The organism is Mesorhizobium sp. 2RAF45, from assembly GCF_052115225.1.
In the GTDB taxonomy this organism is placed as follows: domain Bacteria; phylum Pseudomonadota; class Alphaproteobacteria; order Rhizobiales; family Rhizobiaceae; genus Mesorhizobium; species Mesorhizobium jarvisii.
On record NZ_JBFRGG010000019.1, the window covers coordinates 1 to 91,648 of the forward strand.

Annotated in this window: 90 protein-coding genes and 1 tRNA gene; 43 read left to right on the plus strand and 48 right to left on the minus strand. The window is 64.1% G+C overall.

The features are described 5' to 3' along the window. Positions 1 to 219 (minus strand): hypothetical protein (locus AB4Z43_RS30400; RefSeq protein WP_441940452.1); only part of this gene is annotated, 219 nt, incomplete at its 3' end. 308 nt (positions 220 to 527) lie between these two features. On the opposite strand from AB4Z43_RS30400, the gene AB4Z43_RS30405 reads away from it, so the two are divergent. Further along, positions 528 to 2,498: a M23 family metallopeptidase gene (locus AB4Z43_RS30405; RefSeq protein ID WP_027047418.1), complete on the plus strand. Its 1,971-nt coding sequence runs from the start codon at positions 528 to 530 to the stop codon at positions 2,496 to 2,498. Between the two features lie 150 nt (positions 2,499 to 2,648). Here AB4Z43_RS30405 and AB4Z43_RS30410 read toward each other — a convergent pair whose 3' ends face one another. Further along, complete coding sequence (locus AB4Z43_RS30410; protein WP_441940454.1) at positions 2,649 to 4,223, minus strand: MFS transporter; 1,575 nt, start codon at positions 4,221 to 4,223, stop codon at positions 2,649 to 2,651. Between the two features lie 152 nt (positions 4,224 to 4,375). Between AB4Z43_RS30410 and AB4Z43_RS30415 the strand changes: the two genes are divergently transcribed. Further along, on the plus strand, positions 4,376 to 5,008 hold the full coding sequence (locus AB4Z43_RS30415; protein WP_019861338.1) for a TMEM175 family protein: 633 nt from the start codon (positions 4,376 to 4,378) through the stop codon (positions 5,006 to 5,008). On the opposite strand, the gene AB4Z43_RS30420 is transcribed toward AB4Z43_RS30415, so the two are convergent. The 8 genes from AB4Z43_RS30420 to AB4Z43_RS30455 all read right to left on the minus strand — a co-directional run bounded on the left by AB4Z43_RS30420 (position 4,982) and on the right by AB4Z43_RS30455 (position 16,725). Then, on the minus strand, positions 4,982 to 6,493 hold the full coding sequence (locus AB4Z43_RS30420) for a L,D-transpeptidase family protein (RefSeq protein WP_069090211.1): 1,512 nt from the start codon (positions 6,491 to 6,493) through the stop codon (positions 4,982 to 4,984). The two genes, AB4Z43_RS30415 and AB4Z43_RS30420, sit on opposite strands and share 27 nt — an antisense overlap. Before the next feature lie 149 nt (positions 6,494 to 6,642). Beyond that, the gene (locus AB4Z43_RS30425; protein ID WP_019861340.1) at positions 6,643 to 7,005 is read right to left on the minus strand and encodes an MmcQ/YjbR family DNA-binding protein; all 363 of its coding nucleotides are present in this window, start codon (positions 7,003 to 7,005) and stop codon (positions 6,643 to 6,645) included. Between the two features lie 59 nt (positions 7,006 to 7,064). Beyond that, complete coding sequence (gene clpB / locus AB4Z43_RS30430) at positions 7,065 to 9,671, minus strand: ATP-dependent chaperone ClpB (protein ID WP_019861341.1); 2,607 nt, start codon at positions 9,669 to 9,671, stop codon at positions 7,065 to 7,067. Between the two features lie 220 nt (positions 9,672 to 9,891). Further along, the gene (locus tag AB4Z43_RS30435; RefSeq protein WP_441940457.1) at positions 9,892 to 10,854 is read right to left on the minus strand and encodes a DUF4167 domain-containing protein; all 963 of its coding nucleotides are present in this window, start codon (positions 10,852 to 10,854) and stop codon (positions 9,892 to 9,894) included. 310 nt (positions 10,855 to 11,164) lie between these two features. Continuing rightward, entirely contained in the window at positions 11,165 to 12,037 is an 873-nt protein-coding gene (gene prmC / locus AB4Z43_RS30440) for a peptide chain release factor N(5)-glutamine methyltransferase (RefSeq protein ID WP_441940459.1), read from the minus strand. Continuing rightward, positions 12,030 to 13,109, minus strand: a complete 1,080-nt coding sequence (gene prfA, locus AB4Z43_RS30445; RefSeq protein WP_019861344.1) for a peptide chain release factor 1 — start codon at positions 13,107 to 13,109, stop codon at positions 12,030 to 12,032. The genes prmC and prfA overlap by 8 nt, the downstream gene beginning before the upstream one ends. Before the next feature lie 10 nt (positions 13,110 to 13,119). Then, positions 13,120 to 15,390, minus strand: coding sequence for a phosphoenolpyruvate--protein phosphotransferase (gene ptsP / locus AB4Z43_RS30450; RefSeq protein WP_019861345.1), 2,271 nt, complete (start codon positions 15,388 to 15,390; stop codon positions 13,120 to 13,122). Between the two features lie 81 nt (positions 15,391 to 15,471). Next, positions 15,472 to 16,725 carry an aspartate kinase gene (locus AB4Z43_RS30455; protein WP_019861347.1) on the minus strand — a complete coding sequence of 418 codons (1,254 nt, stop codon included), beginning with the start codon at positions 16,723 to 16,725 and terminating at the stop codon, positions 15,472 to 15,474. 247 nt (positions 16,726 to 16,972) lie between these two features. Between AB4Z43_RS30455 and AB4Z43_RS30460 the strand changes: the two genes are divergently transcribed. Next, positions 16,973 to 18,811 (plus strand): CHASE3 domain-containing protein, encoded by a 1,839-nt coding sequence (locus tag AB4Z43_RS30460; protein ID WP_020629050.1) that lies wholly within the window; start codon positions 16,973 to 16,975, stop codon positions 18,809 to 18,811. Positions 18,812 to 18,829: 18 nt separating this feature from the next. Here AB4Z43_RS30460 and AB4Z43_RS30465 read toward each other — a convergent pair whose 3' ends face one another. Then, positions 18,830 to 19,399, minus strand: a complete 570-nt coding sequence (locus tag AB4Z43_RS30465; protein WP_441940462.1) for a putative glycolipid-binding domain-containing protein — start codon at positions 19,397 to 19,399, stop codon at positions 18,830 to 18,832. A gap of 182 nt (positions 19,400 to 19,581) precedes the next feature. Here AB4Z43_RS30465 and ubiG point away from each other — a divergent pair, with 182 nt between their 5' ends. Continuing rightward, positions 19,582 to 20,331 (plus strand): bifunctional 2-polyprenyl-6-hydroxyphenol methylase/3-demethylubiquinol 3-O-methyltransferase UbiG, encoded by a 750-nt coding sequence (gene ubiG / locus AB4Z43_RS30470; protein WP_038649897.1) that lies wholly within the window; start codon positions 19,582 to 19,584, stop codon positions 20,329 to 20,331. A gap of 12 nt (positions 20,332 to 20,343) precedes the next feature. On the opposite strand, the gene AB4Z43_RS30475 is transcribed toward ubiG, so the two are convergent. Both AB4Z43_RS30475 and AB4Z43_RS30480 read right to left on the minus strand, forming a co-directional pair. Further along, positions 20,344 to 20,844, minus strand: a complete 501-nt coding sequence (locus tag AB4Z43_RS30475; RefSeq protein ID WP_441940464.1) for a flavin reductase family protein — start codon at positions 20,842 to 20,844, stop codon at positions 20,344 to 20,346. A 24-nt stretch (positions 20,845 to 20,868) separates the two neighbouring features. Next, positions 20,869 to 21,993: an LLM class flavin-dependent oxidoreductase gene (locus tag AB4Z43_RS30480; RefSeq protein ID WP_019861353.1), complete on the minus strand. Its 1,125-nt coding sequence runs from the start codon at positions 21,991 to 21,993 to the stop codon at positions 20,869 to 20,871. 111 nt (positions 21,994 to 22,104) lie between these two features. On the opposite strand from AB4Z43_RS30480, the gene AB4Z43_RS30485 reads away from it, so the two are divergent. Further along, positions 22,105 to 22,701: a winged helix DNA-binding protein gene (locus AB4Z43_RS30485; protein WP_064981685.1), complete on the plus strand. Its 597-nt coding sequence runs from the start codon at positions 22,105 to 22,107 to the stop codon at positions 22,699 to 22,701. A gap of 6 nt (positions 22,702 to 22,707) precedes the next feature. Here the strand turns inward: AB4Z43_RS30485 and AB4Z43_RS30490 are convergent, their stop codons facing one another. Beyond that, positions 22,708 to 23,616, minus strand: a complete 909-nt coding sequence (locus tag AB4Z43_RS30490) for a DMT family transporter (protein WP_441940467.1) — start codon at positions 23,614 to 23,616, stop codon at positions 22,708 to 22,710. Between the two features lie 117 nt (positions 23,617 to 23,733). On the opposite strand from AB4Z43_RS30490, the gene AB4Z43_RS30495 reads away from it, so the two are divergent. Beyond that, positions 23,734 to 24,219 (plus strand): MarR family winged helix-turn-helix transcriptional regulator, encoded by a 486-nt coding sequence (locus tag AB4Z43_RS30495; protein ID WP_038649901.1) that lies wholly within the window; start codon positions 23,734 to 23,736, stop codon positions 24,217 to 24,219. A 4-nt stretch (positions 24,220 to 24,223) separates the two neighbouring features. On the opposite strand, the gene AB4Z43_RS30500 is transcribed toward AB4Z43_RS30495, so the two are convergent. Genes AB4Z43_RS30500 through AB4Z43_RS30515 form a run of 4 tightly spaced genes read right to left on the minus strand, consistent with a single transcriptional unit; the run spans position 24,224 to position 26,618 of the window. Further along, entirely contained in the window at positions 24,224 to 24,649 is a 426-nt protein-coding gene (locus tag AB4Z43_RS30500) for a DUF1178 family protein (RefSeq protein ID WP_441940469.1), read from the minus strand. Beyond that, on the minus strand, positions 24,646 to 25,512 hold the full coding sequence (locus AB4Z43_RS30505) for a carbon-nitrogen hydrolase family protein (protein WP_441940471.1): 867 nt from the start codon (positions 25,510 to 25,512) through the stop codon (positions 24,646 to 24,648). The genes AB4Z43_RS30500 and AB4Z43_RS30505 overlap by 4 nt, the downstream gene beginning before the upstream one ends. A gap of 10 nt (positions 25,513 to 25,522) precedes the next feature. Next, complete coding sequence (grxC, locus tag AB4Z43_RS30510; protein WP_038649905.1) at positions 25,523 to 25,792, minus strand: glutaredoxin 3; 270 nt, start codon at positions 25,790 to 25,792, stop codon at positions 25,523 to 25,525. 25 nt (positions 25,793 to 25,817) lie between these two features. After that, complete coding sequence (locus tag AB4Z43_RS30515) at positions 25,818 to 26,618, minus strand: ComF family protein (protein ID WP_441940473.1); 801 nt, start codon at positions 26,616 to 26,618, stop codon at positions 25,818 to 25,820. A 66-nt stretch (positions 26,619 to 26,684) separates the two neighbouring features. Between AB4Z43_RS30515 and AB4Z43_RS30520 the strand changes: the two genes are divergently transcribed. Continuing rightward, a complete protein-coding gene (locus AB4Z43_RS30520; protein WP_038649908.1) occupies positions 26,685 to 27,539 on the plus strand; it encodes a methyltransferase domain-containing protein in 855 nt (284 codons plus the stop codon). A 42-nt stretch (positions 27,540 to 27,581) separates the two neighbouring features. Here the strand turns inward: AB4Z43_RS30520 and AB4Z43_RS30525 are convergent, their stop codons facing one another. The 5 genes from AB4Z43_RS30525 to argJ all read right to left on the minus strand — a co-directional run bounded on the left by AB4Z43_RS30525 (position 27,582) and on the right by argJ (position 30,840). Further along, the gene (locus tag AB4Z43_RS30525) at positions 27,582 to 27,761 is read right to left on the minus strand and encodes a Flp family type IVb pilin (RefSeq protein WP_019861361.1); all 180 of its coding nucleotides are present in this window, start codon (positions 27,759 to 27,761) and stop codon (positions 27,582 to 27,584) included. A 108-nt stretch (positions 27,762 to 27,869) separates the two neighbouring features. Next, on the minus strand, positions 27,870 to 28,187 hold the full coding sequence (locus tag AB4Z43_RS30530; protein ID WP_038649910.1) for a hypothetical protein: 318 nt from the start codon (positions 28,185 to 28,187) through the stop codon (positions 27,870 to 27,872). A 198-nt stretch (positions 28,188 to 28,385) separates the two neighbouring features. Beyond that, a complete protein-coding gene (mutT, locus tag AB4Z43_RS30535) occupies positions 28,386 to 28,808 on the minus strand; it encodes an 8-oxo-dGTP diphosphatase MutT (RefSeq protein WP_038649912.1) in 423 nt (140 codons plus the stop codon). Between the two features lie 8 nt (positions 28,809 to 28,816). After that, on the minus strand, positions 28,817 to 29,569 hold the full coding sequence (locus AB4Z43_RS30540; RefSeq protein WP_019861363.1) for a GNAT family N-acetyltransferase: 753 nt from the start codon (positions 29,567 to 29,569) through the stop codon (positions 28,817 to 28,819). Between the two features lie 29 nt (positions 29,570 to 29,598). Further along, positions 29,599 to 30,840 (minus strand): bifunctional glutamate N-acetyltransferase/amino-acid acetyltransferase ArgJ, encoded by a 1,242-nt coding sequence (argJ, locus tag AB4Z43_RS30545; RefSeq protein WP_441940476.1) that lies wholly within the window; start codon positions 30,838 to 30,840, stop codon positions 29,599 to 29,601. A gap of 167 nt (positions 30,841 to 31,007) precedes the next feature. On the opposite strand from argJ, the gene AB4Z43_RS30550 reads away from it, so the two are divergent. After that, positions 31,008 to 32,243 (plus strand): caspase family protein, encoded by a 1,236-nt coding sequence (locus tag AB4Z43_RS30550; RefSeq protein WP_064981687.1) that lies wholly within the window; start codon positions 31,008 to 31,010, stop codon positions 32,241 to 32,243. Positions 32,244 to 32,264: 21 nt separating this feature from the next. Here the strand turns inward: AB4Z43_RS30550 and AB4Z43_RS30555 are convergent, their stop codons facing one another. Next, positions 32,265 to 33,482: an MFS transporter gene (locus AB4Z43_RS30555; protein ID WP_038649914.1), complete on the minus strand. Its 1,218-nt coding sequence runs from the start codon at positions 33,480 to 33,482 to the stop codon at positions 32,265 to 32,267. Between the two features lie 263 nt (positions 33,483 to 33,745). Between AB4Z43_RS30555 and AB4Z43_RS30560 the strand changes: the two genes are divergently transcribed. Then, a complete protein-coding gene (locus AB4Z43_RS30560) occupies positions 33,746 to 34,345 on the plus strand; it encodes a TetR/AcrR family transcriptional regulator (protein WP_441940479.1) in 600 nt (199 codons plus the stop codon). A gap of 67 nt (positions 34,346 to 34,412) precedes the next feature. Here AB4Z43_RS30560 and AB4Z43_RS30565 read toward each other — a convergent pair whose 3' ends face one another. Continuing rightward, entirely contained in the window at positions 34,413 to 35,324 is a 912-nt protein-coding gene (locus AB4Z43_RS30565; protein WP_019861368.1) for a peptidylprolyl isomerase, read from the minus strand. Positions 35,325 to 35,586: 262 nt separating this feature from the next. Between AB4Z43_RS30565 and secA the strand changes: the two genes are divergently transcribed. From secA to AB4Z43_RS30595, 6 genes are all read left to right on the plus strand, one after another. After that, positions 35,587 to 38,319 (plus strand): preprotein translocase subunit SecA, encoded by a 2,733-nt coding sequence (gene secA, locus AB4Z43_RS30570; RefSeq protein WP_019861369.1) that lies wholly within the window; start codon positions 35,587 to 35,589, stop codon positions 38,317 to 38,319. Between the two features lie 118 nt (positions 38,320 to 38,437). After that, positions 38,438 to 39,838, plus strand: coding sequence for a lipopolysaccharide biosynthesis protein (locus tag AB4Z43_RS30575; RefSeq protein ID WP_038649916.1), 1,401 nt, complete (start codon positions 38,438 to 38,440; stop codon positions 39,836 to 39,838). Next, on the plus strand, positions 39,838 to 41,118 hold the full coding sequence (locus AB4Z43_RS30580) for a GNAT family N-acetyltransferase (RefSeq protein ID WP_441940481.1): 1,281 nt from the start codon (positions 39,838 to 39,840) through the stop codon (positions 41,116 to 41,118). The genes AB4Z43_RS30575 and AB4Z43_RS30580 overlap by 1 nt, the downstream gene beginning before the upstream one ends. Positions 41,119 to 41,208: 90 nt before the next feature. After that, positions 41,209 to 42,063, plus strand: coding sequence for a creatininase family protein (locus AB4Z43_RS30585; protein ID WP_441940483.1), 855 nt, complete (start codon positions 41,209 to 41,211; stop codon positions 42,061 to 42,063). Next, positions 42,060 to 43,232: a YVTN family beta-propeller repeat protein gene (locus AB4Z43_RS30590; protein ID WP_441940485.1), complete on the plus strand. Its 1,173-nt coding sequence runs from the start codon at positions 42,060 to 42,062 to the stop codon at positions 43,230 to 43,232. Before AB4Z43_RS30585 ends, AB4Z43_RS30590 begins: the two co-directional genes overlap by 4 nt. 275 nt (positions 43,233 to 43,507) lie before the next feature. Beyond that, a complete protein-coding gene (locus AB4Z43_RS30595; protein WP_441940487.1) occupies positions 43,508 to 44,188 on the plus strand; it encodes a hypothetical protein in 681 nt (226 codons plus the stop codon). A gap of 151 nt (positions 44,189 to 44,339) precedes the next feature. Here the strand turns inward: AB4Z43_RS30595 and AB4Z43_RS30600 are convergent. Continuing rightward, a tRNA-Leu gene (locus AB4Z43_RS30600) sits at positions 44,340 to 44,424 on the minus strand. Positions 44,425 to 44,699: 275 nt separating this feature from the next. Between AB4Z43_RS30600 and AB4Z43_RS30605 the strand changes: the two genes are divergently transcribed. Both AB4Z43_RS30605 and AB4Z43_RS30610 read left to right on the plus strand, forming a co-directional pair. Next, the gene (locus tag AB4Z43_RS30605) at positions 44,700 to 45,284 is read left to right on the plus strand and encodes a YqaA family protein (protein WP_038649922.1); all 585 of its coding nucleotides are present in this window, start codon (positions 44,700 to 44,702) and stop codon (positions 45,282 to 45,284) included. Positions 45,285 to 45,373: 89 nt separating this feature from the next. Next, the gene (locus tag AB4Z43_RS30610) at positions 45,374 to 45,892 is read left to right on the plus strand and encodes a disulfide bond formation protein B (RefSeq protein WP_064981001.1); all 519 of its coding nucleotides are present in this window, start codon (positions 45,374 to 45,376) and stop codon (positions 45,890 to 45,892) included. 151 nt (positions 45,893 to 46,043) lie between these two features. On the opposite strand, the gene AB4Z43_RS30615 is transcribed toward AB4Z43_RS30610, so the two are convergent. Together AB4Z43_RS30615 and AB4Z43_RS30620 are read right to left on the minus strand one after the other, a co-directional pair. Then, positions 46,044 to 46,601, minus strand: coding sequence for an HNH endonuclease (locus tag AB4Z43_RS30615; protein ID WP_010911702.1), 558 nt, complete (start codon positions 46,599 to 46,601; stop codon positions 46,044 to 46,046). 127 nt (positions 46,602 to 46,728) lie between these two features. Beyond that, positions 46,729 to 47,370 (minus strand): DNA-3-methyladenine glycosylase family protein, encoded by a 642-nt coding sequence (locus AB4Z43_RS30620; protein WP_027047429.1) that lies wholly within the window; start codon positions 47,368 to 47,370, stop codon positions 46,729 to 46,731. A 75-nt stretch (positions 47,371 to 47,445) separates the two neighbouring features. Between AB4Z43_RS30620 and gluQRS the strand changes: the two genes are divergently transcribed. After that, the gene (gene gluQRS, locus AB4Z43_RS30625) at positions 47,446 to 48,321 is read left to right on the plus strand and encodes a tRNA glutamyl-Q(34) synthetase GluQRS (RefSeq protein WP_441940491.1); all 876 of its coding nucleotides are present in this window, start codon (positions 47,446 to 47,448) and stop codon (positions 48,319 to 48,321) included. 153 nt (positions 48,322 to 48,474) lie between these two features. After that, entirely contained in the window at positions 48,475 to 49,389 is a 915-nt protein-coding gene (locus tag AB4Z43_RS30630; protein ID WP_019861379.1) for a DMT family transporter, read from the plus strand. 103 nt (positions 49,390 to 49,492) lie between these two features. Here AB4Z43_RS30630 and AB4Z43_RS30635 read toward each other — a convergent pair whose 3' ends face one another. Then, positions 49,493 to 50,344: a YihY/virulence factor BrkB family protein gene (locus AB4Z43_RS30635; protein WP_027047430.1), complete on the minus strand. Its 852-nt coding sequence runs from the start codon at positions 50,342 to 50,344 to the stop codon at positions 49,493 to 49,495. A 58-nt stretch (positions 50,345 to 50,402) separates the two neighbouring features. On the opposite strand from AB4Z43_RS30635, the gene AB4Z43_RS30640 reads away from it, so the two are divergent. The 7 genes from AB4Z43_RS30640 (at position 50,403) to AB4Z43_RS30670 (ending at position 55,851) form a co-directional block, all read left to right on the plus strand. Next, positions 50,403 to 51,269, plus strand: coding sequence for an SDR family oxidoreductase (locus AB4Z43_RS30640; protein ID WP_441940493.1), 867 nt, complete (start codon positions 50,403 to 50,405; stop codon positions 51,267 to 51,269). A gap of 25 nt (positions 51,270 to 51,294) precedes the next feature. Beyond that, entirely contained in the window at positions 51,295 to 51,486 is a 192-nt protein-coding gene (locus tag AB4Z43_RS30645; protein ID WP_019861382.1) for a twin transmembrane helix small protein, read from the plus strand. 18 nt (positions 51,487 to 51,504) lie between these two features. Continuing rightward, the gene (locus tag AB4Z43_RS30650) at positions 51,505 to 52,086 is read left to right on the plus strand and encodes a cob(I)yrinic acid a,c-diamide adenosyltransferase (protein ID WP_441940495.1); all 582 of its coding nucleotides are present in this window, start codon (positions 51,505 to 51,507) and stop codon (positions 52,084 to 52,086) included. 32 nt (positions 52,087 to 52,118) lie between these two features. After that, positions 52,119 to 52,919 (plus strand): rhomboid family intramembrane serine protease, encoded by an 801-nt coding sequence (locus tag AB4Z43_RS30655; RefSeq protein WP_019861384.1) that lies wholly within the window; start codon positions 52,119 to 52,121, stop codon positions 52,917 to 52,919. 234 nt (positions 52,920 to 53,153) lie between these two features. After that, complete coding sequence (locus AB4Z43_RS30660; RefSeq protein WP_038649929.1) at positions 53,154 to 53,903, plus strand: electron transfer flavoprotein subunit beta/FixA family protein; 750 nt, start codon at positions 53,154 to 53,156, stop codon at positions 53,901 to 53,903. Between the two features lie 23 nt (positions 53,904 to 53,926). Next, positions 53,927 to 54,856 (plus strand): electron transfer flavoprotein subunit alpha/FixB family protein, encoded by a 930-nt coding sequence (locus tag AB4Z43_RS30665; protein ID WP_032931838.1) that lies wholly within the window; start codon positions 53,927 to 53,929, stop codon positions 54,854 to 54,856. Positions 54,857 to 54,972: 116 nt separating this feature from the next. Then, on the plus strand, positions 54,973 to 55,851 hold the full coding sequence (locus AB4Z43_RS30670) for a 3-hydroxybutyryl-CoA dehydrogenase (protein ID WP_015315562.1): 879 nt from the start codon (positions 54,973 to 54,975) through the stop codon (positions 55,849 to 55,851). Positions 55,852 to 55,860: 9 nt separating this feature from the next. Here AB4Z43_RS30670 and AB4Z43_RS30675 read toward each other — a convergent pair whose 3' ends face one another. From AB4Z43_RS30675 to AB4Z43_RS30685, 3 genes are all read right to left on the minus strand, one after another. Next, positions 55,861 to 57,831: a PAS domain S-box protein gene (locus AB4Z43_RS30675; protein WP_244748348.1), complete on the minus strand. Its 1,971-nt coding sequence runs from the start codon at positions 57,829 to 57,831 to the stop codon at positions 55,861 to 55,863. A gap of 162 nt (positions 57,832 to 57,993) precedes the next feature. Then, complete coding sequence (locus AB4Z43_RS30680) at positions 57,994 to 58,632, minus strand: NrsF family protein (protein ID WP_038649931.1); 639 nt, start codon at positions 58,630 to 58,632, stop codon at positions 57,994 to 57,996. Position 58,633: 1 nt separating this feature from the next. After that, positions 58,634 to 59,185, minus strand: coding sequence for a sigma-70 family RNA polymerase sigma factor (locus AB4Z43_RS30685; protein WP_019861390.1), 552 nt, complete (start codon positions 59,183 to 59,185; stop codon positions 58,634 to 58,636). 317 nt (positions 59,186 to 59,502) lie between these two features. Between AB4Z43_RS30685 and AB4Z43_RS30690 the strand changes: the two genes are divergently transcribed. From AB4Z43_RS30690 to AB4Z43_RS30700, 3 genes are all read left to right on the plus strand, one after another. Continuing rightward, complete coding sequence (locus AB4Z43_RS30690) at positions 59,503 to 60,510, plus strand: iron ABC transporter substrate-binding protein (RefSeq protein ID WP_441940499.1); 1,008 nt, start codon at positions 59,503 to 59,505, stop codon at positions 60,508 to 60,510. Between the two features lie 175 nt (positions 60,511 to 60,685). Further along, positions 60,686 to 62,266: an ABC transporter permease gene (locus AB4Z43_RS30695; RefSeq protein ID WP_441940501.1), complete on the plus strand. Its 1,581-nt coding sequence runs from the start codon at positions 60,686 to 60,688 to the stop codon at positions 62,264 to 62,266. Next, the gene (locus AB4Z43_RS30700) at positions 62,263 to 63,345 is read left to right on the plus strand and encodes an ABC transporter ATP-binding protein (RefSeq protein WP_019861393.1); all 1,083 of its coding nucleotides are present in this window, start codon (positions 62,263 to 62,265) and stop codon (positions 63,343 to 63,345) included. Before AB4Z43_RS30695 ends, AB4Z43_RS30700 begins: the two co-directional genes overlap by 4 nt. A gap of 30 nt (positions 63,346 to 63,375) precedes the next feature. Here AB4Z43_RS30700 and AB4Z43_RS30705 read toward each other — a convergent pair whose 3' ends face one another. From AB4Z43_RS30705 to tlpA, 6 genes are all read right to left on the minus strand, one after another. After that, positions 63,376 to 64,185 (minus strand): phosphodiesterase, encoded by an 810-nt coding sequence (locus AB4Z43_RS30705; protein ID WP_441940503.1) that lies wholly within the window; start codon positions 64,183 to 64,185, stop codon positions 63,376 to 63,378. A 7-nt stretch (positions 64,186 to 64,192) separates the two neighbouring features. Continuing rightward, on the minus strand, positions 64,193 to 65,293 hold the full coding sequence (locus AB4Z43_RS30710) for a sn-glycerol-3-phosphate import ATP-binding protein UgpC (protein ID WP_441940505.1): 1,101 nt from the start codon (positions 65,291 to 65,293) through the stop codon (positions 64,193 to 64,195). Between the two features lie 10 nt (positions 65,294 to 65,303). Continuing rightward, entirely contained in the window at positions 65,304 to 66,218 is a 915-nt protein-coding gene (locus tag AB4Z43_RS30715) for an ABC transporter permease subunit (protein WP_441940507.1), read from the minus strand. Between the two features lie 7 nt (positions 66,219 to 66,225). Further along, a complete protein-coding gene (locus tag AB4Z43_RS30720; RefSeq protein ID WP_019861397.1) occupies positions 66,226 to 67,110 on the minus strand; it encodes a carbohydrate ABC transporter permease in 885 nt (294 codons plus the stop codon). A gap of 106 nt (positions 67,111 to 67,216) precedes the next feature. Then, complete coding sequence (locus AB4Z43_RS30725; RefSeq protein ID WP_441940508.1) at positions 67,217 to 68,569, minus strand: extracellular solute-binding protein; 1,353 nt, start codon at positions 68,567 to 68,569, stop codon at positions 67,217 to 67,219. 397 nt (positions 68,570 to 68,966) lie between these two features. Then, on the minus strand, positions 68,967 to 69,647 hold the full coding sequence (tlpA, locus tag AB4Z43_RS30730) for a thiol:disulfide interchange protein TlpA (protein ID WP_069090240.1): 681 nt from the start codon (positions 69,645 to 69,647) through the stop codon (positions 68,967 to 68,969). A gap of 37 nt (positions 69,648 to 69,684) precedes the next feature. On the opposite strand from tlpA, the gene argH reads away from it, so the two are divergent. The 3 genes from argH to lysA all read left to right on the plus strand — a co-directional run bounded on the left by argH (position 69,685) and on the right by lysA (position 72,721). Next, entirely contained in the window at positions 69,685 to 71,085 is a 1,401-nt protein-coding gene (gene argH / locus AB4Z43_RS30735; protein WP_441940511.1) for an argininosuccinate lyase, read from the plus strand. A 93-nt stretch (positions 71,086 to 71,178) separates the two neighbouring features. Continuing rightward, complete coding sequence (locus AB4Z43_RS30740) at positions 71,179 to 71,385, plus strand: hypothetical protein (protein WP_441940513.1); 207 nt, start codon at positions 71,179 to 71,181, stop codon at positions 71,383 to 71,385. A gap of 67 nt (positions 71,386 to 71,452) precedes the next feature. Beyond that, the gene (lysA, locus tag AB4Z43_RS30745; RefSeq protein ID WP_019861403.1) at positions 71,453 to 72,721 is read left to right on the plus strand and encodes a diaminopimelate decarboxylase; all 1,269 of its coding nucleotides are present in this window, start codon (positions 71,453 to 71,455) and stop codon (positions 72,719 to 72,721) included. A gap of 18 nt (positions 72,722 to 72,739) precedes the next feature. Here lysA and AB4Z43_RS30750 read toward each other — a convergent pair whose 3' ends face one another. After that, positions 72,740 to 73,042 (minus strand): ArsR/SmtB family transcription factor, encoded by a 303-nt coding sequence (locus AB4Z43_RS30750; protein ID WP_019861405.1) that lies wholly within the window; start codon positions 73,040 to 73,042, stop codon positions 72,740 to 72,742. A gap of 50 nt (positions 73,043 to 73,092) precedes the next feature. Here AB4Z43_RS30750 and AB4Z43_RS30755 point away from each other — a divergent pair, with 50 nt between their 5' ends. The 3 genes from AB4Z43_RS30755 to AB4Z43_RS30765 all read left to right on the plus strand — a co-directional run bounded on the left by AB4Z43_RS30755 (position 73,093) and on the right by AB4Z43_RS30765 (position 77,168). Continuing rightward, positions 73,093 to 74,034 (plus strand): threonine/serine dehydratase, encoded by a 942-nt coding sequence (locus AB4Z43_RS30755; RefSeq protein WP_064981006.1) that lies wholly within the window; start codon positions 73,093 to 73,095, stop codon positions 74,032 to 74,034. 116 nt (positions 74,035 to 74,150) lie between these two features. Further along, complete coding sequence (locus AB4Z43_RS30760) at positions 74,151 to 76,757, plus strand: TIGR02302 family protein (protein WP_441940515.1); 2,607 nt, start codon at positions 74,151 to 74,153, stop codon at positions 76,755 to 76,757. Positions 76,758 to 76,802: 45 nt separating this feature from the next. Next, positions 76,803 to 77,168: a glyoxalase superfamily protein gene (locus tag AB4Z43_RS30765; protein ID WP_038649940.1), complete on the plus strand. Its 366-nt coding sequence runs from the start codon at positions 76,803 to 76,805 to the stop codon at positions 77,166 to 77,168. A 2-nt stretch (positions 77,169 to 77,170) separates the two neighbouring features. Here AB4Z43_RS30765 and AB4Z43_RS30770 read toward each other — a convergent pair whose 3' ends face one another. Next, complete coding sequence (locus AB4Z43_RS30770; protein ID WP_038653420.1) at positions 77,171 to 78,028, minus strand: LysR family transcriptional regulator; 858 nt, start codon at positions 78,026 to 78,028, stop codon at positions 77,171 to 77,173. A gap of 224 nt (positions 78,029 to 78,252) precedes the next feature. Here AB4Z43_RS30770 and AB4Z43_RS30775 point away from each other — a divergent pair, with 224 nt between their 5' ends. Then, positions 78,253 to 79,200 carry a DMT family transporter gene (locus AB4Z43_RS30775; protein ID WP_441940518.1) on the plus strand — a complete coding sequence of 316 codons (948 nt, stop codon included), beginning with the start codon at positions 78,253 to 78,255 and terminating at the stop codon, positions 79,198 to 79,200. On the opposite strand, the gene AB4Z43_RS30780 is transcribed toward AB4Z43_RS30775, so the two are convergent. The 3 genes from AB4Z43_RS30780 to AB4Z43_RS30790 all read right to left on the minus strand — a co-directional run bounded on the left by AB4Z43_RS30780 (position 79,201) and on the right by AB4Z43_RS30790 (position 81,063). After that, a complete protein-coding gene (locus tag AB4Z43_RS30780) occupies positions 79,201 to 79,572 on the minus strand; it encodes a response regulator (protein WP_019861411.1) in 372 nt (123 codons plus the stop codon). Positions 79,573 to 79,691: 119 nt separating this feature from the next. Continuing rightward, the gene (hpt, locus tag AB4Z43_RS30785) at positions 79,692 to 80,234 is read right to left on the minus strand and encodes a hypoxanthine phosphoribosyltransferase (protein WP_441940519.1); all 543 of its coding nucleotides are present in this window, start codon (positions 80,232 to 80,234) and stop codon (positions 79,692 to 79,694) included. A gap of 184 nt (positions 80,235 to 80,418) precedes the next feature. Further along, positions 80,419 to 81,063, minus strand: a complete 645-nt coding sequence (locus tag AB4Z43_RS30790; RefSeq protein WP_038649942.1) for a hypothetical protein — start codon at positions 81,061 to 81,063, stop codon at positions 80,419 to 80,421. A 306-nt stretch (positions 81,064 to 81,369) separates the two neighbouring features. Here AB4Z43_RS30790 and ftsE point away from each other — a divergent pair, with 306 nt between their 5' ends. From ftsE to AB4Z43_RS30805, 3 genes are all read left to right on the plus strand, one after another. Then, positions 81,370 to 82,029, plus strand: coding sequence for a cell division ATP-binding protein FtsE (gene ftsE, locus AB4Z43_RS30795; RefSeq protein ID WP_010911739.1), 660 nt, complete (start codon positions 81,370 to 81,372; stop codon positions 82,027 to 82,029). After that, positions 82,022 to 83,014 carry a cell division protein FtsX gene (locus tag AB4Z43_RS30800; RefSeq protein WP_019861415.1) on the plus strand — a complete coding sequence of 331 codons (993 nt, stop codon included), beginning with the start codon at positions 82,022 to 82,024 and terminating at the stop codon, positions 83,012 to 83,014. The genes ftsE and AB4Z43_RS30800 overlap by 8 nt, the downstream gene beginning before the upstream one ends. Before the next feature lie 109 nt (positions 83,015 to 83,123). Continuing rightward, a complete protein-coding gene (locus AB4Z43_RS30805; RefSeq protein WP_038649945.1) occupies positions 83,124 to 83,849 on the plus strand; it encodes a YdcF family protein in 726 nt (241 codons plus the stop codon). A 15-nt stretch (positions 83,850 to 83,864) separates the two neighbouring features. On the opposite strand, the gene AB4Z43_RS30810 is transcribed toward AB4Z43_RS30805, so the two are convergent. Beyond that, complete coding sequence (locus AB4Z43_RS30810) at positions 83,865 to 84,500, minus strand: pyridoxamine 5'-phosphate oxidase family protein (protein WP_038649946.1); 636 nt, start codon at positions 84,498 to 84,500, stop codon at positions 83,865 to 83,867. 80 nt (positions 84,501 to 84,580) lie between these two features. Beyond that, complete coding sequence (locus tag AB4Z43_RS30815) at positions 84,581 to 85,051, minus strand: nuclear transport factor 2 family protein (RefSeq protein WP_019861418.1); 471 nt, start codon at positions 85,049 to 85,051, stop codon at positions 84,581 to 84,583. 103 nt (positions 85,052 to 85,154) lie between these two features. On the opposite strand from AB4Z43_RS30815, the gene AB4Z43_RS30820 reads away from it, so the two are divergent. Continuing rightward, positions 85,155 to 86,057 (plus strand): LysR family transcriptional regulator, encoded by a 903-nt coding sequence (locus AB4Z43_RS30820; RefSeq protein WP_441940524.1) that lies wholly within the window; start codon positions 85,155 to 85,157, stop codon positions 86,055 to 86,057. Between the two features lie 113 nt (positions 86,058 to 86,170). After that, the gene (locus tag AB4Z43_RS30825) at positions 86,171 to 86,959 is read left to right on the plus strand and encodes a lysophospholipid acyltransferase family protein (RefSeq protein ID WP_019861421.1); all 789 of its coding nucleotides are present in this window, start codon (positions 86,171 to 86,173) and stop codon (positions 86,957 to 86,959) included. An 18-nt stretch (positions 86,960 to 86,977) separates the two neighbouring features. Here the strand turns inward: AB4Z43_RS30825 and AB4Z43_RS30830 are convergent, their stop codons facing one another. From AB4Z43_RS30830 to AB4Z43_RS30840, 3 genes are all read right to left on the minus strand, one after another. Next, complete coding sequence (locus tag AB4Z43_RS30830; RefSeq protein WP_441940526.1) at positions 86,978 to 87,604, minus strand: LysE family translocator; 627 nt, start codon at positions 87,602 to 87,604, stop codon at positions 86,978 to 86,980. Positions 87,605 to 87,821: 217 nt separating this feature from the next. Continuing rightward, the gene (locus AB4Z43_RS30835; protein ID WP_441940528.1) at positions 87,822 to 88,769 is read right to left on the minus strand and encodes an aldo/keto reductase; all 948 of its coding nucleotides are present in this window, start codon (positions 88,767 to 88,769) and stop codon (positions 87,822 to 87,824) included. A 123-nt stretch (positions 88,770 to 88,892) separates the two neighbouring features. After that, a complete protein-coding gene (locus tag AB4Z43_RS30840; RefSeq protein ID WP_027047438.1) occupies positions 88,893 to 89,414 on the minus strand; it encodes a gamma-glutamylcyclotransferase in 522 nt (173 codons plus the stop codon). Positions 89,415 to 89,566: 152 nt separating this feature from the next. Between AB4Z43_RS30840 and AB4Z43_RS30845 the strand changes: the two genes are divergently transcribed. Together AB4Z43_RS30845 and AB4Z43_RS30850 are read left to right on the plus strand one after the other, a co-directional pair. After that, positions 89,567 to 90,565 carry a DUF2125 domain-containing protein gene (locus AB4Z43_RS30845; RefSeq protein ID WP_027047439.1) on the plus strand — a complete coding sequence of 333 codons (999 nt, stop codon included), beginning with the start codon at positions 89,567 to 89,569 and terminating at the stop codon, positions 90,563 to 90,565. A 7-nt stretch (positions 90,566 to 90,572) separates the two neighbouring features. Further along, complete coding sequence (locus tag AB4Z43_RS30850; RefSeq protein ID WP_441940530.1) at positions 90,573 to 91,502, plus strand: sugar kinase; 930 nt, start codon at positions 90,573 to 90,575, stop codon at positions 91,500 to 91,502. Positions 91,503 to 91,648 lie beyond the last annotated feature (146 nt).

Here is a 91,648-nt window from a genome sequence, read left to right on the forward strand (position 1 = left end):
TCGAGTGTCGCTCACGCGGCTCTCTTGAATTTCGCTGAGGGCAGTCTTAGAAGCAAACTTCTTCGTCGCCAGCGGCGCACCGCCCTCGTTCGTGAGGCGTATATAGTCGCCACCAATCCAAACTGTCAACACACCAAACCAAAGTTTTTGAACTTTTTGCGACAGAAATTTCGGACCTGCTTTGTCGATAGCCGGCTGCCCCAGGGGAACAAGGGACAAGACAGGGGGCCGGCCACGAAGGAGCCCTATTGCCGCCGCATTGCCGTTCGACACCAAGGCCAACAAAAGAGGCCATGGCACGGCCGTGCAATGCCCTCTTTTAAGAGCCACGCAAGCCAGCGCGCGATGAGCCTTATAGAGAGGGCACGCGCCGCCCTCTTTGCCGAGCGCTCTATAAGAGAAGTGCATGGGGGGGAATTCGACCGAGGCCTGAGGCTTCGTTGACTTAACCTGCCGTGACAGGCAAATGTCATGGCCACAACAAAAGCGACAAGCCGTTCCGCCCGGGGAAGAAGCAGCCTTTCTGGATGCCAGACACGGAAGATGTCATAGCCGAACTCGGCAATGAGCCGCCGCTTATCGCGGATGGCCGCAGTGGCCCGCCCGATCGGCGCGAGGTTTCTGCGCGCTGGCTGTCGGGAACATTCCTGACCGGCGTGACCTCGAGCGTGCTGATGGGCGTGGCGCTGTTCGCCGCCCTTGACGGTCGCCAGCAACTGGCGACGCCACCCGAAATCGCGGAACTGATCGGCCTTTCCAGCAATGGCGATTCCGGCGAAGTGGCCAAGACAACCAGGCTGGTGGCGCCGCGTCAGATCGCCAAGGCCAAGGACCGCCGCCGCATGGAAGTGTCGATGGTCACCAAGGTCGGCGACCGCGACGTCATCCACACAATGCCTTTCGTGCAGATCAAGATGGCGCTCGCCGCCGGCCACACCACCAGCCGGCCCTACCCGCCTTTCGACCCGATGCAGGTGTTCGGCGACGACGGTGACGACGCTCCGGCGCAACCGGCGGCGGCCTCCGCCGCCTCCGGCCAGATCTATGGCGCCAAGGTCGAAAGCGAGATGAGCCTGAAGACCGTCGACTTCCCGATCGAGACGGCGGCCTTCGACGAGAAGAGCGATCTGTCCGCCGACGAGGTGGAAAAGGTGGTGCGCGAGGCCGGCACCGACCTTAGCGACGGCGCCGTGCAGGTCGCTTCACTCCACTATGTCGATCCGCAGCGATTCGGCGAGGCCTTCGCCGAGAGCATGGCCGGCTCCTATGACGTCAAGATCGTGCCTGAAAACGTCTCGGTGTCGCCGCGTGCTGCCACTGACGACCAGGCGCCGGCTTTCGCCGAGGAAATCATTCCCTTCACCAAGGACACCGACCTCACCGAGGCCTTTGCCGATTCGGGTTATACGGGCGACGATGCCACCGGCATGGCCGAAGCGATCGCCAAGCTGTTGAACGCGCCGACGCTGAAAGCCGGAACCGTGCTGCGCGTCGGTCTCGAAGTCCATGGCGACGCCGCCAAGGTCGTGCGCACCAGCGTCTACGACAGGACCACCCATATCGTTACCATCGCACTCGATGACCGCGGCCAGTATGTGCCGGCGCAGGAGCCGGATCCCAACCCCGAATTGTTGACGGCATTTGACGATTCGTCGGCACCGGTGGTGGTGCGCGGCAACCTGCCCACTGTCTATGACGGTATCTACCGCACCGCCTATTCCTACGGCATGTCGAAGAAAATGACCCAGCGGCTGATCAAGCTGCTGGCATCTGGCGTCGACTTCCAGTCGCGACTCAATCCGTCCGATCGCCTCGAAGTGCTGTTCTCGCAGCCGGACGGGGATGACCAGACCTCCGACGATTCGGAGCTCCTCTATGTCTCGGCGACCTTCGGCGGCACAACGCGCAACTTCTATCGCTTCCAGATGCAAGACGGCAGCAGCGACTATTTCGACGAAGATGGATCGAGCGCCCAGCAGTTCCTGCTGCGCAACCCGCTGCCCAACGGAAGATTCACCTCCGGCTTTGGTGCGCGCAAGCATCCTATCCTCGGGTATGTCCGTATGCACACGGGCACCGACTGGGCCGCCCCGATCGGATCGCCGATCATCGCCGCCGGCAATGGCGTCGTCGAGAAGGCCGGTTGGGCTGGCGGCTATGGCAAGCAGATCATCCTGCGCCATGCCAATGGCTACGAGACCTCCTACAATCACCAGAGCGCCTTTGCAAAAGGCATCGCGCCGGGCGTTCGGGTTCGCCAGGGCCAGGTCATTGGCTATCTCGGCCAGACCGGTCTTTCCACCGGTCCGCATCTCCACTACGAGCTGATCGTCAACGGCACCAAAGTCGATTCGATGCGTGTTCGGCTGCCGGTCGGCAAGGTGCTGAAGGGCGACGACCTCGTCGCCTTCAAGCGCGAGCGCGAGCGCATCGATGACCTGCTGAAGCAGGAAGAAGGCAATTCGCTTAAGGTCGCGAGCGCCAAGATCGACGGCTAGAGCGATTTCACCGCTTCCCGGAAACGGCGAACCTCTCTAACTCTTTGTTTTGACGCAATCCCGAGGGAAAGCGCTACGCGCTTACCCAGGAAAACCGCTCACACTTTTCCAGGAATTGCTCTGAACCTTGGCCAATCCGGCATCGGCGAATCAGTTTCGCGACGAATCAGTTGACGATTCATCGGCGCGGCGCGGCCAGGGCAGCGCCTGACCCGAAACGGTCATCCAGGCGATGATCGCGGCAAGCAGGCAGAGTACGGCCATCGTCAAGGATATGGCTGAAAAGGCCATGTCGCTGGCAGCAAGGCGTGTTGCTTCAAGTTCGGGCGGCAAGCCTGTCGATACCGGTTCGCCAAAACCTGGAATGCCCGGCCTGACCCTGGTGTCGAGCATCGTTGAATAGACCCAGGTGGCAAGCGAGCCCATTGCCGCCACCGCGATCAGGCCGCCAATGCGCGAGACGGCATTGTTGATGCCGGAGGCAGCCCCCGTATCCTTGTCTTCCACCGCCGTCATGATCGCGGTGGACAGTGGTGAGACGACCAGCGCCATGCCGAGGCCCATCAGCGCCATCAGCGGAAATATTCCGGTCCAGAAATGGTGGATGCCGGCACGGCTGAGCAAGGCAAGTCCGGCGAAGGCGAGAGCCACGATCAGGCTGCCGCAGGCGATCGGGAAACGCGGTCCGATCCGGTCCGACAACTGGCCGACGGGTCCCGACAGAAGGGCGATCGATGCCGACAACGGCAGGAAGATGAAGCCGACCTCGGCCGTGCTCAGTCCCCAGCCGGCGATCAGCAGCATCGGCAGATAGAAAAGATTGGCCGACAGTGCGAAATAGAGGAAGAAGGTCGCCACATTGGCACCGGCAAAAGCGCCGATGCGAAACAGGCTGAGGTCTATCATCGGCTCGCGCTGGCGTAGTTCGAACAGGATGAAGACGACAAGCAGCACCGCGCCGGCGGCAATGCTCGGCCCCGCCATATGGCCCTCGCCGCTCGAACTCATCGAGGTCAGCCCATAGGCGAGTGCGCCGAACGCCAATGTCGCGAGCGCGCCACCGCCGAGGTCGAGGCTGCGTTTTTCCGTCGCCGCATCGGCCGGAATCTTGACGAGCAGCAGGTAGATCGAGATCAGGCCGAGCGGCAGGTTGACGGCGAAGATCGCCCGCCAGATGCCGTCGCCGAAAGCCGACAGCACAAGGCCGCCGAGCACCGGCCCAAGGGCTGTGGTCAGCGCCGAGGCGGCCGCCCAGATGCCGATTGCACGGCCCCGCTCCTTTTTCGGATAGGCCTTGGCGATGATGGCGAGGCTCCCCGGCACCATGATCGCAGCACCAATACCCTGGACAGCGCGAAACGCGATCAGCACGACGGCATTCGGCGCCAGCGCACAGGCGAGCGAGGCAACGATGAACAGCGCGATGCCGGCCACGAAGGCACGGCGCAGCCCGAACCGGTCGCCGGCGGCGCCGCCGGCAAGGATCAGCGCCGAAAGCGTCAATGCATAGGCATTGGAGATCCACTGCGCCTCGGCAAGGCTGGCGCCGAGGTTGACACGGATCGCCGGCATGGCGATGGCTAGGATAGAGCCGTCGATGAAGCCAAGCGCGGAGGCCAGGATCGCCGCGATCAAGACGAATCGCCGTTGTGATTGCGGACAAAAGGTTCCGTTTGTGACCGGGCTGGTCAGCGGGGCGGCGGCAGCTTTATTTGGCGAATGCATGGCACCTTGCTTAGACCCCGAGCGCACCGGCAACAACCGGCCAGCAGCTTGCAGTCCTTGAAACCAGCCAATTGGCCAGGATGCGTCCTGTATCGATGCAAACGCCGGGAGTCATGCTAAGTTTTCCGGAAGACGGCAGCCGGGGAAAATTGATGAAACGACCACTTGAAGCGTCGGCGGAGGGACGCGGCCGCATTGTCGGCATCACCGACGGCGTCTTTGCCATCGCGCTCACGCTCATCGTGCTCGAGATCAGGGTGCCGGCGCATGAGACCGTGCATTCCGAGCACGATCTGCTGGTCGCCATTGCCGCACTGGCACCGCGCTTCCTGACTTATGCCTTGAGCTTCCTGACGCTGACCATCTTCTGGTTCGGCCAGCAGGCTCAGCACGGGCTGATAGCCAAATCCGACAGGCGGCTTGCCACGCTGAATCTCTGCTTTCTCGCCTTCATTGCGCTCTTGCCGTTCTCGACCGACCTTCTGGCGGACTTCCTCGAATTCAGGACCGCGGTGCTGGTCTACTGGCTCAACCTGCTGATGCTCGGCGTCACGCTGTTCGCCAGCTGGCGCTACGCGGAAAAGAACGGCTTTGTCGCCGAAGACGTCGATGCCGAAACGAAGCGCACGGTCTATCTGCGCATCGTCAAGGCACAGATCCTGTGGGCGATCGGTGCGCTACTCTGCCTGGTCACGCCATTGCTCAGCGTCGGCTTCATCCTGGTGGTGCAGCTGATCTATGCCACCGCGCTGCGCGGCTCATTGCTGCGCAAAGTCATCGGCTGAAGGTCCGCCGACAAACTCCACGGTGACGCCTGGCGACACCAGCTTGGCGAGTTCGCGCGCGTCCCAGTTGGTCAGGCGAACGCAGCCATGGCTTTCGGTCTTGCCGATCTTCGACGGCTCGGGCGTTCCGTGGATGCCGTAAGTCGGCTTGTCCAGGGCGATCCACACCGAGCCGACGGGGCCGTTGGGGCCTGGCGGAATGGTCAGGATCTTGTCGTTCTGGCCCTGCTTGAAGTTGATGTTCGGATTGTAGGTGTAGTTCGGGTCGAGCGCGATGCGCGACACGGCGTGGATGCCGGTGGGCGACGGCGTGTCGGCAGAGCCGATGGTCGCGGGATAGGCAGCGACCAGCTTGCCGCCGGCATCATAGGCGTACACTTCCTTCTTGGTCTTGTCGGCGACGATGCGCGCCACTGGCGTTGACACCAACTTGCCGAAATTGGCGACCTTGATGATCGTGCCGGGGCGATTGAAGTCGAGACCCTTGTTGATCGACTTGAGATAGTTCTCGTCCATGTGGAAGCGCTCCGCCAGCGCCTCCGTGACGGAGGTGTAGCACATGCAGTTGAGCTGTGCCTTCTGGCCGTAATCTTCCGGGATCGAGGCGACATAGGGGCCAGCAGCATCTTCCGCTGTGATGGTGTAGCTGGCGAAAGCATCGCCGCCCGATTGCGCGAGCGCCGCCTGGATGCCGACCGTGTCCGTCGATTTCAGATTGCTGCCGGTGATCTGGTTATAGGCGGCCAGGGCCTTATCGACATTCGAGCCGAAACGCCCGTCGATCACGCCCGGCGAAGCGCCGCCGCGGTCGAGCAGCACCTGCAGCGCCGCCACGTCCTGGCGCACGCCGAGCGACAGCGACGGATCGACGGCGGCCTTACCGCCAGTATCCGGCGGCAGGGAAGCCTGCGTATCCGGATTGACCTGCTCTACGTCGGGCTGCGCAGGGTCTATCGCGGCCTCGTTCAGCGGCTGGCGCTTGATGGTGCCCGGCCTTGCCGGTGCATCGGGATAGCTGTTGTCGTAATTGCCGTCGTCCTGCGGCGCCGGCGGATAGGCTTCGACCGAATTGTCGCCATTGGGGTCGTATTCATCCGCCGGCGGCGGGATGACCCGGCCTTCCTCTTCCAACTGCTTGCGGCGGAAGCGGGCCATGTCCTCGGGATCATCGAGATAGTAGCGATCATCATCGGCAGGGGCACGGCCCAATTCGCGCAGCCTTGTCTCGCGGCGCAGCGCGCGCCGGTCAAGCCGTGTCTGCGGCGGCTGGATGGCGATGACCTTGCCGGTGTCGGCATCGACGATGACGCGGTTGCCACGCGCGTCGTAGTAGATGTCCAGATTTCCGTCCTGGGCCACAAGAATGCCGCCATCATTGGCGGCGCGGGCAACCCTTGGTGCACTGTCCTGCGTCGGCGCGGCGAGCGCACCGAAAGTCACAAGCCCGGTGGCGAGCGCCGAAAGGGCAAAGATCGTGCGGAACATCGTGGCCAACTCTCCGGTCCGTAATTGCCGCCGCCCGGCATTGTTCACTGGGCGAACCCCTTCGCCAGCAAACCAGTTACCCCACCCTATGGTTCCAATATGAACCGGGCATGAAGATGGCGGTTTTTCGGCGTACCGACGAATACTCGCTAGCTCGCGAGCCCCAATTCCTTGCGCGCCTGCTTGGTCAGCTTCAGGGCGACAAGGCGATGGCTCTCGCGCAAATAGTCCTTCAGCGCGGCATCATCCATGCTCTGGCTTGTCCGACGCTGGATCCACTTCATGCCGCGCGAGGCAAGGTAGGGCGCGGGCCGCAAGCCCGGCTGCTCCTTCAGCACATCATAGGCGATGTCGGAGCATTTGAAGGTGACGAAGAGCTGCTGGCCTTGATCCCAGCCGCCGATCGCAAACACCTTGGCCCCGACCTTCCAGACATGGGCGCCGCCCCACTGGATGACGTGGTTTGCCGCGGGCAATGAGGCGCAGAAGCCGTTGTAGTCGTCCAGCGTCATCCGCCCCCACCCTCAATATGAAAACGCCGCGCGTCCAGGGTGGACGCGCGGCGTTGAAATCAGGCCGCCGCTTCGGTCGCGACGACCGTCGGCTTCGAGCGGAAGTTCAGCCGGTCGGAACCGGACGTGACCTTGACGGTCGAACCGTCGAGAATCTCGCCGAGCAGGATCTTCTCCGCCAGCGGATCCTGGAGTTCCTTCTGCATCACCCGCTTCAGCGGCCGCGCGCCATAGGCCGGATCGTAGCCCTTGGCCGCCAGCCACTCGATCGCCTCGTGATCCAGCGACAGCGTGATCTTGCGATCGACGAGCAGGCTTTCCAGCCGCTTGAGCTGGATCTCGACGATGCGGTCCATGTCCTTGCGGCGCAGCCGGTGGAACAGGATCACCTCGTCGACGCGGTTGAGGAATTCCGGCCGGAACGATGCCCTGACCACGCCCATCACCTCGTCGCGCACGGCGTCGACATCCTGGTCCTCGCCGAGATTGACCAGGTATTCGGCGCCGAGGTTCGACGTCATGATGATCAGCGTGTTGCGGAAATCGACCGTGCGCCCCTGCCCGTCGGTGAGCCGGCCGTCGTCGAGCACCTGCAAGAGCACGTTGAACACATCGGGATGCGCCTTCTCGATCTCGTCGAACAGCACGACCTGATAGGGCCGGCGCCGCACCGCTTCGGTCAGCGCGCCGCCTTCCTCATAGCCGACATAGCCGGGAGGTGCGCCGATCAGCCGGGCGACCGAGTGCTTCTCCATGAACTCCGACATGTCGATGCGCACCATGGCGCTGTCGTCATCGAACAGGAAGCTTGCCAGCGCCTTGGTCAGTTCGGTCTTGCCAACGCCCGTCGGTCCCAGGAAGATGAACGAGCCGATCGGCCGGTTCGGATCCTGCAGCCCGGCACGGGCGCGCCGCACCGCCTTGGAAACGGCTTGCACCGCCTCGCCCTGGCCGACGACCCGCTTGCCGATCTCGTCTTCCATGCGCAGCAGCTTGTCACGTTCGCCCTGCAGCATCTTGTCGACCGGAATGCCGGTCCAGCGCGAGACGATATGGGCGACGTGGTCGGGGGTGACCACTTCCTCGACCATGCCGGCCTTGCCGTCCTGGGCTTCGGCTTCCTTCAGCTTCTTCTCGAGTTCCGGGATCTTGCCATAGGCTAGCTCGCCGGCGCGCTGGAACTCGCCCTTGCGCTGGGCAATGGCAAGCTCGTTGCGTGCCTCGTCGAGCTGCTTCTTCAAGTCGGCCGCAAGCCCGAGTTTCTGTTTCTCGGCCTGCCACTTGGTTGTGATCTCGGTCGATTCCTCCTCGAGGCCGACAAGCTCCTTCTCCAGGCGGGCAAGCCGGTCCTTCGAGGCATCGTCCGTCTCGACCTTCAGCGCCTCGCGCTCGATCTTGAGCTGCATGATGCGGCGGTCGATCTCGTCCAGCGCCTCGGGCTTGGAATCGACCTGCATCCTCAGCCGCGAAGCGGCTTCGTCGACCAGGTCGATCGCCTTGTCCGGCAGGAAGCGGTCGGCGATATAGCGGTTGGACAGCGTCGCCGCCGCCACCAGCGCCGAGTCCGAGATACGCACCTTATGGTGCTGCTCGTATTTTTCCTTCAGGCCACGCAGGATCGAGACGGTATCCTCCACCGTCGGCTCGTCGACAAAGACCGGCTGGAAACGGCGGGCGAGGGCGGGATCCTTCTCGACATGTTTTCTGTATTCATCGAGCGTGGTCGCGCCGACGCAGTGCAGTTCACCGCGCGCCAGCGCCGGCTTCAACAGGTTCGACGCATCCATCGCGCCATCCGCCTTGCCGGCACCGACCAGCGTATGCATCTCGTCGATGAACAGGATGATCCCGCCTGCGGCAGAGGTGACTTCGGAAAGCACGGCCTTCAGCCGCTCCTCGAACTCGCCGCGATATTTGGCGCCAGCGATGAGTGCGCCCATGTCGAGCGCCATCAGCTGCTTGTCCTTCAGCGATTCCGGCACATCGCCATTGACGATGCGCAGCGCCAAGCCTTCGGCGATCGCCGTCTTGCCTACGCCCGGCTCGCCGATCAGCACAGGATTGTTCTTGGTGCGGCGCGACAGCACCTGGATGGTGCGGCGAATCTCGTCGTCACGGCCAATCACTGGGTCGAGCTTGCCCGCGCGGGCATCCGCCGTCAGGTCGCGCGCGTATTTCTTCAGCGCGTCATAGCCTTGCTCTGCACTCGCCGAATCGGCGGTGCGGCCCTTGCGGACATCGTTGATGACCTGGTTCAGCGCCTGCGCGGTGACGCCGGCCTTTGCCAGTATGTCGGCGGTCTTGGCCGACTTTTCCATGGTGAGCGCCTGCAGCAGCCGCTCGACCGTGACGAAGCTGTCGCCGGCCTTCTTGGCCAGTTCTTCCGCCGTCGAGAACACCTTGGCCAGCGGCTGCGCCAGATAGAGCTGGCCGTTGCCGCCTTCGACCTTCGGCATCGCCTCGAGCGCCGTCTCGACGCCGAGCTTGACGTCGCGGACATTGCCGCCGGCGCGCTCGATCAGCGACGCGGCCAGGCCCTCGTCATCGTCGACGAGCACCTTCAAAATGTGTTCGGGGGTGAATTGCTGGTGATTGCGGGAGAGCGCCATGGTCTGCGCGGACTGGATGAAGCCGCGCACGCGCTCGGAGTACTTCTCAAGGTTCATATCTGTCTCCTTCCATCACCGGCCCGCTTTGCGGCACCGGATCAGATTGCGGTGACGGACCCGCCCATTCGAGCCGGATCCCGTTCAGCCGAGATATGGTGCATAGGCCATGCCGTCTCAAGACGCCTTGATGTCGGTCAATGCATAATATTCCACGTCAGCCGAAACGAAAACGGCGGAGATTTCTCTCCGCCGTTCAACGCCTTGAAATGCCGTTCGATCAGTTGTCGATGTCGACGATCACCGGCTCGGCATTGCCGCTATCGGCCGGGGCCGCGGCCGCCTCGCCGGCATCCGCATTGTCGCCACCGCTGTCGACCTGCTCGGCATTGGTGCGCGGACGGCGCGGACGGCGCGGGCGGCGGGCAGCGCCGCTCTCGGCGGCAGCCTCGTTGAGCTCGGCCTGGGCGGCAAGAGCCGCCGGCGAAAAACTCTCGAACAGCGGAGCCTGCTCGGCAGCCGCAACGGCCTCGACCGGCGAACCGGGCTCAACCTGCACCTCCGCCTGTGCCAGCGCCTCGTTGCGCTGCTGCTGGCCGCCTTGCTCGGTCGACGAGGCATAATCGCGCTGGCCATTCTGGCCATAGCCGCCATTGGGGCGGCGATCGCGGTGACGCCCACCATTGTTGTCGCGGCCGCCATTGTTGCGCCCGTTATTATCGCGCCCGCTATTGTCACGATTGTCGCGGCCGTCACGGTTCAATGCGACCTCGGCCGGCATGCCCTCGATCACTGGCTGGGGACCGGCGCCATGGTTGATGACAGGAATTTGCGGATCGGAGACTGTGTTGCCGCCATTGCCGGCGCCATTGTTGCCGGCATTGTCGAAATCGTCGCGATCTTCATCGCCGTCATCGTCGAAATCTTCGCGGTTCTGCTGGACGTTCTGGATCGGCATCTGGGCCTGCGCGGCGGCAATGATGCGATTGTAGTGTTCGGCGTGCTGGAGATAGTTCTCCGCCATGACCCGGTCGCCAGAGCTTTGCGCGTCACGGGCCAGGGTAGCGTATTTCTCGGCGATCTGTTGAGCCGATCCACGGATCTTCACATCCGGGCCGTTGCTCTCGTAGTTGCGCGTCAGGGGATTAGGGCCCTTGCGGTTGTTGTTGTTATTGTTGTTGCCACCGCCGCCGCCATTGTTGTTGCGACCGCGCATGCGCCTGTTCTGCTGTTGTGGCCTCATTCGACTCTCTTCATCTTGAAATTTTCGAAAACTCGTTACGAACGGAGGCGCTCATGCAGCCAGCCGTTTCGTTTCTTCACCGGCGTTCGCCCGCATCAATTGCGTTGGCGCCACGTGCCATCCTGTTCCGGTTACATCACTTGCCGGACGATTCCCGCACGAAGCTTGGGCGTCGTTTGCGCAAGAAGGCAGCTATTTCCAAGGAGGACCGAATCGCTAAGAGCACTGCCTGCTTCGTCTCATCCGGTTGAGGCGACCCTAGCCGCATTCCCCGGTATTGCCAAGCGGTTTTTTCGCGCTGCGTCAAGGCTTATCCCCATTGAAAGACAAGAACCCTGTCGTTTCCGCCGAGATCACGTAAGGCAGCAGCCAATGCATAACCAGCCGCCTTGAATATATCCGTAACCTCGTTGCGTTGCGTATGGCCGATCTCGACCGCAATCCTGCTTTCGGCTTCTAGAAACCGGGCCGCCTCGGCGGCGATGATCCTGTAGGGGTTCAGCCCATCCACGCCGCCATCCAAGGCTAGGTGTGGGTCGAAATCGCGGACCTCGTCCTGCAGATTTCCAATGTCTCGTAAAGATATATAGGGAGGGTTTGCGGCAATTACATGGTATCGGCCGGAAACTTTTTCGAACCAGTCCGACTGCACCGTCGTGAACCGGCGGCCAAGCCCGAGTTCCCCGGCGTTGCGGGCTGCCGTCGCCAGCGCGCCGGCGGAAATGTCGACACCGGTGGCGGTCGCGGCCGGCACGGCACTCAGCAGCGCCAGCGCGATGGCTCCCGTCCCGGTACCGAGATCAAGGATGCGGCAGGTCCCTTCGCGCGCGGCCGTCGCCTCGACAAAAGGCAGCACCGCCTCGACCAGCGTTTCTGTATCCGGCCTCGGCTCGAGCGTTTCCGGCGACAGCGACAGCCGCAAACCGTAGAATTCGCGGTAGCCGAGGATGCGATGCACCGGTTCACCACCAGCCCGGCGCCTTAAGGCGGCTTCGATCGCGGCGATGGCATTGCCATCCATCGAGCGTTCAGGGTCGCCAATGGCCTGCGTGCGCGTCGTGCCGGAAAAATGTTCGACGATCAGCCGCGCATCGAGCGCCGGATCATCGACCCCGGCCATGGCAAGTCTGGCCCGCGCTTCCCGCAGCAGCGGCCCCAGCGCCTCGGGCAGAGGGTCAGCCATCGAGGCCGATATCGGCCAGCAGCTTCGACTGGTAATCGGCGATCAGCGCGTCGACAATTTCGTCGAGCTCGCCCATCATCACCCGGTCGAGCTTGTAGAGCGTCAGGTTGATGCGATGGTCGGTGACGCGGCCCTGCGGGAAATTATAGGTGCGGATGCGCTCCGAACGGTCACCGGAGCCGACCTGCGATTTACGCGATTCCGAGCGTTCCTCGTCCGCCTTGCTGCGCTCCAGATCATAGAGCCGGGCACGCAGGATCTGCATGGCCTTTGCCCGGTTCTGATGCTGCGATTTCTCCGCCTGCACCACCATGATGCCGGTCGGCAAATGGGTGATGCGCACCGCCGAATCGGTGGTGTTGACATGCTGGCCACCGGAGCCCGAAGCGCGCATCGTATCGATGCGGATATCTTCGGCGCGGATTTCGATGTCGACCTCTTCCGCTTCCGGCAGCACGGCGACGGTCGCCGCCGAGGTGTGAATGCGCCCACTTGCCTCGGTCGCCGGCACGCGTTGCACGCGATGCACGCCGGATTCGAATTTCAGATGGGCAAACACGCCCTTGCCCGAAACGGTGGCGATGATTTCCTTGAACCCGCCTGCATCGCCGTCGCTGGCAGACACCGTCTCGAACCGCCAGCCGCGTTCGGCGGCATAGCGCTCATACATGCGAAACAGGTCGCCGGCGAAGAGCGCAGCCTCGTCACCGCCGGTACCGGCACGGATTTCGAGGATGGCATTCTTGTCGTCGGCGGCGTCCTTGGGCAGAAGCAGGATCTGGATATCCTTCTGCAGCGTTTCGATACGCTCCTCCACGCCGGGCAGGTCCGCCTCGGCGAGCGCCCGCATCTCGGCGTCGGTGCCCTTGTCGGCAAGCATTGCCTCAAGGTCGGCCTGCTCATGCTCGGCCGAGCGCAATTGCCTGACCTTGGCCACCATGTCCTGCAGCTCGGCATATTCCGATGCCATCTTCACATAGGCGTCCGGCGCCGGGCCGGCCGACATCTGCGCTTCGAGCATCTCGAAACGCTTGACGACTTGATCCATACGATCGCGGGGCAGATTGACCATGATGGGGGCGCTACAACGGAATCGAGCGGTCGTCGGCGAAGGCCTGCAGCAGCGCCCGCATCGGCAACCCCTGCGCCGGCGCCATCAGATTGTCGTCGAAGAACGCCGTCAGCTCATCCAGCGGCAGTTCCGTCAGCATCGCCTTGACCGGGCCGATCGAGGCCGGCGACATCGAGATCGAACGGAAGCCCAGACCGATCAGCGCCATCGCCGAGATCGGCTTGCCGGCGAGTTCGCCGCACAGCGTCACCGGCGTGTGGTTGCGGATGCCGGCATCGGCGATCTGCTTGAGCACGCGCAGGAACGGCGCCGACAGCGTGTCGAAGCGGTTGGCCAGTTGCGTGTTGCCGCGGTCGACCGCCATGACGAACTGGAACAGATCGTTCGAGCCGACCGAGACGAAATCGACCGCCTTCATCAATTCGTCGAGCTGGAACAGCAGCGACGGCACTTCCAGCATCGCGCCCAGCTTGAGGCTGGTCGGCAGATGATGGGCGAAACGCGACAGATGCCGCACCTCGCGGTCGATGATCTCACGCGCCTGGGCGATCTCGCCAAGCTCGGTCACCATCGGCAGCATCAGCTTGAGCTCGCGCCCGCCGCTGGCCTTCAGCAGGGCGCGGATCTGGGTGCGCAGCAAGCCGGGCCGGTCGAGCGTTAGCCGGATCGCCCGCCAGCCGAGCGCCGGGTTTTCTTCCTGGATGGCGCCCTTGAAATAGGGCAGCACCTTGTCGCCGCCGATGTCGATGGTGCGGAAGGTGACAGGTTTGCCGCGCGCGGCCTCGAGCACGTCGCGATAGAGCTTCTCCTGCGCCTCGGCGCGCGGAAAGGTCGAGGCGACCATGAATTGCAGTTCGGTGCGGAACAGGCCAATGCCGGCAGCGCCGGACTCGGCCAGTTGCGGCAGGTCGACGGCAAGCCCGGCATTCATCAGGAGATCGACCTGCACGCCGTCCCTGGTCGTCGACGGCTTCTTGCGCAGCTCGCGATAGACCTCTTGCCGGCGCGCGCGAAACCGCACCTTTTCGGCATAGGCGGCTTCGAGATCGGACTGCGGCCGCAGATGGATCGTGCCTTCCTCGCCGTCGACGATGATGGCATCGCCGTTTTCCGCCATGGAAACGGCACCCTTCATCTGGCCGGCGACCGGGATGCCCATGGCGCGCGCGACGATGACGACATGGCTGGTGGCGGCACCATCCTCGAGCACCAGCCCGCGCATTTTTTCCCTGGGATAGTCCAGCAGCTCGGCCGCGCCCATCGAGCGGGCGACGATGATGGCGTCCTTCGGCAGCGAGGCCGCGACGTCTTCCGGTCCGCGGCCCATTAGCTGGCGCAAGAGCCGGTTGGCGAGGTCGTCGAAATCGCTCATCCGCTCGCGCAGATAGGGATCGGTCATGTGCAGCATGCGGGCGCGCATGTCGCTCTGCACCTTTTCCACGGCCGCTTCGGCCGTCAGGCCGTTGCGGATGGCCTCTTCCAGCCGGCGCACCCAGCCACGGTCATTGGCGAACATGCGGTAGGCTTCCAGCACCTGGCGATGCTCGCCCTCGAAGGCGACGTCGCGGCGCTCCAGCATGTCGTCGATGGAGAGCCGCAGCGAGCCGAGCGAGCTTTCCAGCCGCCGGACCTCTTCCTCGCTGTCCTCGTTGAACAGATTGGTGACGACGATGCGCGGCTCGTGCAGCACGACATGGCCAAGCCCGACGCCGTCGTTGAAGGACAGGCCGGTGAAACTGACCGGCCGGCGCAGATCGAGTTCGAGGCCCGGCCGCGTCAGCCGCGCCAGATCGCCGGTGGCGATCATCTCGGCGATGACCATGGCGGTGGTTTCCAGCGCCTCGACCTCGTCGTCGCGATAGTGGCGCATGGTCTTGTTCTGCACGACCAGGACGCCCAACGTGCGCCCTGCCCTGAGCACCGGCACGCCGAGGAAGGAATTGTAGATCTCTTCACCGGTCTCCGGCAGGTAGGCGAAGGCCGGATGCTCCTGCGCATTGGAAAGATTGAGCGGCCGCGCACTGGCGGCGATGGTGCCGACAAGGCCTTGCCCGAGCCGCAACTGCGCCAGGTGGACGGCGTTCGGGTTCAGACCCTCGGTGGCGTAGAGCTCAAGCACCGAATCGGCGCGCAGCACATAGAGCGAGCAGACTTCCGCGACCATGTTGGAAGCGATGTCGCGCACGATCCGGTCAAGCCGCTCCTGCGGCTCCAGCGGCTCTTGCATGAGCTCGCGGAGCCGTTTCAGCAAAACGCGCGGGCCACTGGCCTGGTCACGCATCGCGGCTTTTTCTCCAATGAAACACTTGCCGGCGCAGTTTCCGCCGCTGCCGGCATGCGCGCAACAACTGATTCAGTCTTGCTACTGCTTATCCAGACCGTAGACGGAATGCAAAGTGCGAACCGCAAGTTCGGTGTACGGACCGTCGATCAGTATCGAAATCTTGATCTCGGAGGTGGTGATGGCGCGGATATTGATCGCCTTCTCGGCCAACGCCTTGAAAGCGGTGGCGGCGACACCGGCGTGGCTCCTCATGCCGATGCCGATGACCGAAACCTTCGACATGCCGGCTTCCGACTGCACGACATCGTAGCCGACCTCGGCCTTCAGCCGGTCGAGCACGGCCAGCGCCTTGTCGACGTCACCCGAAGGCACGGTGAAGGTCATGTCGGTGAACTTGCCGTCCTCGGAAATGTTCTGGACGATCATGTCGACATTGATGTTGGCCTCGGCCAGTGGCCCGAAAATGCCGGCGGCGACGCCAGGGCGGTCGCCGACGCGGCGCAGCGAAATCTGGGCCTCGTCCTTGGCGTAGGCAATTCCGGTGACGACCTGCTGTTCCACGATCTCTTCCTCGTCGCAAATGAGCGTTCCCGGAGGATTGAGCAAATCCCCCATTCCGGGCGCATCGGGATCGTCGAAGGACGACCGCACGAAGGTACGCACCCTGTGCACCATGGCAAGCTCGACCGAACGCACCTGCAGAACCTTGGCGCCGAGCGAGGCCATTTCAAGCATTTCCTCGAACGAGATCTTGGCCAGCCGCCGCGCCTTGGGCTCGATGCGCGGGTCGGTGGTGTAGACCCCGTCGACATCGGTGTAGATGTCGCAGCGGTCGGCCTTGACCGCAGCGGCGATGGCGACCGCGCTGGTGTCGGAACCGCCACGGCCGAGGGTCGCGATGCGGTTGTCCGGCCCGATGCCCTGGAAGCCGGCGATGACGGCCACCTGGCCCTCGCCGAAGCGCTTGATCAGGAAGGCGCCGTCAATGTCGAGGATGCGCGCCGCGCCATGCGCGTTGTCGGTCTTGATCGGGATCTGCCAGCCCTGCCAGGAACGGGCGTGCACGCCCATGTTCTGCAAGGTGATGGCCAGCAGTCCGGCGGTGACCTGTTCGCCGGAAGCGACGACCGCGTCATATTCGCGTGCGTCGTGCATCGGCGAGGCCTCGCGCGTCCAGCCGACCAGTTCATTGGTCTTGCCGGCCATTGCCGAGACGACCACCGCCACCTCATGGCCGGCGTCGACCTCGCGTTTGACGTGACGCGCCACATTGCGGATGCGGGCGATGTCGGCGACGGAGGTTCCGCCGAATTTCATCACGATACGCGCCATGGAAGCGAAATGCCTTTGACTGAAGCCGGCCTGGAGCCGAAAACGAAGGAAAGCGCCCGGCTGGCGCCGGCCGCTGAATGCGCGGCCTCCTTAGCCAAATGCTTTGGGTTTCGCAAGGCTGGCAGCGGAATGCCGGCTTCAACAAGACGCCATATTGCCATCCGGGTCCGCGCCGCTTACCAAATGCTGCCCGCGGGGAATTCCTTTTGGTTCGGCATAACAGATGATTGCTCGTCTTCGGCGCGCCATGCGGTTGCAATCGCTGCCGCTTGTCGCCGGCTTCGCCGTGCTGGCATTGATCGTCGGCACCCGTGCCCTGCTGGTCGAGGGACAAAGGGCCAATCGTGCCGCCGCGCGCGAGACAATCGAATACCAGCAGCAGCTTTCAGGGCTGCTTTCATTGGCGCAGGATGCCGAGGCCGGCCAGCGCGGCTATCTGCTGACCGGCGAGAAATCCTATCTCGAACCGTACCAGAAGGCTGTCGATGCAATCCCGGGGCAACTTGCCCGCATCGATGCCATGACATCATCCAACGATCAGCTCGCCCCGCAGATCAGCCACATCAAGGACGCGCTGGCGCAAAAACAGGCTGAACTGTCCGAGACGATCGCCCTCTACGACAAGGGCGATGCGTCGAAGGCGCTGGAACTCGTCCGCGGCGGCCAGGGCAAGGCCGCCATGGACGAGATCCGCGCCAGCATGGACACCATCCGGCGCATCGGCGCCGCCGACATCGCAGCGCGCGACGAGCACACGGACCAGGTCGAGGCCTGGCTGCGTGTCGGTTCGCTTGCGGCCCTCGTCGCGATCTTCCTGCTCGGTGCCTACACGATCCGCCAATCCCGCCGCCGCTTCCGCGAGGTCGCCACCGCCCAGGAAGAGCTGATGCGCAAGAACATCGAGCTCGGCAACGAGATCAACACGCGCGAGAAGGCCGAATCCCAGATCCGCCAGATGCAGAAGATGGAGGCGGTCGGCCAACTGACAGGCGGCATCGCCCACGATTTCAACAACATGCTGGCGGTCATCCTCAGCGCCATGAACCTTGCCCAGCGCAAGCTGAAGCGTGGCGAGAATGACATCGAGAAATTCGTCGAGGCTGCGACGGATGCAGCCGGCCGTGCCGCCAATTTGACCTCCCGGCTGCTTGCCTTCTCGCGCTTGCAGCCGCTTGCGCCGCAGGTGGTCGATACCAACCGGCTGGTGACCGGCATGTCCGACCTTCTCCACCGTGCGCTGGGCGAGGGCATACGCGTCGAAACCGTGCTGGCGGCCGGCCTGTGGAAAACCCACGCCGACCCCAGCCAGATCGAGAACGCCATCCTCAACCTTGCCGTCAACGCCCGTGACGCCATGGACAATGACGGCAAGTTGACCATCGAGACCGCCAACAGCCACCTCGACGACGCCTATGCCGCGACACATGCCGAAGTCACGCCAGGCCAATATGTGATGATCGCGGTCACCGACACCGGCACCGGCATGTCGCCCGAGGTCATCGCCAAGGCCTTCGAACCCTTCTTCACGACCAAGCCGGTCAACAAGGGCACGGGACTTGGGCTGAGCCAGGTGTTCGGCTTCGTCAAGCAGTCGGGCGGCCACGTCAAGATCTACTCCGAACCGGGCCAAGGCACGACGATAAGGATCTATCTGCCCCGGTTTTTCGGACCGGAGGAGCCGGCGGCACCCGCCGGGCGCGGCAAGAGCACCGTCAAGGTCACCGAGACGATCCTCGTCGTCGAGGACGACGCCCGCGTGCGGGCCGCCACGACAGACGCCATGCGCGAACTCGGCTACACGGTCATCCACGTTGGAAGTGGCCAGGAGGCCCTTCAGAAGCTGGCGGCGACATCGGGCATCGCCCTGCTTTTCACGGATATCGTCATGCCTGCGATGAACGGCCGCAAGCTCGCCGAGGAGGCGGTCGCACGCCAACCCGGCCTGAAGGTCATCTTCACCACCGGTTTCACCAGGAATGCCGTTGTCCATAACGGCGTGCTCGACCATGACGTTCACTTCCTGGCCAAGCCGTTCACCATCGAGCAACTCGAAGCCAAGCTGCGCGACGTGCTGGACGCGAAATAGGCCGCGCCGGGACTTCCTTCAGCCTGAGGCAGCCACGTTTGTCCACAGGCCGGGATAGTCGAAGACGAAGCCGTGCGGCGAGACACCAAGGATCTCTTCATAACCGAACATGGGCGCGGTGTAGGCGTAGCGGGTCTCGTCGAGACGCCGATAGCTTTGCTCGAGAAGCACCATCTCGAATGTTGGAAAGCTCAGATAGGCGGCTGGAGCGGGCGTCGTCTCGCCGACACCGAGGTCGAACCGCCGGATCGCCAACAGGTTCGATGCCGGCGTGAAGCCGAGGTCGACATCGACAAGGCCGGTGACTTCCCGCTGTGGCTCGCCGTTCAGCGTCCACTCGCCGTCGGCACGTCGTTCAATGGCATAGTGCAGCTTGCGCATGCCGAGAAAACCGTCGACCCGCGCCGATCGCGTGCGCCAGCCGGCGTTGCAAATCACCTCATAGGCAAGGCAGCATGGCTTGCCGTCCTGGACGAAGATGGCTTGTCCCTGGAGGCTGTGCCCGCCATCGCCTTGCGACAGCAGGCAGGCGTCGTGGCCTTCCACATCCAGCCTGCGCCAAAGGATCGAAGCCGTCATGACCTTCATCGTGCACTCCTTCGAATCCAAACGATGCCCTTCATTCGCCCGCCGGGCCAATTGTGTTTCACCGCCGTACGCGACAGCTGACATGCCCTGACAGGATGCTCCGCCCTGTCGGCAGAGGAAAATTGTTGCCTTGACTTTCCCGCCTCCACGCCCGACTTCCTAGCGTTCGAGGAGACCAACCAATGCCAGAACCCCGACGATCGACGATCGATGCCGGAGAAGTGGAACGCTTTTCCGCCCTTGCCGCCGAATGGTGGAACCCGAACGGCAAGTTTCGTCCGCTGCACAAATTCAATCCGGTCCGGCTTTCCTATATCCGCGACCAGATAGCGACGCGCTTCGGCCGTGACCCGCGTGCCGCGCGGCCGTTCGAGGGGCTGCGCATCCTCGATATCGGCTGCGGCGGCGGTCTTTTGTGCGAGCCGATGGCGCGGCTTGGCGCCGAGGTCGTGGGAGCGGACGCCTCCGAGACAAACATCGAAGTGGCGAAACTGCACGCAGCCGAAGGCAATGTGATCGTCGACTACCGAGCCACGACGGCCGAGGATCTTGCCGACGCCGGCGAGACATTCGACGTCATCCTCAACATGGAAGTGGTCGAGCACGTCGCCGACATCGATCTGTTCGTCGCCAAATGCGGCCAGATGGTCCGGCCCGGCGGCATCATGTTCGTGGCCACCATCAACCGCACGCTGAAGGCGCTGGGTCTCGCCATCATTGGTGCTGAATATGTGCTGCGCTGGCTGCCGCGCGGCACCCACCAGTTCGGCAAGCTGGTGCGCCCGGAAGAACTGGAGAAGGCGCTCGGCGGCGCCGGCCTGACGATCATCGACCGCACCGGCGTCACCTACAATCCGCTTGCCGACCGCTGGGCGCGATCGAAGGACATGGACGTCAACTACATGGTGCTGGCGGAGAAGGGATCCGTCTGATCCGCTCTTACGCTATTCAGTGCTGAGGGGTCGGTAGCCGCCCAGCCAATAGATCAGCGCCTGGCCGGCATCGCGGGTGCGCACCGCCTCGACCGAGCCGATCACGATGGAATGCGTGCCGCGGTCGATCATCTCGTCGAGGCTGCAGTCGAAGGCGGCCACGGCGTCATAAAGCAGCGCGGCTCCGGTCTTAAGCGTCACCCATTCGGCGCCGTCATAGCGGTCCTTGCCCTTGATGCCGCCAAAGCCGGAGAAACGCTCCGGCACGGCTTGATGCTGAGGCCCCAGCGAATTGACGCCGAAATGCCGGTAGCGCTCGATAACCGGCCAGGTCGATGACGATCGGTTGACGCAAGCGATCACCTTGGGCGGTTCGGCCGACAGCGAGACCACCGAAATGACGACAAGGCCGGACCGGTCGTCGCCGGCACCGGCGGTGATGACGCTGACATTGCCGACGATGAGCCGCATGGCGGCGCGGAAGTCGGCGACGCTGACCGGAGCTTCTGTCATGGACATTGCCTCGTCGCTTCTTTGCTAAGCCGCCGACCGCATCGCGGCCGGTGCGATGCGAATGCCTCTCTCTTCGAGAATGGGTAGCACGGTGTCGCGAAAATAGGGGAATTCCTCGACATAATCGACGAAGGACAATGTCGAGCCGCGAAAGCCTGCCGCATGCAAGGCGGTGATCCCGTCGGCGACCTGCTCGGGCGTGCCGGTGAGCGGGAAGCCGCCATGGCCGGCCGCCATGCGGTCGCGAATGAGCGCCAGGAGATCATGCGGGAACGACTGCGCATGGGCGAATTGCAGCCGGACCAGATTGTCGACCGCCGCCCAGTCGGCATTGGCGCGGCCGAAATGTTCGAGATAGTCCGTGGCCTCCTTTTCGGTCGGGCGGCAGACGACATGGGCAAAGGTCAGCACGTCGACATCGCTGCCGGCGGCCCTCGCCTGCTCCTTCAGCGCAATGATCTCGTCCTTGGAGCGCGCCAGGTCGATCGCCGGCGTAAACAGGAAATCGGCGTTGCGGACCGCGAATTTGCGGCCCTCCTCCGACCCGGCGGCATTGAGGATCGGCGGCCGTGACGACGGACGCGGGTCCCCAAGCACATTCCTGAGTTTGAACCAGGTGCCGTCCCAGTCGAAGGCTTCCGTGCGCTCCCACAGCGCCTGGACAATATCGAACCATTCCTGGGCATAGCCGTAGCGCGTGACATGGTCATCGGGCAGCGTCAGCCCAAGTGCCTCATATTCCGGCTTGTTCCAGCCGGCGACGATGTTGAGTCCGATGCGGCCGCGGCTGATCTGGTCGATGGTCGCCAGTTGCTTGGCAACGACCACGGGATGGTTGGCCGCGGTATGGGTGGTGGCGAAAACCGTGATGTTGCGGGTGAGCGCCAGAAGCCCGGCCGCCCAGGTGATCGTCTCCAGCACGTTGCCGTGGAAATTGGTCTCGCCGCCATAACCGATCCAGCGTGCGATCGGCAGCATGAAGTCGATGCCGGCCTCGTCGAGCAGATGCGCCAGCCGCAGATTGTTGTCCCAGGAACTGGCCCAGCGCTCGGGAACCTTGGTGACGGTCATGCCGCCGGAACAATTGGACGCGAAAGTGCCGAGAAAGAAGGGCTGCGCGTGAGGCGCGGTCTTGTCGAGCATGCTCATTGGCGGTGTTCTCCTCATTTTTTTGCTTATAATTTATAATAGAAAGTCTATCATAAATTCATGTGGACGCAATCACCGGGATCAGCGCATGCTGATTCAGGGGACAGGCAGATGAACGAACGGCGCAAATCTTTGGAAACACAGGCCGAGTTGCTGGATCGCGGCTGGCATCTGGCGCGCACGCCGCTGGAGATCGACGTCACCGAAGTCGAGTACGCACTGATGCGCTCCTACGAGGCATTCGGCCATTGGCAGGCTGAATGCCTCGCCACGGTGATCGAGTTTTCCGCCAGCGGACCCGAGAACGCACTGCTCCACATCATCCGCATGAACGACCGCCCGAAAAGCGTGCGCGATCTTGCCCAGATGACCAACCGCGACGACATCCCCAACATCCAGTACAGCCTGCGCAAACTGCTGAAGGGCGGTTTGATCACCCGCACCGGCAGCGGCAGGTCAGGCGTCACCTACGAAGTGACGCCGCTCGGGCATCGCGTGACCGAGCGCTATGCCGACATCCGCTCCGTCCTGCTTATCGACGCCGTGACGCGCATTCCCGAAATGGCCGACAAGCTCGAAGACGTCGCGCGTACGCTCGAGCTGATGACCGGCATCTACGAACAGGCGGCGCGGGCCGCCGCCACGCACCGCCGCCGGCATCCAAGGCCGGAGCCCGGCGGCGACGCCGACGGCGGCGGAAAACTTTGACGACGTTTACGCAGGCTGCGGCTTCGCGACGGCCTGGCTCTGCGCCTTCGTGGTGATGAAGACGCCGGCGGTGATGATGGCGGCGCCGGCCCAGGTCAGCAGCTGATAGTGCTCGCCAAGGAAGATCGTGCCGGCAAACAGCCCAACCGCGGCCGCCACATAGCCGATCTGGCTGAGATAGACCGGGCCGCCGACCGCCTGCAGCCGGAAGAAGAAGGCAAACATCGCTGACGCCGACGCAACCTGCGCGATGACGACCAGCGGAACGCCGCCGAGCGGCGCGAAGGCCTTGATGCCGAACAGAGCGAGAATGCCGGCGAGCAGCAGCGTCGCCGCCGCCAGATGGCTGCCGACGGCAAGCTCGATCGGGCCGGTGCCTTCCGGCCAGTCGACGGTGCGGTAGATATTGCCGGCTGCAAGGCTGACCGGGATCAGCAGCCCCACCACCACCCAGAACATATCGGCCGGCTGGCCGGCCTCGCCGCGCGTCGCCGCGACCATCACGGCCCCGACGAAACCGACGGCGATGCCTGATATGCCCAGCATGTTCGGGCGCCGGACGCGCAGCAGGATCGAGAACACCAGCGTGACGACGGGCGACAACGTGAACATGATGCCGGTATAGCCGGCGCCCAGATGCGGTATGGCCGAGAACATCAAGAGATTGGGGAGGGCATAGGACACTGCCGCCGTGACGAAGAAATAGCGCAGTGTGTGCGCGGTGAGCCGGATACGCTGGCCGCGCAGCAAAAGCACGCACAAAAGCACGCCGCCGGCGCCGAGCGAGATGACGAAGGCCCAGACCATGGCCGGCACGCCGGCCGCCGTGGCGAGCTTGCCGAAGGGCAGTGTCAGGCCGAGCAGGCCGCCGGTAACGACCAGCAGGCCGAGCGCCGAATCCCAGAGAAATTTCATCGGATGGTCCCGTCACTCAATCGTGAAATTTGGCACTTGCGGCGCTTGGCCGGCGCTGTACCTTGAGATAAGATAACACAAAGATTCTTAACATCAAGATATTTAGCGGTGAGACAGATGGATCGCGCGGCAAAGGCGATCGAACAGTGGAAACGGGAGCGGCCGGACCTTGATGTCTCGCCGATGGGCGTGCTCGGGCGATTGAACGAAGCCTCGTCGTTGATCGCGCGTGATCGCCTGGCGCCGCTGTTTGCCCGTTTCGGGTTGCAAGCCGGCGAGTTCGACGTGCTGGCAACGCTGCGCCGCTCAGGCTCACCTTACGCACTGACGCCGACAGATCTCTATGAAGCGACCATGGTGACATCCGGGGCCATGACCAATCGGCTCGACCGGTTGGAAAAAGCCGGATTGATCCTGCGCGGCCCGCACCCCAACGACCGGCGCGGCATCGTCGTGCAGCTTACCGAGAAGGGTCTCGCCTTGATCGACGAGGCCCTGACCGCTCATGTCGCCAACGAGCACGAGATTCTTGCGGGCCTGACGCCGGCGGAACGGGAAACGCTCTCGCACCTGCTTGAGAAATTGATAGGCAGCGTGAGCTGAACGTTCAGTTGCGGTCGTCGGGAAACACCGGGATCGGCATGAAATCGACGCCATCCTCGGCCAGCCCCTTGGCCTCTTCCAGCGTCGCCTCGCCATAGATGCCGCGCGGGTCGGCCTCGCCGAAATGGATTTTTCGCGCTTCCTCGGCGAACTTGTCGCCGACATAGTCGGCATTCTCGCGCACCTTCTCGGCCATCGCCTTGAGTTGCGCCAGGGCCTGCTTCTGCGCCTCGCCCATGGCGAGCGCTATGGTCTCCTGCTTGCGGGCCGTGGAAACGGCGGGCGCCATCAGGGCTTTCTCTACCTTGTGCGAGCCGCAGCTCGGGCAATCGACAAAGCCGCGCTTCTTCTGGGTATCGAAATCGTCATTGCTGCGGAACCAGCCCTCGAACTCGTGCTCGTTTTCGCAGATCAGGGAAAAGCGGATCAAGAGGCAGCACCCCTGAGTCGCGGCGCATCCACCGCGCCGGCATTGATGGTGAAATCCCGTGCATTCTTCAAATTGGGGATCTTCTTGCGGGCCGCAAGCGACTGCGCCGGGTCGATCTCGGCGACGATCACCGCAGGCTCGTCATGCGCGGCTTCGGCAATGATGCGGCCCCACGGGTCGACGATCAACGAATGGCCATAGGTTTCGCGGCCATCCTCATGCAGGCCGCCTTGTGCGGCGGCGACGACAAAGGCGCCGTTCTCAATGGCACGGGCCCTGAGCAGTACATGCCAGTGCGCCTCGCCGGTCTGTCGGGTGAAGGCGGCGGGCACGGTCAAAACATCGGCGCCGGCCAGCGCCTCGGTCCGGAACAGCTGCGGGAAACGCAGGTCGTAGCAGACCGCAAAACCAAGCTTGGCGCCCGCAACCTCGGTCACGACGGCCTCGGTGCCAGGTTCGTAGGCGGCGGATTCGCGCCAGCTTTCGCCATTGTCGAGGTCGACGTCGAACATGTGGATCTTGTCATAGGTGGCGAGCGTCGCGCCGTCCGGACCAAACAACAGCGCCCGGTTGGCGAGCTTGCCGTCGGCGCGCAGGATGGCGGTGGAGCCGATATGCAGGAAGACGCCGAGTTCGCGCGCCAATCCACGTGCGGTCGCAACGATGATATCCTTGTCCTCGGAGGTGAAGGAGGCGGCACGCGCCTGCTTGACGCGGATCAGCGCCCCGGTCATTTCCGGCGTCTGGATATAGGTCGCGCCCTGCCCGGCCGCTTCACGCACCAGCCGTTCGAGATCGACCGCATTGCGCTCGGGGCTTTCGCCGGAACGCATCTGGACCGCCGCAGCCTTGAAAACACCCATCATCATACCCTCAAATCGTCGCGCCGTTGGCGAGCAGCCTGTCCAGCCGGCCTTCGGCCTCCAGCTCGTGGAGGTCGTCGCAGCCGCCGACATGCGTGTTGCCGATGAAAATCTGCGGAAAGGTCGTGCGGCCGTGCGCGCGCGAGATCATCTCCTGGCGCAATTCCGGCGAAAACGAAGCGTCATGCTCGGTATAGGCGACGCCCTTGCGCTCCAGCAGCCGCTTGGCCGCCGTGCAGTAGCCGCACATCATACGCGTATAGATCGTGACATCGACCATGATGCATTCCGCTTTCGTTGCCGACTTATATAGTCACGGACTCGTCCGCCCGGAAGTCCCCCGGCAACACGCGCGCGAAGGTCAGCACGTCAACGGTGGCGGCACCGCCCCTTTTCAGCGCCTTGGTGGCCGCGCGCACGGTGGCGCCCGTGGTGTAGACGTCATCGATCAGAAGCACCCTGCGGCCGGCGATCTGGATCTCTGCCTCGGCCGGCACGCGGAAAGCGGCCCGCACATTCTCCTCGCGCTCCTGCCGCTCGAGCCCGACCTGCTGGCGAGTGAGTTTCACCCGCTGCATGGCGGAAGGCGCAAAAGACAGGCCGCTGAGCTCGCAGACCGCGCGCGCCAGTTCCGCCGACTGGTTGAAGCGCCGCCGGAAGAAACGCCGCCAGTGCAGCGGCACCGGCACCACCACATCGGCTTCCGCGATGAGATCGGCGCCGGCGCGCACCATCCAGCGCGCCATCCAAGGTGCCAGATCGGTGCGATCCTGGTATTTCAGCCCTTGCACCATCTGGCGGGCGACACCGGAATAGGCGACGGCTGCCCGCGCCCGCTCGAAGGGTGGTGGATCCGCGATCGCCTCGGCCGACAGAAAACCCTCGCCCATATGGTTGGTGAACGGCGTGCCCATAACCGGGCACCAGGGCCGTTCCAAGAGCCGCAGCTTCGGCCAGCAGGCGCCGCACAGCACGCCCGGCTGCGAGACATGCCGGCGGCAGCCGGCACAGACCGGCGGAAACAGCATGCGCGCCGGCCAGCCGAAGGCCGATCGGGCGAGGTTCCTGATCCCGATGGACTTGATCTCTGGCGTCGGATCGGCCACGTGGTTGGTTCTCCGCACCGAGTGTACCAAGTATATCAGGGCGTGGACAAACAAGGATCCACCCGTTTGCAGCCTATTATGGATACCTCTTTGTGGCTGGCGCACAAGCGGCGCGCGCTAAGCCATCCGGTCGACGGTGCCGATTTCCTGATGAACCGCGCCGCCGAGGACCTTGCCGACCGGCTGGGCGCCGTCGAGCGCCGGTTCGACAAGGCGGCGGTGCTGTTCTGCCAGACGTCGGCCGCGGCCGGTGTGCTCGCCGCGAGCGGCAAGGTGGCGGATATCGTCCGCGTCGAGACGGACACGGTTTTCCTGACGGGTGCCGCCGGCATGGTCGCACCACTGGAAACCGTGCCCTTCGAACCGGCAAGCCTCGATCTGGCGGTGTCGCTTCTGTCGCTGCAGGCGATGAACGACATTCCCGGCATGCTGATCCAGATCCGCCGCGCGCTTCGGCCGGACGGGCTCTTTCTTGGCGCCTTCGCCGGCGCCGGCACGCTCGGCGAGCTGCGCGAGAGCCTGCTTGCGGCCGAGACCGAGCTTTACGGCGGCGCCAGCCCCCGCGTCATCCCCTTCACCGACGTGCGCGACGCCGGTGCGCTGCTGCAGCGCGCCGGTCTTGCCCTGCCGGTCGCCGATGTCGAGACCGTGACGGTGCGCTATGCCAATCTGTTTGCTTTGATGGCCGATCTGCGCGCCATGGGCGAAACCAGCGCCCTCACCGATCGCAGCCGGCGGCCGAGCACACGCAGACTGTTTGCGCGTGCCGCGGAAATCTATGCCGAGCGGTTTTCCGACGCCGACGGCCGGATCCGGGCAAGTTTCTCGATGGTCTGGATGTCCGGCTGGGCGCCCGATGCATCGCAGCAGAAACCGCTGAAACCGGGTTCAGCCAAAGTCTCGCTGAAGACGATACTTTAGGCTCCCGACGGGCAATGATCGGGTCGGCCGTGGACAGCCCGATCAGGGTGCGAACGCGTTCGCAAGCCGGCTGCTATTGTTGCTGAACAGCCAGGTGATGGAGTTGAACACCTGACTGATGCCGGCGACGATGGTCAGCGACAACACAGCTATGATCAAGCCATATTCGACCGCCGTGGCGCCGGTTTCGTCTTTCAGAAAATGCAGCAGCACTGGTTTCATCACCTCGATCCCCTCGCCAAGGACCTTACCGCCGACCTGTTAAGAAAGGTTAACGGCAAAGCCTTAACAGGCGGTGAAACCGCCACCCTCTTGCAAATTCCAACCATGTCAGCAGTCGCCGCTGGTTCTGCCATCGGAGCCGATGATGCAGACCGAACCGGGCTGCGCCTGCAACACGCTGCGGCGCACCGTATAGGTGGTTCGATGGCTGATCGAGCCGGTGGCCGTCATGTCGAGACCACCGGGAAAATCATCGCGCGCCGATTGCGAGCGCGTCTGGCTGTCGAGGAAAGGGGTCGCGATCAGCGCCAGCGCCACCGCGGCCGAGCCGAACAGCAGTGTCACGCGCAGGATGCCCATGCCCGCATCTGCGGCACGAAAGCCGCGGTCGGGCCGGATCGAATCCCAATCCCTGTCCAGGCTCATCCTATCGCTCCCCAGCCAATCCGCGACGCGGCCGCGACGACACGGCCATGCATCAATTTTTCATGATGAGATAAATCTTCTATTAACGCTGGCTGATATGGGCCGTGGCCGCTCCTCAGAGCAATTCCAGGAAAAATGTGAAGCGGCTTTCCCGGGACGCGGAGCGCTTTCCCTTGGGAATTGCGTCAAAACAAATCCTCAGAGCAGATCGATCAGGAACGGAATCAGCGGCGCGTCGGCCGGCGGCATCGGATAGTCACGCATCTCTCTTGGCCGCACCCATTTCAGCGCCTGCCCTTCCCGGGGCTGGGCGATGCCACGGAAGCGGCGGCAGACAAACAGCGGCATCAACAGATGGAAGTCGTCATAGGAATGGCTGGCGAAGGTAAGCGGCGCCAGGCACGGGATTTCGGTCTCGATGCCGATCTCCTCATGCAATTCACGGATGATGCATTGTTCCGGCGTCTCGCCGGGCTCGACCTTGCCGCCGGGAAATTCCCACAGGCCAGCAAGCTGCTTGCCCTCGGGCCGCTGCGCAAGCAGCACGCGGCCGTCGGTATCGACCAGCGCGCAGGCCGCGACCAGGAGCAGGCGCTTGCCGGTATTGGCCGGATCATTCATGCCCGACGTCACTCATGCCCGGGCGGCCGGCGATAATGGTAGCGATAGACTTCCTCGAAGCCGAGCGACCGATAGAGCGCCAGCGCCGGCACATTGCCGGCCTCGACCTGCAGCCAGGCCTCCCGCGCGCCGCGCAGCCGCGCCCATTTCAGCGCCGACCGGATCAGGTTGCGGCCATGGCCCTTGTTGCGCGCCGCCTTGTCGGTGGCGACTTCGAACAGGCCGGCGAGATCGCCGTCATGCACGCAAATCAGGGTCGCCAGCGCCTCTGCCCCATCTTCCAGTGCGAACAGCCCGGCCTCTGGCTGGATGGCGCCGATGATCTCCGACAGGCCGGGCCGCAGCGAAACATCCGATCCGCTGACCTTGAGCGACGCGCCGATGAAGCGGCTGATGTCCTTGAGCGGAATCTGGTCCATGGCGGCATCGAGCTGGGCGTCGGCCAGCGGCAGCCGCATGACCAGCGATTCGTCGAATCGGCTCCAGCCCTCCTTGTCGAGATGGCCGGCAAGATCGGGACCCGACAGCGGCGACATGCGGAACGTCAGCGGCCTTCCATAGGCGTCGAAACGGCGGCTGGCGCGGCCGATGCGGTCGGCTATGTGCTGGATGTCGCCGGGATCGAGCGGGTTGACCGAATTCAGCCGCTTGGCCGGATGGCCGGCGGTGAGCCGCACCACCCAGGTGCCGTCATAGTGGACGGCGGCCGCCGGCCAGGCGCGAAAGCCGGCCGCCTCGTAGCGGCGCACGATCGCAAGCATGCTTGCCGGATGCCTGGAAGCCAAAACCGTCAGCTCCGATAATCGCCGTTGATGGTGACATATTCCTTGGTGAGGTCGCAGGTCCACACCGTCGCCTTGCCGCGGCCGATGCCGATATCGGCGCGGATGCGGATATCGTCACGCTTCATGTAGGCCGAGGTCTTTTCTTCCGAATAGGCCAGATCGCGCTCGCCTTCATGCGCCAGCCGGTTGTCGCCGAACCAGATCGACAGCCGGTCGCGGTCGGCGGGTTCGCCGGCCTTGCCGACGGCCATGACCACACGGCCCCAATTGGCGTCCTCGCCGGCGACCGCCGTCTTGACCAGCGGCGAATTGGCGATCGACAGCGCGATGCGCTTGGCCGAGCGGGCCGATTTCGCGCCGGTGACGGTGACTTCGACCTGCTTGCGGGCGCCCTCGCCGTCGCGCACCACCTGCAGCGCCAGCGACTTCAGCACCTTGCCGAGCGCCCGGCGGAACTGGCCGAGCCGGGCATCTCTGGGGTCGGTGATCTCGGGCGCGCCGCGCTTGGCGGCCTTGCCGGTGGCGAAGATCAGCAGCGTGTCGCTGGTCGAGGTGTCGCTGTCGACGGTCACCGCGTTGAAGGTCTTGGCCGTGCCGCGCGACAGCAGATCCTGCAGCACGGGGGCCGCGATCGGCGCATCGGTGGCGATGAAGGACAGCATCGTCGCCATGTCGGGGGCGATCATGCCGGCGCCCTTGGAGATGCCGTTGATGGTGACATCGGTATCGCCAAGCTTGACCGTCTGCGTCGCCACTTTCGGATAGGTGTCCGTGGTCATGATGGCCTTCGCCGCCTCGGTCCACAGGTCGGGCTTGCCATCGCTGACCAGCCCGGCGAGCAGATGGCTGAACTTGGTCGTGTCGAGCGGCTCGCCGATGACGCCGGTCGAGGCCAGGAAGACCTCGCCTGCCGTGCAGCCGGCAGCCTTGGCCGCCGCCTCGCCGGTCAGCGCGGTGGATTCGCGGCCCTTCTTGCCGGTGAAGGCGTTGGCATTGCCGGAATTGACGACCAGCACCCGCGCCTTGCCGGCGGCAAGGTTCTGACGGCAGAAATCGACCGGCGCCGAGGGGCATTTCGACCTGGTGAACACGCCGGCGACCGCGGTGCCGGCATCGAACACCATGGCCAGCAGGTCGGTTCGGTTCTTGTACTTTATCCCCGCTTCGGCGGTGGCGATGCGCACCCCTTCAATGACAGGCATCTTGGGGTACTTCTTCGGCGCGAGCGGCGAAATCGTCGTGGACATGGGGACCTCGGGCGGGAAAATCGCAAGGGAAGGCCGGTTTGCCCGATACGGCGCGCGGGCGCAAGGGCGTTTTCGCCGCGCCTGCCGGGGCGGCGGACCACGCTGGATTAAGCCTGCATTTCAAATCTGTTGGCGTCGCCGGGGCCTGTGGCGCTATGATTGCGCCCATGGGCAGGCTTGCGATCCTCGCATGGGCATTTCTGGGACTATTGCTGCTGAGCGCCGACGCTGAGCCGGCGCGTCGCGTGGCGCTTGTCATCGGCAACGGCACCTATGCCGAGGCCGGCACGCTGGCCAATCCGGTCAACGACGCCCTCGACATCGCCGACAAGCTGCGCTCCATCGGTTTCGAGGTCATCGAAGGCAACGACCTCGGCAAGCGCGAGCTCGAACGCAGCATCGGCGAATTCTCCGATGCGCTCGAAGGCGCCGGCGTCGGGCTTTTCTACTATGCCGGCCACGGCCTGCAGGTCGACGGGCGCAACTACATCGTGCCGGTCGACGCCAGGCTCGACATGCCGGTGAAACTGCAGCTCGAAGCCGTGCCGATCGACGAAGTCCTCGACATCATGGAACAGCAGACCAAGGTCAGTCTGGTGTTTCTCGATGCCTGCCGTAACAACCCGTTCGCCCGCAGCCTCAGCCGCACCGCCACCACGCGCTCGGCGACGGCGCTCGCCGGCTTGGCGCAGTTCGATTCGACGCGCGGCTCCTTCATTGCCTTCTCGACGGCGCCCGGCGCGGTCGCCATGGACGGCACCGGGCGCAACTCGCCCTTTGCATCAGCCCTTTTGCGGCACATTGGCGAGCCCGGCCAGAGCATCAACGACATGATGATCGCGGTGCGCCGCGACGTCGTTTCGCAAACCCGCGAAGGCCAGCGCCCCTGGGAGCAGGGCTCGCTGCTCGAACGCTTCGAATTCGTCCCGGGTGAAGGGCCTGCCCCGAAGCCGAAGCCGGCGGCGGAGCCGGCGCCGGCCCCGGCCCCACAGGTCGCGGCGCTGGAGCGTTCCGTGGGCGACGACAAGGCTTCGATCGAACAATTCCTGCGCCGGAACTATCTGACACCGGACACCAGGACGATGGCCGAAACGGTCAAGCGGATCTACGGCGCGTCGGCCACCATTTTCGGCACACGCTACGACGCCGATGCCATCGTCAAGGTGAAGACCGACTGGTTCGCGCAATGGACTTCGTGGTCGCTCGGGCTGGAACCAGGCAGCCTGGAGATCACGCCGCATGGCGAGGACCGCACTGAGGCCACCTTTGCCATGCACTACGACTATGTGCCGAAGGACAAGTCGGCGGCACGGCTGACCGGCAAGGCGCGCGTTACGCTCGGGCTGGTCAAGGCCGAAGAGGGATGGCGCATCGAATCCGAAACCTCGCAGGCGATGCAATGATGCGCTAACCTGGGCGCGAATTCACGCCCTTTGGCGCGACATGAATTCGGTGGCGAAACAGAGCAGTGCCGCAACTGGCAGCGCCAGGCCGATCCAGGACACCAGTGGCCAGCCGCCTTGGGCATACGCCCAACCGCCGACGCCCGAGCCGACTGCGCCGGCGATAAAGAACGTCGCCATGTAGAGCCCGTTCAGGCGGCTGCGATGCGCGGCGCCGAGCGCGAACAGATCCCGATAGCCGAGCACAAGGTTGGTCTGCACGCCGAAGTCGAGCACGATAGCGGCGGCGACCAGCAGCGCCAACGAAAGTGTCGAGCCGCTGGGAGCGATATGGGTTACAAGAAACGCAACGGCGACGCACAGCATGGCAAAGGCTGTCGCCGGGCGGCTCCAGCCGCGGTCGGCGACCCTTCCGGCGAGCGGCGCGGCGATTGCACCGGCGACGCCGGCCAAAGCGAACAGGCCGATGCCGCGCTGCGTCAAGCCAAAATCGGGTCCGGCCAGCAGCAGCGGCGTCGTCGTCCAGAACAGGCTGAAGGCTGCGAACAGGAAGGCCTGATAGAGAGCCCGCCGCCGCAGCACCGGCGTCGAGCGCGCAATATGCACCATGGACGCCAAAAGCGCACCGTAGCTCAGACGCGCCGTCGGCATGCGTCTGGGCAGCGCGAACCGCAGCACCACGGTCAGCACGATCATGACAATGCAAGAGGTGAAGTAGACCACATGCCAGGACGACAGCGCCGTGATGAAGGAGGAAAACGGCCGTGACAGCATTATACCCAGCAACAACCCCACTGAGACATTGCCGACCACGCGGCCACGCCTGGCTTCCGGCGCCAGGTGCGCCGCATAGGGGATAAGGGTCTGCACAGCGACCGAGCCAAGACCGACAAACAGCATCGCGGCCAGAAAAGCCGCCGGCTGCGTTGATATCGCCGCACCCAGCAAGGCAAGCGTCGCAACGACGAGTATGCCAAGCACGAGCTTGCGGTTCTCGACGAGGTCGCCAAGCGGCACGATGAACAGCAGGCCCACCCCGTAGCCGATCTGCGCCATCGTAACGATCAGGCCCGCCGCATGCGGCGGCAGGCCAAGTTCAGCGCCGATCGGGCCAATCAATGGCTGCGCGTAGTAGATATTGGCGACAATCAGCCCGCAGGCGGCAGCCAGCAAGAAGGTCATCCAACTCGAAATTGTCGTCTCGGCGGGTGCGGTGCCGGATGCGATAATGGTCGTCATGGGCGATGTCCATCGGAACGAAACGTTTCGTTGAATAGAACGAACCGTTCCGTTTCGTCAAGCGATGATGTATGAGCATCTCTTGGCATCAGCGTATTTTGCGGCCAAATGGCTTCATTTGGCGTCCGCACGAACGCTGCAAGGAAAACGAAGGCTTTGCTCCGGATGGCAGGCATCCGGCTGGCAAAAATACGGGGCGAGGCAACAGTTGCCGGCGGGTTGTCGTTTCGGCCGGCACGCAACCGCTTCAGGAGGAACGGCTCATGGGCGAAATCGCCGATCCGGCACGCAAATCGATTGGTGCCAGGCGCAATCTGGACAGCGCCGAAGCCATTCTGGAGGCCGCCGAAGCCGTGCTGATCGAGGCCGGCTATGCCGGCTTCTCGATCGAGGCGGTGGCGCGGCGCGCCCGTGCCGGCAAGCCGACCATCTATCGCTGGTGGCCGAGCAAGGCGGCACTGCTGCTCGAGGTCTACCAGCGCCAGAAGCGCGTCGACATTCCTGATACGGGAAGCCTGGAGGAGGATCTCGTCGGCTTCCTGATCAATCTATTCACGCACTGGCTCGAGACATCGTCGGGCAGTGTTTTCAAGTCGCTGATCGCCGAGGCGCAGTCGGATGAAACCGCGGCGACGGCCCTGGCCGGCTATGCCGGAGCGCGCCGCACCCATACCGGCCAGATCATCGAACGCGCCAAGGCGCGGGGCGAGATCGCCGGCGATATCGATGCGGGTGTCGTTGCCGATCTCATCGCTTCCTACGCCTGGCGGCATCTCCTGACCAACCGGCTCGACGAGCCCGAGGCGACGATACGCAAGATGATCCGCTATCTCCTGCAAGGCATAGCGGCATCAGGCAGATAGCGGCGGCCAACAAAAAAGGGCGCGGCAACCCTTGGCTGCCGCGCCCCTTTGAAGAAATCGTTCAGGCTTACTTGCCGGCTTCCATCGTATCGACGGCCTGCTTCAGCTTGGCGTCGGGGATCTCGACCTTGGCGCCGGCGCGCAGCGACTTGACCAGCGCGAAATACTTGTCGCGGATGACCGCCTGCTTGGCCTGGTCTTTGACGTCGTCGAAGGCCGGCGGCTGCTTGGCGCGCTTGTCCTCGAGCTTGATGACATGCCAGCCGAACTGCGTCTGCACCGGCTCCTTGGTGTATTTGCCGACATCGAGCGCGAAGGCCGCCTTGTCGAACTCCGGCACCATCTGCCCAGGCCCGAACCAGCCGAGATCGCCGCCATTGGACTTGCCCGAGGGATCGCTGGTGTGCTCGTTGGCGAGCTTCTGGAAATCGCCGCCGCCGTCGAGCTGCTTGATGATCGCCTCGGCCTCTTCCTTGGTCTTCACGAGGATGTGACGGGCATGCACCTCGTTGACCGGCGGCGTGTTGGCGATTTCCTGGTCGTAGCGGGCGCGGATCTCGGCGTCGGTGACCTTGTCGACGACGCCTTTCTCGACCATCTCGCCATGCAGCGCGCGCTGCTGCAGGAAGGCCATGCGGCGCTGGAAGTCGGGATCCTTGTCGAGGCCGTCGGTAACGGCCTTGGCGGCCATGACGCGGATCTCGATGGCGGCCGAAAGGGCAGCCGCCCGGCGCTGTTCGGGCGGCAACTGCGCGAATTGCTGCGACAGCTCGCCTTCGGCAAGCACTAGGTCGGCTTCGGTCAGGGGCTGGCCGTTGACCGTTGCGACAACGGCATTCGGGTCGACCGGCGCCGCAGCGGGTGCGGCCGGGGCAGCAGGAGCGGCCTCCTGCGCCATGACGGGCGACAGGCAAAGAGCCGACAGGCCGAAGGCCAGGCCAAGGCTGGCGAGCGACGCACGGCGGAACAACAAGGGCATAAGGATGACTCCGGTGAAGGATTGTAAGGAGGGGTGGCTTCCAGATCAGCCAGATTGTGGCGGAATTTGGCACGACCGGCAGGGCCAGCGCGGCGTTGACATCAGTTGAGCCCCCTCTTATCTGTCCAACGACTTTGCGTCCAGAACCGTTTTCCGGGCGCTTTTTGTGTTTGCCCGTATTCAGGCGGTGCGATCACGCGGATTTGATGGGGCCGGCCGGCGCCCATCTCAAGATTGAGAATTCTATCGAAAGGACCATTGGATGGTCAGTCTCGGCGGTCTCGCCCGTAAGGTTTTCGGTTCCTCCAACGACCGTCGGGTCAAATCGACCCGGCCCCGTGTCGAGGCGATCAACGCCATGGAAAACGAGATGCGAGCGCTCTCCGACGCCGAACTCGCGGGGCGTACGCAAAAATTCCGCCAGGACATCGCCAATGGCGCCAGCCTTGACGACCTTCTGGTCCCGGCCTTCGCCACCGCGCGCGAGGCGGCACGCCGCGTGCTCGGCATGCGCCCCTTCGACGTCCAGCTGATCGGCGGCATGGTGCTGCACAATGGCGGCATCGCCGAGATGCGCACCGGCGAGGGCAAGACCCTGGTCGCGACACTGCCGGTCTACCTCAACGCGCTGGCCGGCAACGGCGTCCATGTCGTCACCGTCAACGACTATCTCGCCACCCGCGACTCCGAATGGATGGGCCGCGTCTACAAATTCCTCGGCCTCTCGGTCGGCGTCATCGTCCATGGCCTGTCCGACGAGGAGCGCCGCGTCGCCTACGCGTCCGACGTCACCTACGCCACCAACAACGAGCTCGGCTTCGACTATCTGCGCGACAACATGAAGTACGAGCGCGCCCAGATGGTGCAGCGCGGCCACAATTACGCGATCGTCGACGAAGTCGATTCCATCCTGGTCGACGAGGCGCGCACGCCGCTGATCATTTCCGGTCCGCTCGAGGACCGCTCGGAAATGTACAACACCATCGACACCTTCATCATCCAGCTGCAGCCGCAGGATTATGAAATCGACGAGAAGCAGAAGACCTCTATCTTCACCGAGGAAGGCACCGAGAAGCTGGAGAACCTGCTGCGCGATGCCGGCCTGCTGAAGGGCGAGTCGCTCTATGACGTCGAGAACGTCGCCATCGTCCATCATGTCAACAACGCGCTGAAGGCGCACCGGCTGTTCCAGCGCGACAAGGACTACATCGTGCGCAACGGCGAGATCGTCATCATCGACGAGTTCACCGGCCGCATGATGCCCGGCCGCCGCTATTCGGAAGGCCTGCACCAGGCGCTGGAAGCCAAGGAGCATGTGGCGATCCAGCCGGAGAACCAGACGCTCGCCTCCGTCACCTTCCAGAACTATTTCCGCCTCTACAAGAAGCTGTCCGGCATGACCGGCACGGCGCTGACCGAGGCCGAGGAATTCGGCAACATCTACGGGCTCGAAGTCACCGAGATCCCGACCAATCTGCCGGTCATCCGCAAGGACGAGGACGACGAGGTCTACCGGACGGTCGAGGAGAAGTACAAGGCGATCGTCAAGGAGATCCGCGAAGCCAGCGCCAAGGGCCAGCCGACGCTGGTCGGCACCACCTCGATCGAGAAGTCCGAGCAGCTGGCGGACCGCCTGCGCAAGGAAGGTTTCAAGGATTTCGAGGTGCTGAACGCCCGCCACCACGAGCGCGAGGCGGCGATCGTCGCCCAGGCCGGCAAGCCCGGCGCCATCACCATCGCCACCAACATGGCCGGCCGCGGCACCGACATCAAACTCGGCGGCAACGCCGAAATGCGCATTGCCGACGAACTGGGCGACATGCCTGAGGGCCCGGAGCGCGAGGCGCGCGAAAAGGAAATCAACGCCGACGTCGAGCGCCTGAAGGAAAAGGCGCTGGCCGCCGGCGGCCTCTACGTGCTCGCCACCGAGCGCCATGAATCGCGCCGCATCGACAACCAGTTGCGCGGCCGTTCCGGCCGCCAGGGCGACCCCGGTCGTTCGAAATTCTTCCTGTCGCTGCAGGACGATTTGATGCGCATCTTCGGCTCCGAGCGCATGGACGGCATGCTGCAGAAGCTCGGCCTCAAGGAAGACGAGGCGATCATCCATCCCTGGATCAACAAGGCGCTGGAGAAGGCGCAGAAGAAGGTCGAGGCGCGCAACTTCGACATCCGCAAGAACCTATTGAAATATGACGACGTCTCCAACGACCAGCGCAAGGTGGTGTTCGAACAACGCATCGAGCTGATGGACGGCGAAGGCCTGTCGGAAACCATTGCCGAGATGCGCGAGGGCGTCATCGACGAGATCGTCGCCAAGGCCATCCCCGAAAACGCCTATGCGGAGCAGTGGGATGTCGCCGGCCTCAAGGCCGAGGTCGCCGAATTCCTCAATCTCGACCTGCCGGTCGAGGACTGGGCCAAGGAAGAAGGCATCGCCGAGGACGACATCCGCGAGCGCATCACTGCCGCCGCCGATGCCGCCGCCAAGGAGCGCGCCGAGCGCTTCGGCCCCGAAGTGATGAACTATGTCGAGCGCTCCGTGGTGCTGCAGACGCTCGACCATCTGTGGCGCGAGCACATCGTCAATCTCGACCATCTGCGCTCGGTCGTCGGCTTCCGCGGCTACGCGCAGCGCGACCCGCTGCAGGAGTACAAGGGCGAGGCCTTCGAACTGTTCCAAGCGATGCTGGGCAATCTGCGCCAGGCCGTCACCGCGCAGCTGATGCGCGTCGAACTGGTCCGCCAGGCCGCCGAAGCCCCGCCCCCGGAAGCGCCCGACATGTTCGGCACGCATATCGACGGCACCACCGGCGAGAACGATTTCGAAGGCGGCGAGACAGCCCTCCTGGTGCGCCAGGAGCAGAGCGCCGTCGTCGCCCCCGAAGACCGCGACCCGAACAATCAGGCGACCTGGGGCAAGGTCGGCCGCAACGAAGCCTGCCCCTGCGGCTCCGGCAAGAAATACAAGCACTGCCACGGGGCCTTTGCTTAAGGACGCGCTCTTTCCTTCTCCCCGTGAACGGGGCGAAGGAAGCTCGCCCAACCGTTTCTTAATGTGTCTCCGCTACACCAACGCCTGAAAAAGAGGCGGAAAACGGAGAGAGATCGGGGTGCGCTTTTCCGCGGCCACGACTGCCGGGCGGTTCTTGCCGCAGCGTTTGGCGCTGCGTGTCGGGCCGTTGCTTGGCCGCATCGACGCCGTGCTGTTCACCGCCGATGAGCGTGGCGAGGCCGGCCGCATGTCGGTCATCGCCTTCTCCATCCGCATCGTCAGCGCCGTCATCGCCTTCATCAGCCAGGTGCTGATGGCGCGCTGGATGGGCTCGTTCGAATACGGCATCTTCGTGCTGGTCTGGGTGACGATGGTCATCGTCGGCAACCTCGCCTGCCTCGGCTTCCACACCTCGGTCATCCGCTTCATCCCCGAATACCGCGAGCGCGGCCTGATGGACGAACTGCGCGGCATTGTCGTGGCCAGCCGGCTGTTCGTGCTGATCGCCTCCACCATCATCGCCGGGCTTGGCGCGCTCGGTGTCTGGCTGTCGGCGCCGTGGATCGAAAACTATTACGTGATCCCGTTCATCCTCGGCGTTATCTGCCTGCCGATGATCGCGCTGTCGGACCTGTTGCAGGGCCAGGCCAGGGCGAACAGCTGGGCGCTTTTCGCCCTGTCGCCGACCTATCTGATACGGCCGGTGCTGATCCTGCTATTCATGGCGCTGATGCTTCTTGCCGGCTACGCCGCCGATGCCAGGACGGCGATCTTCGCCTCGATCGCCGCCACCTATGTCACCACCCTCGCCCAGTTGATCGGCGTCACGCACCGCATGGAAAGGCAGATCCCGGCCGGACCGATGAAGGTGCATTTCGCGCAATGGTTCATCGTCTCGCTGCCGATCTTCCTGGTCGAAAGCTTCTTCTTCCTGCTCACCAATGCCGACGTGCTGATGGTCGGCGCCTATATGGATCCCAACGACGTCGCCGTCTATTTCGCCACGGTCAAGACGCTGGCGCTGGTGCATTTCGTCTATTTCGCCGTCAAGGCCGGTGTCGCCCAGCGCTATGCGCAGTTCACCCATGGCGAGCCGGCGAGGCTTGCCGCCTTTGCCCGCGAGACGGTGTCCTGGACCTTCTGGCCTTCGCTGCTGATGGCGCTGCTGGTGCTGGCACTGGGCAAACCCATGCTGGTGCTGTTCGGCCCCGAATTCACGTCGGGCTATCCGCTGCTGTTCCTGCTCGTCTTCGGCGTCGTGGCGCGCGCCGCCGTCGGTCCCTGCGAAAGCCTGCTCACCATGAGCGGCAACCAGAACATCTGCGCCGCCGTCTATGCCATGACACTGGCCTTCAACATCGGCCTCAACGTGGTGCTGATCCCGCATTTCGGCCTGTGGGGCGCCGCCATGGCCACCGCGTTCGCCATGATCTTCGAGGCCAGCGCGCTGTCTTTCACGGTCTGGCGCAAGCTTGGCATCGTCATGGCCATCTTCGTGCCTGCCAAAGGAGCCGCCTGATGGCCGCCATCCCGTTGCTCGAGGAAACCAGCGGCGGCACCGCCGGCGCCATGGTGTCCGGCCTTGCCGGGCTGGCGCGCGATCCCGATCCCGCCCATATCGAAATCCTCGCCAACAACCGGCCGGAACGCAAGCTTGCCATCTACCCGGCGTCCGCCGGCTTCGACCTGGTCGAGGAGCTGGATTATTTGTGCGCCCGCACGATCGAGCCGAACGTCTTCTTCAACCCGCGCTTCCTGGCGCCGGCCATGCCCCGGCTAGAGGATCGCGAGGTGCGCCTGGCGGTGATCCGCGACGGCGACGAATACCGCAACCGGCTGCGCCTGCTGGTGCCGATCTCGGTGGAACGCCCGGTGGTGCCGCTCGGCGTGCCGGTGATGCGCACCTGGTCGAGCCCGTTCGGTCCGCTCGGCACGCCGCTGATCGACCGCGACGATCCGGTCGGCGTCGTCGAGGATTTCTTCTCGATGCTGTCGCGCCCACACCTCAAGCTGCCGAAAGTCTTCGTGCTGCCCGACATCAGGCTGGATGGTCCCGTGGCGAGCCTGCTCGACACCGTGGCCGAGACGCGCGGCCTGACGCTGGTCACGACCGGCCAGACCCCGCGCCCCGTGCTGGAGAGCGAGCTCGACGGCGACGACTATCTGAAGGCTTCGCTGCGCCCGCACCATTATCGCGAGTTCCGCCGCCTGAAACGGCGCCTTGCCGACCTCGGCAGGCTGGAGCATGTGGTGGCGCGCGGCCCCGAGGAGATCCGCCACGCCATCGAGGGCTTCCTGACGCTGGAAGCCTCCGGGTGGAAGGGCCGCGAGCGCACCGCCATGGCGATCGACCGCTTCCGCGCCGCCTTTGCCCGCGAGGCCGTCCACCGGCTCGCCGAGCAGGACATGTGCCGCATCCATTCGCTGACGCTCGACGGCCGCACCATCGCTTGCCTGATCGTCTTCGTCGAGGCCGGCGTCGCCTATACCTGGAAGACGGCCTATGACGAGACGCTGGCCGCCTATTCTCCCGGCACGCTGCTGATGATCGAGGTCACCCGGCAGCATCTCGACGATCCCAACATCATGATGACCGATTCCTGCGCGGTGCCGGATCATCCGGTGATGAGCCGGCTGTGGGCCGAGCGCAAGCCGATCGGCACGCTGGTGATCGGGCTGACGCCGGACGCCGACCGCCTCGCCCGCCAGGCCGCCTCGCAGCTGCATCTCTACCGCGAGACCCGCAACATGGCCCGCCTGCTGCGCARCCGCATGAAGAGCCTGCTGAGACGGCGGTAGCCCATGATCCCGAATCCTCGCGGCCGCCGGTGCCATGCCGAGACCACCGCCCCCGAACTAACTGCAGGAAATCGGCGGACATCCGGTCCGGTGCAACGCATCGCCCAGAAGCTGATCGCACGGCACCGTTTCACGCGCGCGGGCATTGTCGTTGGCCTTTGGTTTCTGTCGGGTCTTGCCTCAGCGGCCCATGCTGCCAATGCATCGGTCTTCCTCGAAGACCAGACCTGGACCGAACTGCGCGATCGGATCAGCGCCGGGACGACGACGATCATCGTCCCGATAGGCGGCACCGAGCAAAGCGGTCCTGCCATGGCCTTGGGCAAGCACAATGTGCGGGTCAAGTTCCTGGCCGAGAAGATTGCCGGTCAACTCGGCAACGCCTTGGTCGCCCCGGTGATCTCCTATGTCCCGGAAGGGACCATCGACCCGCCGAGCGCCCATATGCGGTTTCCCGGAACGATTACCATCAGCGACAAGATTTTCGAGCAATTGCTCGAATCCGCGGCGCGCAGCTTCAAGCTGCACGGCTTCAGGACCATCGTGCTGATCGGCGACCATGGCGGCTATCAAGTCGACGAGCGTCATGTGGCCGATCGTCTGAATGCCGAATGGAGCAAAGGCCCGGTCCGGGTCTTTGCGGCGCTGCAATACTATCAGGTCACCCAGGGCGCCTATGTCGACAAGCTCCTGTCGGCCGGCGCGAAGCAGTCCGAGATCGGAACCCACGCCGGATTGGCCGACACATCGCTGATGCTCGCCATCGACCCTTCCATGGTGCGCAAGGATCGCCTCGCGGCGGCTCCGAAGCTCGGCGCCGGCGACGGCGTCTATGGTGGCGATCCAACACGATCGTCGGCCGAATTCGGTCAACTCGGCGTCGATCTGATCGTCAGCGGGACGACCGAGGCGATCCGCGAATTCACAAGACAGCAGCCCAAATGATCAAGCCAAATCGACGGTTCACGAGCTTTCGCGCCCTGCTCGTTTTGTTGCTTGCCCTGTCGCCGGCATCGGCTTGGGCCGACTCGTGCCCGGAGGATTGCAGCGAGCCGCCGCCTGCCCGCTCTCCGGTCAATATCTACGACCAGACAACCCCTGATCATTTGAGCCCGGCCACGATAGGCGCGCTGCCGCGCGTCTATGTTCCGAACCGCTCGTCCAACAGCGTATCGGTCATCGATCCCGCGACGCTCAAGGAGGTCGACAGGTTCCCTGTCGGGCGCAAGCCGCAGCACGTCGTTCCGTCCTGGGATCTGAGCACGCTCTGGGTCGCCAACAACGCCAGCGGCACCAGCAAGGGCAGCGTGACGCCGATCGACCCCAAGACCGCCAGGCCGGGTCACGAAATCCCGGTCGATGACCCCTACAACATGTACTTCATGCCGGATGGAAGTTCGGCCGTCGTCGTCGATGAGGCCTTTCAGCGGCTTGATCTGCGCGATCCGCAGACCATGGCGCTGAAATCGACGATACCGACGCCGACCTGCCCCGGCATCAACCATGCCGATTTCTCCGCCGACAATGCCTACGCCATATTCACCTGCGAATACGGCGATGGCGGACTGTTGAAGGTGGACCTGAAAAACCAGAAGGTGCTCGGCCACCTCGCCTTGTCGAAGATGGGCATGCCGCAGGACATCCGGCTTTCGCCCGACGGCAAGGTCTTCTATGTCGCCGACATGATGAACGACGGCGTGTTCCTGATCGACGGAGACAGCTTTTCCGAGATCGGCTTCATCGCCACCGGCATTGGAACGCACGGCTTTGTCGTGAGCCGCGACGGGACAAAACTCTACGTTTCAAATCGCGGCTCGCACAAGATGGAGCAAGGCCGCGCAAAGGGGCCGGGCAGCGTGACGGTCATCGACTTTGCTTCCCGTTCGGTGGTCGCGCAATGGCCCATACCCGGTGGCGGCAGCCCCGACATGGGCAATGTCAGCGCCGACGGCAGGCAATTGTGGTTGTCCGGCCGCTTCGACAGCGAGGTCTACATGATCGACACCACCTCGGGCGCCGTGACGAAAATCCGCGTCGGCGTCGAGCCTCATGGCCTGACGGTTTGGCCGCAGCCCGGCAGATATTCGCAGGGCCATACCGGCAATATGCGATAGCCATCTCGACCGCGCAGACGCGCGACACAGCCGTCTGGTGCACCTGCTTCGTCCAAGGCAAGAAAAACGTTCTCATCGAAGATTTTGTTGCCCCCCGCCTCGCGGGTGTGGCCAAACTGCACCGCCGATTTCCAGCCGAGGGCCGTCTGGGCAAAGCCGCCCCACACGAATGGCACATCGTCACATAACTGTAATGGCACGCGCCTAGCTAATCCTCGCCACATCCCAACGCGCCGCTCCATCCCCGATGCGCCGCCACATCTCGAGGAAAGACCATGCTTTTGCGCACCATCATCGCCCCATTGGGCGTCTGCTTGTCCATGGCCACATCGGCCTTTGCCGCCGACCTGGTCGAAGCCCCGCCACCGGCAGCGCCGACCTGGACGATCGCAATCGAGGGGGACCCGGAATTCTACGCCATCGACAATGGCAGCAACACCGCCCGGTCGCTTGCCGACACTTACTTCAAGCTCAGCGTCTCGCACAATTTCGACAATAATTTCGTCGGCGGGATCTTCATCCAGCCGACCTTCAAGACCGGCGGAAAGTCGCAGTACTATGCCGAAGCGAGCCTCGGCTACAAAATCAAGATCACGGATGCCTTCACCCTGACCCCCAGCCTGGGGCTCGGCCACACCTGGCACGATACGGGCATCATCAAGGATGCCGATGCCAACGCGAATGTTCCCTACTATGCCCTCTATCTCGCGGGCGATTGGAAGCTGTCCAAGCAATGGACCTGGAACGTCTTCAACTTCCGCTACCGCAACGCCTTCAGCACCACCTGGGAAACGCCCAAACTGGCCACCGGCGTGACCTACAACATCGACTCCACCAACGCGGTCTATGCCAGCGTCGGCTATTCCTGGAAGAAGACCGATACGACCTCGGCGCCCTACAACGATCTCGCCGGCGACAAATGGAACATCGGGATCGGCTACAAGCACTCGCTCTGATCCGATCGGAGAAGGCACAGGCTGTCGCTGTAGCGCCAGCCTGTGCCCTGAATCATCTCGGCCGCGTCCGATGCAACCGACCCTCTCCGTGGCTTATCGACCTTGCCCCAGGCCATGGGCGGGCAAGCAACATGTATCCTGAAAAAAGGAATGGTGCCCCTAGCCGGGATCGAACCAGCACTCCTTGCGGAACTCGATTTTGAGTCGAGCGCGTCTACCAATTCCGCCATAGGGGCTCAGGCCGGGTGGCCTGGATGGGCGCGGACTATACGGTCGGAGGCCTGTTCGTCAACTGGCCAAATCTCGAGATCACCGGGATGCGACCAATCTTCGCCTTTTGATTTCGTGACCGCGCTGCCATTGTGCGGCGCGGAAAATCTTTCTAGACAGGCGGCGCATCAAAGCGAGGCGCGTCCCAGCGGATGGATGGCGCGCTTTGGGTCTTTGTTTTGTGCATGCCATTGCCCCGAAACCGCAGCGCACCGTTTGGGCGACACGCATAGGAGTGCCGATGCTTCGTGGACTTTACGACTGGACCTTGTCGCTGGCGGCCAGGAAATCCGCGGAATGGTGGCTTGCCATCATCGCCTTCATTGAAAGCTCGTTCTTCTTCGTGCCGGCCGATGTACTCTATCTGCCGATGGCGTTGGCACGCCCCGACCGCGCCTATCGCTATGCGCTGACCGCCACGGTCGCCTCGGTGCTGGGCGGCATCGCCGGCTGGATGATCGGCTATTTCGCCTACGACACCATCGCCCGTCCGATCCTGGAGCATTTCGGCGGCCTGGAGACCTTCGAGCGCTGGCAGAATTCTGGCATCGGCCTGATGCTGGTGCTGCTCGTTACCTCCGGTCTCGCGCACCTGCCGCCGATCAAGGTCGTCACCATCCTTGCGGGCGCCCTGCACGTCAATTTGTTGATCTTCATCATCTCGGCCATCGTCGCTCGCGGCGCGCGCTTCCTGCTCTTGGCGTGGCTGCTGCGCCGCTATGGCGAATCGATCCGCGAATTCATCGAAAAGCGCCTCGGGCTGATCGCCGGCGCCGCGGCCGCTGCCCTGATTTTGCTCTATATCGTCGTCAAATACGCGTTCTAGTCCATGTCGCCCAAAAGTGCCCCGCGGTTTTGGGACAACGACATGGATAAAAAGGCGAACGGCCGGCGAACTCAACGGACAAAAACCCCATGACAGCGACCATGAATGCCGACACCGGACGCCAGCGGACGCGGACCGCCCTGTTTCTCGCCGTCGCCATGGCCGCGACCGTCGGGTCGGCGCTCGGCTTCCAGTACATTGGCGGCTACATCCCTTGCCATCTCTGCCTGGAGCAGCGCACCCCCTATTATATCGGCGCGCCGCTGATGGTGCTGGCGGTGATCGCCTCGATGCTGCGCGCGCCGGCCTGGCTGACGCGCGGCCTGCTGGGCATTGGCGGCTTGCTGATGCTCTATGGCCTCTATCTCGGCGTCTATCACTCCGGCGTCGAGTGGCAGTGGTGGGCCGGCCCGACCGATTGCACGGCGGGCGCCGGCCCGGTCGACACCGGCGGCAAGGGCGTGCTCGACGCGCTCGACAAATTCGTGCCGCCCTCCTGCGACAAGGCGGCACTGCGCATCCTGGGCCTGTCCCTGGCCGGCTGGAACGCCATCGCCAGCCTTATCCTGGCCGCCGTCGCCTTCCGTGGCGCGTTTGCCAAGGACTGATCTGGCGCGGCGCGAGATCGTTCAAGAATTCGGCAGGCTGAGTCGGATGAAGTGATTTTCGAGAACCGGAGCGGAGCGTACTAAAGTACGTGAGTACCGGAAGCGCAGACAATCGCTTCAGGCGGCCAGCCTCCCGAATTCTCGAACGATCTCAAGGTTCGAGTTCGACGTCCCAGTAGAGATAATCCATCCAGCTTTCGTGCAGATGGTTCGGCGGGAACAGGCGGCCGTTGTTGTGCAGATCATGCACGGTCGGCTGATAGGGCTTCTGCAGCGGCCACATCTTGGCATGCGCCGGCATCATGCCGCCCTTCCTCAGATTGCAGGGCGAGCAGGCCGCGACGACATTCTCCCAGGTCGTCGCACCGCCGCGATGGCGGGGGATGACGTGGTCGAAGGTGAGGTCGTCGGGCGTGCCGCAATACTGGCACTGGAAGCGGTCGCGCAGGAAGACGTTGAAGCGGGTGAAGGCCGGGTGCCTGGACGGCTTCACATAGGCCTTCAGGCTGACCACGCTCGGCAGCTTCATCGAGAAGGTCGGCGAGGACACCGCATGCTCATATTCGGCGACGATGTTCACCCGGTCGAGGAACACCGCCTTGATGGCGTCCTGCCAGGACCAGAGCGACAAGGGGTAGTAGCTGAGCGGACGGTAATCCGCATTCAGCACCAGTGCTGGAAGCCCATCCGGAGATACGGCAACCGTCACGTGTTTACCTCCTTGGTTCTAGACCCGAACGGCGCGGATACTGTAAGCCCGACATGACAGGGATGTGAAGCGGATTGTCGCTTGCCCAAGGCGTCAAAAAACCCCGATTTTTATGCTTTTTGTAGATTCAGGACGGCGGCGCTGCGTCCCGCCCCCTGGTTTCGCGATAATAGGACCAGAAAAGCCGCGATGCGACACCTCGCCACGGGCTCCATGATTCGGCCAATGCGATCAGTGTTTTCTCCGGCGGACGCGGGTCGATGCCGAGCGCGTGACCGACCGCGCTCTGCAGCGCAACGTCACGCGCGGGGAAAATGTCGGGGTGCCCGGCGGCGAATAGAAGGTATACTTCGGCCGTCCACGGGCCGATGCCAGGCACCGTCGTCATCGTCGTGATCGCCTCCTGAGCATCCAGCGAACAGAGGTGATGGAGGTCGAGCCCGTCCGCCACGGCCTGGGCAACCGCGATCAGGCCGCGCTGCTTGGGCCGCGACAGGCCGGCCTCGCGAAACATGTCCTCGCCGGCGGCCAGGATCGCCTGCGGCGTCAGCGGATCGACCAGCTTCGTCAGCCGCCCGAAGATCGCATCGGCGCTGGCCCGCGACACCTGCTGCGAGACGATGATCGACGCCAGGCTCCTGAATCCCGGCTCGGAAAGCCTGAGCGGCACCTCGCCGGCCATGCCGCGCACCTTTTCCAGGCGCGGGTCGATAATGCAAAGCGCATCGAGCCCGCGGGCAATGTCGTTCAGTGTCGCGATTCGTTGCATGGTATCTTTGCCCACCAATGTGCAGCAAAGTAGCAACCGCCAAAAGCATAGCACAACCCGATTGCCGCCTCAGACATGACGCTCCTGACATTCCGCTTCGCGCCCAGCCCCAACGGCGAACTGCATCTCGGCCATGCCTATTCGGCGCTGCTCAACCAGACGCTCTCAGAGGCCCGCGACGGCCGCCTGCTGCTGCGCATCGAGGACATCGACACCACGCGCTGCACGCCGCAATTCGAGGCCGGCGTGCTTGCCGACCTGAAATGGCTGGGCCTTGGCTGGGAAGAGCCGGTACGCCGCCAGTCCGAGCATTTCGCCGAGTATCAGGCGGTGCTCGACCGGCTGATCCGCGAGGACCTCGTCTACCCCGCCTTCATGAGCCGTGGCGAGATCAGAGCCTTCATAGCCGACAGCGAAAAGCGCGGGCGCGACTGGCCGCGCGATCCCGATGGCGTGCCGCTCTATCCCCCCGCCGACAAGGCGCTGCCGGTGAAAGAACGCAAACGGCGTATCGCTGAAAACGAACCCTTCGCCTGGCGGCTTGATGTCGATACCGCTGTTGCATGTGTAGGCAGGGACCTCGCATGGACCGAATTCAGCGATGAGACGCTATCGGCGACGCGCTCGGTCGAAGCCCGCCCGCAGGACTGGGGCGACGTGATCGTGGCGCGCCGCGACATCCCGACCAGCTACCACCTGGCCGTCATTGTCGACGACGCCCTGCAAGGGGTCAGCCATGTCGTGCGTGGGCAGGACCTGTTTTCCGCCACCAGCGTGCAGCGCCTTCTGCAGGAATTGCTCGAGCTGCCGCAACCGGCCTATTTCCACCATCGGCTCATCCTCGGGCCGGACGGGCGAAAACTGTCGAAGAGCCTTGGCGACACCGGCCTTGCCAAGTTGCGGGAGGCCGGCGCATCGCCGGACGATATCAGGCGGATGGCCGGTCTCTGAGCGTGGCAAAAAGCTCTGGCAAAAGCGCTCCGCACGCACTGCCGATTGAATTCCCGTGATGCATGGATCAATCGTTTCGTTTTGCGCCCCGGGTTGAACGGGATTAGAGCAGCGCCACGGTCAGTTTCTCACCAGCGTGGCGGTCTCCGGAAAATGCAAAGCATCAAGCGGTTCATCCCCGCCACCTTCGTCGTCCTGTGGGCGACCGGCTTCATCGGCGCGCGCTATGCCATGCCATGGGCGGAGCCGTTCACCTTCCTCGCCGCCCGTTTCGTCATAGCGGCCATCCTGCTGGCAGCCCTGATGCCCGTTCTGGGTTCGAAGCGAGCTACCCGCAAGGAGGCGCTGCACGCCACCGGCGCCGGCGTGCTGATGCACGGCGTCTATCTCGGCGCCGTCTTCTGGGCCATCCACAGGGGCATGCCGGCCGGGTTTTCGGCCCTGATCGTCGGCCTGCAACCACTGATCACCGCCGTGCTTGCCGGCAAGTTCCTGGGCGAGGCCATCCTGCCGCGCCACTGGCTTGGCCTTGGCATCGGCCTGATCGGCATCGTCATCGTGCTGTGGCCAAAGCTTGGCGCGCTCGGCGGCGGCGTGACCGCGGCGACGCTCACCGCCTCGCTGGTCTCGGTGCTCGGCATGAGCGCCGGCACCATCTGGCAGAAGCGTTTTGCTTCCGGCGGCGACCTCGTCGCAGCAACCATGTGGCAATATGTCGGCGGCGCCTCGCTGATGATCCTGGCCGCGCTCGCCTTCGAAACGCACACCGTCATCATCAATGGCGAACTGATCTTCGCCATGGCCTGGCTGGTGCTGGTGCTGTCGCTCGGCGCCATCTTCCTGCTGATGGTGATGATCCGCGACGGCGAAATGTCGAAAGTCGCCTCGCTGTTCTACCTGGTGCCGGCGGTGACGGCGATCATCGCCTGGGCGCTTTTCGACGAACAGCTTAACGCGCTGCAGATCGTCGGCATGGCGATCACCACCTTCGGCGTCGGCCTGGCAACGGCGCGGCAGACCAAGGGAAGAATTGAGGGATTGAAAAGAACTGAGGAACTGAGGAATTGAGGAAGAAGCACACGGCGCCAGATATGGCCGCCTTTTTCCTCAGTTCTTCATTTCTCCAATTCCCCAATTCCCCAATTCTTCATTTCCTCAATTCGGCACCGCCTCATCCGACCCGGGCACGCGCCTCGAGATAGCGGCTGATCGCGGCGTTGAGCTCGCCGCCGAGGATGAAGATCGCCGAGACGATGTAGAGGAAGACCACCGCGATCATGATCGAGGCCAACCCGGCGTAAGTCGTAACATAGGACGAGAAATGGTCGAGATATGTGGCGAACATCGTCGAGCCGATGAGCCATGCGGCCAGTGTGAAGACGATGCCCGGCACCAGCGAGACGAAGCGGCGCTTGCCGGCCGGCAGCCAGTAGTGCACGGCAAACAACCCGCCGATGATGACGGCCGAGGCGATGACGTAGCGCCACAGCGTGATCGTGCCGGTATAGGGCTTTATCCATTCGAAATGCGCTTCCGCCAGCCGCGCCAGCAGGGGTGCGAACACCAGAAGCACGCTGATCGCCAGGAAGCCGGCCGTCGCGATCAGCACGAAGAAGATGCTCTGCACCCGGCGGTAGATGATGCCGCGCGTCTCGGTGACGCGATAGGCGCGGTTGAGCGAGGTGCGCAGCGCCTCTATGCCGTTCGACGCGAAATAGGCGGCAAGCAGCACGCCATAGGTCAGAAGGTCGGTGCGCCGGACGGTCAGCACGTTCAGCACCTCATGCGCGATCGGCTTGGCGATCTGATCCGGCCAGGTGTCGAAGACCAGGTGCACGGCCGTGTCGGCAAAGGCCTGGGCGCCGAGGAAGCTGCCCAGCGTCGTGGCGAAGATCAGGAAAGGAAACAGCGCCATCAGCGAGGTGATCGCCAGATGGCTGGCCATCGCCCAGCCGTCATCGGTGTTGAAATGACCGAGCGCGTCGTAGAGCACGCGGCGCAGGGCGACAATATTCCGCAACAAGAACCCGCGTTCCCTTCGATTGTCTCGACGCCGCGAATATGGGAAGTGAATGCGGCAAATGGCAACCCTTGGCGAAACCACGAGTCCGACGGCGCAGGAACTGCGCACCATCATCGTCACCGGCGCCTCGTCCGGCATAGGTGCATATTGCGCCCGGGCACTCAAGGCGGAAGGCTGGCGGGTCTTTGCAACAGCCCGAAAACCCGAGGACATCGCCGCGCTCGAAAGTGACGGCATCGAGGCTTTCTACCTCGACTACAGCGAACCGGGCTCCATTGCCGCCCTGGTGACGGCTGTGTTCGAGCGCACCGGCGGCCGGCTCGATGCCCTGTTCAACAACGGCGCATACGCCCAGGCCGGCGCGGTCGAGGATCTGTCGGTGGCCGCGCTCAAGCAGCAGTTCGAGGTCAATTTCTTCGGCTGGCATGATCTGACCAGCCGTCTCGTGCCGGTGATGCGCCGCCAGGGTCACGGCCGTCTCGTCCATTGCTCGTCGATCCTCGGTCTGGTGCCGGTGCGCTTTCGCGGCGCCTATTCGGCATCCAAACATGCGCTCGAGGCGCTGATGCTCTGCCAGCGTCAGGAACTGGACGGCAGCGGCGTCCATGTTTCGCTGATCGAACCGGGGCCGGTGAAATCGAAGATCGCCAGCAACGGCCTCCCCTGGTTCCTTAAGAACATCGACATCGAGAATTCCGTGCACCGCGCGGACTATGCCGCGCAGTTGGAGCGGCTGCGCGCCGGCGGCAGCCAATCGGCGTTGAAGCCCGGGCCGGAAGTAGTCCACAAGGTTCTGCGTCATGCCCTTCTGTCGCGGCGCCCGCGTCCGCACTATGTGGTAACGGTGCCGGCAAAAATCGGCGCGGCGCTCAAACGTATCCTGCCGGCTTCGATGCTCTACCGCCTGATGGCCAAACGCGCCTGAACGCGAAACAACTGGAAACGCAACAATGGCAACCGTCTTCAATATCCTCGCCATTCTGGTCATGGCCGCCGTGGCGATCGTGCTGATCCGAGGCCTCATCAACATGATGCGCGGCGGTTCCGGCGTCACCTCCAACAAGCTGATGCAGGCACGCGTCATGCTGCAGGCCGTGGCGCTGGCGCTGATCCTGCTGGCCGTGTATTTCACCCGCAAGTGAGGCCGTTCGGGAGGCGATGTGGTCAAGCTCAACAAGATCTACACCCGCACCGGCGATGACGGCACGACGGGTCTCGGCACTGGTGAGCGGCGGCTGAAATCCGATCTGCGGGTGGACGCCTACGGCACGGTCGACGAAGCCAATGCCTGCATCGGCATCGCCCGCGTGCACACGGCAGCCAACCACCCGGCGATCGATGCCATGCTGTCGCGCATCCAGAACGATCTGTTCGACCTCGGCGCCGATCTCGCCGTGCCCGATGACGGCAAGCCGCTTGACTACGAGCCGCTGCGTATCGTTGCCGCGCAGACCGACCGCGTCGAAAAGGACATCGACCTCCTCAACAAGGATCTGCAGCCACTCAAATCCTTCGTGCTCAACGGTGGCACGCCGGCGGCGGCAGCGCTGCATCTGGCCCGCACGGTGGCGCGGCGAGCCGAACGGCTAATGGTGGCGCTGGCTCAAGACCCGGGCGAGCACGTCAACCGCGACGGGTTGAAATACATCAACCGCGTCTCGGATTTCCTGTTTGTCGCCGCCCGGGCGGTCAATGACAATGGAAATGGCGACGTGCTATGGGTTCCCGGCAAGAACCGCTGAACGGATCGAAAAGCGGAGGGGACCAGGCACGCATGTTCATCCCGCTTTACGACACCAACAGGCTGCGCCACATCCGCCTGCAATATGTGACGATCGGCCTGATCGTGGTCAACGCGCTGGTCTATTGCGCCACGGCACTCGGCGGCGAGAACTTCACCAATGCCGCCGTGCTTGGCCTCGGCTTTATTCCGTCCGTTGTCCACAACACGGCCGAGCTTGACCCCCGGTTCATCATCATTCCGGAAAGCCTGAGCTACCTCACCTATTCCTTTCTGCATGCCGACATCTTCCACCTTGGCGGCAACATGCTGTTCCTGTGGGTGTTCGGCGACAATGTCGAGGACGCGCTCGGCCACATCCGCTACCTGATCTTCTATCTCCTGTGCGCCATCGCCGGCGCCGCCTTCCAGGGGCTTATCGCCTGGGATTCGCAAGTGCCGCTGATCGGTGCCTCAGGCGCCATCGCCGGCGTGGTCGTCGCCTATCTGATCCTCTATCCCAGGGTTAAGGTCTGGGTCCTGGCCTTTGCCCGCATCCCGCTGCGCATTCCGGCCTTCATCCCGCTTATCCTGTGGGTGCTGTTCCAGGTCTTCATGTTCGCCACCGGCGGCGAGGACCAGATTTCCTGGGCCTGTCATATCGGCGGCATCATTGCAGGCGCGGTGCTTGTTCTGGTCCTGCGCAGCCGCGGCGTGCCGCTTTTTGCCGGCGCAGATGAGGATGCCGTGGTTCCCACATCAGACCAGCCTCCGGTTGCCGCCGAACCAGCGGCGCCTGAACCGCAGGCCACCACGACGCGCTGGGGCCGGGGAAACCCGTCTGGCCCAAACTGAACCGATTTGAGCCGCTTTCAGCGTATTGACGGCAGGGGTTACCCCAACTACGGAAACGTCTCCGTCCGAGCGCCAGGGCTGTTAAGGAGCAGTCCAGGACGGGCAAAGACCAGAATTTCCATCCGGCCAGAATTCCGTCTGGCCGGAATTCAGTCAGGAATGTCGGCTTTCGACAACTCAGAAGGGGCGCAAGCTGTTATAGCGCGCCCAACTAGCGTGAAGAGGTGACAGGCAATGAAGATCCTTGTGCCCGTGAAGCGGGTTGTGGATGCGAACGTCAAAGTTCGCGTGAAGGCCGACGGTTCGGCGGTGGAACTGGCCAACGTCAAGATGGCGATGAACCCATTCGACGAGATCGCGGTGGAAGAGGCGATCCGGCTCAAGGAAGCCGGCAAGGCCGAAGAAATCATCGTCGTCTCGATCGGCCCGCAGCAGGCGCAGGAAACCTTGCGGACCGCGCTTGCCATGGGCGCTGACCGCGCCATCCTCGTCAAGACCGACGAGCAGACCGAGCCGCTCGGCGTCGCCAAGGTGCTGAAGGGTGTGGTCGATGCCGAACAGCCCGGCCTCGTCATCCTCGGCAAGCAGGCGATCGACGACGATTCGAACCAGACCGGCCAGATGCTGGCGGCCCTGCTCGGCTGGGCGCAAGGCACCTTCGCTTCCAAGGTGGTGCTCGACGGCGACAAGGCCAAGGTGACGCGCGAAGTCGACGGCGGCCTGCAGACGGTGGAACTGAAGATGCCGGCGATCGTCACCGCGGACCTCCGTCTCAACCAGCCGCGCTATGCCTCGCTGCCCAACATCATGAAGGCCAAGAAGAAGCAGCTCGACGAAAGGACCCCGGCCGACTACGGCGCCGACGTCAAGCCGCGCCTCAAGGTCATCAAGACCGAGGAGCCGGGCGGCCGCAAGGCGGGCGTCAAGGTCAAGAGCGTCGCCGAACTGGTCGACAAGCTCAAGAACGAAGCCGGCGTTTTGTAAGCGATCGGGAAAGGAACAGATAAATGGCAATTCTCCTCATCGCCGAACACGACAACGCCAGCCTCTCCGACCAGACCGCCAAGGCGCTTTCGGCGGCCCTGCAGATCGGCTCGGACGTGCATGTGCTGGTGGCCGGCAAGGGCGCCAAGGGTGCTGCGGACGCCGCGGCCAAGCTCAAGGGCGTCAGCAAAGTGCTGCTCGCCGAAGCCGACGAACTCGCCGAGCGTCTCGCCGAACCGACGGCAGCCCTCGTCGTGTCGCTCGCCGGCGGTTACGACACCATCATCGCGCCAGCGACCTCGTCGGGCAAGAACGTCGCGCCGCGCGTCGCCGCCCTGCTCGATGTCGCGCAGGTCTCAGAGATCATCGAAGTGGTTTCGCCCGATACCTTCAAGCGGCCGATCTATGCCGGCAACGCCATCCAGACCGTGCAGTCGACCGACGCCAAGAAGGTCATCACCGTGCGCACCGCCTCCTTCCAGGCGGCGCCCGAGGGTGGCTCGGCCGCGGTTGAGACTGTCAAGGCAGCGGCCAATCCCGGCCTGTCCACCTTCGTCGAGAACAAGCTGTCGGAGACCGACCGTCCGGAACTGACCTCGGCCAAGATCATCATCTCCGGCGGCCGCGCGCTCGGCTCCTCGGAGAAGTTCCAGGAAGTCATCCTGCCGGTCGCCGACAAGCTCGGTGCGGCGGTCGGCGCTTCGCGCGCCGCGGTCGATGCCGGCTATGCGCCGAACGACTGGCAGGTCGGCCAGACCGGCAAGGTGGTCGCTCCGGACCTCTACATCGCGGTCGGCATTTCCGGCGCCATCCAGCATCTCGCCGGCATGAAGGATTCCAAGGTCATCGTCGCCATCAACAAGGACGAGGAGGCCCCGATCTTCCAGGTTGCCGACTACGGCCTCGTCGGCGATCTCTTCGTCATTCTGCCGGAGTTGCAGAAGGCGCTTTGACGCTCTCTGGCAAAGCGTATTAAATGCTTGGGGTGGGGTAGACGAAGTCGCCCCGCCCTTTTAGTTTGCACCGCACAAAAAGCAGGCTGCAAAAGCCTTTGGACGGGATCGGTGTAATGAGCAAGATCGAGACGATCGGCATCATCGGCGCAGGCCAGATGGGTGGGGGTATCGCCCATGTCTCCGCGCTATCGGGCTACAAGGTGCTGATCTACGATATTTCGCCCGACCGCATTGAAAAGGGCATCGCCACCATCAGCGGCAACATGGCCCGCCAGGTAGGCTCGGGCAAGCTCGACGAGAAGCTGCGCAACCAGGCGATGGCGCGCATTGCCTCCGCGCCGACGATGGCCGATCTCGCCGGCGCCGATCTGGTGATCGAGGCGGCGACAGAGGACGAGACGGTCAAGCGCAAGATCTACGCGCAGCTCTGCCCGCAGCTCAATCCCGAAGCCATACTGGCGACCAACACCTCGTCAATCTCGATCACGCGGCTCGCCGCACAGACCGACCGGCCCGAGCGCTTCATCGGCATACATTTCATGAACCCGGTGCCGCTGATGAAGCTGGTCGAGCTGGTGCGCGGCATCGCCACCGAGGACCAGACCTTCGAAGCGGCCAAGACCTATGTGAAGCAGCTCGACAAGACGATCACGGTCTCGGAGGATTTCCCGGCCTTCATCGTCAACCGCATCCTGCTGCCGATGATCAACGAGGCGATCTACACGCTCTATGAGGGTGTCGGCTCGGTCGACGCCATCGACACCGCCATGCGGCTTGGCGCCAACCATCCGATGGGACCGCTGCAGCTGGCCGATTTCATCGGCCTCGACACCTGCCTGTCGATCATGCAGGTGCTGCATGACGGCCTGTCGGATTCGAAGTATCGCCCCTGCCCGCTGCTGGTCAAATATGTCGAAGCCGGCTGGCTAGGCCGCAAGACCGGGCGCGGTTTCTACGATTATCGCGGCGAGCACCCCGTTCCGACGCGCTGAGGCGTGCGTTCACGACGCCGCGGCAAGCGGCGCGGCCGGCTCCGACTTGTCGCCGGCGACCGTGCTGTCGGGCGCCATGCGAACGCATCCGCGGCCGGCCGCCTTGGCCGCGTAGCAGGCAGCGTCAGCCCTTGCGATGATCTCGTCGGCCTCACCGCAATTGGCGTTGACTGCAGCCACACCTATGCTGGCGCCGATGGCATGCGGCCGGCCATCCCAGGTGAAGTTCAAGCCCGTTATCGCATCGATGATGGAGCGCGCCGCGATCCTGGCGCCGGCGGTCGAGCCCGATTTCAGGACGACCGCGAATTCGTCGCCGCCCAGGCGCGCGACGATGTCTTCAGGCCCCAGTACGCCACGCACGGCCTGTGCGACCCGCTTCAGCAAGGCGTCTCCGGCGGCGTGACCGCCGGTGTCGTTGACCAGCTTGAAATGGTCGAGGTCGATGAACATGAACTGATGGCGGCTGCTGCCAGCCCCGGCGGCATCCTTGCGGGCCTGATCGACCAGCTCCTCCATGGTGCGGATGAAGCTCGAGCGATTGGCAAGGCCGGTCAGCGCATCATGCGCGGCGGCGTGGGCAAGCTGGCGCTGCAGGGCGCGAGCATCGGTAAAATCCTGGAAGACGATGACCAGCCCGCAGAATTCGTTGCGCTCGTTCATGATCGGCGACACGACCTGACGGATACTGCAGCGTGTGTCGTCGCGGCGGACCAGCACGGCGCGGCTGTTGTGGTCGGAGGGCGTCTCCGCACCGATCGCCGGCCGTGTCACGCCGATCCTGTGTCCCGTCTCCTCGTCCACCGCCCAATAGACATGACCGAGCGTCTTGCCGAGAGCCGCCTCCCCCGAGACGCCGGTCAGCTTCTCGGCAACCGGATTCATGAAGGTGACGCGGTTCGCCGCATCGGTACAGATGACGGCATCGCCGATCGACTGCAGCGTCACCCGGAGCCGCTCCTTCTCGTCAGCCAGCATTGCCGCCGATACCGTCAGGCGCTCTTCGGCCTCCTTGCGCCGGGTGATGTCGGTCAGGCTGCCGATGGCCCTGATCAGACGCCCCTCCCCGTCGCGCTCTATGGCCTTGCCGCGGTCGAGTATCCAGATCCAGCGGCCGTCCTTGTGACGCATCCTGAACTCGGCCTCGAAGAACTCTGTCTGGCCATCGAGATGGGCGCGATCCGCCTCGGCGACGGTTTCGCGGTCGTCGGGATGGATCATCGTCAGCCAACGATCGGGGTCGCCATCGAGTTCGCCATCCGCATAACCCAGCATCTTGACCCAGGTCGAGGAGTAGGTCGTGCCGCCTTTGCGGATGTCGAGATCCCAGACGCCCTGGCCGGCGCCGGCAAGCGCGAAATTCCAGCGCGTTTCGGCCTCGGCGATGCGCGCCTCGGCCTGTTTGCGCGCGTCGATGTCCTCGATCTGTGAAACGAGATAGAGCGGGCGGCCGCTCTTCTCCTCTCGAATGACGGAGCCGGCGAGATGGCCCCAGACGGGTGTGCCGTCCTTCTTGAGGTAACGCTTCTCGAACTGGAAGGCGTTGACCGTGCCAGCTTTGATGCCTTCCATGGTTTCCCGCCCGACATGCAGGTCGTCGGGGTGGGTGATCTGGAAAAAGGTCAGCGCCTCGATCTCTTCGCGGCTGTAGCCGAGCATCGAGGCGAACGCCGGATTGGTCTGCACAATGCGCCCATCGAGGCTGACGACGGCGATGCCGATTGCCGAGTCCTCCATCGCCCGGCGGAAGCGCTGCTCGCTCTCCGCGATCTGCCGCCGATCTTTCGAGATGCGGCCGATGAAAAGACAGGCGAAGAAAAGCGCGCCGATTGTCAACGCGACCGACACTTGAAGGCAAAATCTGAGCGCTTCAGCGCCAAGGTCCAGCCTCGACAGCAGGGCCGAGGCCGAGGCGACGCCGGCCACGAGCAACGCCGGCGTTGCATGTTTGTCGAGCCTGATCGGTCCTCGTAGTATCACGATCCGTGCCACCCCCGTGGGCACTCGCTTTTTCCCGTTAAAACCCTGGAGGATCGATTTTAAGGAAAGGTTGCGTAGGGGGACCGCGATATGCTCAACCGGCAAACAATCGCCGGCATGATTAAGGATCGGTGTGCACGGGATGTGGCCGCTTCTATCCTGCTACCAGCGCACGAAAAACCGACCGCCGAGCGCGCCGAGCAAGGCGAGAATCGCGATCGCGATCGTGTACCAGGTAGCGACGAAAAGCGGCGAATCGTCGAAACAGTGCGCGGCATAGAAGGTCGCCGCCAGCCCGCCGGCGAGCAGCCCCGCCACCGCGCCGGCAAGCACCGGCCGCGTCGGCGCGCCATAGCGCAGCATCCACAGGAAGATGGCCAGCGGGCCGATGCCCATCAGCGGGATGAAGCCCATGCAGATCATCATGTTGGAGCCGATCATCCTGGTGCCCCACAACGCCTCCGGCACCATGAGGAGTTCCAGAACCACCGCCACGGCCACCAGCAGAGGGGCCGCGGCCATCCAGGCCACGGCCCTGGCCGTTGAGGCGCCCGGTGTCGACAGCGCCCGTATCAGGCCGAAGGCGGTGACGGCAAGCACGATGGTGAAGACGAATTTGGACAAGAAGCGCATCGTGTGCGCGGCCACCATGAAGTCGGGGCGCGGGCCGATCGTCAGCAGGAAAACGACTGCCGCGATGACAATGGCCGCGCCAGCCGCCAGCCACCAGGCCGAGCGCAGCGGCATCGCCTTGCTGCTTGCATCGGCGTCGAGCGCCTTGATGAGATCCTCGGTCCTCATGTCATTCCCGCCCGAATCGCCCCTGCCCGAATCGCTTGGCTATGGCGGCTAGCCCGCGATGCAGCGACACACGCACCGCCGTCTCGCTGATGCCGAACTTCGCCGCCGTCTCGCCGATCGAGCGGCCTTCCACGGATACGGCCGAAACCACCGAACGCTGTGCCGGCGGCAGCCCGTCCAGGGCCCTGTTGATGTCGCGCTCGCTGACGGTTTCGGTTTCCGGTTCGGCGAAGGTCTCGGCGATATCGTCGACATCGATTTCGATGCGCCGACCGCGCCTCCGGAACGCATCGATCAGCTTGAAGCGGGCGATCGCATAGATCCACGGCAGCACCGGCGCGTCCTGGCGCCAGGTATGTCGTTTCACATGAATGGCCAGCAAGGTTTCCTGCACGACATCCTCGGGATCGACTCCGCCCTGCACGATCTTGCGCCGGACAAAGCCGCGCACCAGCGCGGCAATCCGGTGCAGAAAGTCGGCATAGGCCTTTTCATCTCCGGCGATCGCGGCCCGCAACAGCCGGGAAAGCTCGGCCTCGTCCTTGCCGCTCACAAGAGTTCACTCCCCCGATTTTCGTGCCTCGGCACTGATTTGTTACGTGGCCGGCGAAATAATGTCCAAGCCAAACTACGGGCAAATCACGAAAGTTTGCAGGCCCTGGAGGCTCAGCCCAGACCGGACGACCTGATGGGCCTTGCTCATACGTCTTGCGAAAACCGTCGGTCCGGGATGCCATCACATGGAATTGTCCGCCTCGCGCCGCTCTTTGTGCCTCAGCGACCGATTGAAGCAGACCAACAATGTTGACTATTCGTGTCATGTATCGATAGGTGCAGCATGCCAAGACCAACGAAAGCAAGGATGACGCCATGAGATACACCCTTTCCGCCCTTGTCGGCGCCGCCGCACTTGCAATCGGCCTGGCCGCCGGTCCGGCGACGGCCGAGGATGCCGGCATCATCGTCTACAACGCCCAGCACGAGAGCCTGGCCAAGGAATGGGCCGAAGGTTTCACCAAGGAGACCGGCATCAAGGTCACGCTGCGCAATGGCGGCGACAGCGACTTCTCCAACCAGATCGTAGCCGAGGGGGCCGCCTCGCCCGCCGACGTGTTCCTGACGGAGAATTCGCCCGCCATGGTGCTGGTCGAGAATGCCGGTCTGTTCGCGCCCGTCGATGCCGACACGCTGGCACAGGTGCCGCAGGACTATCAGGCGACCAGCGGCAAATGGGTCGGCGTGGCCGCGCGCAGCACCGTCTTTGCCTACAACACGACCAAGCTCAAGGCCGAGCAGATGCCGAAGTCGCTGCTCGACCTCGCCGATCCGAGCTGGAAGGGCCGCTGGGCGGCCTCGCCCTCGGGGGCCGATTTCCAGGCCATCGTCAGCGCGCTGCTGCAACTCAAGGGCGAGGCCGCCACGGCGGACTGGCTGAAGGCGATGAAGGAGAATTTCACCGCCTACAAGGGCAACAGCACGGTGATGAAGGCGGTCAACGCCGGCGAGATCGACGGCGGGGTGATCTACCACTATTACTACTTCGGCGATCAGGCCAAGACCGGCGAGAACAGCAAGAACGTCGCGCTGCACTATTTCAAGAACCAGGATCCGGGCGCTTTCGTCTCGGTCTCGGGTGGCGGCGTGCTCGCCTCGAGCAAGCATCAGAAGGAAGCCCAGGCCTTCCTGAAATGGGTGACCGGCAAGGGCGGCCAGGATGTGCTGAAGAACGGAAACTCCTTCGAATACGCTGTCGGCAAGGGTGCCGAGTCCAACCCGAAGCTCGTTCCGCTGGCCGACCTGCAGGCACCGAAGGTCGACGCCACGACGCTGAACTCCAAGAAGGTCTCCGACCTGATGACGGCAGCCGGCTTGCTTTAGTTGTCGTTCGTCCTAATAAGGACTAACCGACCGTGCTCCCGTGGGAATCCACCTTCCGCGGGAGCGTTTTGTTTTCGAGATGGCACTCGTCGATGACGACACGCTGCGTTCCTGACCTCCGAGAGTGGTCCCTCGATTGCCGGCATACCGCCGCAACCGTGGGGCGTCCGAGCTGATGCAGTCCGCCGTCGATCTCGGGCGCGCCGGCCTGCCGTCGAAGATGCGCCGGATGTCGCAGCGGCGGGCGCCCCCTTGGCTTGTCACCGCCGCCGTTCTCGTCGCGCTGTTCGCCCTTTTGCCGCTCGCCTTCATCATCTGGATCGCGGTGCAGACCGGCTGGGAGACTGTGTCGGCGCTGGTCTTCCGGCCGCGCGTCGGGGAACTGCTGGTCAACACCACGCTGCTGGTGCTGCTGACCGTGCCGATCGCCATCATACTGTCTGTGGCGCTGGCCTGGCTGACCGAGCGCAGCGACTTGCCAGGCGCAAGGCTGTGGGCCTGGCTGTGCGTGGCGCCGCTCGCCATCCCCGCTTTCGTGCACTCCTATGCCTGGATCACCATGGTGCCCGGCCTGCATGGCCTGTGGGCCGGCGTGCTGGTGTCCGTGATCGCCTATTTTCCCTTCCTCTATCTGCCCATATCGGCAGCGCTGCGCCGTCTCGATCCAGCCCTGGAGGACGCGGCCGCCGCCCTTGGCCTTGGACCATGGCGCGTCTTCTGGCGAGTCGTGATGCCGCAGCTCAGGCTCGCCATCTGCGGCGGCTCGCTGCTGGTCGGACTGCATCTGCTGGCCGAATACGGCCTCTATGTCTTCATCCGCTTCGACACCTTCACCACGGCGATCGTCGACCAGTTCCAATCGACCTTCAACGGACCGGCCGCCAACATGTTGGCCGGCGTGCTGGTGATCTGCTGCTTCGTGCTTCTGGGCCTCGAAGTGCTGGTGCGCGGCGAAGAGCGTTATGCCCGTGTCGGTTCCGGCGCGGCGCGTTCCCAGCAGCGCACGAACCTCGGCCGCGCCACCATCCCAAGCCTGGCCTTGCTGGTGGTCACCACGCTGCTGGCGCTCGGCGTGCCGTTCGTCACCATCGGCCGCTGGCTCATCGCCGGCGGCGCCGAGGTCTGGCGTCTCGACGAGATTGGCCTGGCGCTCGGCCAGACGCTGTTCCTGGCGCTTGCCGGGGCACTGCTCGCCACTGTCGCCGCCATGCCGATGGCCTGGATCTCGATCCGCGCGCCGGGACCGCTGCAGCGCCTGCTGGAGGGTTGCAACTACATCGTCGGCTCGCTACCGGGTGTCGTCATCGCGCTGGCGCTGGTCACCATCACCGTGCGCATTGCGCTTCCGCTCTATCAGACGCTGTTCACCATCCTGGTCGCCTATGCCCTCATGTTCCTGCCGCGTGCCCTGGTCAGCCTGCGCGCCTCGATCGCCCAGGCGCCGGTCGAGCTCGAGCGCGCCGCGTCCAGCCTCGGCAGGCGGCCGCTCAACGCGCTGTGGTCGACGACCATCCGCCTGTCGGCGCCAGGTGCGGCGGCCGGCATGGCGCTGGTGGCGCTCGGCATCATGAACGAACTGACAGCGACCCAGATGCTGGCGCCGAACGGCACGCGCACGCTGGCGATGGCGTTCTGGTCCTACAGCGGCGAGATCGACTACGCCTCGGCGGCCCCTTACGCCTTCATCATGGTGGCGATGTCGCTGCCGCTGACCTGGGTGCTCTATGTCCAGTCGAAACGGATGGCCGGACGATGAGCTTTCTCGAAATCAAAGGCTTGCACAAGCATTACGGCCCGGTCGCCGCACTGGCCGGCGTCGACCTCGATGTCGCCAGCGGCAGCCGCACCGCGATCGTCGGCCCCTCCGGCTGCGGCAAGACCACCTTGCTGCGGCTGATCGCCGGTTTCGAGGCACCGGACCAGGGCCGCATCGTGCTCGACGGCGAGGTGCTGGCCAATGGCGGCGCCGCCATCCCGGCGCATCGCCGCGGCATCGGCGTGGTGGCGCAGGACGGCGCCCTGTTCCCGCATCTGACCATCAGCGACAATATCGGTTTCGGCATGGGCCGCGGCGATGACAAACGCGCCGAGCGCATCGTCGAGTTGGCCTACATCGTCGGGCTGGACAAGGCGATCCTCAAGCGCCGCCCGCACGAACTTTCCGGCGGCCAGCAGCAGCGCGTGGCGCTCGCCCGCGCCATGGCGATGAAGCCGCGGCTGATGCTGCTCGACGAGCCGTTCTCGGCGCTCGACACCGCCCTGCGCGCCTCGATGCGCAAGGCGGTGGCCGAACTTCTGGAGGCGGCCGGCATCACCACCATCCTGGTGACCCACGACCAGGCCGAAGCACTGTCCTTCGCTGCCCAGGTGGCGGTGATGCGCGACGGCAAATTCTCGCAGGTCGGCACGCCGCGCGATCTCTATCTCAAGCCGAAGGACAGGATGATCGCCGAATTCCTCGGCGACGCCATCATCCTGCCGGCGAGCATCTCGGGCGGCTTCGCCAACTCGCCGCTCGGCCGCATCGCCGTCGACACAAATGACAGCCGCGATGTCGCCCGCATCATGCTGCGGCCGGAGCAGATCGGGCTGAAGCGCACGTCGCGCGAAGGCATGTCGGGCACCCCCGACATGCTGTTTGGCGAGGTGACAGAATCGGAATTCGCCGGCTCGACATGCACGATCGCGGTGCGGCTCCTGAACAATTTCGATCCACCGGACGCCGCCGCTATCGGCAACACGCCGCTGATCCTGCGCAAATCCGGCATGGACGCACCAGCAGTCGGCGAGATCGTCCGGCTGACCGTGTCGGGAAAGGCGCATGTCTTCGTCTAGGCGAGCGAGGGCCGGCGTCCGGCGCGCAGTTCACGCTGTGATGCGTTCGCCGGTTTCGGCTGAATAGATCGGCCAGCGCTCGAGAAAATCACAGCCATGCACGACCACCCGCTCATTGGCGCTGTCGACAAGGATGACGGCGTAGGAGGGCGGCGCCTGCTCGACAATTTCACTCGACCGGTCAAGCGCAAGTTCGAAGCGGGCATGCAGGCCGCGCTGCGCCGAGAACGGAATCCCGGCGACGGTGCCGGCAATGTCGCGATGAACGTGGCCGAAGAAGATATGGCGGACGTTGCCGTGGCGCCTCAGCAGCTTGAGCAACCGCTCGGGCCGCTCAAGCGCCAACGGATCGAGCTGCGGCAGGCCGAGCGCGACCGGCGGATGGTGCAGGAAGACGTAGGCGGCCCTGCCGGCTGATCGGTCCAGCCAGGCTTCGAGCCAGGCAAGCCGCCTTTCGCACAATTCGCCTTCGACGCGCCCTTCCGCCAGGCAATCGAGGAACAGCAGCACTTCGTTGCCGGTGTCATGGACCGACTGCACGAAGCCGTTCTCGTCGACCGGATTTTCCGGGAACGCCGCGACGAGATTGGCCCGCCGGTCATGGTTGCCGGGCAGCAGCCTGTACGGCACCGACAGCGCGCTCAGCGCCGCGCGCAGATCCGCGTAACTCGCCGGCGCACCGGCTTCCGTCAGGTCGCCGGTAAAGACGCAAAGGGCGGCGTCGGCGTGATGCGCGTTGATATGCGCGATGCAGGATGCCAGCCTTTGATGCAGGTCCGCGCCATAGCGGCGCTCGCCTTGCCGGCCAAGATGCACGTCGGTGACCTGGATGATTTTCATGATACTTTCAGAGCGCCGGCTCGGGCACGGACACCTTGAAGACATCAAGGCGGGCTCCCGTCTCCGACGAGAAGAAATGCATGTCGTCCGGCGAAATCTTCAGGCCGACCTGGCTGCCGGGCTCGGGGTGGACGGCCTCCGACGTCATCACTGAAAACGGTGCGCCGTCGAGATCGACATAGATGACCCGGCCCGCCCCCAGTTCCTCGACGAGATCGACGGTGGCGTAGAGCGCGCCGGCCGTGCCGGGCGCCACCAGCCGGACGGCCTCGGGCCGGATGCCCATCGCGACCTTGGTGCCGACCGGCAGGCCGGTGCGTGCCATGGCCGGGCGGCGGCTGCCGCCGAGCAACGACAGCCCGTCGAGTTCAACTGTGCCTTCCAGAATGTTCATGGCCGGCGCGCCGACGAAGGTGGCGACGAAGCGGCTGGCCGGGCGCGTGTAGATTTCGCTTGGCGTGCCGACCTGTTCGACGCGTCCGCCATTCATCACCACCAGCCGGTCGGCCAGCGTCATCGCCTCGACCTGGTCGTGGGTGACGAAGACGGAGGTGGCATTCAGCCGGCGATGCAGCTTGCGGATTTCCGAGCGCATCTGCACGCGCAGCTTGGCATCGAGATTGGACAGCGGCTCGTCGAACAGGAACACCTTCGGTTCGCGGATCATGGCGCGGCCCATGGCGACGCGCTGCCTCTGGCCGCCGGAAAGCGCCATCGGCTTGCGGTCGAGCAGGTGTTCGAGCTCCAGCGTGCGCGCGACCGCCTGGATGCGCTGCTGGCGCTCGGCCGAAGGAACGCCGGCGACCTTGAGCGAATAGCCGATGTTCTGCGAAACACTCATGTGCGGATAGAGCGCGTAATTCTGGAACACCATGGCGCAGCCGCGCTCACGCGGTTCCAGCCGGTTGACCACAGTGCCGTCGATCGCGATCTCGCCGTCGGAAATCTCCTCCAGCCCGGCGATCATCCTGAGCAGGGTGGACTTGCCGCAGCCGGACGGTCCCAGGATGACGACGAATTCGCCCGAGGCGAAGTCGAGGTCGACGCCGTGCACGACCTGCGTCCTGGCATAGTTCTTCTTGACGCCGCGTATTGTGATGGAGGCCATTTTTGTCTCCTTATTTCTCGGTGGCGATCAGGCCGCGCACGAACCAGCGCTGCATCAGCACCACGACGAGCAGCGGCGGCAGCATGATGATCAGCGTCCCGGCCATGGCAATGTGCCATTCGGGCGCGCCGCCGACATTTGGGATGAGCTGCTTGAGCTCAGTTACCGCTGTGGCATGCGACTGGTCGGTGGAGATCAGCAGCGGCCACAGATACTGGTTCCACGCCCACAGGAACATGATGGTGCCGAGCGCAGCCATGTTGTTGCGCGACAGCGGCAGCAGGATATCGATGAAGAAGCGCAGCGCCCCAGCGCCGTCCATGCGCGCCGCCTCGGTCAGTTCGTCGGGAACGGTCAGGAAGAACTGCCGGTAGAGGAAGGTGCCGGTGGCGGTGGCGATCAGCGGCAGGATCAGGCCGGGATAGGAATTGAGCATCCCCAGGTTGAGCGCGACATGCACGCCCGAAACCTTCTCGATCAGCCAGGAAATCCCGGTCAGGTCCAGGATCGCCTGGTACGGCTCGAGCACGTTGGCGACCACCGCGTAGGTCGGCACGATGCGCACTTCGAGCGGCAGCATCAGCGTGATGAAGATCAGCCAGAAGATGAAGGTGCGGCCGGGATAGCGGAAGTAGACGATCGAGAAGGCGGTGAGCGCCGAGATGATCACTTTGCCGGCGGCGACGCCGGTCGCCATGATGAAGCTGTTGACCAGCTTGGGACCGAGATCGGCGGTCGTCCAGGCGGTCTTGATGTTGACCCAGAAGTCGCTGCCCGGCAGCAGCGACATCGGCACATCATTGACATCCTTGAGGTTGTGCGATGCCGCGATCGCTACGACCACGAACGGCGCGATGCAAAAGACGAAGCCGATGAACAGGATCAGATGCGTGAAGAAATTGAGGAACGGGGTGCGCTCGACCATATCCATCTCACCTGTAGTGCACGCGCCGCTCGATGAAGCGGAACTGGAAGATGGTGAGCACGACGATGAGCAGCATCAGGATGATGCTCTGCGCGGCGGCACCTGAATAATCGAGGCCTTTGAAGCCGTCGGAATAGATCTTGTAGACCATCAGATTGGTGGCGTTGGCCGGACCGCCTGATGTCATGATGTCGACGATGCCGAAGGAGTCCTGAAAACTCTCGGTGATGTTGATGACCAGCAGGAAGAAGATGGTCGGCGTGATCAGCGGGAACTGTATGTCCCAGAATCGCCTGATGACGCCGGAACCGTCCATCGCAGCGGCCTCGATCAGCGAGCGCGGGATGGCCTGGAACGCGGCAAGGAAGAAGATGAAGTTGTAGCCGACATATTTCCAGGAAAAGGCGACGATGATCGAAGCCATGGCGTCGGCGCCGTCGAGGCCGGGGTCCCAGAAGCCCGGCCAGATCTGGTTGACCACGGCCATGAACCCTGCCTCCGGCGCCAGGATGAAGCGGAACGCCAGCGCCAGCGCGGGCGCTGCGATGCCGTAGGGCCAGATCAGCACCACGCGATAGAGGCGTGAGCCGGCGAGCTGCCGGTCGGTCAAGGCGGCGAGCACCAGCGCGATGAACATTGCAAGACCGGTGCTGACGCCGGCAAAGACAAGGCTGGCGTTGATCGAGTTCCAGTAGTCGGCGTTGGACAGGATCGAGCGGAAATTGTCGAGCCCGACCCAGATGTTGCCGCCGCCCCAAGGCTGCTGCAGCGTCAGCGACCAGTACACGGCCTGGCCGGCCGGCCAGTAGAAGAACGTGAAGATCAGGAGGAGCTGCGGCACCGCGAAAAGGATGCCGATCGTCCATTTGCCGAAAGTGACGCGTTTTTCCATCGATCCGCCGATGCCGTTGAACCGTCAGCCCGCCTTCTCAGCGGGAGACTAAATATGAAATAGCCGCCCGTCGAATCGCGACGGGCGGCCGTTCCGCAATCGGAGATCAGGGCAGGGTCTTGCCCGGATAGGTCTGCTGGAAGCGGTCGAGGATGGCGTCGCCATTCTTGACCAGCGTGTCGAGGCCTTCCTGGACGCTGACCTTGTTGGCGAAGATCGCTTGCATCTGCGTGCCGAACTCGGCGCGGACCTGCGTGAAATTGCCCAGCCGGATGCCGCGGGTGACTTCGGTCGGCTCCGACGCGGTCAGGCTGGCGATGGCGACTTCACGGCCCTTGTAGGGCGCCTTGTCGTAGAAGCCCTGGCCCTTCATGTAGTCGAAGCCCGACTTCGTCACCGGGATGTAGCCGGTGTTGGTCGACCAGAACAGCGCGGTCTTGGGATCATGGATGAAGTTGAGGAAGGCGGCAGCGCCCTTGTATTCGGCATCCGACTTGCCGGAGAGCACCCACAGCGAAGCGCCGCCGACCAGCGAATTCTTGCGCTCGGTGCCGGCATAGACCGGCAGTTCGGCGACATCCCACTTCATGCCTTCCTTCTGGGTCCTGCCGACCGTGCCGTGGTCGCCGACCGAGGTCAGGATGACCTGGCAGGTACCCGAAGCGAAGGCCTGGACCATGTCCTGGCCGAGATCCTTGGACTTGATCTTGATCAGGCCGGCGTCATACCACTTCTTGAGGTCGGTGACGTATTGGACGAACTTGGTCTTGTTGACTTCGAGACGCGCGTCGAGACCGTCATAACCATTGTTCTTGGTGGCGATCGGCTGGTTGTGAAGCGCCGAGAACTGCTCCATCAGCTGCCAGCTTTCATTGGCCGAGATGTTGATCGCCATCGGGCACTCGTAGCCCGCGTCCTTCAACGCCTTGAGGTCGGCGCCGACATCTTCCCAGGTCTTGGGCGCTTCGGTCTTGCCGATCTTGGCGAAGGCGTCCTTGTTCCAGTACATCAGCGGGGTCGAGGAATTGAACGGGAAGGACAGCATCTCGCCCTTCGACGTGGCGTAGTAGCGCGCAATGCCGGGGAAATAGTCGGCGTAGTCGATCTTGTAGCCGTTTTCTTCCATCAGCTTGTCGGCGGGCTTGTAGGCGCCCGACAACATCATGGTGGCGGTGCCGACATCGTAGACCTGGACGACGGCCGGCTGCTTGCCGGCGCGGAAGGCCGCGATGGTGTTCTGCAGCGTGGCGTCGTAATTGCCCTGGCTGGTGCAGACGACTTCATAGTCCTTCTGCGAGGCGTTGAAGTTCTTGCACAGCGTGTCGACGACACGGGCAAGGTCGCCCGACAGACCGAACCAGAAGTCGAATTTTACCGGTTCTGCAGAAGCAGGCATCGCCAGCGCGGTGCTGAGCGCACCAGCGGCAAGGGCAGCAAAGCCCCGCTTGATCATGGTCATGGTTTTCCCTCTCGAGTGGCTGGTGACAAGGGTCTTGCGCAAGTCCTTGCCCGCTCTCTTAGAGAAGGTATGTGACAGTTCTGTTGTGGCTCCCCGGCCTTTACACAGCTGCCCGTTCCTCTCCCTCGGCGGCTTGGCCGGCATCGAAACGCACCGGCATTTTTTTAGCTAGGGCGACTGTCGACGAGGTAAAGACCACATCGGCCGTTATGATTATCCGGCTAAAGGGACGATGGAATGCAGATGCGGCAACGGCACGAATGCGCCGGGGCCGGGACAGCACGCGCCGAAGGCAGGGCCACGATGGGCTGTTCTTCCGGCGGCGCTGCCGGATGGCAGGCACTCGTCGTGACGGTTCGCACGGCGCGACGATAAAACCGACGACGGCCAGCCTGCCTCAGCTGCCCAGCGCCGTCTCGACCAGCCGCCTGGCGTCAGGCCCCGACCATTCGGCCGGGCCGTTCATATGCGCGATCAGGCAGCCTTCGCCGTCGATCAGCATGGTGACGGGAAGGCCGAGCGCCAGGCCGCGCGCCTTGAGGTCGTTGAACAGCGCCACCGTCGAATCCCTGTAGTAGCCGAGCGCCTCGACGCCTGTTTCCTTGAGAAACTTCTTCGGCTTCACATCGTCGCCGGCATCGACATTGACGGCGACCACCTGAAAGCTGTCGCTGCCCTTCTCCTTCTGCAGCGCATCGAGCGCCGGCATTTCGGCGCGGCACGGCGCGCACCATGTCGCCCAGAGGTTGAGCAGCACCGTCTTGCCGGCATGATCGGCGATGGTCATCGGCTTGCCGTCGGGGCCATTGAAGGCAAGGCTTTTCATCGACTGCGGCGGATCGGCGGGCAACAGGGCGGCAACCTCGCCGGTGGCGGCAGCCGCGATCTTCTTGGCGCGGCCGCTCTTGGCGGCGCAGGCGACGTCATCCTTGCTGCCGCCGACCGCCACCTGGGCCGGTGCATTGTTGCCAGACCGGCTCTCGCTGACATATACCGCGACCGCGCCGGCCAGCGCTCCCGCCACCAAAGCGGCGAGGATCAGGCGCGGGGCCGGGAAAAATCTGTTTCCGTCTGCCATTTTCTCAAAACTGCTCCCAAGCACGGGTTTTATAGCGATGAGCGACAAGAAGACCAGCAACCAGATGTGGGGCGGACGATTTGCCTCGGGTCCGGCCGCGATCATGGAAGCGATCAACGCGTCGATCTCGTTCGACCGCAAACTCTATGCGCAGGACATACGCGGCTCGATCGCCCATAGCGAGATGCTGGCGCAAACGGGCATTATTTCGGCGGCCGATCAAGAAAAAATCGCTCACGGCCTGAACACGATCCTGAAAGAGATCGAGGCGGGCAGCTTCGAGTTTTCGACGAAGCTCGAAGACATCCACATGAATGTCGAGGCCCGCCTCGCCGACCTGATCGGCCCGGCCGCCGGCCGCCTGCACACCGCGCGCTCACGCAACGACCAGGTGGCGGTGGATCTGAGGCTCTGGGTCAAGGACGAGTGCTTCCGCGTCGACGAGGCGCTGAAGGGCCTGATCACGGCGCTGCTGGCGCGGGCCGAGGAGCACGCGGCGACCGTGATGCCGGGCTTCACCCATATGCAGGCGGCGCAGCCGGTGACCTTCGGCCATCACTGCATGGCCTATGTCGAGATGTTTGCCCGCGACCTGTCGCGCGTGCGCAACGCGATCGAGCGCATGGACGAGAGCCCGCTCGGGGCCGCCGCCCTAGCCGGCACCAGCTTCCCCATCGACCGTCACCGGACCGCCAAGGCGCTCGGCTTCCGCGAACCGATGCGCAATTCGCTGGACAGTGTTTCCGATCGCGATTTCGCGCTGGACTTCCTCGCCATGGCGGCGATCTGCGCCACGCATCTGTCGCGGCTGGCCGAGGAGATCATCATCTGGTCGACGCCGCAATTCGGCTTCATCAGGCTGTCGGACTCGTTTTCCACCGGCTCCTCGATCATGCCGCAGAAGAAGAACCCCGACGCCGCCGAACTGGTGCGTGGCAAGACCGGGCGCGTCAACGGCCATCTGGTCGGCCTGCTGACGGTGATGAAGGGCATGCCTTTGACCTATGGCAAGGACATGCAGGAAGACAAGGAATCGGTGTTCGACGCCGCCGAGACGCTCGACCTGATGCTGGCTGCGATGACCGGCATGGTCTCGGACATGACGGTCAACGCGGCCGCGATGAAGAAGGCCGCCGGCTCCGGCCACGCGACCGCGACCGACCTCGCCGACTGGCTGGTGCGCACGCTCGGCCTGCCGTTCCGTGAGGCGCATCACGTCACCGGCCGCGCGGTGGCGCTGGCCGAGGAGAAGAAGGTAAGCCTGGAGAGGCTTTCGCTGGAGGACCTGCAGTCGATCAACCCCGGCATCACATCGGATATCTTCTCGGTGCTGGCGGTGCAGAATTCGGTCAAGAGTCGCACCAGCTTCGGTGGCACCGCGCCGTCGGAAGTGAGGAAGCAGATCCGCTATTGGAAAAAGCGGCTCGCCAAAGCCTGAAGCCGGATATTGCGACGGCAATATCCGGGGTGCAATGCGCCGAGAACTCGGCTAAAAGCGGCGGCTGACAAAACGTTTCGGACGGATGGATCGATGACCGGAAGCAGGATTTTGGTGACGCTGACGCTGCTGGCTGCGATGGCCGCCGTGAACGCCTGCGGCCGCAAGGCCGGTCTCGACACGCCCTATGAGGCGGCCGTGCAAGCGCGCAAGGATGCCGAAAAGGCCAAGCAGCCGTTGCCGCCGGAGCCGGAAAAACCGGTCAAGGACAAGAAGTTCATCCTCGACCCGCTGATCTAGAACCGATCAGACCGGGTTTGGCCTCCAAACCCGATCTTATCGTGCTCCAACCTCCGGAATCACTCTCGTGAACCATTTCGACTACCGCGACGGCGTGCTGCATGCCGAGGACGTGGCAATCCCTGATATCGCCGCTCAGGTCGGCACACCGTTCTACTGCTATTCGACCGCCACGCTGACCAGGCACTACCGCGTCTTTGCCCAGGCTTTTGCCGGCCTCGACGCGCTGGTCTGCTACGCCATGAAGGCCAACTCCAACCAGGCCGTGCTGCGCACCCTGGCCAGGCTTGGCGCCGGCGCCGACGTTGTCTCGGAAGGCGAGTTGCGCCGGGCGCTGGCTGCCGGCATCCCGGCAAGCAAGATCCTGTTTTCCGGCGTCGGCAAGACCGCGCGCGAAATGGACCTTGCGCTCGAAGCCGGCATCCTTTGCTTCAACGTCGAATCCGAGCCTGAACTCGACCTGTTGTCGGCGCGCGCCACGGCACTCGGCAAGGTGGCGCCGGTCTCGCTGCGCATCAATCCCAATGTCGACGCCAAGACCCACAAGAAGATCTCCACCGGCAAGGCCGAGAACAAGTTCGGCATCGCCTGGCAGCGCGCGCGGCAGGTCTATGCCCGCGCGGCGACGCTTCCGGGTGTCAAGGTCACCGGCATCGACACCCATATCGGCAGTCAGATCACCGAGCTGCAGCCCTTCGACGACGCCTTTGCCCTGCTGGTCGATCTGGTCGGCGCGTTGCGCGCCGATGGCCACGCCATCGAGCATGTCGATCTCGGCGGCGGGCTTGGTATCCCCTACCGCGTCGACAACAACCCGCCGCCCCTGCCCGATGCCTATGCCCAGATCGTCAGGAAGCATGTCACCAAGCTCGGTTTGAAGGTGATGTTCGAGCCGGGACGGCTGATCGTCGGCAATGCCGGCATCCTCGTCTCGGAAGTGATCTTCGTGAAGGAAGGTGACGCCAAGAATTTCCTGATCGTCGACGCCGCTATGAACGATCTGATCCGGCCGACGCTCTACGACGCCTTCCACGACATCAGGCCGGTCGTGCAGCCGCCGGCCGACACGCCGCGCATGATGGTCGACGTGGTCGGCCAGGTCTGCGAGACCGGTGACTATCTCGGCCTCGACCGCGACTTGCCCAGGCTGAAGGCCGGCGATCTCATTGCCGTTTCCACCGCCGGTGCCTACGGCGCCGTGCAGGCAGGCACCTACAACACCCGCCTGCTGGTGCCGGAGGTGCTGGTCGACGGCGATCGTTTCCACATCGTGCGTCCGCGCCTGACCTATGACGATTTGATCGGGTTGGATTCGGTGCCTGGCTGGCTGGCATAGAAGCCACAGCCGGCAGCGCTACAGCCGGTTCTGCAGGAGCGTCCTTGTCTCGGCGATCCTGTCTTCGTCACGGCGGTAGAACGTCCATTGCCTGATGCGCTTGGGCCGCAGCAGGCCGGCCTGGGTGAGCACGCGCATATGCTCGGAGAGCGTCGCCTGCGTGATGCCGAGCTTCTCGGCGATCAGCAGCGCGCAAACGCCGTCCTCGACCAGATCGCCGTCGGCCTGGGCCGGGAAATGTGAGCGCGGATCCTTCAGCCAGTCGAGGATCTGCAGCCTGCGTTCGTTGGCGATCGCCTTGAAGACATCAACCTCTTGCATTTAGCTATTTTGCCAAGTTACTAATTACTGTCAATCCCGAGGAGATCGTCATGGCGCAGGGCAACACCGTCACCCGCGAGCGCATTGCCGCGATGGAACCGCGCATCCGCCCCTATATCAGGCACACGCCGGTGCTGCGCGTCGACATGGCCGACTTCGACCGGCCGCCGCTGGCGGTCGACCTTAAGCTCGAATGCCTGCAGCATTCCGGCTCGTTCAAGGCGCGCGGCGCCTTCACCAATCTTTTGGAAAGGCCGGTTCCCAAGGCCGGTGTCGTCGCCGCATCGGGCGGCAACCATGGCGCCGCCGTCGCCTACGCCGCCATGCGTCTCGGCCACAAGGCGACCATCTTCGTTCCCGAAGTGAGCCCGCAGGCCAAGCTGGACCGCATTCGTTCCTATGGCGCCGACCTGGTGGTTGGTGGTGCCCGTTACGCCGAGGCGTTGGCCGCCAGCGAACGTTTCGCGCAGGAGACCGGCGCCTTGCAGATCCACGCCTTCAACCAGGAGGAAACGCTGGTAGGCCAGGGCACGCTTGGGCTTGAGATCGAGAACGACCTGCCCGAGATCGACACGCTGCTGGTCGCCGTCGGCGGTGGCGGCCTGATCGGCGGCATCGCCGCCTGGTATGCCGGCCGCATCCGCATCATCGCCATCGAGCCCGAGGGCGCGCCGACGCTTCATCGCGCCTTCGAGGCCGGCCATCCCGTCGACGCGCCGGCGGAAGGCATCGCCGCCGATTCGCTGGCGCCGAAACGCGTCGGCGAAATGATGTTCCCGATCGCCGAAGCCTTCGTCGAGCGCTCCATCCTGGTGAGTGATGACGACATCATCGCCGCGCAGAAGGCACTGTGGAACCGGGTGCGCATCATCTCCGAACCGGGTGGGGCTGCCGCCTTCGCCGCGATCCTGTCCGGCCGCTACACGCCGGCACCGGCCGAACGCGTCGCCGTGCTGGTCTGTGGCGCCAACGCAAACCCCGCCAATTTCTGATTGCAACCATTTCGGCGGGCTTCACGTTTTTTGAAAGCGCCTCGCCTTTGCCGTGTTTGCTGGTATTCTTCGAGTCGTGAGGATCGGGCTATCCTGCCTGATTCCAGGAAGGGCCGATGACGCAACGACCCACCTCTAGCGATCGCGGTCTCGCCGGGCGCCTTGCGCTCAGCCGGCTGGCGACGCGGGTCTCGATGATGGTCGAGCGCGGGTGGCCGCTGCTGCTGCCGCTGATCATTGTCGCCTGCCTGTTCCTGAGCATCTCCTGGTTCGGCGTTTTCTCCCAGCTGCCGGATGTCGCACGTATCGGCCTTGTCGCCGCATTCGGCCTGGCAGGGCTGGCGGCGCTCTATCCGCTGCGCTTTTTCCGCTTGCCTGGCGCCGCCGAGGTCGACCGCCGCATCGAGGCCGCCAACGAATTGCTGCACAGCCCCGTGCTGGTGCAGTCCGACCGGCCAAGCGGCCACGAAAGCAGCTTCTCGCAGGCGCTGTGGCGTGAACACCAGAAGCGCATGGCCGCCAGGCTCGACAGCCTTGGCGCCGACCTGCCGCGCACCCGGGTGCCGGAGCGCGATCCTTGGGGGCTGCGCGCCGTGGCGGCGCTGCTGCTCGTCACCGCCTTTGCCTTCTCCTTCGGGCCGACAGGCGGCAGGATAGAAGACGGCTTCAGCACCCACGGCGCGCACGATGCCGTGCCGCCACGCATCGATGCCTGGGTGACGCCGCCCGCCTATACCGGCAAGCCGCCGATCTTCCTGACCGCCGACGCTAACCAGGCAACGCCGACGTTTCATGTGCCTGAGGGCAGCGACGTCTCCTTGCGCGTCACCGGAGGCTCGGGCGAGGAAACGCTGGCCTATGCCGACAAGGATGGCAATGTGCGCACCATCGACCCTGCCGGACCACAGGCGGCCAGCGTCAAGCCAGCCGCGAGCCCGGCGGCGCCGGCCCCCGCATCCCCGTCCAAGGTGCGCCAGTTCACCGGCAAGCTGACCGGCGACGGCACGCTGACGCTGAAATCGGGCGAGGATCAGCTCGGCCGCTGGGCCTTCGCCGTGATCGCGGACAAACCGCCACAGATCCGCTTCGTCGGCGAGCCCAAGCGCGCCGCCAACGGCGCCTTCGAACTCAACTACCAGATCGACGACGATTATGGCGCCGCCACCGCCAAGGCGGTCTTCGCGCTGGCCGACCCGCAGGCGCCTGGCGCGCATCCGCTCTACGGCCCGCCCGAAATGCCGTTGGCGCTGCCGCGCCGCGGCGGCAAGTCCAATGCCGCCAAGACCACCAAGGACCTGACCGAGCATGTCTGGGCCGGCAGCAGCATCAAGCTGACGCTGGTCGCCACCGACGACGCCGGCCACACCGCGTCGAGCGAGACCAAGACGCTGGTGATGCCGGAGCGGCCTTTCGCCAACCCGCTGGCGCGGGCGGTGATCGAACAGCGCCGCCTGCTTGCGCTCGACGCCAATGCCAAGCCGCGCGTGCTCGACCTGATCGACGCCATCACGCTGCGGCCGGAAGACACGTTCGACAACATGTCCCACTACCTCGCCATCATGAGCGCGCGCAGCCGGCTGAAACTGGCCGGCAACGACGATCAGCTGCGCGGTGAGGTCGCCTATCTCTGGGAAATCGCGCTCGGCATCGAGGAGGGCAACCTCTCGGCGGCCGAGAAGCGGCTACGCCAGGCGCAGCAGGCGCTGCAGGACGCCATCAAGAACGGCGCCAGCGACCAGGAAATCGAGAAGGCTATGAAGGAGCTGCGCGAGGCGATGAACCAGTTCCTGCAGGAATTCGCCGAACGCGCCAAGCAGAACCCGAATGCACCGCAAATGCAGCAGAACGGCCAGGAACTGCGGCAGAGCGACATCGACCGCATGATGGACCAGATCGAGAACCTGGCGAAGTCGGGCGATCGCGACAAGGCGCAGCAATTGCTGTCGCAGTTGCAGGACATGATGAACAATCTCCAGGCAGGCCGTCAGCAACAGGGCGGCGAGCAGGACAGCCAGATGCGCCAGCAGATGGACAAGCTCGGCGAGATCCTGCGCCGCCAGCAGGAGATGATGAACGACACTTTCCGCATGGACCAGATGCAGCGCGGCGAGCGCCAGCGCGGACAGAACCGCGACGAGCAGCTTGGCCAGGGCGGTGGCGAGGACCAGGACAAGCCAGGCGTCGGCGAGGACCGCGATCCGCTCGCCAGGCAAAAGCCGATGACGCCGCAGGAATTCGCCGATGCGCTGAAGCAGCTGCAGGAAGGCCAAGGCCAGTTGAAGAACGACCTCGAGAAGCTGAAGAAGAGCCTCGAAGGCATGGGCATGGAGCCCAATGAAGGATTTGGCGAGGCCGGCAAGTCGATGGGCAGCGCCGAGCAGGCGCTTGGCGAGGGCCAGGGCGACGAGGCCGTCGGCCATCAGGGCCGGGCACTCGAGGCGCTGCGCAAGGGCGCCAAGGATATGATGAAGCAGATGCAGGCCATGCAGGGCGACCAGGGCGGCAGCCAGGAAGGCGGGCGTCAGCAGAATGCCGACCGCGACCCGCTCGGCCGGCCGCGCGCCAGCCAGGGTCCCGATTTCGGCGATTCGGTGAAAGTCCCCGACGAGATCGACGTCCAGCGCGCCCGCCAGATCCTGGAAGCGATCCGCAAACGGCTCGGCAACGCCCTCAGTCCCGATATCGAGCGCAGCTATCTCGAACGGCTGCTCGAGCTGAAATAGGGACCGCCCCCACACCCCGCCCGCCCCTCGAACGGTTGCAACACTATGCCGAAGCTCGGTACTGTCACGCCCATCCTGCGCATCTTCGATGTTGCCAAGGCGCATGAATTCTACATCGGGTTTCTCGGTTTCGAAGTGCAGTTCGAACACCGCTTCGAAGACACCGCGCCGCTCTACACAGGCGTTTCACGCGACGGCTGCGTCTTGCATCTGAGCGAACATCATGGCGACGGCACGCCGGGCTCTCACATCCGGATCGAGACGACCGACATTGCGGGGCTCCACCACGAATTGACCGAAAGAAAGTACCGCTTTGCCAGGCCGGGGTTGGAGGAGACGCCCTGGAAGACGAAAGAGGTCACGGTCGACGATCCGTTCGGCAACCGCCTGACCTTCTATGGGGATGTCTGACTCTAACGATTGACGAACGCCTCGCGGATCGCCTCCTGCATGCCGTCGATCGCCTCGCCAGACGCGTTCGGGTTGCGATGCATCACCACATTGGAGGAATCGATGTCGCCGAACCCGTCGGCCGACGTCAGTTCGCGGCAGCCGTCCGGGATGTTGCTGCGCGAGATCGGCGCGATTGCCAGCCCTGAGGTGACCGCGAGCTTCAGGCCGCCAGTGGTGTCGCTGGTATAGGCGACACGATAGGCAAGCCCGCGCTGCTCCAGCGACTTGATGGCGAAGTCCTTGCACCAGGAGACCCGGTTGTAGAGCGCGATCGGCACCGGCCGTTCCTCGTGCATGTGATGCAGGGTCGACGTCACCCAGACCGTCGGGTCGTGCATCAGCACTTCGCCGCCGGCCGGATCCTGCCATTCGAACACCACGCACAGATCGAGTTCGCCGGCGGCGAGCGCCGCCAGCTGCGCCTCCGAATGCGCGTAGCGCACGGTGACCTCGACCTTGGTGTGGCGTTTCGAGAATGCGCCAAGCGCGCGCGACAGGATGGCGTGGCCATATTCCTCCGGAATGCCGATGCGCACCGGTCCACCGAGCGGTGCCGCCGCCATCGACGCCGCCGTTTCGTCGAGCAGCGAGACGATGCGGCGGGCATTGACGATCAGCTCGCCGCCGCGCCGCGTCAGCGCGACGCCGCGCGAGCCGCGCTCGAACAGGCTGTCGCCGACCAGTTCCTCGAGCTTCTTCATCTGCATCGACACGGCTGACTGGGTGCGGCCGGCCTGTTCGGCCGCCCGGGTGAAATTGCCGGCCTCGGCGATGGCGACGAAGGTGCGCAGGAGATCGCTGTCGAGGGTTGGACGCATGCTATCCATCATAAGCAGATTTGATTGCAGGCATCATTCCAATTCGTTTGCAACATGTCAAACGCCGGATGATAGTTGCCTTACCCATTGGATATGCGGCTGCGAAATCGGCCGCGGACCAATCTAAGAGTCCTCACTCGTACCCGCTGCCCGAAACGGTGGCGGGTTCTTTTTGATCTGGAGGCGGGCTGCTTCGGATCGTACGCGCGGGAGCCGGAAAGCAGATGCAGAATAGGATGGTGCGCGGCATCCTGAGCCTGTGCCTGGGCGTGCTGGTGTTCTCGCTGCAGGACCCGCTCGTCAAGGCCGTGTCGAGCGGCTATCCGGTGACCGAGGTGATGGCGATCCGGTCGATCGTCGCCCTGCCGATCCTGATCATTCTCGTCCATGCCGATGTCGGGCTACGGGCAATCCTGTCGAAGCGGTTCGGCCTGCTGACGATCCGCGCCTTCATCCAGTTCACCTCCTACACGGTCTATTATCTGGCCATCGCCGCGCTGCCGCTGGCCGACGCGGTGGCGCTTTATTTCATGGCGCCGCTGTTCATCATGGCACTGGCCGGCCCCTATCTTGGCGAACGCGTCTCCTGGCGCACGCTGGCGACGGTGCTGATCGGGCTGCTTGGCGTCATCGTGATGGTGCGCCCCGGCGCCGGCCTGTTCGACTGGGCGGCGCTGCTGTCGCTGGGCTCGGCCGCGCTCTACGGCTTCTCGCAATTGATGGCGCGCAAGATCGGCGATACCGAATCGTCCACGATCATGGCTTTCTATCAGAACGGCGCCTATCTCGTCGGCGCAGCCGTGGTTGCCGGCACATTCCATCTGGCCGGCATATCCCACGCCGTCCACCCCAGCGTCGAATTCCTGGTGCGGCCCTGGATATGGCCGACGCTGTCCGATTTTCTCAAGATGGCCGCCTGCGGTTTCGTCGCCTCCGCCGGTATGATCCTCCTGTCGCAGGGCTACAGGCTGGCGCCGGCCAATCGGGTAGCGACCTTCGAATACACCGGCATTCTGTGGTCGCCGCTCTGGGGTTTCCTGTTCTTCGCCGAGGTGCCGCGGTCGACGACCGTGATCGGCGCGGCGCTGATCATCGGTGCCGGCCTGCTCGCGCTCAACACTGGGCGGCTCAAGAGCGCAGCGCCCATGCTTGCCGCCGCCGATCCGGTCTGATCAGGCGAAGCAGATCAGCGCGCGCTCGACGCGCGAGCGGATTTCAGCCAGCGTGAACGGCTTCTGCACGACATCGAGGATGATGCCGTTCAACTCCTCGGCGCGCTCGCGCTGGTCGGCATAGCCGGTCATCAGCATGATCTTCATCGCCGGAAAAAGGACGGCCGCCGCGATCGCCATCTCGATGCCGTCCATCTCGGGCATGCGGATGTCGGAGACCACGAGATCGTAACCACCATGCGCGGCGCGTATCAGCGCCAGGCCTTGGGCGCCGTCGGCGGCGATATCGATTGCGTGGCCTGCGCGTTCGAGCGCGCGGGCAGCGAGGGTGCGGACGGACTCATCGTCCTCGACGATCAAAAGCTTTGCCATGGCCGGCAATTTGGCCGCGAAAAGTTGACTTTTCCTGAAAGGACCCAACCCCTGACAGGGCTAATTTTTCCGGCGTCGTTAAGGCCTTTTTCAGAACTTGTCAGCGCAAGGCAGTGGCCTCACGCATCACCTTTCACGATGCCCACGAACGGCAATTCACGGAAGGCGTGCGCGACATCCATGCCGTAACCAACGACGAAATAATCGGGGCAGTCGAAGCCGACATAGTCGGCGACGAGCGCGGTCTGGCGGCGCATGCGCTTGTCGAGCAGCACGGCGATGGAACAGGTTTTCGCGCCGCGCGACAGCATCAGGTCGCGGGTGAAGGTCAGTGTCTTGCCCGATTCCAGAATGTCGTCGATCAGCAGCACGTCGCGGCCGGCGACCTCATTGTCGATGTCGCGCAGCACCCTCACCTCGCCGCTGGTGGTGCCGGCGCCATAGCTGGAAATGAAGATGAACTCGACCTCCGGCGACAGGCCGACATCGTGCATGGCGCGGATCAGGTCGGCGGCGAAGATGAACGAGCCTTTCAGCACCGAAATCACCAGCAGATCGTGATAGTCGTGCTCGGCGATCTCCTTGGCGAGCTCGAGATTGCGCCGCGCGATCGCCGATGCCGAAAACAGGACTTCGATGTCCTTGTCGCGTACGATTGGCATTTTTCGCCCCCTCAAGTTTTTTACCCAAACGCCTCCACACCGAGCGTGTGTTGAGATTCAGGTCGGGCCGAGCCGAAAACGGTGGTTTTCCGAGAACCGGAGCGGAGCGTACTTAAGTACGTGAGCACCGGAAGCGCAGGGAACCGCCGTTTGCAGGCCGGCCTCACCTGAATATCGACACGCGCTATTCGGCGAAAGTAACCAAAACGGTCCTCACGCCGTTCTTAGGCACGTCGAGCCGGCTGGCAAAGCCGAATCTTTCGCCCGATGCCAGCGAATGGCCGGATGTCCCCAACGTATAGCGGGTTGTACGTCCGTCATTGCCGGTCACGCGGATTTCGAGCGGCGGCATTGTCGCCGGCCCCGCCCCGTCATTGGCGGCCTCGCCATCGACGAACAGCACCGGATTGGCTCCCGAGGCGTCGACGTGCGAGGTGACGCCTGAAATGGTCAGCGCCGAGGCTTGCGCGCCTGTCAGGAGCGGCGCCTGGCGCACCAGCGCATGCCCGCCGGAGACCCAGAAGGCGGCCAAGGCGGCGCCGATGCCGGCGATCCAGAAGATCGGCCCGCCGCGCGCGGCCGGCGGCCGTTCCGCCGGCGCTTCCGGCTTGCGCAGCATGTCCATGCCCTCGATGGACGGCGTGACAATCAGGCGCGGCGGCGGTGAAACGCTTTCCACGGTAGGGACAAGGCGCGGCATCACTTCATAGTCGGCATCGACGATATAAGCCGCCGGGCCGCGCACGATCCGCTCCGCCGCGACAATTGCCGGGGGATCGGTCATGATTTCGCCGGAAACCGGGCGCGCGGTTCGTTCGTCAGCCATCATGGCCCCGTTATTGCGCGTGTTCGCTTTTCGTTTCTTTTGCGTAAACAAAAATGGTTAACGCTTCCCCACCGGAGCCCTCGTGACGCGCCGAAACAAGCCAGAAATTAACCGCCGGTTAACCATGCCGGCCGATGCTCTTTTCGCAGAACAGGCAGGCTTGGCGCTGCCCGACGCGGATTCGGATTTCAGGTCGAATCGACCCGAAATCCGAATCCGTGTCCAAACTAAAGAGATAGAGCATGATGTCGTCCGAAAACCGCTTCACACTTTTCGGCATCATGCTCTAGAAATTTCAGGTCGTCGAAATTGATTCGCTTCGAAAATGTCGGCCTCCGCTATGGCATGGGTCCGGAAATCCTCCGCGACATCTCCCTGCACATCCCGGAGCGCTCCTTCCAGTTCCTGAGCGGACCCTCGGGCGCCGGCAAGACGACGTTGCTGCGGCTTCTGTTCATGTCGCTGAAGCCGACGCGTGGGCTGATCACCATTTTCGGCAAGGACCGTTCGCGCATTTCGCGTACCGAACTGCCGCATTTGCGGCGCCGCATCGGCGTGGTGTTCCAGGATTTTCGCCTGCTCGACCACATGACCACCTATGAGAATGTCGCGCTGCCGCTGCGCGTTCGCGGGCGCGAGGAAGCGAGCTACCGCACCGATGTCACCGAACTGCTGAAATGGGTGGGGCTGGGCGAGCGCATGCATGTACTTCCGCCGGTCCTGTCGGGCGGCGAGAAGCAGCGCGCCGCCATCGCGCGCGCCCTGATCGAGCAGCCCGAGATCCTGCTCGCCGACGAGCCGACCGGCAATGTCGATCCGCCGCTGGCGCGACGGCTGCTGCGGCTCTTCATCGAGCTCAATCGTCTCGGCACCGCTGTGGTGATCGCCACCCATGACCTGGGCTTGATGGAACAGGTCGACGCGCGCCGCATGATCCTGGCCGGCGGAAGGCTGGACATCTATGACTGATCTGTCCGCCGAACACCTCCAAGAGCATGAGCAGGACGCCGAGGCGGCCGAGGCAAGACCGCGCGCCCAGCGCCGTATGGCGCCGATCGTGCCGGCGCAGAACATCGCCGGCCGGGCGCTCGTCCTGGTGATCGCCATCATGACCTTCCTGTCCTGCCTGACCTTCGGCGCGGTGACGCTGGTGCGCGACACCGCCTCGGTCTGGGAGAACCAGATCTCGCGCGAGGCAACGATCCAGATCAAACCGGCCGACGGCCTCGACATGGAGGCCGCCCTCGCCCAGGCCTCGCAAATCGCCGGCGAATTCCCCGGTGTGAAGTCGACAAAGATCATCGACCGCGATGCGACCGCGAGGCTGCTGGAGCCATGGCTGGGTTCAGGCCTCAACATCGACGAGTTGCCGGTGCCACGCCTGATCATCGTCACCATCGATGAGAACAGCCCGCCCGACTTCGCCGCCATGCGCGCCGCCATCACGCCGAAACTGCCGAGCGCGTCGCTCGACGATCACCGCACCTGGGTCGACCGGCTGGTGGCCATGGCCCGCACCACGGTGACCATCGGCATTGCCGTGCTGGCGCTGATGCTGTCGGCGACAGTGCTGACCGTGGTGTTCGCGACCCGTGGCGCCATGGCCGGCAACGGCCATATCATCGAAGTGCTGCATTTCGTCGGCGCCGAGGCGGCCTTCATCGCGCGCGAATTCCGCCGGCATTTCCTGGTCACCGGCATGAAGGGCGCGGCCGCCGGCGGGGCGGCGGCGGTGCTGGTCTTCATCGTCTTTTCCTGGTGGTCGTCGCGCAACATGGCGACGCCGCAAGCCGATCAGGCGACTGCCCTGTTCGGCAATTTCGCCATCGGCTCTGCGGGCTATCTCGGCGTCGTCCTGATGGTGCTGGTGATCGGCGCGCTGACGGCGGCAACCTCGCACGCCACCGTCGTCGCCTATCTCAGCGACATCGATGTTCGACAACCCGACGCTTGAAAGGGAACCTGCGCTGATGGGATGGAGGCTGGCTGATCACGGATGGAGAAACGGCGTAACGCAAAGTGCGTCTTTTACCTACCCAAGGCCGCATTTCAGGATTAACCATATGGTCATGGACGTGCGGGATTCGACCGGGACGGCTGGACAGATGCCAGTGGTGGTTGCTCGTTTGCACGACCGCGGCGGGTTTAGCCGTTTAAGAACCGCACTGCGGATATCCGCGCTCTCCCTCCTCGTCCTTGCTGTCTTGTTTGCCGGCGGCTTCGGCTGGTTCGCCAACAAGGTCGCGCATCTGACCACGCCCGCCAATCCGGAGAAGGCCGATGCCATCATCGTGCTCACCGGCGGCCAGTCCCGCCTCGACGCGGCGATGGATCTGCTGGCGTCCGGCAAGGGCGAGCGGCTGTTGATCAGCGGCGTGCATCCTTCGGCCAGCCGGCGCCAGCTCCAGGCAGCCACCGGCGGCGATAAGAACCTGTTTTCCTGCTGCGTCGACATCGACCGCGCCGCGCTCGACACGATCGGCAATGCCGAGGAAAGCGCCAAATGGGTCGAGAGCCATGCCTATGGCACGGTGATCCTGGTCACCAACAATTACCACATGCCGCGCAGCTTGCTGGAAATGGGCCGCCTGCTGCATGGCGCCAAGCTGGAACCCTATCCAGTGGTCAATTCCAATCTCGACAATGGCGGCTGGCTGACCAAGCCGCGGGCGTTGCGCGTGCTGTTCACTGAATACACCAAATATCTGCTGGCGCTGGCGCGAGGCATCGTGCCGGTGAAACCGACCGCGGACGGCATTGCGCTGGCTGAGACCGCCGCCGGCGGCTGAGCCCCCGGCGCTCCATCATCGTTCCTTGTCTGTCCCCTTTGACGCGGCCTTCAGGCGGCTGACCTCCTGCTCGAGCTGTTGAATGCGCCTGTCCCGCTCGCCAAGCGCGCCCGCCACATCAGCCGCCTCGAAGCGTTGCGGGATGTGCTGCGGGCAATTCGCATCCCAGGCCGAGACGGTGAACAGGATGACCTGTTCGGGCCGCGCCTTGTAGTCCTGCGGCATCAGCCTCGCCATCAGCTCGGCATCGTTCTCGACGACGCGCGCCGTGCCCCAGATCTTGATGCGCTGGCGCAGCATGTAATCGATCAGAAACAGGAAGGCGCGTGGATTGTCCGCCAGATTGCCCTGCGTGATGAACTGCCTGTTGCCGGAAAAATCCGCGAAGCCGATCGTCTTTTCGTCCAGCACCTTGAGAAAGCCGGCCGGGCCGCCGCGATGCTGGATATAGGGCTGGCCGTCGCCATTGGCGGTCGACAGGAAGACGCTGGTCTGCATCTCGATGAAGGCGGCAAGGTCTGGCGTGATGACGGCCTGCCAGCCACCACGCTCCTCGACGCGGGCGTAGGACTGGCGCGAACCCTTGCGCGCCTGGATCGCCTTGACCGTCGGCGTGAAGGCGACATCGCTGGTGAAAGCATGCGCGTCCATCGAAACCTCCTTGCCCGGAACCGGCTGCAGCCGACGCAATTCCGGACGGAAAACCACTTCACACTTCTTCTGGAATTGCTCTAAAGCCCGAGCGCCGACAATGTCGGATGGTCGTCCGGGCGACGCCCCAACGGCCAATGATATTTGCGGTCGGCTTCCGCGATCGGCAGGTCGTTGATGCTGGCGATGCGCAGGCGCATCAGCCCGTGCTCGTCAAACTCCCAGTTCTCATTGCCATAGCTGCGGAACCAGGAGCCGCCGTCGTCGCGCCATTCATAGGCGAAGCGCACGGCGATGCGGTTGCCGTGGAAGGCCCAGACCTCCTTGATCAGCCGGTAGTCGAGCTCGCGGCTCCATTTGCGCGTCAGGAAAGCCTGGATGGCATCGCGGCCCTGCAGGAATTCGGCGCGGTTGCGCCAGTGGCTGTCGGTCGTATAGGCGAGTGCCACCCGTGCCGGATCGCGCGAATTCCACGCATCCTCGGCCATGCGGGCCTTTTGCGCCGCGGTCTCGACGGTGAAGGGCGGAAGGGGTGGGCGACTTTCAGACATGAGAACTCCATTGCGCGGCTGCGAACCAGATATATAACCCCTTCCATTCCTGAAATGCAGATGGCATATCTGCAATCATTCCTTCCATTTTCTGGAAGAAGTAATGGATCGTCTCGAAGCCATGTCGCTCTTTGTCGCGGCGGTGGAGGCCGGCAGCCTTTCCGCCGCGGCCCGCCGTTTCGGCGTTCCGCTGGCGACCGTCAGCCGCAAGGTTTCCGATCTCGAACGCCATCTCAACACCCGCCTGCTGAACCGTTCGACGCGCCGGCTGACGCCGACCGATGCCGGCGAGGCCTATCTTGCGGCCTGCCGCCGCATCCTCGATGACGTTGGCGAGGCTGAACGCGCCGCGGCCGGCGAGTACAGCGCACCGACCGGCGAGCTGGCCATCACCGCGCCAGTCGTGTTTGGCCGTCTCCATGTGTTGCCGGTGGTCACCGGCTTTCTCTCGGCCTATCCCGACGTGGATATCCGCCTGACCCTGGCGGACCGCATAACCCAGCTGGTCGAGGACCATTTCGACCTCGCGCTGCGCATCGGCCAGTTGCCGGATTCGAGCCTGGTCGCCATTGGCGTCGGCTCGATTCGCCGCGTTGTCTGCGCCAGCCCGGCCTATCTGGCCGAACACGGCACACCCACGATCCCGGAAGATCTCGGCACCCACGATTGCATCACCTTCGAGGGACTTTCCTCCGCCGCCCCGTGGAGCTTCGCCAAAGGCAAGACGGACGTCACGGTCCAGGTCCGCTCGCGCCTGCAGGTCAACACCGCCGAGGCGGCGGTCGATGCCGCGATTGCCGGCGTCGGGCTGACGAAAGTGCTTTCCTATCAGGTCGATGCCGCCGTGCGGTCCGGCATGCTGCGCATCGTGCTGCAAGAGTTCGAGCCGGAACCGTGGCCGGTGAGCTTGGTGCATGCGGGCCACGGCCTGCTGCCGGTCAAGCTGCGCGCCTTCCTCGACTTTGCCGCACCGCGTCTGAAGGAGCGGCTGGCGCGATTGGGCTAGCATGCCTGCGCTGGCGTGAGCCGTGCTTCACATCAATCGGGACACGCCTGCGCCATTTCCTTTTTCCCCGCGCTTGGTGTAACCAACGCACACTTCCTCACCGGACCTCCCCCATGCTCTATGTCAGATCGCTGGCGTTCAATTTCGTCTTCTACGTCAATCTGATCGTCCAGATGATCCTCTGGACCCCCTATTATTTCCTGTCGCCCCGCCACCGCGCCTGGTTCGTGCCGAAATTCTGGTCGCGCAGCTGCATGTGGCTCTACGACAAGATCGCCGGAACCAAGAACGACATCACCGGACAGGAAAACCTGCCCGAAGGCTCCTTCATCCTTGCGCCCAAGCACCAGTCGTTCTGGGACGCGATCGCCTTCTTCCCCTTCCTCCAGGACCCGCTCTACATCCTCAAGCGCGAGCTGACCTGGATCCCGTTTTTCGGCTGGTACATCATGAAGATGCGCATGATCCCGGTCGATCGCGGCAGCCGCTCCAAGGCCTTGAAGGCGGTGGTCGCGGCAACCAAGGAAGAGATGGCGCGCAACCCGCGCCAGCTGATCATCTATCCCGAGGGCACGCGCCGGGCGCCGGGCGACGAGCCGGCCTACAAATACGGCATCGTCGAAATCTACACGCAGCTTGGTGTTCCGGTGGTGCCGGTCGCCCATGTCGCCGGCCTCTATTGGCCGCGACGCAAATTCCTGCGCTATCCCGGCACCATCAAGGCGCGTTTCCTGCCGCCGATCCCACCGGGCCTCGGCAAGGACGAGTTCATGGCGCGCCTGATCGGCGAGACGGAAGCGGCTTGTGACCAGATGCTCGTCGAAGCGTCCCGCGCGGCCAACCCGCCCGCCTTCCCGCCGACGGCGTTGAAGCGGCTGCGGGAGCTCGGCGCGAAGGTCTGACGACCTCCAGCCAGGCAATCAGCCGTAGACAGCCAGCACGGTGGTCAGCACCAGCGTCGCGGCAAAGACCAGGTTGATGATCCGCGAAGCGACAGGCCTGCGCAGGAAGCGCGCGAACGCCGCGCCGGCAAGCAGCCACACGGCGTGGATGACAACGATCATCCCGGCCAGAACCGTCAGCTTCAGCCATAGGCCGAGTTCCGCACCGCCTTGGTTCGACGAGGTGCCGGCGAATACGGCGGCGATCGCCACATAGGCTTTCGGGTTGGCGACCGCCAGCAGAAACCCGGCCAGCCAGGTCGGGCGCGCAGCCTCGGCCGTGCGTGCTGCCAGCGGCGGCGCCGTGGCGATCCTGAAGGCGAGATAGAGGATGTAGGCCGCCGACGCGACAACCAGCATCGGTGCCAGCTTCGGCATCGACCCAAGCACCGCCAGGATCCCGGTCGCCACCACCAGCAGCACGGCGACCGTGCCGAGAACGATCCCCCAGGTGTAGCGCACAGAATCGCGCAGGCCGAAGGCGGCGCCGACAGCGGTGACGCTTATCGTTGCCGGCCCTGGGCTGCCCATGACCACCGTGGCGGCCAGCACCAGGGCGAGCAGAGGTCGCCAAAGCTGCGGCTGCAAAAGAAGCGGCTCGGTCATTGCACCCTCTGTCTTGCCAATAGCGGAGGACACTATGGCAAGGCAGGAGGGTGGTCTTGGACGTTCGTGCGGATGGAACAATTCCAGGAAAAGTGTGAAGCGGTTTTCCCGGGAAAAAGCGCGTAGCGTTTTCCCTTGGGAATTGGGGCAAGAGGAAGAGATAGAGCGGTTCGCCGTTTCCATGAAACGGTGAGCTGCTCTAATCGCGGCCGAAGCCTCAGTCGCTCGCTTTGTCGAGCTCGGCCATGTCGTCGGCGGTCAATTTCAACGACGCCGCCTTGATCAGGCTGTCCATCTGGCTGGCCTTAGTGGCGCTGGCGATCGGTGCGGTGACGCCTGGCCGCGCGATCGCCCAAGCAAGAGCGACTTCCGCCTGTTTCGCCGAATGCTTGGCGGATATGGCATCGAGAGCGGCCAGAATGCGCATGCCGCGCGCGTTGAGATAGCTGCTGACGCCCTCGCCGCGTTCGCTTTGGCCAAGATCGGCCTCGCTGCGGTATTTGCCGCTCAGGAAGCCCTTGGCCAGGCTGAAATAGGTGATCACGCCGATATCCTCGGCCACGCACAGATCGCGCAACGGCCCATCGAATGAGGAGCGGTCGTAGAGATTGTATTCCGGCTGCAGCACCTCGTAGCGCGGCAGGCTTCGCAGGCTCGCCACGTCGAGCGCGGCGCGCAACTGGCCGGCGTCGAGGTTCGAGCAGCCGATATGCCGGACCTTGCCCTTGGCAAGCAGCTTCTCATAGGCGCCAAGCGTTTCCTCATAGGGCGTGGCCGGGTCCGGCCAGTGCGACAGATAGAGGTCGATGACATCGGTCCGCAGCCGCTTCAGCGAGGCCTCGACGGCCTTTTCGATATAGGCGGCGGACAGGTCCTTGTGCCCCTGCCCCATATCCGAGCCGACCTTGGTGATCACCACGACCTTGTCCCGGTTGCCACAGTCCTTCATCCAGTTGCCGATGATGGTTTCCGATTCGCCGCCCTTGTTACCGGGCACCCAGCGCGAATAGGCATCGGCCGTATCGATGGCGTTCAGTCCGCCCGCCACAAAGCGGTCGAGCAGGTCGAACGAGGTTTTCTCGTCGGCGGTCCAGCCGAAGACATTGCCGCCCAGAACCAGCGGCGCGATGGAAAGGTCGGTGCGACCGAGACGGCGTTTCTGCAAGATGGTTCTCCGTGATGATTGGGATGGGGCGCATGCAGCCCGCTGGCTGGGTTCGGAGCCTAAGCTAGGTCGTGCCGCTTCGAGGTCAAAGGCCTGATCCCCTCTTTCCGCAGAGCCAGCCATTCACGATGGCGCTATCCCCCGTGCCACATCCTCCAGCCAGTGGTCGCGGATGCCCAATGCTTCCAGATGCTTCAACGTGCTGAGCACATAATCCTCGTTGTTGCCGGATTGGCCGACAGCGCCGCGCACCACCGCGGCCGCATGCGCGGCATCCAGCGCGCCGGCATATTGCTCATGCTTGCGGTCGACGATGTAGGCGACCGCTTCGACCGTGCCGCCACCCTCGAGGCGGACCTTGAGCGTGCGTTCGAGATAGACTGATGTGACGAGTTCGCGCTCGCGCAGATAGGCGATGACCTCGTCGCGCAACTCGCCGGGCACGCGGAAAGCCAGGCCGACGCAGGAGCCGCCATGGTCGAGGCCAAGCACCAGCCCGGGCCGCTGGCGCGTGCCGCGATGCACGAAGGAATAGACACAGAGCGAGCGGCGGTAGCCGTGCAGATGGGCGCGCCGTGTCTCGACATGTGCGAAACCCGGCCGCCAGATCAGCGAACCGTAGCCAAACACCCAAAAATCGCCCATATCGCCGTGCCTGATTGCAAAAAGAATGGCCACACCGCACCGGAAACCGGTGTTTTTTCCGTCCGTCCCCGGCTACCTATCCGTCAATGTCTACCTGGTTGTTGGAATCGAAGGTTCGTCCACCAACACCGTGGGTTAATGAGAGCCAAAGCATGACGTCAAGTGACGAACGCCAACCAAAGTCCCGCCGCGGCCTGTTCTGGCTTGTGGCGTTCATCGTTGTGTTGTTCGCCATCTACAGCGGCGGCTGGTTCTATCTGGCCAACAGGGTCAGGGTCGAGGCCGACAAGGCGGTCGCCACGCTCAACAAGAGCGGCATCAATGCCGGCTGCGCCAATCTCCAGGTCAGCGGCTATCCCCTGAGCTTTACCGTCTCCTGCGACAATCTGGCGTATGAGGACGATGCCAAGAACATCGCAGCCTCGGCCGGCTCCTTCAATGCCGTCGCCCAGATCATCCAGCCCTTGTCGCCGGTCGCCGATCTGCGCGGTCCGCTCAGGACCTCCGTCCCCGGCATGGTGCCGCTGTGGATCGACTGGGACAATCTGCAGGCCAAGGTCAAGCTTTCATGGCCGCTGCCGCAGCGCGTTGCGCTGCAGGCGGAAGGCCTGTCGGGCCAGACCGACCCGGCCGACGACACCGACCCGGTGGAACTGTTCAGCGCCGGCAGGGCGGCCGGCCAGCTGCAGCCGAACGGTCAGGACGTCGATTATGCCGGCAGCTTCACCGATCTGGAGATCGACCCGGATGCGATCGGCGGCCGCGTGCTGCCGGCGCTCGATGCCAGCGGCGACGCCACGCTGAAGAATGGTGTCGCGCTTATCGGAACGCAGGTGACGAGCCTTCGCGGCCAAAGGGTAGAGATCCGCAACCTCGATTTGTCGTCGGGCACGGCGCGGGTCACCGTTTCCGGGCCGCTGTCGGTCGACGCCGAAGGCCTGGTCGACGCCGATCTGATGATCAGGATCAAGGATCCCAAGGCCGTGGCGGCCATTCTGGCCGGCGCCATACCCGAGCAGAAGAACGCGATCGAACAGGGTTTTGCCGCGCTCGCCATGCTCGGCAGCGAACCGTCGATGCCGCTGAAAGTGGTCAAGGGCAAGGCCTCGCTCGGCTTCATCCCGCTCGGCAAGATCAAGCCGGTGCAATAGCGCGCCCATGACAAGCCCACCGAGGCTCCTCAGCGTCGGCGCGCTGACGCTGGACACCATCCTGCGTGTCGAGACGCTGCCCACGCACCAGGGCAAATTCATCGCCGCCGACGGTGTGCAGATCGCCTCGGGCATGGCCACCAGTGCCGCCTGCGCCGCGCATCGCCTGGGCGCCGAGGTGTCGCTATGGGCGAGCGCCGGCGACGACCTCATTGGCGATCAGCTGATCGCCGGGATCGAGGCCGAGGGTGTCGACTGCGGCTATGTCCGCCGCGTCGGCGGCGCCCGCTCGGCATTGGCCTCGATCCTGGTCGACGCGCATGGCGAGCGCATCATCGTGCCTTTCTATGACAGCCTGGCCCAGGCCGATCCAGAGGCATTGCCTTTCGCCGACATCACGGCATTCGATGCCGTGCTGGTGGACGTGCGCTGGCCGGGTGCCGCGGCGCTTGCCCTCAAGGCAGCGCGCGCGGCAGGCCGGCCGGCAATCCTCGATGCCGACACAGCCCCGCTGGCGGTGTTGGAGCAACTGTTGCCGCTGGCTTCGCACATCGTCGCCTCGGAGCCCGCCGTCCGCATCATCTGCGGCCAGGCTCTGGATCTGGCGAGCGCTTGCACCGACATGGCTTCCCGCACCGATGCGTTCGTCGCCGTCACCGGCGGCGCGGCAGGCACCTGGTGGTTCGATCGCGCGACGGGATCATCCCGTCATGTCGCGGCACCGAAGATCAAGGCGGTTGACACGCTAGCCGCCGGCGACGTCTTTCACGGCGCCCTTGCTGTCGGACTGACGGAGGCCATGCCGGTCGAGCAGGCCTTGCGCTTTGCAAGTGCCGCCGCCGCGCTCAAATGCCTGCGCTTTGGCGGCAGGCTCGGCGCGCCGGATCGGGCCGAGACGCTGGCCATGGTCGCGGCGACCTGGCCCGAAACAGCCTAGAGCGGTTCACGGCTTGATGGAATCGAAGGGGATTCCCGATTTGTCGGTTTTGTGATTCAAGATGCTGGCTGGAGTGGAGGCCAGCATCTGATGACCCGACCTCTTTCCAATGATCTTCGCGAGCGGGTTGTGGCGGCGGTTTTGGG

What these genes read in the sequence shown, in the direction of transcription:
- AB4Z43_RS30405 (WP_027047418.1), top strand. Translation starts at nt 528, where the DNA reads ATGCCAGACACGGAAGATGTCATAGCCGAACTCGGCAATGAGCCGCCG.
- AB4Z43_RS30410 (WP_441940454.1), bottom strand. Translation starts at nt 4,223, where the DNA reads ATGCATTCGCCAAATAAAGCTGCCGCCGCCCCGCTGACCAGCCCGGTC.
- AB4Z43_RS30415 (WP_019861338.1), top strand. Translation starts at nt 4,376, where the DNA reads ATGAAACGACCACTTGAAGCGTCGGCGGAGGGACGCGGCCGCATTGTC.
- AB4Z43_RS30420 (WP_069090211.1), bottom strand. Translation starts at nt 6,493, where the DNA reads ATGTTCCGCACGATCTTTGCCCTTTCGGCGCTCGCCACCGGGCTTGTG.
- AB4Z43_RS30425 (WP_019861340.1), bottom strand. Translation starts at nt 7,005, where the DNA reads ATGACGCTGGACGACTACAACGGCTTCTGCGCCTCATTGCCCGCGGCA.
- clpB (WP_019861341.1), bottom strand. Translation starts at nt 9,671, where the DNA reads ATGAACCTTGAGAAGTACTCCGAGCGCGTGCGCGGCTTCATCCAGTCC.
- AB4Z43_RS30435 (WP_441940457.1), bottom strand. Translation starts at nt 10,854, where the DNA reads ATGAGGCCACAACAGCAGAACAGGCGCATGCGCGGTCGCAACAACAAT.
- prmC (WP_441940459.1), bottom strand. Translation starts at nt 12,037, where the DNA reads ATGGCTGACCCTCTGCCCGAGGCGCTGGGGCCGCTGCTGCGGGAAGCG.
- prfA (WP_019861344.1), bottom strand. Translation starts at nt 13,109, where the DNA reads ATGGTCAATCTGCCCCGCGATCGTATGGATCAAGTCGTCAAGCGTTTC.
- ptsP (WP_019861345.1), bottom strand. Translation starts at nt 15,390, where the DNA reads ATGCGTGACCAGGCCAGTGGCCCGCGCGTTTTGCTGAAACGGCTCCGC.
- AB4Z43_RS30455 (WP_019861347.1), bottom strand. Translation starts at nt 16,725, where the DNA reads ATGGCGCGTATCGTGATGAAATTCGGCGGAACCTCCGTCGCCGACATC.
- AB4Z43_RS30460 (WP_020629050.1), top strand. Translation starts at nt 16,973, where the DNA reads ATGCGGTTGCAATCGCTGCCGCTTGTCGCCGGCTTCGCCGTGCTGGCA.
- AB4Z43_RS30465 (WP_441940462.1), bottom strand. Translation starts at nt 19,399, where the DNA reads ATGAAGGTCATGACGGCTTCGATCCTTTGGCGCAGGCTGGATGTGGAA.
- ubiG (WP_038649897.1), top strand. Translation starts at nt 19,582, where the DNA reads ATGCCAGAACCCCGACGATCGACGATCGATGCCGGAGAAGTGGAACGC.
- AB4Z43_RS30475 (WP_441940464.1), bottom strand. Translation starts at nt 20,844, where the DNA reads ATGACAGAAGCTCCGGTCAGCGTCGCCGACTTCCGCGCCGCCATGCGG.
- AB4Z43_RS30480 (WP_019861353.1), bottom strand. Translation starts at nt 21,993, where the DNA reads ATGAGCATGCTCGACAAGACCGCGCCTCACGCGCAGCCCTTCTTTCTC.
- AB4Z43_RS30485 (WP_064981685.1), top strand. Translation starts at nt 22,105, where the DNA reads ATGAACGAACGGCGCAAATCTTTGGAAACACAGGCCGAGTTGCTGGAT.
- AB4Z43_RS30490 (WP_441940467.1), bottom strand. Translation starts at nt 23,616, where the DNA reads ATGAAATTTCTCTGGGATTCGGCGCTCGGCCTGCTGGTCGTTACCGGC.
- AB4Z43_RS30495 (WP_038649901.1), top strand. Translation starts at nt 23,734, where the DNA reads ATGGATCGCGCGGCAAAGGCGATCGAACAGTGGAAACGGGAGCGGCCG.
- AB4Z43_RS30505 (WP_441940471.1), bottom strand. Translation starts at nt 25,512, where the DNA reads ATGGGTGTTTTCAAGGCTGCGGCGGTCCAGATGCGTTCCGGCGAAAGC.
- grxC (WP_038649905.1), bottom strand. Translation starts at nt 25,792, where the DNA reads ATGGTCGATGTCACGATCTATACGCGTATGATGTGCGGCTACTGCACG.
- AB4Z43_RS30525 (WP_019861361.1), bottom strand. Translation starts at nt 27,761, where the DNA reads ATGAAACCAGTGCTGCTGCATTTTCTGAAAGACGAAACCGGCGCCACG.
- AB4Z43_RS30530 (WP_038649910.1), bottom strand. Translation starts at nt 28,187, where the DNA reads ATGAGCCTGGACAGGGATTGGGATTCGATCCGGCCCGACCGCGGCTTT.
- mutT (WP_038649912.1), bottom strand. Translation starts at nt 28,808, where the DNA reads ATGAATGATCCGGCCAATACCGGCAAGCGCCTGCTCCTGGTCGCGGCC.
- AB4Z43_RS30540 (WP_019861363.1), bottom strand. Translation starts at nt 29,569, where the DNA reads ATGCTTGCGATCGTGCGCCGCTACGAGGCGGCCGGCTTTCGCGCCTGG.
- argJ (WP_441940476.1), bottom strand. Translation starts at nt 30,840, where the DNA reads ATGTCCACGACGATTTCGCCGCTCGCGCCGAAGAAGTACCCCAAGATG.
- AB4Z43_RS30550 (WP_064981687.1), top strand. Translation starts at nt 31,008, where the DNA reads ATGGGCAGGCTTGCGATCCTCGCATGGGCATTTCTGGGACTATTGCTG.
- AB4Z43_RS30555 (WP_038649914.1), bottom strand. Translation starts at nt 33,482, where the DNA reads ATGACGACCATTATCGCATCCGGCACCGCACCCGCCGAGACGACAATT.
- AB4Z43_RS30560 (WP_441940479.1), top strand. Translation starts at nt 33,746, where the DNA reads ATGGGCGAAATCGCCGATCCGGCACGCAAATCGATTGGTGCCAGGCGC.
- AB4Z43_RS30565 (WP_019861368.1), bottom strand. Translation starts at nt 35,324, where the DNA reads ATGCCCTTGTTGTTCCGCCGTGCGTCGCTCGCCAGCCTTGGCCTGGCC.
- secA (WP_019861369.1), top strand. Translation starts at nt 35,587, where the DNA reads ATGGTCAGTCTCGGCGGTCTCGCCCGTAAGGTTTTCGGTTCCTCCAAC.
- AB4Z43_RS30590 (WP_441940485.1), top strand. Translation starts at nt 42,060, where the DNA reads ATGATCAAGCCAAATCGACGGTTCACGAGCTTTCGCGCCCTGCTCGTT.
- AB4Z43_RS30595 (WP_441940487.1), top strand. Translation starts at nt 43,508, where the DNA reads ATGCTTTTGCGCACCATCATCGCCCCATTGGGCGTCTGCTTGTCCATG.
- AB4Z43_RS30605 (WP_038649922.1), top strand. Translation starts at nt 44,700, where the DNA reads ATGCTTCGTGGACTTTACGACTGGACCTTGTCGCTGGCGGCCAGGAAA.
- AB4Z43_RS30610 (WP_064981001.1), top strand. Translation starts at nt 45,374, where the DNA reads ATGACAGCGACCATGAATGCCGACACCGGACGCCAGCGGACGCGGACC.
- AB4Z43_RS30620 (WP_027047429.1), bottom strand. Translation starts at nt 47,370, where the DNA reads ATGCAACGAATCGCGACACTGAACGACATTGCCCGCGGGCTCGATGCG.
- gluQRS (WP_441940491.1), top strand. Translation starts at nt 47,446, where the DNA reads ATGACGCTCCTGACATTCCGCTTCGCGCCCAGCCCCAACGGCGAACTG.
- AB4Z43_RS30630 (WP_019861379.1), top strand. Translation starts at nt 48,475, where the DNA reads ATGCAAAGCATCAAGCGGTTCATCCCCGCCACCTTCGTCGTCCTGTGG.
- AB4Z43_RS30640 (WP_441940493.1), top strand. Translation starts at nt 50,403, where the DNA reads ATGGCAACCCTTGGCGAAACCACGAGTCCGACGGCGCAGGAACTGCGC.
- AB4Z43_RS30645 (WP_019861382.1), top strand. Translation starts at nt 51,295, where the DNA reads ATGGCAACCGTCTTCAATATCCTCGCCATTCTGGTCATGGCCGCCGTG.
- AB4Z43_RS30655 (WP_019861384.1), top strand. Translation starts at nt 52,119, where the DNA reads ATGTTCATCCCGCTTTACGACACCAACAGGCTGCGCCACATCCGCCTG.
- AB4Z43_RS30660 (WP_038649929.1), top strand. Translation starts at nt 53,154, where the DNA reads ATGAAGATCCTTGTGCCCGTGAAGCGGGTTGTGGATGCGAACGTCAAA.
- AB4Z43_RS30665 (WP_032931838.1), top strand. Translation starts at nt 53,927, where the DNA reads ATGGCAATTCTCCTCATCGCCGAACACGACAACGCCAGCCTCTCCGAC.
- AB4Z43_RS30670 (WP_015315562.1), top strand. Translation starts at nt 54,973, where the DNA reads ATGAGCAAGATCGAGACGATCGGCATCATCGGCGCAGGCCAGATGGGT.
- AB4Z43_RS30680 (WP_038649931.1), bottom strand. Translation starts at nt 58,632, where the DNA reads ATGAGGACCGAGGATCTCATCAAGGCGCTCGACGCCGATGCAAGCAGC.
- AB4Z43_RS30690 (WP_441940499.1), top strand. Translation starts at nt 59,503, where the DNA reads ATGAGATACACCCTTTCCGCCCTTGTCGGCGCCGCCGCACTTGCAATC.
- AB4Z43_RS30695 (WP_441940501.1), top strand. Translation starts at nt 60,686, where the DNA reads ATGCAGTCCGCCGTCGATCTCGGGCGCGCCGGCCTGCCGTCGAAGATG.
- AB4Z43_RS30700 (WP_019861393.1), top strand. Translation starts at nt 62,263, where the DNA reads ATGAGCTTTCTCGAAATCAAAGGCTTGCACAAGCATTACGGCCCGGTC.
- AB4Z43_RS30705 (WP_441940503.1), bottom strand. Translation starts at nt 64,185, where the DNA reads ATGAAAATCATCCAGGTCACCGACGTGCATCTTGGCCGGCAAGGCGAG.
- AB4Z43_RS30710 (WP_441940505.1), bottom strand. Translation starts at nt 65,293, where the DNA reads ATGGCCTCCATCACAATACGCGGCGTCAAGAAGAACTATGCCAGGACG.
- AB4Z43_RS30715 (WP_441940507.1), bottom strand. Translation starts at nt 66,218, where the DNA reads ATGGTCGAGCGCACCCCGTTCCTCAATTTCTTCACGCATCTGATCCTG.
- AB4Z43_RS30720 (WP_019861397.1), bottom strand. Translation starts at nt 67,110, where the DNA reads ATGGAAAAACGCGTCACTTTCGGCAAATGGACGATCGGCATCCTTTTC.
- AB4Z43_RS30725 (WP_441940508.1), bottom strand. Translation starts at nt 68,569, where the DNA reads ATGACCATGATCAAGCGGGGCTTTGCTGCCCTTGCCGCTGGTGCGCTC.
- tlpA (WP_069090240.1), bottom strand. Translation starts at nt 69,647, where the DNA reads ATGGCAGACGGAAACAGATTTTTCCCGGCCCCGCGCCTGATCCTCGCC.
- argH (WP_441940511.1), top strand. Translation starts at nt 69,685, where the DNA reads ATGAGCGACAAGAAGACCAGCAACCAGATGTGGGGCGGACGATTTGCC.
- AB4Z43_RS30740 (WP_441940513.1), top strand. Translation starts at nt 71,179, where the DNA reads ATGACCGGAAGCAGGATTTTGGTGACGCTGACGCTGCTGGCTGCGATG.
- AB4Z43_RS30750 (WP_019861405.1), bottom strand. Translation starts at nt 73,042, where the DNA reads ATGCAAGAGGTTGATGTCTTCAAGGCGATCGCCAACGAACGCAGGCTG.
- AB4Z43_RS30755 (WP_064981006.1), top strand. Translation starts at nt 73,093, where the DNA reads ATGGCGCAGGGCAACACCGTCACCCGCGAGCGCATTGCCGCGATGGAA.
- AB4Z43_RS30760 (WP_441940515.1), top strand. Translation starts at nt 74,151, where the DNA reads ATGACGCAACGACCCACCTCTAGCGATCGCGGTCTCGCCGGGCGCCTT.
- AB4Z43_RS30765 (WP_038649940.1), top strand. Translation starts at nt 76,803, where the DNA reads ATGCCGAAGCTCGGTACTGTCACGCCCATCCTGCGCATCTTCGATGTT.
- AB4Z43_RS30770 (WP_038653420.1), bottom strand. Translation starts at nt 78,028, where the DNA reads ATGCGTCCAACCCTCGACAGCGATCTCCTGCGCACCTTCGTCGCCATC.
- AB4Z43_RS30775 (WP_441940518.1), top strand. Translation starts at nt 78,253, where the DNA reads ATGCAGAATAGGATGGTGCGCGGCATCCTGAGCCTGTGCCTGGGCGTG.
- AB4Z43_RS30780 (WP_019861411.1), bottom strand. Translation starts at nt 79,572, where the DNA reads ATGGCAAAGCTTTTGATCGTCGAGGACGATGAGTCCGTCCGCACCCTC.
- hpt (WP_441940519.1), bottom strand. Translation starts at nt 80,234, where the DNA reads ATGCCAATCGTACGCGACAAGGACATCGAAGTCCTGTTTTCGGCATCG.
- AB4Z43_RS30790 (WP_038649942.1), bottom strand. Translation starts at nt 81,063, where the DNA reads ATGATGGCTGACGAACGAACCGCGCGCCCGGTTTCCGGCGAAATCATG.
- AB4Z43_RS30800 (WP_019861415.1), top strand. Translation starts at nt 82,022, where the DNA reads ATGACTGATCTGTCCGCCGAACACCTCCAAGAGCATGAGCAGGACGCC.
- AB4Z43_RS30805 (WP_038649945.1), top strand. Translation starts at nt 83,124, where the DNA reads ATGGTCATGGACGTGCGGGATTCGACCGGGACGGCTGGACAGATGCCA.
- AB4Z43_RS30810 (WP_038649946.1), bottom strand. Translation starts at nt 84,500, where the DNA reads ATGGACGCGCATGCTTTCACCAGCGATGTCGCCTTCACGCCGACGGTC.
- AB4Z43_RS30815 (WP_019861418.1), bottom strand. Translation starts at nt 85,051, where the DNA reads ATGTCTGAAAGTCGCCCACCCCTTCCGCCCTTCACCGTCGAGACCGCG.
- AB4Z43_RS30820 (WP_441940524.1), top strand. Translation starts at nt 85,155, where the DNA reads ATGGATCGTCTCGAAGCCATGTCGCTCTTTGTCGCGGCGGTGGAGGCC.
- AB4Z43_RS30825 (WP_019861421.1), top strand. Translation starts at nt 86,171, where the DNA reads ATGCTCTATGTCAGATCGCTGGCGTTCAATTTCGTCTTCTACGTCAAT.
- AB4Z43_RS30830 (WP_441940526.1), bottom strand. Translation starts at nt 87,604, where the DNA reads ATGACCGAGCCGCTTCTTTTGCAGCCGCAGCTTTGGCGACCTCTGCTC.
- AB4Z43_RS30840 (WP_027047438.1), bottom strand. Translation starts at nt 89,414, where the DNA reads ATGGGCGATTTTTGGGTGTTTGGCTACGGTTCGCTGATCTGGCGGCCG.
- AB4Z43_RS30845 (WP_027047439.1), top strand. Translation starts at nt 89,567, where the DNA reads ATGACGTCAAGTGACGAACGCCAACCAAAGTCCCGCCGCGGCCTGTTC.
- AB4Z43_RS30850 (WP_441940530.1), top strand. Translation starts at nt 90,573, where the DNA reads ATGACAAGCCCACCGAGGCTCCTCAGCGTCGGCGCGCTGACGCTGGAC.